The 114458-nt window shown below is 61.9% G+C and carries 105 protein-coding genes and 1 tRNA gene (2 of these 106 only partly in view); 50 read left to right on the forward strand and 56 right to left on the reverse strand.

The annotated features are described in order from the left end of the window. Positions 1–1141 carry the 5' portion of an MFS transporter gene (locus NGM68_RS07090; RefSeq protein ID WP_252700948.1) on the reverse strand. 74 nt of this gene lie to the left of the window's left edge, so 1141 of the gene's 1215 nt are visible here — the first part of the coding sequence; the start codon lies at positions 1139–1141; its stop codon lies off the left edge, out of view. Positions 1142–1236: 95 nt separating this feature from the next. On the opposite strand from NGM68_RS07090, the gene NGM68_RS07095 reads away from it, so the two are divergent. Continuing rightward, positions 1237–1407, forward strand: coding sequence for an HVO_0758 family zinc finger protein (locus tag NGM68_RS07095; protein ID WP_252700949.1), 171 nt, complete (start codon positions 1237–1239; stop codon positions 1405–1407). A 105-nt stretch (positions 1408–1512) separates the two neighbouring features. Here the strand turns inward: NGM68_RS07095 and NGM68_RS07100 are convergent, their stop codons facing one another. From NGM68_RS07100 to NGM68_RS07115, 4 genes are all read right to left on the reverse strand, one after another. Next, positions 1513–2628 (reverse strand): aldo/keto reductase, encoded by a 1116-nt coding sequence (locus tag NGM68_RS07100; protein WP_252700950.1) that lies wholly within the window; start codon positions 2626–2628, stop codon positions 1513–1515. A 76-nt stretch (positions 2629–2704) separates the two neighbouring features. Then, positions 2705–3847: a DHH family phosphoesterase gene (locus tag NGM68_RS07105; RefSeq protein WP_252701391.1), complete on the reverse strand. Its 1143-nt coding sequence runs from the start codon at positions 3845–3847 to the stop codon at positions 2705–2707. 139 nt (positions 3848–3986) lie between these two features. Beyond that, on the reverse strand, positions 3987–4877 hold the full coding sequence (locus NGM68_RS07110; RefSeq protein ID WP_252700951.1) for an NAD(P)H-binding protein: 891 nt from the start codon (positions 4875–4877) through the stop codon (positions 3987–3989). Positions 4878–4935: 58 nt separating this feature from the next. Then, a complete protein-coding gene (locus NGM68_RS07115) occupies positions 4936–5361 on the reverse strand; it encodes a DUF5791 family protein (RefSeq protein WP_252700952.1) in 426 nt (141 codons plus the stop codon). Positions 5362–5485: 124 nt separating this feature from the next. Between NGM68_RS07115 and NGM68_RS07120 the strand changes: the two genes are divergently transcribed. Next, positions 5486–6697, forward strand: a complete 1212-nt coding sequence (locus tag NGM68_RS07120) for an outer membrane protein assembly factor BamB family protein (RefSeq protein ID WP_252700953.1) — start codon at positions 5486–5488, stop codon at positions 6695–6697. 20 nt (positions 6698–6717) lie between these two features. Here NGM68_RS07120 and NGM68_RS07125 read toward each other — a convergent pair whose 3' ends face one another. The 3 genes from NGM68_RS07125 to NGM68_RS07135 are packed head-to-tail and all read right to left on the reverse strand — an operon-like array spanning position 6718 to position 11443. Further along, entirely contained in the window at positions 6718–9978 is a 3261-nt protein-coding gene (locus tag NGM68_RS07125; protein WP_252700954.1) for a DUF7286 family protein, read from the reverse strand. Continuing rightward, complete coding sequence (locus NGM68_RS07130; protein ID WP_252700955.1) at positions 9975–10955, reverse strand: DUF7284 family protein; 981 nt, start codon at positions 10953–10955, stop codon at positions 9975–9977. Before NGM68_RS07130 ends, NGM68_RS07125 begins: the two co-directional genes overlap by 4 nt. After that, complete coding sequence (locus tag NGM68_RS07135; protein ID WP_252700956.1) at positions 10952–11443, reverse strand: DUF7285 family protein; 492 nt, start codon at positions 11441–11443, stop codon at positions 10952–10954. Before NGM68_RS07135 ends, NGM68_RS07130 begins: the two co-directional genes overlap by 4 nt. Positions 11444–11655: 212 nt before the next feature. On the opposite strand from NGM68_RS07135, the gene NGM68_RS07140 reads away from it, so the two are divergent. Beyond that, positions 11656–12747, forward strand: a complete 1092-nt coding sequence (locus tag NGM68_RS07140; RefSeq protein WP_252700957.1) for a tubulin/FtsZ family protein — start codon at positions 11656–11658, stop codon at positions 12745–12747. Positions 12748–12778: 31 nt separating this feature from the next. Here the strand turns inward: NGM68_RS07140 and NGM68_RS07145 are convergent, their stop codons facing one another. Then, positions 12779–14473 carry a formate--tetrahydrofolate ligase gene (locus tag NGM68_RS07145; RefSeq protein ID WP_252700958.1) on the reverse strand — a complete coding sequence of 565 codons (1695 nt, stop codon included), beginning with the start codon at positions 14471–14473 and terminating at the stop codon, positions 12779–12781. Positions 14474–15044: 571 nt separating this feature from the next. Here NGM68_RS07145 and NGM68_RS07150 point away from each other — a divergent pair. The 5 genes from NGM68_RS07150 to NGM68_RS07170 all read left to right on the forward strand — a co-directional run bounded on the left by NGM68_RS07150 (position 15045) and on the right by NGM68_RS07170 (position 22218). Then, positions 15045–16226: a tubulin/FtsZ family protein gene (locus tag NGM68_RS07150; RefSeq protein ID WP_252700959.1), complete on the forward strand. Its 1182-nt coding sequence runs from the start codon at positions 15045–15047 to the stop codon at positions 16224–16226. Between the two features lie 143 nt (positions 16227–16369). After that, entirely contained in the window at positions 16370–17002 is a 633-nt protein-coding gene (cofC, locus tag NGM68_RS07155; RefSeq protein WP_252700960.1) for a 2-phospho-L-lactate guanylyltransferase, read from the forward strand. A gap of 83 nt (positions 17003–17085) precedes the next feature. Then, on the forward strand, positions 17086–18231 hold the full coding sequence (gene cofG, locus NGM68_RS07160; protein ID WP_252700961.1) for a 7,8-didemethyl-8-hydroxy-5-deazariboflavin synthase subunit CofG: 1146 nt from the start codon (positions 17086–17088) through the stop codon (positions 18229–18231). Positions 18232–18490: 259 nt separating this feature from the next. After that, positions 18491–20173 (forward strand): outer membrane protein assembly factor BamB family protein, encoded by a 1683-nt coding sequence (locus NGM68_RS07165; protein ID WP_252700962.1) that lies wholly within the window; start codon positions 18491–18493, stop codon positions 20171–20173. Positions 20174–20334: 161 nt separating this feature from the next. Then, positions 20335–22218 (forward strand): rhomboid family intramembrane serine protease, encoded by a 1884-nt coding sequence (locus NGM68_RS07170; protein WP_252700963.1) that lies wholly within the window; start codon positions 20335–20337, stop codon positions 22216–22218. Positions 22219–22650: 432 nt separating this feature from the next. Here the strand turns inward: NGM68_RS07170 and ubaA are convergent, their stop codons facing one another. After that, a complete protein-coding gene (ubaA, locus tag NGM68_RS07175; RefSeq protein ID WP_252700964.1) occupies positions 22651–23493 on the reverse strand; it encodes an SAMP-activating enzyme E1 in 843 nt (280 codons plus the stop codon). Positions 23494–23645: 152 nt separating this feature from the next. Between ubaA and NGM68_RS07180 the strand changes: the two genes are divergently transcribed. The 4 genes from NGM68_RS07180 to NGM68_RS07190 all read left to right on the forward strand — a co-directional run bounded on the left by NGM68_RS07180 (position 23646) and on the right by NGM68_RS07190 (position 27294). After that, on the forward strand, positions 23646–23831 hold the full coding sequence (locus NGM68_RS07180) for an HVO_0416 family zinc finger protein (protein ID WP_252700965.1): 186 nt from the start codon (positions 23646–23648) through the stop codon (positions 23829–23831). Positions 23832–23967: 136 nt separating this feature from the next. Next, positions 23968–24126: a DUF7563 family protein gene (locus NGM68_RS18325; RefSeq protein WP_425493602.1), complete on the forward strand. Its 159-nt coding sequence runs from the start codon at positions 23968–23970 to the stop codon at positions 24124–24126. A gap of 79 nt (positions 24127–24205) precedes the next feature. Continuing rightward, positions 24206–26095 (forward strand): UvrD-helicase domain-containing protein, encoded by a 1890-nt coding sequence (locus tag NGM68_RS07185; RefSeq protein ID WP_252700966.1) that lies wholly within the window; start codon positions 24206–24208, stop codon positions 26093–26095. Beyond that, on the forward strand, positions 26092–27294 hold the full coding sequence (locus NGM68_RS07190) for a peptidase M24 (protein WP_252700967.1): 1203 nt from the start codon (positions 26092–26094) through the stop codon (positions 27292–27294). The genes NGM68_RS07185 and NGM68_RS07190 overlap by 4 nt, the downstream gene beginning before the upstream one ends. A 28-nt stretch (positions 27295–27322) precedes the next feature. Here NGM68_RS07190 and NGM68_RS07195 read toward each other — a convergent pair whose 3' ends face one another. The 5 genes from NGM68_RS07195 to NGM68_RS07215 all read right to left on the reverse strand — a co-directional run bounded on the left by NGM68_RS07195 (position 27323) and on the right by NGM68_RS07215 (position 32161). Next, positions 27323–27790 carry a PaaI family thioesterase gene (locus tag NGM68_RS07195; protein ID WP_252700968.1) on the reverse strand — a complete coding sequence of 156 codons (468 nt, stop codon included), beginning with the start codon at positions 27788–27790 and terminating at the stop codon, positions 27323–27325. Positions 27791–27868: 78 nt separating this feature from the next. Further along, positions 27869–29233 carry a sulfatase family protein gene (locus NGM68_RS07200; RefSeq protein ID WP_252700969.1) on the reverse strand — a complete coding sequence of 455 codons (1365 nt, stop codon included), beginning with the start codon at positions 29231–29233 and terminating at the stop codon, positions 27869–27871. Between the two features lie 253 nt (positions 29234–29486). Further along, positions 29487–30512 (reverse strand): DUF2332 domain-containing protein, encoded by a 1026-nt coding sequence (locus NGM68_RS07205; protein WP_252700970.1) that lies wholly within the window; start codon positions 30510–30512, stop codon positions 29487–29489. Between the two features lie 377 nt (positions 30513–30889). Next, positions 30890–31618 carry a guanosine phosphorylase gene (locus tag NGM68_RS07210; protein ID WP_252700971.1) on the reverse strand — a complete coding sequence of 243 codons (729 nt, stop codon included), beginning with the start codon at positions 31616–31618 and terminating at the stop codon, positions 30890–30892. Positions 31619–31834: 216 nt separating this feature from the next. Further along, positions 31835–32161 carry a HalOD1 output domain-containing protein gene (locus tag NGM68_RS07215; RefSeq protein ID WP_252700972.1) on the reverse strand — a complete coding sequence of 109 codons (327 nt, stop codon included), beginning with the start codon at positions 32159–32161 and terminating at the stop codon, positions 31835–31837. Positions 32162–32353: 192 nt separating this feature from the next. On the opposite strand from NGM68_RS07215, the gene NGM68_RS07220 reads away from it, so the two are divergent. After that, positions 32354–33199, forward strand: coding sequence for an HFX_2341 family transcriptional regulator domain-containing protein (locus tag NGM68_RS07220; RefSeq protein WP_252700973.1), 846 nt, complete (start codon positions 32354–32356; stop codon positions 33197–33199). Positions 33200–33253: 54 nt separating this feature from the next. On the opposite strand, the gene NGM68_RS07225 is transcribed toward NGM68_RS07220, so the two are convergent. Continuing rightward, entirely contained in the window at positions 33254–36022 is a 2769-nt protein-coding gene (locus NGM68_RS07225; RefSeq protein ID WP_252700974.1) for an AAA domain-containing protein, read from the reverse strand. Between the two features lie 212 nt (positions 36023–36234). On the opposite strand from NGM68_RS07225, the gene NGM68_RS07230 reads away from it, so the two are divergent. Then, positions 36235–36744: an SPW repeat domain-containing protein gene (locus NGM68_RS07230; protein WP_252700975.1), complete on the forward strand. Its 510-nt coding sequence runs from the start codon at positions 36235–36237 to the stop codon at positions 36742–36744. Positions 36745–36773: 29 nt separating this feature from the next. Here NGM68_RS07230 and NGM68_RS07235 read toward each other — a convergent pair whose 3' ends face one another. Further along, complete coding sequence (locus NGM68_RS07235) at positions 36774–37016, reverse strand: hypothetical protein (protein WP_252700976.1); 243 nt, start codon at positions 37014–37016, stop codon at positions 36774–36776. A gap of 127 nt (positions 37017–37143) precedes the next feature. Here NGM68_RS07235 and NGM68_RS07240 point away from each other — a divergent pair, with 127 nt between their 5' ends. The 6 genes from NGM68_RS07240 (at position 37144) to NGM68_RS07265 (ending at position 42017) form a co-directional block, all read left to right on the forward strand. Continuing rightward, complete coding sequence (locus NGM68_RS07240) at positions 37144–37695, forward strand: hypothetical protein (protein ID WP_252700977.1); 552 nt, start codon at positions 37144–37146, stop codon at positions 37693–37695. A gap of 208 nt (positions 37696–37903) precedes the next feature. Then, the gene (locus NGM68_RS07245) at positions 37904–38128 is read left to right on the forward strand and encodes a hypothetical protein (RefSeq protein WP_252700978.1); all 225 of its coding nucleotides are present in this window, start codon (positions 37904–37906) and stop codon (positions 38126–38128) included. 260 nt (positions 38129–38388) lie between these two features. Further along, complete coding sequence (gene ribH, locus NGM68_RS07250; RefSeq protein WP_252700979.1) at positions 38389–38811, forward strand: 6,7-dimethyl-8-ribityllumazine synthase; 423 nt, start codon at positions 38389–38391, stop codon at positions 38809–38811. Positions 38812–38830: 19 nt separating this feature from the next. After that, complete coding sequence (locus NGM68_RS07255; RefSeq protein WP_252700980.1) at positions 38831–40009, forward strand: pyridoxal phosphate-dependent aminotransferase; 1179 nt, start codon at positions 38831–38833, stop codon at positions 40007–40009. A gap of 201 nt (positions 40010–40210) precedes the next feature. Then, positions 40211–40627, forward strand: coding sequence for a hypothetical protein (locus NGM68_RS07260; RefSeq protein ID WP_252700981.1), 417 nt, complete (start codon positions 40211–40213; stop codon positions 40625–40627). A gap of 268 nt (positions 40628–40895) precedes the next feature. After that, entirely contained in the window at positions 40896–42017 is a 1122-nt protein-coding gene (locus NGM68_RS07265; protein WP_252700982.1) for a hypothetical protein, read from the forward strand. Between the two features lie 203 nt (positions 42018–42220). Here the strand turns inward: NGM68_RS07265 and NGM68_RS07270 are convergent, their stop codons facing one another. Further along, entirely contained in the window at positions 42221–42544 is a 324-nt protein-coding gene (locus tag NGM68_RS07270; protein WP_252700983.1) for a hypothetical protein, read from the reverse strand. Between the two features lie 688 nt (positions 42545–43232). Here NGM68_RS07270 and NGM68_RS07275 point away from each other — a divergent pair. Next, the gene (locus tag NGM68_RS07275; protein ID WP_252700984.1) at positions 43233–44093 is read left to right on the forward strand and encodes an IS5 family transposase; all 861 of its coding nucleotides are present in this window, start codon (positions 43233–43235) and stop codon (positions 44091–44093) included. A gap of 240 nt (positions 44094–44333) precedes the next feature. Next, positions 44334–44771: a DUF6653 family protein gene (locus tag NGM68_RS07280; protein WP_252700985.1), complete on the forward strand. Its 438-nt coding sequence runs from the start codon at positions 44334–44336 to the stop codon at positions 44769–44771. A gap of 292 nt (positions 44772–45063) precedes the next feature. Here NGM68_RS07280 and NGM68_RS07285 read toward each other — a convergent pair whose 3' ends face one another. Both NGM68_RS07285 and NGM68_RS07290 read right to left on the reverse strand, forming a co-directional pair. Continuing rightward, complete coding sequence (locus NGM68_RS07285) at positions 45064–45483, reverse strand: FAD synthase family protein (protein WP_252701392.1); 420 nt, start codon at positions 45481–45483, stop codon at positions 45064–45066. 244 nt (positions 45484–45727) lie between these two features. Then, entirely contained in the window at positions 45728–46225 is a 498-nt protein-coding gene (locus NGM68_RS07290; protein WP_252700986.1) for a Mov34/MPN/PAD-1 family protein, read from the reverse strand. 220 nt (positions 46226–46445) lie between these two features. Between NGM68_RS07290 and han the strand changes: the two genes are divergently transcribed. Beyond that, on the forward strand, positions 46446–48359 hold the full coding sequence (han, locus tag NGM68_RS07295) for a Hef-associated nuclease (protein WP_252700987.1): 1914 nt from the start codon (positions 46446–46448) through the stop codon (positions 48357–48359). On the opposite strand, the gene NGM68_RS07300 is transcribed toward han, so the two are convergent. The 3 genes from NGM68_RS07300 to NGM68_RS07310 all read right to left on the reverse strand — a co-directional run bounded on the left by NGM68_RS07300 (position 48280) and on the right by NGM68_RS07310 (position 52473). After that, on the reverse strand, positions 48280–50109 hold the full coding sequence (locus NGM68_RS07300) for a phospholipase D-like domain-containing protein (RefSeq protein ID WP_252700988.1): 1830 nt from the start codon (positions 50107–50109) through the stop codon (positions 48280–48282). The two genes, han and NGM68_RS07300, sit on opposite strands and share 80 nt — an antisense overlap. 189 nt (positions 50110–50298) lie before the next feature. Next, positions 50299–51546 (reverse strand): HEAT repeat domain-containing protein, encoded by a 1248-nt coding sequence (locus tag NGM68_RS07305; protein ID WP_252700989.1) that lies wholly within the window; start codon positions 51544–51546, stop codon positions 50299–50301. Positions 51547–51738: 192 nt separating this feature from the next. Then, complete coding sequence (locus tag NGM68_RS07310) at positions 51739–52473, reverse strand: protein sorting system archaetidylserine synthase (RefSeq protein ID WP_252700990.1); 735 nt, start codon at positions 52471–52473, stop codon at positions 51739–51741. Positions 52474–52656: 183 nt separating this feature from the next. Here NGM68_RS07310 and NGM68_RS07315 point away from each other — a divergent pair, with 183 nt between their 5' ends. Continuing rightward, a complete protein-coding gene (locus tag NGM68_RS07315; RefSeq protein ID WP_252700991.1) occupies positions 52657–53091 on the forward strand; it encodes a cupredoxin domain-containing protein in 435 nt (144 codons plus the stop codon). A gap of 173 nt (positions 53092–53264) precedes the next feature. Here the strand turns inward: NGM68_RS07315 and NGM68_RS07320 are convergent, their stop codons facing one another. The 5 genes from NGM68_RS07320 to NGM68_RS07340 form a co-directional block, all read right to left on the reverse strand. After that, on the reverse strand, positions 53265–53906 hold the full coding sequence (locus tag NGM68_RS07320) for a 30S ribosomal protein S3ae (RefSeq protein ID WP_252700992.1): 642 nt from the start codon (positions 53904–53906) through the stop codon (positions 53265–53267). Continuing rightward, positions 53903–54238 carry a KEOPS complex subunit Pcc1 gene (locus NGM68_RS07325; protein WP_252700993.1) on the reverse strand — a complete coding sequence of 112 codons (336 nt, stop codon included), beginning with the start codon at positions 54236–54238 and terminating at the stop codon, positions 53903–53905. The genes NGM68_RS07320 and NGM68_RS07325 overlap by 4 nt, the downstream gene beginning before the upstream one ends. Further along, on the reverse strand, positions 54235–55434 hold the full coding sequence (locus tag NGM68_RS07330; RefSeq protein ID WP_252700994.1) for an exonuclease: 1200 nt from the start codon (positions 55432–55434) through the stop codon (positions 54235–54237). The genes NGM68_RS07325 and NGM68_RS07330 overlap by 4 nt, the downstream gene beginning before the upstream one ends. 11 nt (positions 55435–55445) lie before the next feature. Beyond that, complete coding sequence (locus NGM68_RS07335) at positions 55446–55913, reverse strand: 30S ribosomal protein S15 (RefSeq protein ID WP_252700995.1); 468 nt, start codon at positions 55911–55913, stop codon at positions 55446–55448. 255 nt (positions 55914–56168) lie between these two features. After that, on the reverse strand, positions 56169–57143 hold the full coding sequence (locus NGM68_RS07340; RefSeq protein WP_252700996.1) for a hypothetical protein: 975 nt from the start codon (positions 57141–57143) through the stop codon (positions 56169–56171). 246 nt (positions 57144–57389) lie between these two features. Between NGM68_RS07340 and NGM68_RS07345 the strand changes: the two genes are divergently transcribed. Beyond that, a tRNA-Ala gene (locus tag NGM68_RS07345) sits at positions 57390–57461 on the forward strand. 324 nt (positions 57462–57785) lie between these two features. Here NGM68_RS07345 and NGM68_RS07350 read toward each other — a convergent pair. The 6 genes from NGM68_RS07350 to NGM68_RS07375 form a co-directional block, all read right to left on the reverse strand. After that, positions 57786–58211 carry a helix-turn-helix transcriptional regulator gene (locus NGM68_RS07350; RefSeq protein WP_252700997.1) on the reverse strand — a complete coding sequence of 142 codons (426 nt, stop codon included), beginning with the start codon at positions 58209–58211 and terminating at the stop codon, positions 57786–57788. 216 nt (positions 58212–58427) lie between these two features. Further along, positions 58428–58661, reverse strand: a complete 234-nt coding sequence (locus tag NGM68_RS07355; protein ID WP_252700998.1) for an Rdx family protein — start codon at positions 58659–58661, stop codon at positions 58428–58430. 224 nt (positions 58662–58885) lie between these two features. After that, on the reverse strand, positions 58886–59716 hold the full coding sequence (gene surE / locus NGM68_RS07360; protein WP_252700999.1) for a 5'/3'-nucleotidase SurE: 831 nt from the start codon (positions 59714–59716) through the stop codon (positions 58886–58888). Positions 59717–59821: 105 nt separating this feature from the next. After that, positions 59822–61420: a small ribosomal subunit Rsm22 family protein gene (locus NGM68_RS07365; protein ID WP_252701000.1), complete on the reverse strand. Its 1599-nt coding sequence runs from the start codon at positions 61418–61420 to the stop codon at positions 59822–59824. Continuing rightward, positions 61417–62247 (reverse strand): prephenate dehydrogenase/arogenate dehydrogenase family protein, encoded by an 831-nt coding sequence (locus NGM68_RS07370; RefSeq protein ID WP_252701001.1) that lies wholly within the window; start codon positions 62245–62247, stop codon positions 61417–61419. Before NGM68_RS07370 ends, NGM68_RS07365 begins: the two co-directional genes overlap by 4 nt. Positions 62248–62332: 85 nt before the next feature. After that, complete coding sequence (locus NGM68_RS07375; RefSeq protein WP_252701002.1) at positions 62333–63529, reverse strand: M24 family metallopeptidase; 1197 nt, start codon at positions 63527–63529, stop codon at positions 62333–62335. Positions 63530–63999: 470 nt separating this feature from the next. Here NGM68_RS07375 and NGM68_RS18395 point away from each other — a divergent pair, with 470 nt between their 5' ends. The 3 genes from NGM68_RS18395 (at position 64000) to NGM68_RS07385 (ending at position 66460) form a co-directional block, all read left to right on the forward strand. Beyond that, positions 64000–64236, forward strand: a complete 237-nt coding sequence (locus NGM68_RS18395) for a DUF8005 family protein (RefSeq protein ID WP_484549502.1) — start codon at positions 64000–64002, stop codon at positions 64234–64236. 52 nt (positions 64237–64288) lie between these two features. Further along, on the forward strand, positions 64289–65362 hold the full coding sequence (locus tag NGM68_RS07380; protein WP_252701003.1) for a Gfo/Idh/MocA family protein: 1074 nt from the start codon (positions 64289–64291) through the stop codon (positions 65360–65362). 129 nt (positions 65363–65491) lie between these two features. Beyond that, positions 65492–66460 (forward strand): sugar phosphate isomerase/epimerase family protein, encoded by a 969-nt coding sequence (locus NGM68_RS07385; protein ID WP_252701004.1) that lies wholly within the window; start codon positions 65492–65494, stop codon positions 66458–66460. A gap of 84 nt (positions 66461–66544) precedes the next feature. Here NGM68_RS07385 and NGM68_RS07390 read toward each other — a convergent pair whose 3' ends face one another. The 3 genes from NGM68_RS07390 to NGM68_RS07400 form a co-directional block, all read right to left on the reverse strand. Further along, complete coding sequence (locus NGM68_RS07390) at positions 66545–67951, reverse strand: cryptochrome/photolyase family protein (protein ID WP_252701005.1); 1407 nt, start codon at positions 67949–67951, stop codon at positions 66545–66547. A 66-nt stretch (positions 67952–68017) separates the two neighbouring features. Beyond that, positions 68018–68881, reverse strand: coding sequence for a phosphatase PAP2 family protein (locus NGM68_RS07395; RefSeq protein WP_252701006.1), 864 nt, complete (start codon positions 68879–68881; stop codon positions 68018–68020). Positions 68882–69051: 170 nt separating this feature from the next. After that, entirely contained in the window at positions 69052–70953 is a 1902-nt protein-coding gene (locus NGM68_RS07400) for an ABC transporter substrate-binding protein (protein WP_252701007.1), read from the reverse strand. Between the two features lie 268 nt (positions 70954–71221). Here NGM68_RS07400 and NGM68_RS07405 point away from each other — a divergent pair, with 268 nt between their 5' ends. Continuing rightward, a complete protein-coding gene (locus tag NGM68_RS07405; RefSeq protein WP_252701008.1) occupies positions 71222–71998 on the forward strand; it encodes an SDR family NAD(P)-dependent oxidoreductase in 777 nt (258 codons plus the stop codon). A gap of 17 nt (positions 71999–72015) precedes the next feature. Continuing rightward, positions 72016–73020 carry a TIGR04024 family LLM class F420-dependent oxidoreductase gene (locus tag NGM68_RS07410; RefSeq protein WP_252701009.1) on the forward strand — a complete coding sequence of 335 codons (1005 nt, stop codon included), beginning with the start codon at positions 72016–72018 and terminating at the stop codon, positions 73018–73020. Positions 73021–73033: 13 nt separating this feature from the next. Here the strand turns inward: NGM68_RS07410 and NGM68_RS07415 are convergent, their stop codons facing one another. After that, positions 73034–73471: a hypothetical protein gene (locus NGM68_RS07415; protein WP_252701010.1), complete on the reverse strand. Its 438-nt coding sequence runs from the start codon at positions 73469–73471 to the stop codon at positions 73034–73036. A 138-nt stretch (positions 73472–73609) separates the two neighbouring features. Here NGM68_RS07415 and NGM68_RS07420 point away from each other — a divergent pair, with 138 nt between their 5' ends. Beyond that, a complete protein-coding gene (locus NGM68_RS07420; RefSeq protein ID WP_252701011.1) occupies positions 73610–74545 on the forward strand; it encodes an MBL fold metallo-hydrolase in 936 nt (311 codons plus the stop codon). A gap of 11 nt (positions 74546–74556) precedes the next feature. Here the strand turns inward: NGM68_RS07420 and NGM68_RS07425 are convergent, their stop codons facing one another. From NGM68_RS07425 to folP, 6 genes are all read right to left on the reverse strand, one after another. Then, positions 74557–75318 (reverse strand): TOBE domain-containing protein, encoded by a 762-nt coding sequence (locus NGM68_RS07425; RefSeq protein ID WP_252701012.1) that lies wholly within the window; start codon positions 75316–75318, stop codon positions 74557–74559. A 40-nt stretch (positions 75319–75358) separates the two neighbouring features. Next, a complete protein-coding gene (locus NGM68_RS07430) occupies positions 75359–76126 on the reverse strand; it encodes an amino acid ABC transporter ATP-binding protein (protein ID WP_252701013.1) in 768 nt (255 codons plus the stop codon). Continuing rightward, positions 76123–76836: an ABC transporter permease gene (locus tag NGM68_RS07435; protein WP_252701014.1), complete on the reverse strand. Its 714-nt coding sequence runs from the start codon at positions 76834–76836 to the stop codon at positions 76123–76125. Before NGM68_RS07435 ends, NGM68_RS07430 begins: the two co-directional genes overlap by 4 nt. Before the next feature lie 12 nt (positions 76837–76848). Beyond that, on the reverse strand, positions 76849–77793 hold the full coding sequence (locus tag NGM68_RS07440; protein ID WP_252701015.1) for an ABC transporter substrate-binding protein: 945 nt from the start codon (positions 77791–77793) through the stop codon (positions 76849–76851). Between the two features lie 194 nt (positions 77794–77987). Continuing rightward, positions 77988–78686: a 6-hydroxymethylpterin diphosphokinase MptE-like protein gene (locus NGM68_RS07445; protein WP_252701016.1), complete on the reverse strand. Its 699-nt coding sequence runs from the start codon at positions 78684–78686 to the stop codon at positions 77988–77990. A gap of 135 nt (positions 78687–78821) precedes the next feature. After that, entirely contained in the window at positions 78822–80015 is a 1194-nt protein-coding gene (gene folP, locus NGM68_RS07450; RefSeq protein WP_252701017.1) for a dihydropteroate synthase, read from the reverse strand. Positions 80016–80279: 264 nt separating this feature from the next. Between folP and NGM68_RS07455 the strand changes: the two genes are divergently transcribed. The 5 genes from NGM68_RS07455 (at position 80280) to NGM68_RS07475 (ending at position 84828) form a co-directional block, all read left to right on the forward strand. After that, positions 80280–80837, forward strand: a complete 558-nt coding sequence (locus NGM68_RS07455; protein ID WP_252701018.1) for a DoxX family protein — start codon at positions 80280–80282, stop codon at positions 80835–80837. Positions 80838–80909: 72 nt separating this feature from the next. Next, a complete protein-coding gene (locus NGM68_RS07460; RefSeq protein ID WP_252701019.1) occupies positions 80910–81461 on the forward strand; it encodes a DUF8114 family protein in 552 nt (183 codons plus the stop codon). Then, positions 81458–82276 carry an RNA methyltransferase gene (locus tag NGM68_RS07465; protein ID WP_252701020.1) on the forward strand — a complete coding sequence of 273 codons (819 nt, stop codon included), beginning with the start codon at positions 81458–81460 and terminating at the stop codon, positions 82274–82276. The genes NGM68_RS07460 and NGM68_RS07465 overlap by 4 nt, the downstream gene beginning before the upstream one ends. Positions 82277–82340: 64 nt before the next feature. Then, positions 82341–83420: a hypothetical protein gene (locus tag NGM68_RS07470; RefSeq protein WP_252701021.1), complete on the forward strand. Its 1080-nt coding sequence runs from the start codon at positions 82341–82343 to the stop codon at positions 83418–83420. Positions 83421–83622: 202 nt separating this feature from the next. Beyond that, entirely contained in the window at positions 83623–84828 is a 1206-nt protein-coding gene (locus tag NGM68_RS07475; protein ID WP_252701022.1) for an MFS transporter, read from the forward strand. A 114-nt stretch (positions 84829–84942) separates the two neighbouring features. Here the strand turns inward: NGM68_RS07475 and gatE are convergent, their stop codons facing one another. The 3 genes from gatE to btuC form a co-directional block, all read right to left on the reverse strand. Continuing rightward, on the reverse strand, positions 84943–86814 hold the full coding sequence (gene gatE, locus NGM68_RS07480) for a Glu-tRNA(Gln) amidotransferase subunit GatE (protein ID WP_252701023.1): 1872 nt from the start codon (positions 86812–86814) through the stop codon (positions 84943–84945). A gap of 120 nt (positions 86815–86934) precedes the next feature. Then, the gene (locus NGM68_RS07485; RefSeq protein WP_252701024.1) at positions 86935–88365 is read right to left on the reverse strand and encodes a heme ABC transporter ATP-binding protein; all 1431 of its coding nucleotides are present in this window, start codon (positions 88363–88365) and stop codon (positions 86935–86937) included. Further along, positions 88362–89474 (reverse strand): vitamin B12 ABC transporter permease BtuC, encoded by a 1113-nt coding sequence (gene btuC, locus NGM68_RS07490; RefSeq protein ID WP_252701025.1) that lies wholly within the window; start codon positions 89472–89474, stop codon positions 88362–88364. The genes NGM68_RS07485 and btuC overlap by 4 nt, the downstream gene beginning before the upstream one ends. Positions 89475–89534: 60 nt before the next feature. Here btuC and NGM68_RS07495 point away from each other — a divergent pair, with 60 nt between their 5' ends. The 4 genes from NGM68_RS07495 (at position 89535) to NGM68_RS07510 (ending at position 92619) form a co-directional block, all read left to right on the forward strand. Further along, positions 89535–90737: a PGF-CTERM-anchored ABC transporter substrate-binding protein gene (locus NGM68_RS07495; RefSeq protein ID WP_252701026.1), complete on the forward strand. Its 1203-nt coding sequence runs from the start codon at positions 89535–89537 to the stop codon at positions 90735–90737. Positions 90738–90876: 139 nt separating this feature from the next. Continuing rightward, positions 90877–91158: a signal recognition particle subunit SRP19 gene (srp19, locus tag NGM68_RS07500; RefSeq protein ID WP_252701027.1), complete on the forward strand. Its 282-nt coding sequence runs from the start codon at positions 90877–90879 to the stop codon at positions 91156–91158. Then, on the forward strand, positions 91158–91397 hold the full coding sequence (locus tag NGM68_RS07505; RefSeq protein WP_252701028.1) for an H/ACA ribonucleoprotein complex subunit GAR1: 240 nt from the start codon (positions 91158–91160) through the stop codon (positions 91395–91397). The genes srp19 and NGM68_RS07505 overlap by 1 nt, the downstream gene beginning before the upstream one ends. A gap of 100 nt (positions 91398–91497) precedes the next feature. After that, entirely contained in the window at positions 91498–92619 is a 1122-nt protein-coding gene (locus NGM68_RS07510; RefSeq protein WP_252701029.1) for a presenilin family intramembrane aspartyl protease PSH, read from the forward strand. Positions 92620–92689: 70 nt separating this feature from the next. Here NGM68_RS07510 and NGM68_RS07515 read toward each other — a convergent pair whose 3' ends face one another. The 3 genes from NGM68_RS07515 to NGM68_RS07525 all read right to left on the reverse strand — a co-directional run bounded on the left by NGM68_RS07515 (position 92690) and on the right by NGM68_RS07525 (position 95634). Then, positions 92690–93361: a DUF6517 family protein gene (locus tag NGM68_RS07515; RefSeq protein WP_252701030.1), complete on the reverse strand. Its 672-nt coding sequence runs from the start codon at positions 93359–93361 to the stop codon at positions 92690–92692. A 148-nt stretch (positions 93362–93509) separates the two neighbouring features. Continuing rightward, complete coding sequence (gene cysS / locus NGM68_RS07520; RefSeq protein WP_252701031.1) at positions 93510–95027, reverse strand: cysteine--tRNA ligase; 1518 nt, start codon at positions 95025–95027, stop codon at positions 93510–93512. Between the two features lie 109 nt (positions 95028–95136). Next, on the reverse strand, positions 95137–95634 hold the full coding sequence (locus NGM68_RS07525; protein ID WP_252701032.1) for a DUF7523 family protein: 498 nt from the start codon (positions 95632–95634) through the stop codon (positions 95137–95139). Between the two features lie 140 nt (positions 95635–95774). On the opposite strand from NGM68_RS07525, the gene NGM68_RS07530 reads away from it, so the two are divergent. The 7 genes from NGM68_RS07530 (at position 95775) to NGM68_RS07560 (ending at position 102619) form a co-directional block, all read left to right on the forward strand. After that, the gene (locus NGM68_RS07530; protein ID WP_252701033.1) at positions 95775–96032 is read left to right on the forward strand and encodes a BolA family protein; all 258 of its coding nucleotides are present in this window, start codon (positions 95775–95777) and stop codon (positions 96030–96032) included. A gap of 64 nt (positions 96033–96096) precedes the next feature. Beyond that, a complete protein-coding gene (locus NGM68_RS07535) occupies positions 96097–96558 on the forward strand; it encodes a PH domain-containing protein (protein WP_252701034.1) in 462 nt (153 codons plus the stop codon). Continuing rightward, positions 96555–98387, forward strand: a complete 1833-nt coding sequence (locus NGM68_RS07540) for a PH domain-containing protein (RefSeq protein ID WP_252701035.1) — start codon at positions 96555–96557, stop codon at positions 98385–98387. The genes NGM68_RS07535 and NGM68_RS07540 overlap by 4 nt, the downstream gene beginning before the upstream one ends. Positions 98388–98407: 20 nt before the next feature. Further along, a complete protein-coding gene (locus NGM68_RS07545; protein WP_252701036.1) occupies positions 98408–99814 on the forward strand; it encodes a class II fumarate hydratase in 1407 nt (468 codons plus the stop codon). Between the two features lie 347 nt (positions 99815–100161). After that, positions 100162–100404, forward strand: a complete 243-nt coding sequence (locus NGM68_RS07550) for a transcriptional regulator (protein WP_252701037.1) — start codon at positions 100162–100164, stop codon at positions 100402–100404. Positions 100405–100475: 71 nt separating this feature from the next. Continuing rightward, the gene (locus NGM68_RS07555; RefSeq protein WP_252701038.1) at positions 100476–100964 is read left to right on the forward strand and encodes a PH domain-containing protein; all 489 of its coding nucleotides are present in this window, start codon (positions 100476–100478) and stop codon (positions 100962–100964) included. After that, a complete protein-coding gene (locus NGM68_RS07560; protein WP_252701039.1) occupies positions 100961–102619 on the forward strand; it encodes a PH domain-containing protein in 1659 nt (552 codons plus the stop codon). The genes NGM68_RS07555 and NGM68_RS07560 overlap by 4 nt, the downstream gene beginning before the upstream one ends. On the opposite strand, the gene kynU is transcribed toward NGM68_RS07560, so the two are convergent. After that, positions 102612–103880, reverse strand: coding sequence for a kynureninase (gene kynU, locus NGM68_RS07565; protein ID WP_252701040.1), 1269 nt, complete (start codon positions 103878–103880; stop codon positions 102612–102614). The genes NGM68_RS07560 and kynU overlap by 8 nt on opposite strands. A 55-nt stretch (positions 103881–103935) precedes the next feature. Between kynU and NGM68_RS07570 the strand changes: the two genes are divergently transcribed. After that, positions 103936–104901, forward strand: a complete 966-nt coding sequence (locus NGM68_RS07570; RefSeq protein ID WP_252701041.1) for an alpha/beta hydrolase — start codon at positions 103936–103938, stop codon at positions 104899–104901. Between the two features lie 168 nt (positions 104902–105069). Here the strand turns inward: NGM68_RS07570 and NGM68_RS07575 are convergent, their stop codons facing one another. Together NGM68_RS07575 and NGM68_RS07580 are read right to left on the reverse strand one after the other, a co-directional pair. Further along, on the reverse strand, positions 105070–106110 hold the full coding sequence (locus NGM68_RS07575) for a tyrosine-type recombinase/integrase (protein ID WP_252701042.1): 1041 nt from the start codon (positions 106108–106110) through the stop codon (positions 105070–105072). After that, positions 106100–106492, reverse strand: coding sequence for a DUF5805 domain-containing protein (locus tag NGM68_RS07580; protein ID WP_252701043.1), 393 nt, complete (start codon positions 106490–106492; stop codon positions 106100–106102). Before NGM68_RS07580 ends, NGM68_RS07575 begins: the two co-directional genes overlap by 11 nt. 2261 nt (positions 106493–108753) lie before the next feature. On the opposite strand from NGM68_RS07580, the gene NGM68_RS07590 reads away from it, so the two are divergent. Together NGM68_RS07590 and NGM68_RS07595 are read left to right on the forward strand one after the other, a co-directional pair. Continuing rightward, the gene (locus tag NGM68_RS07590; protein WP_252701044.1) at positions 108754–109815 is read left to right on the forward strand and encodes a methionyl-tRNA formyltransferase; all 1062 of its coding nucleotides are present in this window, start codon (positions 108754–108756) and stop codon (positions 109813–109815) included. Continuing rightward, complete coding sequence (locus NGM68_RS07595; RefSeq protein WP_252701045.1) at positions 109808–110518, forward strand: polysaccharide deacetylase family protein; 711 nt, start codon at positions 109808–109810, stop codon at positions 110516–110518. Before NGM68_RS07590 ends, NGM68_RS07595 begins: the two co-directional genes overlap by 8 nt. A gap of 22 nt (positions 110519–110540) precedes the next feature. Here the strand turns inward: NGM68_RS07595 and NGM68_RS07600 are convergent, their stop codons facing one another. From NGM68_RS07600 to NGM68_RS07610, 3 genes are all read right to left on the reverse strand, one after another. Continuing rightward, a complete protein-coding gene (locus NGM68_RS07600; RefSeq protein ID WP_252701046.1) occupies positions 110541–111482 on the reverse strand; it encodes a phosphoribosyltransferase HisG-related protein in 942 nt (313 codons plus the stop codon). A gap of 108 nt (positions 111483–111590) precedes the next feature. Beyond that, the gene (locus tag NGM68_RS07605) at positions 111591–113456 is read right to left on the reverse strand and encodes an AAA family ATPase (protein ID WP_252701047.1); all 1866 of its coding nucleotides are present in this window, start codon (positions 113454–113456) and stop codon (positions 111591–111593) included. 180 nt (positions 113457–113636) lie between these two features. Next, positions 113637–114458, reverse strand: partial view of an MBL fold metallo-hydrolase gene (locus NGM68_RS07610; protein ID WP_252701048.1) — the 3' portion only. 12 nt of this gene lie beyond the right edge of the window; the window shows 822 of its 834 coding nt (coding positions 13–834); its start codon lies off the right edge, out of view; the stop codon is at positions 113637–113639.

Consider the following 114458-nt stretch of genomic DNA (forward strand, 5'->3'; position numbering starts at 1 on the left):
CGACGGCGAATATCACGAACGCCTGATGAAAGCCGATGCCGCGCCCGATCATCGTGCCGAGTAACGCACTTCCGGTCGCCTGAATCGCCATCGTCGTCCCGCTGTAGAGTGCGTAGGCGCTGCCACGGCTGTCGTCCGGCAAGGTCGCGAGCAGATACGTATCGATGGCCGGGAAGAGGCTGTGGACGACGTAGCCGAGAACCGCCGTCACGAGCAACACCCCGAGGACGCTCTCGACGACCGTGAGCACGAACAGTAAGCCGGCGAAAGCGCCGATGATCGTGAACAACAGGGGAAGATACGGGACTCGATCGGCGATCCAGCCAGTGAAGAAGAACGCCGGAACGCCCGTCGCGAACAACACCGTCAGAAAGAGCTGTGCCCGTCCCTGCGTGAACCCGCGCGTCTCCACCAGGAACGTGACGTAAAAGTTGAACACGCCGTTCCAGACGAGGCCGACGAAACTGATGCACGCCACCGCCGTAAGGATGATCCGCCACTGGGACACCAGTGCCGATCGAAGCCGGCGGTCGGCGGTGCCAGCGTCGGGTAAGGCCGTCCGACGAGCGGTCACGAACAGTACGATCGTCGAGAGCAAAGCAGCCACCGAGATCGTCAGGAAGACGGCTCGCCAGGAGGCGATAGGCCACGTAATCGCGAGATAGACGGTCACGATGAGCGGGGCGCCGACCGCTGCAAGCTGGCTCGAGGTGCCGTGAATTCCGATCACCCGGCCAACGCGTGAAGGGAACAACTCGCTGACGAGCGGATTCGCCGCGACGAAGTACATCCCGCTCGCCACGCCCATCGCCAGCGCACCGACGTACAGCATCTCGAGGGTCTGAGCCGTTGCGGCAAACGCCGACGACGCCGTCAGGACGAGCCCGGCGAACAACACGACCCAGTGTCGAGGAATCTTCGTCAGCAAGTAGCCTGCCGGGAGGCGAAGGGAGGCACTCCCGATCCAGGCGAGCGTCGCGAGCAACCCAATAGCAGCTTCGCTTGCCCCGAAGGTCACGCGAAACGGCTCGAGCAGGGGGGCGTAGATTACACGACCGAGATTGACGAGAAAGACCATCGCCAACAACGACCCGAAGATGCGTGTTCGACCGTCAGCGAGACGGGTCGTGGCGGTAGGCATACCTCAGCCGAAGGTGTGACCCGTCTCAAGGCTTTCGAAGCGAAACTGACACGAGACACCGGTCTTTTTCTCCCCCACCTTCGTACAGGCTCAACATGAAATCAGTCCGGAAGGCACTCCGCGAAGGGGAACTCGACAAAGACACCTACGAGCGGGTAACCTGTGCCGAGTGTGAAAAGCCGCTCAAGACCGAGAACGACCCGGACACTATCAGTACGATCCGGCGCTGCCCCGATTGCGAGAAGGAGTGGAAAGAGATTCGATAGGTCGAAAACGGGCACGGATACACCTGCGGCTTTGCTCGAGCCCACCTCGAGCACGTGGGTTTGACGATACGAGGAGCCGACGGGATCGTTTCCGACCGACTGACATCAGGATCCGCTCTCGTCATCCACTCCGGCGGAGACGAATATCTCGTCGAACGCCTCCGCACCCAGTGGGTCGAACCTACCGGCGGATACGTTCTCTTCGACGTGTTCGGGTCGACTCATTCCGATCAGCGACGTCGTCACCCCAGGTGCAGATCGGGCGAAATTGATCGCCCGCTGCACCCTCGACTCGCCCTCGAGGACGGACTCGACGTCCTGTGGAAGGTACTTCACCAGGTCGCCCTGGCCGATGCTCGCGCTCGTAAACACGTTCAGCCCGGCTTCTGCCGCAACCCAGAGGGCGCTCTGTTGCCCGTCCGCACCAGGTTGTGCCTCGACGGTAAAGGCGTCCGCCATCGCCACGTTGAACGGCAGTTGAATCGCTCGGAAGTGAGTGGCGTCGGTACCTGCCTCGTTGGCTGCCGCTCGAGCGCGCTCGACAATCTCCGGGAGTGAGAGATACGACGGATGATCCGATGGCACGCGGAACGCCTCCCAGGTGGCGACTCCGTAGTGGCCGATATCGCCCGCCGCAGCGCGTTGTTCGAGGCGAACGAACGTCTCCTCGAGCTGATCGTACACCGCCTCGTGGTCGTTCTCTCGGAGTTGAGTCTCCGGGTTGTGGACGTAGTAGCAGTCGACGTGCGACTGGAGGTTCTCGAGGGAGGTGTCGAGCTGATGATCGATGTATCCAGGAGCGATGCAGTGACTTCCGGCGACGAGATCGTCCGTATCGACGACGCCGGTGTCGACGTACGTCTCTTTCACGAACCGGCCAGGGTCGTCTGGACGCGTGCCATCGAACGGGACGAAGCCGCCTTTCGTCGAGACGAAAATGGCGTCACGGTGGACATCCGTTTGGGCCAGTGCGTTCCCGACGACCCGTTCGCTACGCTGACAGCGGTAGTTTATCGCCGTATCGACGACGTTACACCCCATCGAGAGCGCCCGGTTGATGGCCGCCTCGTAGCGTTCGTCGACCGAATCCGTTGGCTCTCCAAGGTAGGTGCCAAGACCGATACTCGAGAGCAGACCGTCGCCGTAGCGCCTGAAGTACGTTCGACCAAAATCGTCGTGGTGCTCGTCGCGGTACTCCCAGGTACCCGAACCGGTAGCCATACTTGCGATTGTACCTTCGCGGGTAAAAACCGCTCTTTTGCTGGACGACCGTATATGCTGCTAGCGACGCGCAGAATCAGGAACGTTCGCCCGCCATCGCCGAAAAGATTCGTTCTTCGAACTCCTTCCTGCTCACTCCCTCCGAGGGTCCAATCCCGTTCATGTGGTCGACAGAGAGCTGGCCGCCACCCATCCGTGCGTGCCCGCCGGCGTTCGCCATCGGAATATCGCTCACCGCGTGGCGGAGTGCTTCGCCCATGTGGACGCGATCGTCCCTCGATCTCCCCGAAAGGTGTAAGGTACCGTCGTTTTCACCGTAGACGACGACGGCAGTGACCCCCTCGAGATGCATGAGTTCGTCGGCGGCCTGTGGGATGGCGTCGACGTTACCGATTTCGCCGACGTCACAGATCGCAAATGAACCTTCGACTCGCTTTTTCTGAATCGCATCGGCTTTGATCTGGAGTACGTCGTCGCTCACTTGCGGGTTGGCGATACGGTCGAGTTTTTCTTCGTCGATCGCAGGAAACAGGAACGAAGCCGCCTCGAAATCCGCCGCCGAACACCCTTTCGTCAGGTGATTCGTGTCCGACAGAATGCCGTACAGCAATCCCGTGGCGAGCTCCGATGTGAGCGTGATCCCACCGGCGTTTTCTTCCTCCGCTTCGATCGAAACGCCGATGCCGTCGAGATACTCCACGAGAATCGCCGATGCGGCACCGTACTCGGTTCGCACGTCCGTAAACGCGGTTCCCGCTCCGTTTCCGGGATGGTGATCGACGACGATCAGCGGTTCGATTTTCTGGGCTCCGGTGAACCCGCGGGCGGTATTGTGATCGACGAGAACGACGGTCTCAGAACCGATGTCCGACGCCGACTCGATCGTCTCGAGGTCGAGATCGAGAACGGTTCTAAACGCACGATTCTCTTGATGTCGAATCTCGCCTGGATAGTACAGCGTAGCCTCCGTATCGACACTTTCGGCGATGGCAGCAACCCCCATCGCCGAGGCCATCGCATCCGGATCGGGGTTCGGATGCATCACGATCGCAACGTCGTCGTGTTTGTCGAGCAACCGTCGTAACCGATTGCCGGGCGAGCGGTAGAACCATCGAAGAACCCACCACCCACCGAGTGCGAGTGCCACGAGACCGATAACCCCTAACGAGAGGACGAGTGGATCGATCACTCGAAGCGTCTCGACGGAGTCGCTGACCATCCCGGTGGTACTCCCGTCGGTCAACCCCCCGACTTGCGTACGTCCCCGGGTGCTCATACACGACACTCAAAGTGAATCCCCATGAAGGTTCCCCTCACAGTCATCTACTTTTAAATATCTCGAACACACCATCGTCACGTCAGGCGGATCGAAACGCATCGATAGCCGCTTTGTACCCCTCCTGATAGGTTGGGAAGGCAAATTCGTAGCCCAGCTCTCGGAGTAACGCATTGGAACACCGCTTGCTCGTCAAAATTCGCCGTCGCGCTGCTTCAGAGAGGTCGCTCGCCTCGAGTCGCTCCGCTTTCGTCCGTTTCGGCGGTGCCTCGAGTCCACACTGGTCGGCCAGCCAGTCGGCGAATGCCCACTTCGAGACTGGTTCGTCGTCCACCACCTGAACGACCTCGTCTCGTGCGAAATCCGCCTCGAGCAGATATCGAACCGCCCCGGCAGCATCGTCACGGTGAACCATGTTCAGGTACCCTCCCGTGACCGGCCCCTCGAGGTATCGCTCGAGGCGGTACCGTTCGGGCCCGTAGAGTCCGGCGAATCGGGCGACTGTGCCGTCGATGCCGTGTTCGGGTGCTTCCTCGAGAGCAATCCGTTCGGCCTCGGCTAGAACGGCGGTTTTCTCCGTCGTTGGCTCGATTTGCGTCTCCTCGTCGACCCAGTCGCCACCGTGGTCGCCGTGGACGCCAGTCGAGGAGGTGTAGACGAGTCGATCCGGTTGCTGTTCGCGGCCGCCGAACGACTCGATGGCGGTTCGCAGTCCGTCGACGTAGATTTCGCGGGCGGCCTCAGCGCCACGGCCACCACTGCTCGCGGCGAATAGGATCGCGTCGACGTTCGGAACCGCCCCGAGTTGCTCTGCGTCGGTGACGTCCGCCTGCACGGCATCGAACCCGGCGTTCCCGATCGCCTCGACGCCGTCGACCGATCGACGGACGCCGACGACCTCGTGGCCGCGGTCGGTCAACTGTCGGCCACACTCGAGGCCGACGTATCCACAGCCCAGAATTGCAACGCGCATACGGGTGCTCGGTGAGCGGCGGCCATAATGGCTGCGCTCGGTAGCGATGGCGGGCTCGTTACCGCGCTCGATCCGCGATCACAAACTGAATGTGTACGAACTCCTCGAACGTCATCGGAGCCCGTCGCTCGATCTTCTGTTGTACCTCCTTGGCACCGAGATCGAGGTCGAGATCACCAGCAAGCGTATCCACGTCGACGACCGCGGTCGTCATCCCCAGGAGCAGGTGTTCACATGCCATTTCGACGATGGTCTCGGGATCTGGTTCCCCGTCCCCGAGAGATTGAATCTCGGCGGCCGCCTCGAGAGTCAACGCGGGGGTCTCGCTCTCGAGGAGTGACTCGACTGTCTGTCGCTCGACCGAGAGCGTGTCAGCGGCGGTTTCGAGACTGACTGCCTCGAGAATCGTCCTGAAATCGGCCTCGTATTCGGCTCGAAGTGCGCCCGGCGTGTCCGGGACGTCCAGTCGCTGCTCGTAGAACATATCGGTAGGTTCGTCCTCATCGCCAAATCGGTTGTCATCGTCGATTCCACCAACAGGATTGCAAAGCCATACATTTTAATTCAACTCCAAAAATACTTATGCTTATACTGAGTTGTCACGCCCAATGGTCGAACGAACGAGGCGACAGTGGCTGGCAACCTGTGTCGGAACCGGGACTGCGGTGCTCGCTGGCTGCTCGAGCGCGAGTGATGATACGTCAAATGTGACTGACGACGGAGATAACACAACTCCCACGGATTCGAGCGACGATGGCGGTTCTATCGGTGATGAGGGTGGTGATGACCTCTCGAGTGATGAGTGGCCAATGGCGGGCGTGGATCTCGAGAATACGGGGTATCATCCGACGGCGACGGGGCCAACGGGGCCGGTGTCGGAGCGGTGGGTGTTCGAGACTGATGGGAGGATTAGTGGTGGTGCTGCAATTGCTGACCAGACGGTATATGTCGGATCTGGTAATTCCTATTTTTATGCTATGGACATCAATAGCGGTGACAAAATATGGTCAACACGGATACCTGCGGCCAATTATAATAGCACCCCAACGATTTCTGGTGACAAGATTTTTGTAAATGATGGGGCTGGAGATATTGTAGCATTTGATCGCGAGTTTGGTGAGATTGTTTGGGATACAAATTCTCATAATGTCAGACCGGTAGGGAGTCCAAGCCTCATTAATGACATTATTTATACCAATAGTGACGATGGTGAAGTTGTCGGTATTGCTCGTGGGAGTGGAGATATCAAATGGAGACACGAAATAGATGGTCGAGGATCGATGACGACTGCGATCTCTAATGGTATTCTCTATGCTGTTGGTGTGCCGCACCACGTTTACGCGCTTGATCTTGAATCACAGGAACGACTTTGGGAAACTGAAACTGGTAGCTCGACTATGGGTTTGGCAGTTGGTAAAGATCACGTCTATGCAGGAGCACAAAAGAATGAAACAATCTATGCATTTGACCCCCAAAATGGGGAAATTATTTGGGAAAGTGATGTAGGTTCTATGATTCTTACGTCCATATCGTATCACTCTGGAGACCTATTTGCGGGGACACGTGATGGTGTTATTTCTGTGGGCACAGAAGGCGCCATTCGATGGGAAAACCCTGCTGGGGGTCACCGGGGCAATATTACCCTTACTAATGAGTTACTATTCACAGGTTCCGACGATGGTGTACACGCCTTAGATAGAACTGGCGGTGAGGAAATCTGGTATTTCCAGACAGACGAGTATATCCATGCTGCACCATCCGTTGTGAACGATGTTTTGATAGTCGGTACTGATGCCGGGGACATTTATGCACTAGAATAGGACAATTAAATCACATTCTACTAATCAGCACAACTGCTATTCTCAGCTCCACTAACATAGCCTGATTCTGGCCAGGATTCCGTACACTCTGTTCTGACACCAGTTCGATCACCAACTCCCTGTCCTCCTGGTGGTACGACGACAACGACGATAGTTCGTCCTTCGAAGGCTATTGGTTCGTTCGTCCCGAGCACTGCTGTCCTATCGCCGATCTCGACGGTAACGTTCGCATCCTCCCGAACGTACGTCGTTCCAGCAGTCGACATCGGCGTACCGGTATTCGCTGACACCTCGAATCTGGCATATTCTGCGTCAACGTTTACGTCCCAGACGTTTGCCGTGGCAACCCAATAGCCGGGAACGGGAGTGATTGGCAAGCCCGCAGGAACGCGCTTCGGTGCATCACCTGTCAACCAGTCTTCCTCATCGCTGATGACGATATCACCCTCTTCGTCGATAATCTCTGCTTGCTCAAGTCGCTTCGTGATCACTTCATCGGTGACGTTATCGACCTTCGCTCGGATTTCAGCGTCGATATCCTCTAACCCACCATCGAGAGCAACCGTTTCCTCAGCGATCGTGTCCACAATAATTGGGCGTGTGACGGATGCAACTTTTGCATTCCATGCTTTTGGGCGGTCGTCAAACTCATCTGTTTGTTCATCAGATAACCGCTCAACAACGGCTTCTGTAATCACAGCTACCGCTTGTCCCTCGCCTAAGTGTATCGCCTTAGTGTCGGTCGATTCCCATTGTTCTAATGAGTCCAAAATTTCATCCGTCAAATCCACCTCAGAGTCACTTTCCAATTCATTCATAATCTCACTTGAGATCTCTCTAGCTAATTGGTCAATCGAGTCGTCGATAACACTCTCTAAACTTTCGACACTCCCCTCTAAATCCGCCCCAACCTCCTCAGCCAACACCGCTGCCCGCAGCGTCTCCCCTGCCGTCCGCATTGGCACCTCCTGTTCTTCCTCACCCAACCCTAACTTCGGAATCCTCGAGAGCACACCCGTCATCACCGAATCGTACGGAATCGAGAAATAATTCGAATTCTGTGCCGCCATCGGCGCAAACTTCGACTCGTTCGCGACCGCAGGCACCTCCCCCGATGTAACGTTCTCCGTCACTAGATACGACGGCGACCCTGACACGCGATACTGCACTCCCTCGAGCAACGGCACCTCATCGATCGGCTCCGGCTCCGGATCCGACGTACTCATCGCTGCTTGCATATACGACGTGGCATCCGACAAGGCCGAATTCGCGTCCGATAACTCGTCGTCGACGCCCGACATGACGTCGTCGTGCGCATCGGCGACCGTCTCGAGATCCTGGATCAGTAACTCGAGGTACGCGAGTCTTGCCTCGTACATCGCCTTCTCCGCCGGATCAGTGTACGCACCGGATCGGTCGAGAATGTCGTCGCGTTCGGACTCGACCCGTTCGATCAACTCCTCGATCGGCCCCTCCTCACCGGGTTCGGTGATCATATCCCGACGCTCGAACTCGATTTCGAGATCTTGAATCTCGGCCTGGATCTCGACGATGTCCTCGATCACGTCCGCCTCGAGCACCCCGTATTCGTAGTCCGCCGAGATCGTCCGACGGTGGGGGATTTCGAGACCGTCCTCGAGTTCGCTTCCTGAATACGCCTCCTCGGCAGCCGATACGAGTAGTTCTTCGAACGCCCCGGTCGTTCGCCCACCGACGAACGAGTTGGCCGCCTTGTCTGGAACGTCACTGAAGTCACTCGAGTAGACGCCGGCACCGTTGTACTTTCGGGTGATGCCGTGGGGCTCGCGAGCCTTGATGTGAGAGTTCGGACTGTGAGCGGATTCGTAGAGACGCACGTGAACGTCGTAGGTACTGGTTGCAGTGGCGTTCGTCTCGGTTCGGTCAGTCGTGTTCGTTCGCCTATCGTTCCAGGTCGCCGTGCGCTCGAATTCACTGACAACCGTGCCCTCGAACGTGTAGTACGAACTGGCCACCCCAGGGTTTCGAACTTCGACATCGCCGACCGTGATGTCGACGTAGCTTCGGTCGGAGCGCTCGAGCAGCTCCCAGTGTGGGTCATCGGATGGCGGTGCCAGATCGGCCGTCGTGTGCGATTCGTCGATTTCGACGTCCGAAGCCGCGCTGACGCTATAGACACGATCGAATGCGGCCTGAAACGAGTGCTCCTTCGAGTCGTCGAACATATTCCGCACTGGCATGTAAGCGCTCTCGCCGACGGCGACGGTGAGCTCCTCGTCCATGCCCGGTGCGTGGTGAGAGAGTTCCTGCAAGGACGGGGCGTCGGGTGGGTCGCCACCAACCTGATCACCGTAGACGTACTGCAAGGCGTCACAGACGTCGTCGCTTTCGATGCTCGGGGCATCTCCATCGTTGTAGCCACCGTAGAGGTCGTCGGCGTCGGTCGCCGCTAAACAGAGCCACGCTTGCCGCATTGCATCGCCACCGTCGAGATCCTGCGTCCCGAAGACAGCTTCCTGGGTCGCGAAGGCCGCGCTGTTCGCCGTCACTTCGACGTGGCGGTTCGAGATCACCTCGGAGACGGGCATCCCGCCATACTGGGCGTAGCCGCGAGCCCAGGCCACCGGGTAGAGGCGGCCGCTGAATTGGCGGCCGAATCCGTCGCCCTCGAGCGCGCCGGTGTTGAGTGCGTCTTCGTACGCCTCGGTGCGCTGCTGGAGCTGGAAAATCGGCGACGGAACGTCGACGGTCACCGGTTCGATTCGGGTTGCAACCTCGCGCCCGTCTCGTTCGACGGTCGTGCGAACGCCCTCGATAGTCACCTCGAGATGCCCCGACTCGGACGTCGAAATCTCCATCCGACTCATCCGCTGCTCGAGTGATTCGACGTCGTCTGCGTGTGGCACGGATACGGTGGTCGTCGTCTCACGGATGTCTTGCCCGGCGGTATCGAGGGCATCTTGGACGTTGAGATAGATGCGGAGTTTCAGGTAGTTCTCGAGGATCTCCCGTTCGGTACTCCCGTTGATCAGCTCTCCGTAGCTCGTGTTGGCCGGTTCGACGATCGGTTCGCTGGCGACCTGTTCTGTCGCCTCGAGCGTCGCGTCTCGAATGGCGGTCTGGGTGGCGGCGGTCGTTCGATCCATAGCGACGGACGGATCGACGTCCGTTTCGGGAGCCGGCCGCGCCTCGAGCGCGCCGACGATGGTGAGGCTGCTGACGAGCAAGAGGACGCCGATCAGCGCGAACGGAATTCGCCCGCGGTCGTCGGCGGCGAAGGAAACGGTTCGCGGTCGGCTCATGTGTCCCACACCTGGACGACGATCGTGGTTTCGGCCACCGTGATCGCGTCGGCGGCGTCAGCGGGACGCTCGAAGCGGCTGTCCATGTCGCTCGCAAGTTTCTGGGTTAGCGCCTCCACGAGGATTGTGTTCGCTGTTTCGGCGTCGCTCGTCGACTGGGCGATCGCCTCCTCGAGGTCGCTCGGCTCGACGCCCTCGAGCGCGTTGGAAAACCGGGTGTATCGGTAGACGGTACGATCCCGGTCGAGGCCGCCACGCTCGAGTGCCAGCGTGGTCTGCTCCGGGGGGAAGTACCCATCCACGATGGTCGTTGCAACGGGTTCGGCGACGGCGTCGAAGTTGTGGTCGGATTCAGTATCCGCCGGCAACGCCGGATCGTCGAACCCGCTCGGCACCGTCATGGTAACGGTGCTAACGTCCGCGGTCGGTGGCGGCGTTCGTCCGACGCTCGTTCGCCCCTCGAGCGGTGCGTCCTCGTATGGCGACCAACTCGCGCTCACGGCTGTCGAGGCGTCGACGACGAACAGTTCGCTTGCGATGGGCCCCTCGAGCCTCGATTCGAATCCGGCTCCCTCGTGACCGAGCCACGCGTCGTCGACGGTAAGGTTCGCGCGGGTGGCATCGGCCAACAGCCCCGCTGTGGGGCCGTGAGTCACTCGAGTTCGTTCGTCAGGCGGATAGTCGTCGGGTTCATCGAAAACGTCGGCATCGGTTGCTGTAGCGTGCTCGAGCAGGGGATCGAACGAGAACTCCACGCTGATCGTCGTCGAGCCGAGGAGTTCGACGACGTGATCGGCCGTCTCAGTCTGGTGGGTTTCGCTATCGTCTTCGGCCGCGAGATAGACCCCGAGTACGCCGACGGCGGCGCTCACCAGCACGAGACAGAGGGCGACGTCGAGGACGGTGCTGACGCCGCGGGCGTCGAAGTCCCAATGAGATGGGTTCCAGCCCGGATGAAGATCTCGAGAATGCGTCACGACCAGACCTCCACGTGAAGCGTACCGCTCGAAACTTTCCCGGTCGATTCCCGGACGGCGATGGGGCGACTTGCTTCGTCGACCGAGTTGTCTGCTGGCCTCGGCGGGTCGGAAGCCGGATGATCTGGTGGTGTTCTAGGCTCGTATTCACCGTGGACGTACCTCCCTGTGCTGACCGCGACTGGCTGTCCGCGCTCGATCGTCGTCACCGTGATCGTGACGGTATTACCGTCTGGCAGTCGGTCGCTCGGAATTTCCGTGATCGGATCGGGCGTCGCGTGCGGGTCGTAGACGCCATCGGCCGCGACCGTCCCCTGGACGGACTCGAGCGTTGGCTCGGCCACCGATCGATCGGTGCTCGTTGGAAACATTCCGTAGAGGGCGCTGGCGTACAGGGCGAGCGCGAGACAGACCGTAGCAACGGCGACGAGTGCCGCGATGGGTTCGGTCTGGCCGCGTTCAGACGTGGTGTTCGCGTCAGGTTCCACGGTAGTTCGAATTGGGCCGGTCGACCGGAATTGCTTAGCGTTTTGCGCACGCGATGCCCAGCGAATCGGCCTGATCCAATCGATACGGGCATTATTAGACCTGAACGTCGTCATGGCCCGCTCTGGCCGCTCGATCGTATATAAACTATCAGTGGGTCAGCATGTCGGAGTTTCCGGAACGTTCAATTGGCCATGTGCGTATTGACGAACGTATGAAAGTTGCCCTGATTGGTGTGGGACAGGCCGGCGGCAAGGTGGCCGAACGCCTCACCGAATTCGACGCTGATATGGGGTTCAACGCCGTCCAGGGAGCCCTGGCGGTGAACTCCGCGACCCCCGACCTCCAGTCTCTCGAGTACGTCGAAACGCAGTTGATCGGTGCCGATCGCGTCAACGGTCACGGCGTCGGCGGCGACAACGAACTCGGCGCTGAGATCATGCAGTCGGACATCCAGGAGGTGCTGGGATCGCTCGACGGCCACGTCACCTCCCGTGCGGAGGCCATCGTCGTCGTCGCTGGCCTCGGTGGCGGCACCGGGAGCGGGGGTGCACCCGTGCTCGTCCATCACCTCAAACGGGTGTACGACGTACCGGTGTACGCACTCGGCGTTCTCCCGGGACGAAACGAAGGCTCGCTCTATCAGGCGAACGCCGGTCGGTCGCTGAAAACGGTCGTCCGCGAAGCCGACGCCACGATCCTCGTGGACAACGACGCCTGGCACAGCCAGGGTGAAAGCGTCGAAAGCGGCTTCGATTCGATCAACCAGCACATCGCCCAGCGCTTCGGCCTGCTGTTTGCCTCCGGCGAGGCCGTCGAAGGGGTCGGCGAGAGCGTCGTCGACTCGAGCGAAGTGATCAATACGCTCCGGCAGGGTGGTATCGCGGCGCTTGGGTACGCGAGTGCGCCCGCAAGCGACGATTCCACGCAGAACATCAGGAACGTCATGAGCGTCTCCCGGCAGGCGTTGCTGACGGGGACGAGTCTTCCGGAAGCCCGCAAGGGGGACGCCGCACTGCTGGTCATCGCCGGTCGACCGGAATCGATTCCCCGGAAAGGCGTCGAGAAGGCGCGCCGATGGCTCGAGGACGAAACCCAGAGCATGCAGGTTCGTGGCGGGGACTTCCCGCTCGACACCGATCGCGTCGCTGCGCTCGTCCTGGTCGGCGGTGTCGAGCGATCGGAGCGCATTCAGCAGTTCCTCGACAGAGCTCGAGCGGCCCAGAAAGCCGAAGCCAAAAAAGAGGACGACTCGAGCGATCCGGCGGATCCATTTGCCAACGATCAACTCGAGAACCTGTTCTGAGGGCCGAAACTACCGATCGGATCGGTCGATCCTAGAGCCCCGTGATGTTCCCGTCGTCGTCCACGTCGAGTTGACGAGCAGCTGGTTCACTCGGTAGTCCCGGCATGGTCATCACGTCCCCGGTGAGTGCGACGACGAAGCCTGGTCCGGCCGATGGATAGAGTTCGCGGACGGTCAGCGTCCAGTCGGTGGGGACACCCAGTTTGCCCGGCTCGTCAGAGAGCGAGGACGGCACCTTCGAGAGACAGACCGGGAGGTCGCCGAACCCGAGGCGCTCGAGGCGCTCGAGGTCGGTACGGGCGGACGAGGTAAATTCGACGCCGTCGGCCCCGTACACGTTGGTGGCGACGGTTTCGATCTTTTCTTCGAGGGGCGTCTCGAGATCGTACAGTGGCTCGAAATCTGGTGCGCCTTCGTCGGCCGCATCCCTGACTGCTCTGGCCAGTTCGATCCCGCCCTCGCCGCCCCGTCGGTAGACGTCCGAGACGGCCGCTCGTACGCCGAGATCCTGACAGTGCGCGCGTACCGCCTCGAGTTCCGCGTCGATGTCGTCCGGGAAGCGGTTGATCGCGACGACGGGATCGAAGCCGACCTGCCGGAGTACCTCGACGTGGTGATCGAGATTGTCGAACCCGGCCTGGAGGGCCTCGAGATCCTCGCCACCCTCGTGGTCGCCGTTACTGCCGTGATGTTTGAGCGCGCGGACGGTAGCGACGAGGACGACGGCATCGGGCTCGAGGTCGTTTCGCGAGACGATGTCGAAGAACTTCTCGGCCCCGAGGTCGGCGCCGAACCCGGCTTCGGTGATGACGTAGTCGGCGAGGGAGAGCCCGACCTGATCGGCGACGACGCTGTTCGTGCCGTGGGCGATGTTGGCGAACGGCCCACCGTGGACGAACGCCGGGGTTCCGGCCAGGGTCTGGACGAGGTTCGGTCTGACGGCATCGCGCAGGACGGCAGCGACTGCCCCAGTGACACCCAGATCGTCGACGGTTACTGGCTGGTCGTCGCGGTCGTACGCGACGATTACGCGACCAACGCGACGTTTGAGGTCGGGGATATCCGCCGCCATGCAGACGACCGCCATCAGTTCAGAGGCAGCGGTGATGACGAAGTTCGACTCGCGTGGCACGCCGTGGACGGAACCACCGAGGCCGACGACGACGTTTCGGAGTGCCCGGTCGTTCATATCCATCGCGCGTGGCCAGACCACGTCGCCGACGTCGATCGAGGGATCGTGTCCCTGGTGGATGTGGTTGTCGACCATCGCCGCGACGAGGTTGTGCGCGACGGTGATCGCGTGAATGTCGCCCGTGAAGTGGACGTTGATGTCGTCCATTGGTACGATCTGTGCGTAGCCCCCACCCGTCGCCCCGCCTTTGATGCCGAAAATCGGGCCGAGCGAGGGTTGCCGGACGGCGACGAGCCCATCTTCACCGAGTTCACCGAGGCCCTGACCGATGCCGACGGTCGTGAGCGTCTTTCCTTCGCCCGCACGCGTCGGGGTCATTGCCGTGACGAGGACGAGGCGACCATCACGGTCGTCGCTCGAACGTAGCTGAATCGCCCTGTGAGTGATCTTGGCTTTGTTCGGGCCGACACGTTCGATCTCGTCGGGCTCGAGTCCGAGATCGGCGGCGACGTCTTCGATCGGTCGGGTTTCTGCTGCGTTCGAGATTTCGGCATCGCTGGGGACGTCTTCGAGGAGCCTGGTGGGATCAGTCATGATGAGGGATTCGAGAGTAGCGTAGTTAAACGATGGCCGTGATTGTTACAGGCTGGGAATTCCGGATTGCCAGGGAGCGCCGATCGATGACCACCGCCACATCAGACGCTGGCCACGACGTCGACGTCGATTCGTCCCGACACGAGACGAGATGTGCGCGTCACGAGAGGGCCGTATCGAGTCAGACGCGGTTGTTGTACTGATCAAGCCATGGAAGACCGGGTCGTGAGACTGGGATTCGAACTCGTGTGGTGAAACGCGTCACAAATATAGTGACAACTGAAGCGATTTCCACACCGATCGTAGACACGTCTTGCGATCGGTTGTGCATGTCTTTCAATGGCTACTATCAATCGACGTGTGAACAATGGCACACGTTACATATCACAGACGGTATAAAAGTCAAATTAACTACTGGTATCTTCGTCCTATCCAACAGTCCCAAAAGCACTAAATCACCGCTCTGCACAGCGGTTTCGTCGATATATTGGGTTGGTGGACATTCAGTCCATCACAAAGTTTATATCCTTCATCGCTCTGTTTTCAGTTCAACGGAGCCCCCTGACTAACAATGAAGCTGGCGATGATCGGATTCGGACAGGCCGGTGGGAAAATCGTCGATCGTTTTCTCGACTACGACGATCGAACGAATAGCGGAATCGTCCGTTCGGCGATCGCTGTTAACTCGGCGAAAGCGGATCTCATCGGACTGGACAATATCCCCAAGGAGAATCGCGTACTCATCGGCCAGGCCCGGGTAAAGGGCCACGGCGTGGGTGCAGACAACGAACTCGGCGCGGAAATCGCCGAAGAGGACATCGACGAAGTGCAAAACGCCGTCGATGCGATTCCAACCCACGAGGTCGATGCGTTTCTCGTCGTCTCCGGGATGGGTGGCGGAACTGGCTCGGGTGGTGCCCCCGTCCTCGCAAAGCATCTCAAGCGAATTTACACGATTCCTGTCTACGGTCTCGGCGTCTTGCCTGGAACGGACGAAGGTGGCATCTATACCCTGAACGCCGCCCGATCGTTCCAGACGTTCGTCCGCGAGGTCGACAACTTGCTCGTCTTCGACAACGACTCCTGGCGACAGACCGGCGAGTCCGTGGAAGGCGGCTACGACCAGATCAACGAGGAGATCGTTCGCCGGTTCGGCATCCTCTTCGGTGCCGGTGAGGTCGGCGAAGGCCAGGAGGTGGCCGAAAGCGTCGTCGACTCTTCGGAGATCATCAACACCCTCTCTGGCGGCGGCGTCTCCACGGTTGGCTACGCCTCGGAGGACGTCGAACTCAACACCGGCGGTGGCCTTCTCTCCCGATTTACCGGCGGCGGCGCCGGCGCCGACGACGGCCTCGACGCGGCCAACACGACCAACCGCATTACGAGCCTCGTCCGCAAGGCCGCCCTCGGCCGACTGACCCTGCCGTGTGAGATCGAGGGCGCTGAGCGTGCCCTCCTCGTCCTCTCCGGCCCCAGCGAGTACCTGAACCGGAAAGGCATCGAGCGCGGGCGGAAGTGGCTCGAGGAGGAGACCGGTTCGATGGAGGTACGGGGCGGGGACTACCCCCAGAACGTCCCCGAAGTGTCGGCGGCGATCTTGCTCTCGGGCGTCACGAACGTCCCGCGGATCAAGCGCCTCCAGCAGGTGGCGATCGAAGCCCAGGACAACATGGAAGACATCGAGTCCCAGAGCAAGGAGAACCTCGAGACCCTCGTCGAAGACGACGAGGACGAACTCGAGCCGCTGTTCTGAACGTCTGATCGGTCGTCCCATTTCTGAACCGCGTTACGCGTTTTCCCACCGCTGAGCCTGGCCTACACAGCGCGTGTGAGCGTCGACGTCGATCCCGTCGCTATCCGACGTGCTTTTAGCTCCCGGTTCGAAACTCTCGGCGAATGCACGTCGTCGTTCCGTTCGCCGGTGAAACGCCGAAGTCGCGGCTCGCGCCCGCCCTCGAGTCGACCGAGCGCCGGGAGTTCGCTCGAGCGATGCTCGCGGACGTCTGTACGGCGATACAGGAAACCGGACGGGAGCCGACGATTCTCTCGACAGAACCGCTATCGGCGTCGGTTCTGGAGTCTATCCCAGGCACCGTCGAGGTCGACGACCAATCGCTCTCCGTCGCCGTCAATGCGATCCTCGAGTCCACCGACGGACCGGTTGCAGTCGTGATGGCCGATCTCCCGCTCGTGACGCCGGCCGTCCTCAAGCGGCTGTTCGACGCGGTGGGTGACGTGATCGTCGCCCCAGGACGCGGCGGCGGCACGAACGCGCTCGTCGTTCGTCACCCGGAGTTTCGAACGGATTACCACGGGGCGTCTTATCTCGATCACCAGAAAATCGCGCGCGAGGTGGGTGCCACGCTCGAGACGATCGACTCGTTTCGCCTGTCGACGGACATCGACGAACCCGACGACCTGGTCGAGGTCTGGCTCCACGGCGGGGAACGTTCACGAACGGCGCTCGAGCAGTTCGGGTTCGGGCTCGAGACGACCGCGGGTCGGGTTCGATTGGTTCGAACGGACTGATAGACGAGTCGTCGTCCGGAAACGCCTCGAGTGCGACGACCGTCCGACAGGCTATTGACGCTGGGGACGACTCACTCGAGATAATGATCCCCGGGGCCGAGGCCTACGACGTTGACATCGGCATCGATGCGGACGAGCGCGGCCGACTGCTCGAGGTGATGCCAGACGACGTCGACCCGGCCCCCGAACTCTCGTTCTGCCGTAACGTGTTCATCCCGCTGACGACCGCCTGCCGATACACCTGCACATACTGCACGTACTTCGATCCACCTGGCGAGGCCTCGCTATTGGGCCTCGAGGAGGTGCGCGACATCTGTCAGCGTGGTGCCGACGCGGGCTGTACGGAAGCGCTGTTCACCTTCGGGGACGACCCCGACGAGCGCTACACCGGTATCTACGATCAGCTCGAGTCCTGGGGGTACGAGTCGATTCACACCTATCTGCGAGCGGCCTGTGCGGTCGCCCTCGAGGAAGGCCTGCTTCCCCATTCGAATCCAGGCGACCAGACGCTCGAGCAGATGGAGACGGTCGCCGACGTCAACGCGAGCATGGGCGTCATGCTCGAGACGACGGCGGACGTGGACGCCCACGCGGGCCCGCGCCGGAAGGAACCCGGCCAGCGCCTGCGGACGATTCAGAACGCCGGCGAACTCGACGTCGCGTTCACGACCGGCATCCTCGTGGGCATCGGCGAGTCGTGGCGCGACCGCGCCGAGAGCCTGCTCGCCATCGCCGAGTTACACGGCCGCTACGATCACATCCAGGAGGTCATCGTCCAGCCCGTCGCCGACAACGAGCGCTGGTCGGGTGGCGGCCCAACCCTCGAGACGATGCGTCGCGTGACGGCGATGGCGCGGGTGGCCCTTCCCGAGGAGATTTCGGTGCAGGTGCCCCCGAACCTTGCCCCCGCCCGAGAGCTTATCGATTGCGGCATCGACGACCTCGGCGGCGTGTCGCCGGTCACCGACGATCACATCAACCCCGACTACGCCTGGCCGGCGCTGCGCGAACTCGAGGCCATCGCCGAGACGGCGGGGGTTCCGTTGTGGGAGCGACTGCCGGTGTACGAGCGGTTTCTGCCCGAATCGCTTCGATCGCTCGACTTCGACGGCGTACTTGCGGACGGCGTCGACGACGAAAACGGGAATCGGGAGTGGATCTCCCCGACGATACGGGCGGCGCTCGAAGACTCGAGTTGTCCGTCGAATTGCGGGCGGCCCGTTCACTGATTGGGAACGGTGTACCACTGTCCTACCGTTCGCCTATCTCAGGGAGGTGGCGGCTGAATCGCCCTCGAGCGGCCGTCACCCGGTTGTCGGGCGGCGTGCCGTGGGCCGGTGTGACTCGGGGAACGGATATCGTTGCTGTCGTCTCAACTTCACATGGCCAGACGAGCCCGGATCGATTCACCACAGCAAAACAGTTGTCTACTGGTAAATTGGGCATAAGAAGCGGGTAGTAATGGGGGTCTTCGAAGCTGTCAGCAGTATGCGAGAGTTACCTCGCCGAACGGTGCTTGCGACAGGTGTAGCGCTTACGTCCGGCAGCGTTCTCGGTTCGAAAGGGATCGGCGCGACCGACGCGGATGCGGGGAGTGCGGACGACCTCCCGGATTCGACGATCGAGGCGAATCCGGAGATGGACGACGACTGGCCCTCCCACCGGGGTGATCCCGGGCACGCGAGATACATCGACGACGGCCACGCGTTCGACGGAGACTCGCTCGAGGCCGCGTGGTCGGTCGAACACGGTGGGTTAGACTCGGTGGGCAACGTCGGAACCGTCGCCGTCGCCGACGACACGGTGTACACGACCACCGAAGACGGCGTCGCCGCGCTCGAGGCCGCCGACGGCTCGGTCGTCTGGGAGAACACGGAGGTCGAAGCGGGCACGCCGTCGGTCGTCGACGAGCGCGTCTACCTCAGCGGGTACGAGGTGGTCGCGCTCGACCGAACCGACGGCTCGGTCGTCTGGGAGACCGAGTTCGATCCCGAGGAGGAGATCTACTGGCAGACGGTCGCCTACGGCGGCGTCTACGTCGTCGTCGACGGGACGTTGTACGCGCTCGATGCCGACGACGGCTCGATTCTGTGGGAGAAGGAGTCGGTCACGGCCCCCGAAGACTTCTACCACGGCGAGGGCGAGGCGGAGTACGAGTTCGTCACGGCGACCGCGGCGGCCAACGGCGTGATCTACAGCGTCACGGGTGCAGGCCCGATTGCGTTCGAGCCAGAGACCGGTGAGGAGGTCTGGCGGGAGGAACGCGAGCCCTACACGACGTCGCCCGGCATCCACGCGACGTCGACCGCCGTCGCCTACTACGGTGGGGCCTACAACGAACGGCTGGTGCACGACGCCACGACGGGTGAGTGGCTGACGATGGCACACGGCACCCGCGAGCTGGCGATCGGCGAAGAACTCTACGTCGGTGGCGGTACCGATCAGGAGTACAACGGCGGGCCGATCGATGGCGACGAACCCAGCTGGAGTCTCGACGTGACCTACACCTACGGGCGTGCCGTGATCAGCGGCGACACGGTGTACGCGTATTTGTACCAGGACGGACACAATTACGGGGATCGGGACTACGACGAAGAGCTCGTCGCCCTAGACAAGTACGACGGCTCCGAGAAGTGGACCGTCGAGAGGGGTGACGCGCCGGTCGGAGCAATTCGTGCGATCAGTGGCGAGACGATCTACGTCGATCACGACAGCGAGCTCGTCGCACTCCGAGAGTCACCAGACGAGGATGACCAGCAAGACGAGGACGACGGAACCGACGACGATCTGCAGGACGATCCCGGCGACGAGGACAGTGACGAGGAGGATGGCACTGATGAAGACGGAAACGAGGAACCCGACGAGAACGGGAGTGACGACGACGACAGTTGCCCGGACGACGACGGCGGTGGGTGTCCCGACGATGACGAAACAGACGGGGAAGACACAGCGGGCTCCGGTGACGGTGACGGGGATACCGACGACGGAACCGGCGGCTCGAGTGACGATGATGACGCCGGCGAAGCGGACGAATCCGCGTCCCAAACCGGCCAGAGCGCCGCGGACGATGGGATGCCGGGGTTCACGGTCGGAGCGAGTGCACTGAGCGGTCTCCTCGGTCTCGAGTGGCTGCGACGGCGGGCCGACACTGACGAATCCACGGAGAAGTAACGAGACGCTCGTCGAAGCCACGTCCAGATCGTGAACGTGATCGTGGTCGTGAGGACGAACCGGGCGTGGAACCGAACGTGATCCGGCCCACAGTTTCGAGCCGACGGACGTGAACACCGTCCCTCGAACGCTTATGAGACCGGTGTCCGAATAGTCGACAAATGCCGATCACGACGACGCAAGTTGTTCTCGGGCTCACGGTGGCTGCCGCCCTCCTCTTCGTGTGGTACGCCGACGGTCGGACGAGCGTGCGTGGGGCGCTCGAGCACCGATTCCTCTACGGCGTTCCCTGGGGAACGGCGGTCACGGTGTCGATCGTCGTCGCGTTCTACCTGTTCGTCCAGGGCGGACTTCGTCACTGGAGCGAGCCGCTGATGCTCCCGTTCGTAACCTGGTCGTACTTCTACCCCACGGGAGTGCTCACTGCTGGTGTCGCACACGGCTCGCCCGCCCACCTGCTGTCGAATATGGCGGCGACGCTCGTCTTCGCCCCGCTCGCGGAGTACGCGTGGAGCCATTACCCCGACCTGGAGCGACGAAAGCGGTCTCGAGGGGCTGACTCTGATGGTAGCGAATACGATCCCACTTACGACGGAGGCCTGGTAAACCACCCGTGGGTACGGGCCGTCGTGATATTCCCGGGTGCCCTGCTCGGGCTGGCGCTACTGACTGCAGCGTTTTCGCTGGGCCCGGGGCTCGGCTTCTCCGGAGTCGTGTTCGCCCTCGCAGGATTCGTGCTGGTGATCTACCCGCTTCCTGCGGTGATCGCGACGGTCGGTGCCGGGGCGCTGAGCACGCTTTTCACCGCGTTTTCCCAGCCAATTCTGCGCGAAACGCTCGACCCGGGTGCACCCTCGCCACCCGCGTGGGCGGGGATTGGATTTCAGGCTCACCTGCTCGGCTTCCTCATCGGTGTCGTTCTTGGAATCGCCCTTCTCTCCCTCCGAAATCGCCGCCCGGAAGCCAGACACGTCTTTTTCGCGACGCTCCTGTTCGGGATGGCACAGGCGCTGTGGCTCATCGCGTGGCCAGGGGGTGACGACAGTTTTTACCTGTACCGCGGGGCTGGCGTTACCCTCGTCTTCGTACTAACTATTCTCATCACCGTCGCTGTCGCGGGTCGGACACAACCGCTTCCGCGACCGCTTTCCGGCGTGGCTCGCGCGCCCTCGAGACGCCAGTTCTCCATCCTGTGGCTCGTGGTTCTGTTTGCCCTGGTCGTGTTGCTAGTCGCGAGCGCCGTCGCAGCCGGCGAGTCTGTCGTATTGGTGGCCATGACGGTAGGGCTGGTCGCGCTGGTACTCGCCACGCCGGCACTACTGGCGGTCGTCCCCACCAGGTTGCGACCCGGCAGCGGGCCGACTACCTATCGCCAGGGTGCAGTCGTCGTGCTCGTGGTGTTCACCGTTCTCGTCGCGGCGTCCGGGATCCCATTGAGTCTGGCGGTCGTCGACGACGACAGCGCGCCTGCCGGGGGCGTCGAGGTCGGCGACTACACCGTTACCTACGCCGAGAACGCGACCAGTGGGCAGGTGCCTGGTGTCGACCTCGGTGACGACGAGCTCTTTGCGAGCGAGCAAAGCGGGGTCATCGTGGTCAGCGAACAGCGTCACCTGTGGACGGTACCCATTCGCGACGTGGTGCTCGCACACGACGGAAACGGAACGGTTCACGTCGGTGGTGTCGACTGGCGGGAAACCGTCCACGTCGAGCGAACCGGCTGGGAGGTGACCGGCAACGACACCGTTTACGTCGTCGACCTCGAGGTCAACGGCGAGGTGACGCGTTCGTTCGAATCGGAACCGGCCACCGCCCACGCACAGATCGACGAGCAATCCATCGTCATCGTCCCGACAGCGGAGGGATTCGACGTTCGGATTACGCGAGACGGGGAACGCATCGATGAGACTCCACTCCCGTCCGCTGGCGAGACGGCGACGGTCGGGGATCTCGAGATTGCGACTGAGGTCGTCGACGGCGTCGATCGCCTCGTCGTTCGCGGCGACGGCTCGAGCGTGCAGGTCGCCGAGCGGGAAACGTACTGACCGCAGTAGTGACGAGTGGCACCGTCTCGAGACGGCTCGACCAGCGAAACGGTCGCGTGTACACGTGAGAACCTCACTTCCGGTGATCGTCGACGGCGCGATCCAGGATCGCACCCACGCTTGTACTTCAGGATACTGTCAGACCAGTCTCATCACAATCATTCTGGTATCAGAACCGAGCACATGCGGTTTGACCAACGGGATGTAACTGGGTTTTATGTACGAGTATAACTAATCCAGTAGTATGGCAACCGTCAGCGCCTGTCCAAAGTGTGGTTCCACCTCGCTCGCCCTCGAAAAACAAGGCTTCACCTGTGGCGATTGTGACTGGCTGGCCTGTCCGGAACACCTGATGGAACTCTGAGGACACGGTCGCTATCGGCAAGCGGTATTCGTTGCTGCGTATCTATGAGTTTGAGCCAACGCTCCGACTCAGTCGGCTGTGATCGAACAGGTTTCGTCGTAGCTGACGTCGTGAATCGAGTCGATAGCTGGATCTCTGCCACAGACCGGACAGTCCGGATTGGGGAGCATCTCGACCGTCTCGAACGTCATCTCCATCGCGTCGTACAGCAGGAGTCGCCCCTCGAGCACCTCGCCCGTCTCGAGGAGGAGTTTGACGACTTCCGTCGCTTGGATACAGCCGACGGTTCCGGGAAGCACGCCGAGAACGCCGGTCGTGGCGCAGTCGGGAACCGTACCGGGTTCGGGCGCTTCCGGGAAGAGACACCGATAACAGGGGGTCTCGTCGGGATTCGGTTCTCGAGCACCGTTCGTGAACGTGGTCATCTGCCCTTCGAATCGGTAGATTGCGCCGTGTGATAGCGGCGTCTCCGTCAGGACGCAGTAATCGTTGAGTAGATACCGGGTCGCGAAGTTGTCGCTGGCGTCGAGGACGATATCGTATGGATCGACCAGGTCGGCGACGTTCTCCGGCGACAGGCGAGTTGGGTATTTATCAACGTCCACGTCCGGATTGAGGCCATGGACGAACGCCGCTGCGCTGTCGACTTTCCTCCGGCCGACGTCGTCGTCAGCGTGGATGATCTGACGTTGTAGGTTCGACCGGTCGACCACGTCGTCGTCGACGATGCCGAGCCGGCCGACGCCCGCTGCCGCCAGATACTGGATCGCCGGCGATCCGAGGCCGCCGGCACCGACGACGAGTACCGAGCCATCGAGCAGGCGTTGCTGTCCTTCGGGGCCAACTTCGTCCATAATGACGTGTCTCGAGTAGCGCTCGAGTTGCGTCGAATCGAGGCGGAGATCACTCATGGCTGGACGTTCGTGCGGTGGAAAGAAAAGTTCGCGGTCACGATCAACGGTTTGCACTGCTCGACTGACCGGTACAACACGACTGCCAATGTAGACGGACAATCTCTGTCAGTACCCGATGTTTTATGTGTGTGGTGTGCGATAGCATGACTATGGCATCCTCACCCAACGGTGCCGGTGACGACGTTTTCGACCAGTTCCTCGCCGACCGCGGCCACGCGACCGAGCGAACAGGCTGGAAACGTGATTACAATAAAAAGCAGTGTCCGGACTGTGGCGGCCTTCACGACCCCGCAGCGACGACCTGCACCGTCTGTGGGTGGGCTCCCCGACCGTAATTTCGTTCCCAACCTCTTTTCGAATCGATTAGGCTCCAGCGGACGCTCCGTTTGTAACCGACGTTCATAATTTCATATGTGTAATGTCGATAGTATTATTACGGATTATACCACACTGATCGGTACGGGATCATCAATGCCGAAATGCCAGAACTGCGATTCTTTCGTGACGGATGCGTATGCGAGAGTATTCACCCCACAAGGTGTCGACAACCCCCGTGTCTGCCCGGAATGTACGGACAAGATCCGCGATGGCGGATCCGTTCGGAAGGCCCGCTCTCCACGGAACAACTAACACCTGACCGGCCCGCTAAGGCCTGCTTCTCGAGGGAAACCCACGTGACTTATAGGAGTCGCGTGCCTGATAGGCTACAATGGCTACTACGGAGACGGACACGACGGCGGGGACACACGTCACCCGCCTGTTCGGCGGGCCTGGCAGCGGGAAGACCACGGCCCTCCTCGACCACGTCGAAGACATTCTCGAGGACGAAGACGTCACCTTCCGTGACATTCTCGTCGTCTCGTACACGCGAGCAGCCGCCCAGGAGATTCGCGAACGCCTCGCCGACCGCCTCGACGAGAGTCCGCGTGCGCTCCAGGGCAACGTCTGTACGATGCACGCGAAAGCGTACGACCTCCTCGATCTTTCCCGTGGCGACGTGATCGGCGAGAAGGACAAAGAGGAGTTCTGTGAGGACTACGGCATCGAGTACGAAGACGAGTACAGCGGGGCTGGCCGCCGAACGGCCCGCTCGACGACGATCGGGAACAAGATCATCGCCACGAGCCAGTGGCTCCAGCGCACCCGTCGAGACGTCGCCGACTGGTACGACGTACCCTTCCAGTGGGACGTGGAATCGGTTCGTCTCCCGCCGGAAATCGACCCCAACGCCCAGGAGGGCAACAAGTACACGCCGACGTGGCCCTCCGACGACGACCGGATCGACGTCCCCGAGGCGATTCGCGCCTGGCGCAACTACAAGGGCCAGGAAGGAAAGATCGGCTTCGCGGACATGCTCGAACGTGTGAAACAGCGCTCGCTCGTCCCGAACGTCGACTACCTCATCATCGACGAGTTCCAGGACATCACCACCCTGCAGTACGACGTCTACGAGGAGTGGAAACCCCACGTCAAGCGAGTGCTTATCGCCGGTGACGACGACCAGGTCGTCTACTCCTGGCAAGGTGCCGACCCGGCGCTGTTGCTCGATGAAGCAGTCGACGAGGACATCATCCTCCCCAACTCTTACCGACTGCCCTCGAACGTGTTGAATGCGGTAAACCAGGAGATTCGACACATCGACGTCCGCCAGGACAAAGATCTCAACCCGCGGAAAGAGGGTGGGCTCGTCGAGGCCTACCAGAACCGTTCGATGCTCGACTTGGTTCGGATGGTGCGCCAGACGCTCGTCGAAGATGAGGGGACGATCATGCTGTTGTTCCGCGCCCGGTACCAGATGTTCCAGTTCATCGACGAGTTCATCACCGAGGGGATCCCCTTCACTGCGCTGACCGACCAGCGGATGTGGACCGATCGGCTCACCCAGTACGTTCGGGCGATCGAAGCACTCGACGCGGGCGATGACGTCACTGGGCTCCAGGCTCGGCGTCTCGCTGACATGCTCATGGACTCCGCCTTTGGAACGAACGAGCGCGACGCGCTCTTCGACGAGATCGACGAACGGCAGGAGGAGGCGGGTATCGACGACCTCGAGGAACTCATGATTCCGGCCTCGGTCATCGAAGATCACGCCCCGTTCGTCCCCGGCCCGGCGTCAGCCTCTGACATGGTGCGAAAGGTGACGAACTTCCAGAAGAAGTCGATAAAGGCGTACTTCGCCATCGGAACCTACGAGGGAATGGCCACCGACCGCGTCCGCGTCGGCACCATCCACTCCGCGAAGGGTCGTGAGGCCGACCACGTCTTCGTCGGCACCGATCTCACCGAAAAGGTCGTCGAACAGATGGTCGCCACCGTCGACGACCCCACGGACGTCCCGGGCGTCGAGGAGTTCACCAAGACCACTTCGCCCGTCCCCGTCCTTACGGACAACGAACGACGTGTGTTCTACGTCGGGATGTCCCGTGCCCGCGAGCGCCTCGTCCTCCTCGAGAACCTCGTCGACGGTGCACCGACGCTGCCGATCGACGTCTTACTCAACAATCGACAGACAGGTGCCGACCTCGAGGAACTGATCGAACAGGCACAGTTGCCCGAGTCTGAGCGACTCGCGGCCGAGGCCGAAGTCGAAGCGCCGTGACCGGTCGGGATAGCCAGCCCCATCAGTCGGACTCTACTCGTTCAAAGGGTGGCCTTCGCGAACACGTCTCGACGGGGATCGAAGCCGCACTCGAGGAACGAGATGCCAGCGCGTTCGTTCACGCCGGCCCGCCCACCGATCCGGACGTTCGATACTGTGTGCTGGCTGCTGATGCTCTCACCGAATTCGGTTCCGTGATCGTCGACGAGAACGACGAGACGGTACTCGAGAACCCTTGCCTTGCGGTCGCTTTCGACGGCAACTCCTGGGCAATCGAGGCCGTCTCACGACGGGAACTCGCGGCGGGGGCTACGCACCCCGCCAGTCGACTTGCCGACACACTCGAAGCCGGTAGACGGCTGCTGACGCCCGCAACGATCCCACACGATGCCGCGTTGTATCTCGAGCGAGCGGGATTCGATCTCGCCTCGAGTGGTGTCCTCGCTCAGTTGCGGGCCGCAAAGACAGGGTTCGAGCGACACCATCTCGAGACCGCTCAGTGGGCCGTCCGCGCTGGCCTCGAGCGAGCGGAATCCATGCTCGAGCGAGCGACCGTTTCCGACGAAACGAGCGAGGACGTTGATTCAGTCGGCTCCGAGTCGGAAACACCACAATCGGTACAACGGTCGCTGTCGCTCGCGGGTGAGCCCCTGACCGCCTCGCGACTCCGAGAAGCGATCGAATCGGCAATCGCGGAGGCGGGTGCTCGACCGGTGTCGACGATCATCTCGCCATCCGGAGCGATTCCCACCAGCGAACCGGTCGTCGTCGCCGCCACTGCAAAAACGCCGACCGGCTACCACGGTCACCTCGCCCGCACGTTCGTCGTCGCACCGGCGGGTGGGGCCGAACGCCGCGCTCACGTCGCGCTCACCCACGCGTTTCGCTCGATCCGATCGAAGCTCACCGCCGACGACCACGCCGTGCGGGCGCTCGAGGCCGACCTCGAGGCCGAAATCCGTGCGTTCGGGTTCGACGAGTCGGATTCGATCGACACACGCGTGTCGGGTATCGGACTCGAGCCTCGTGAATATCCGCTCGGCGGCGGTGACGACACTTGCATCGGGTCGTCGCTACGCGTCGATGCCGCGGTGGGTACCGGGGACGAACGCGTTCGACTCGCCGACGTCCTGTGTCGAACGACCGATGGGGCGCACTGGCTCGTTCCAACCTCGCGGTCGCTGGTTCCGGAGAAGTAAGCGGCTCGAGGATACTCGCCTATCGGCGTCAGTCGCGTGCTGACCGGAACAGCCGGTACGATCCCTGTCCGGTGGCGACTTCTCTGGTTTCGCCGTCGGGGGTCGTGCTCTCGACCATGATCTCGCTGACGCCGACGCTGCTCCCGGCTCTGATGATCCGGGCGGTAGCCTCGAGATCGCCGGTCGCTGGCCGCAGATAGTTCACGTTGAGGTTGATCGTCGCTGCGCCAGCATCGATCGGATCGTCGAAGTCGGTGTGGAACACGATGCCGCCGACCGTGTCGATGAGCGTGGCGGCGACACCACCGTGGATATCGGGTCGCCGGTCGCCGTTCGACGGTCGCGTGTTCGTGAGCTTTTCGTCGTACGGAATCGCCATGGTCATCCGTCCGTCGTCTACCGATTCAACGGTCGCTCCGAGCCAGGAGAGAAACTCGTGATTCTCGTCGATATAGCCCTGCAAGACGGCGTGAATCTGGTCGTACGACTCGGTCATACCCTCGAGTGGGCGATCCAGTAATTTGTGTCCTGCGTTTGTCCGCTCGAGGCCGTTTATCGCGGTTTATTCCCCTGGTCACTGATGTGGCCAGGCCTCGATCGTTCCGTAATCACCAGGTGGAATTGGTTCCTCGAGCAAGGGATCGTTGGTCTCTTTCATCCACGTGTGGAGCTGTTCTGAGAGGTCGCGTCGGATCTCCGAATAGCGCGGTTCGAACGCGACGTTATCGGCTTCCTGGGGATCCTCGTAGAGGTCGTACAGCTCCTCGTAGGGTCGGGGTGGCGCGCCGTAGCGTTCGCGCACTTCGCGGCCGGATTCGCTCGCGTAACAGTCTTTAGTGAGGTACACCTTCGGGAGGTGCCAGAAGTTCCTGACGTACTTGTAGTGTTCCGTCCGGATCGCCCTGACTGGATTGTACATGTCGTGCCAGGTCATCTCCGCAAACAGCCGCTCGTGCGGGTCGTAGGCGTCAGGATCGTCGTCGAATACTCCGGTCAATAGCGGGCGAAAACTCCGCCCGTCGAGTTGCACCGTTCCAGGAACCTCGATATCGCCGATCTCGAGCAGCGTCGGGAGAACGTCGACGTTCGTGATGAGCTCCGTCCGTCGCTGGCCGGAGACGGTTTCGGGCCCAGCCCAGATGAGAACGCCCTCGATTCCGGCGTCGTAACACGACCCCTTCGCTCGCGGGAAGGCGATACCGTGCTCGGTCGTGAAGATCACGACCGTCTCCTCCTCGAGGCCGGTCGATTCGAGGCAGTCGACGATCGTCCTCATCGCTTCGTCGACGGCGTACACCATTCCGTGCATCTCTCCGAGATCACGTCTGATCCCCCGTCTGTCGGGGAGATACGGAAGCGGGCGAATGTCGTCGGGGTCGTCGGTCTCGTAGTGATCGGGTTCGAATCCGAACCGGCCGTTCTCCTCCTCGACTCGATGTAACTCGAAGAAGCCGACGCTCGCGAAAAACGGATCGTCTCCGGCGTCTCGCTCGAGGAACGTCGTTACGACGTCCGCGACGTTTCTGGCCCGATTGGCCTGGTGAACTGCCGGGGAGACGCCCGGATACAGGTTCCCCTCGGAGTGGACGTAATCGTATCCCAGCCGGTCGGTGTCCTGGGTGATGTGCTGGAGGCCGAAGAGGTGTGTTTCGTAGCCTGCATCGCCGAAGTACTGGGGCATGATGTACTCATCGTCGTGGAGCTCCCAGCTACCGTGGGCGAGTCCCATGAGCCCATTGACGTGGGGATATCGGCCGGTCATCAGACTGCCTCGAGAGGGTGAACACTGGGGTGCCGTCACGAAGTGATTCTCGAAGAGCGTACCTCGCTCGGCCAGGTCGTCGATGTTCGGTGTCTCGATATCGACGCCGTAACAGCCGAGGTATTGCCCGAGGTCGTGGCAGTGAATCAGCAGGACGTTTGGTCGGTCGTCGGACATGGCACCGTCGTACCACGACTGGCCTGATAGTAGTTGGCTGCGTACGTCCGGGCGAGCCCGTCTGCAACCCGTCTCGGTGCCAATTAGAACGTGGTGGCCTGGTTGAAACTCTTAGTGAGTGATAGGTTTGAACTGCTGTGCTGAATCCAGAGGATGTATTCAGCACGACAAATTCGTTCTTTCCATGCCTGAGCCATTGAACAAGTTGTTCAGTAGGTTTGCGAACTAAACAGCATAGAAGCTACTGTATAGCTTACGAACCCTGCCACCGTATCCAGCTTCCATACGATTCGAACTGCGCAATCTGGGACTCGGTAACAGCTCCTTCTTTGAACGTCACTATCCGATATGTAGGCCGCCCAAGCCCTTCATCAGGATCAATTGAGAGCCGGTGAACAGGTTGTTTTGTACTATGGTTGGAAAGGAGTGACCGGAGATCCGCTAGCATACTTTTTTCAAGTTGATAGAGGACATGTGTGCTGAAGACAATGAGATCGGCTTTATTCGGAGCGTCCGACAGTTGAGTTGGTAATTCAGCAACGGCATCACCTTCAATGAGACGGGGCTGCTTCTCACGTGCTATTTCAATAGCAGCTGTGAGTTGGTCGTGACGGTGAAGTTGATTCGGTTGAATCAGGGCATGAAGCCACCGTGCATCCTGTTCTGTAGTCACATCAAGCGTATTTAAATCGATACCACGCCGGTGAGTAATCGTCGGAAGATCTTGAGAAAGGGGTGGTCGGAGGTCACCACGTACCTCTGTGGTGATTGTCACGGGGGAATCGCTCTTCCCCACCTGGCCAATTTCACCAAACTCGTACTGATACTGATCCCAATTCAGGTTAAGGCCTGCACTTGTTCCGATTTCGATTTGAGCTAACAGATCGTGTTCTGCAATCCTGGAGACGTACTCAAATGATGGAAGGAGGATCGCTGACCGGCCGACATCATTCGTCTGACAGCGACGAGTTGCGATTATCGATCGCAACGTATCCTCGTTTGCTACACAAAACTCTCGGAAGTGAGGGAAAGGGTCATCATCAGATCCGTTTCGGTTGCAGGTAGGATAAAACTGGGCAAGCGGATGATCTCTTCCCTGGAGAAGCAGTGAATGCACCGCTGCAAACAAGAGTTCTGGCTCGGGTTGTCCCGCCGATGCTTCTGACGCAATATCAAGAAGGTGATCATCGGTGGCCGTTACACCCGCTAATGTCGCATACAGTGGACACTTGTCATCTACCCATCGTGCATATCGTGAGAACTTATCAGAGATATTCATAATTCCAATCGAAGCGGTAATGTTGTAAATCCCACCTTTTTATCTCGATAATCGATGAGAGATCGCTCTTGTGACGGAGATTGTTGGTAACGATAGCCCGCTCGTTCTGGGCCAACTGAAGTATCATCACAGCCAATGACGACTGCTTTCTCTGCGTACCACAGTCGGTTCAGTATGACAGCAAAATCACCGGAGGCTCTCCACTAACAATGTGCTTCCGAAGAGTGATGAGAAATTGTTACCACTACTGACCGACCACTACCCCTTCGAAGATCGACTCTCTGTCTGTGCCACATTCGCGCTGTATATTCAGCACGTAGTTCTTGTCAATATTAACAGATTTCAACGGAGCCAGCGTGGTCGTCTTTGCGACCCGTTCAGAGCGTCGTCGTCGCCTCGAGCGCGATGTCGATGGCCCGACCGACGTTGTTCTTTGCTTTCTCGGGGAGTTCGTCGTCCTCGGTGTCTGTGCCTTTCTGGGTGCCCTTCACGAGGTTGCCGTCGACGGTGCAGATGGCTCCGGCGCGCAGCCCCTTCCGGCGTGTCAGCGAGAAGACGGCGGCGGCTTCCATCTCGACGGAGAGGAGACCGGCGGCTTCCCAGTCCGTGACGTGTTCGTCGGTTTCGGCGTAGTAGGCGTCGTCGCTGGCGATAGGGCCGACGTGGACGTCCTCGTCGTTTGCCTCCGCGGAATCGACCAGTGCGGAAAGGACGTGATAGTCGGGTACGGCGGGGTACTCGACGGCCTCGTAGCGCTTCGACGTCCCCTCGTTTTTGGCTGCCCCGGTGGCGACGATCATGTCGCCGATTTCGACGTCGGCCTGCAACGCGCCGGTCGTTCCGACGCGGATGAAGGTTTCGACACCGACGGCGGCCAGTTCCTCGATCGCGATCGCGGCCGACGGGCAGCCGATCCCGGTCGAACAGATCGTCAGATCGCGACCGTCGTAGGTGGCGTTGACGACCTTGTACTCCCGGTTCTGAGCGATCGTTTCGGAATCGTCGCAGTGACTCGCGATCCGGTCGACCCGTCCCGGGTCACCGGGGATCAGGGCGATGTCGTGAACGTCTCCGTCGTCGATGAGCAGGTGCGGCTGCGTTGCCATGGCAGGCGGTTCTTTCGGTGGGTGCAAAAAGGTCGCGTTCGTCGTTCCGTGTTGCCATCCCCGATCCCGGTAGCCGTTCGGTGGTACTAACCGTCTCGAGACACCACGAGTCGCGGAAAACCGTTCCTGGCGGAGCGAGTGATAGCTCAGACCGACCGGGTCGATAAAGCGGCTTCGCTATGTCGATGGGTGCCAGAGAATCCACTTTGTTCACTCTCAGTACGTAAGACAGCCCCGATCGCTCGCCGTTACGTCGATACATTCCCGGGTTATGCCGACCGTCACGTCCGGGAGTTCGACCGTCACGCACCCATGCGTTCGGGTGGTGCCGTCGTGTCTGTCCGCAAACAGTGCATCGAGCGCGTCCGGGTCGACGTACTCATAGAGCGGCGTCGAAGCTTCGGTCACCGATTCCCCCCGATAGATCGAAATCGCCTTCGCAGTTGCGATGCTGAGTGGTTCCCCATCTGATCGCTCGTACCGGACGTAGCTACGCTGCGTTGCCGGCCTTGAACGAGTGCCTCCTGCTGTTCTGTTAGTCATAGCTGATGGTCACGGAACGTGACACTAGATGAGAAAGCAACGGGGCCGATCATATAGGTATCGTCAGACACCACCGTCTGAGACATTTTGGTAACAAGGAGCATATCAGCAAGTGTTACCGGAAGTTCGCTCCTGATACAGTGTTCGATCGAAAGCCGGTGCAATTATCTATCTGCCACGGCCGGTGCCCATATGGACGTCGTCAAGCGCGTACATATCGTCCCCGTGAGATACGAGTACGACCGCGTGCTCGAGCCGATCCGTAATCAGCGAGCAGACGTCGTCTATCTGCTCGAGCACACGGCCGATGGATCGGCTGCAGACGACGACACAGGCGAGAGAGCGTCCAAATCGATCCCTGCTTATCGGGAGGAACTGCTCGCCGAACTCGAGGCGACGACCACGACGGTACGTCGAAGGGACTGTAATCTGCTGGACGTGTACGGGGTACTCGGTGCCGTAACCACGCTGGCCGACGAACACGCCGACGACGCGGTGTACGTGAACGTCTCCGGCGGTGGGACGATCGCCGCGATCGGGGCGACGATGGCCTGCATGGACGTCTCGACCGATGCCATTGCCTACTACGTCGAACCCGAGTCGTACGCCTACGATCAGCACGAAACCCCGCTCTCGAGCGGGATGGCCGACATCTACAGTCTCCCCACCTACCCGATCGAGTCGCCGACCCGCGATCAGGTCGCGATCATGGGCTTTCTCGCCGATCCCGAACGCTGGGACGGCTACCACGAGGATCGGACGACGCCGCCGAAGAAAAAAGACTGTATCGCGTTCGCCCGCGACGCCGGGCTCTCGTTCATGGCCGACCGCGCACCGCCCGAGGCACACCCGGGTGGCGAGGACAAAGGCGCGTTTCGCGTCCTCGATTCCCGCATCCTCGACCCGCTCGAGGGCGACGGCTACGTCGAGATCGAATCCGTCGGCCGCCGGCGGGTGATCACGTTGACCGAACAGGGAGCGAACGCCTATCGGGCGTTCAAGCACAAACTCGAGTTTGCCGAGAAGTACGCGGAATGAGAGTAGATACCGGCTTTAGGGCGGCCGAGGATCGCTTTCCGACCGACACACGTTTCACCGACCGGCCCACTCGAGCATCCGTGCGTACACTGGATCCGACTCGAGCGCGTTCGGATCACCGACCAGTACGAGCGCCCGTTTCGGCCGGGTGAGCGCCACGTTGATCCGTCGGTAGTCTTCGAAGATCGGCCCCTCGAGATCGTCCGTCGCCGTAAACGAGATGATGATGACCTCCTTGCTCGAGCCCTGGAACCGGTCGACCGTATCGACGGCAATGTCGTCGCCGACGATGCTCGAGATGGTCGACACCTGGGCACGGAAGGGCGCGATGACGCCGATCTGTTCGGGAGCGACACCAGCCCGTGTGTAGTCCTCGATGATCGAGAGGATCTCTTCGGCTTCCGTGGCGTCGGTGTATTGCTCGTCGTCACCTTCCACCGGAACGAACGTCACCGGATCGCGTAACGATTCGGGCACGTCGTCTCGGGAGACGCCCTCGAGGTCGTCGAGGGTTCGCCCCGCCACGTCCGGGTTCGCCGGTCGCAACTCCCCGTCGTAGAACTCCCGGGAGGCGAACGCCTGAATGCGCTGGTTCATCCGGTACTGGCGATCGAGCATCACGCCCGCTCCTGAATGCAGGTCGACGAGTCGCTCGAACAGCGAGATCGAGAGGTCGTTTTCGGCCCGGACGACTGGCGGGAGCTGTTCGTGGTCGCCGACCAGCACGAACCGCTCGGCCAGTTCGATCGCTGCGTACGTTCCCGGCTCGGTTAGCTGTGCGGCCTCGTCCACCAGCGCGACGTCGAAGGACTGCTCGGACATGATCCGCGAGCCACAGGTTGCCGTCGTCGCCGCGACGACGCTGGCGTTCTGCAGTTCGGAAAGCCTGGTCTCGGGGTCGCCCGAGCGCCCGAGCCGGTACCCTTGCATGTCCTCGCGAACGCCGCTCTCGCTGCCGACGCGAACCACGGCGTCGGGATCGATCCCCTGCTCGAGCAGCGCCTCGAGGGCGTTGTCGACGGCCCGGTTGGTGAACGCCGACAGGAGGACGCGCTCGCGGCGGTCGACCATCTCGCAGATCGACTGGGCGATGGTGTACGTCTTCCCGGTTCCCGGTGGGCCGTGGATGAGCGCACAGTCGTTCGCGCCGACGGCTTTCCGGACGGCCTCGTCCTGGGCCGCGTTGTTGTCGATGAACGTCTCCTCGAGGTCGTCGAATTCGGGCGTCTCCCGGCCGAACAGGATATCTTTTCGGCGCTGGTCGCCCTTCAACAGCGCGTCGTGGAGCGCCGTCAACAGCCGATCGGTCGTGAGTTCGGAGGGGTAGACGTCCAGTCGGGTCACCTCGACGGGTTCGTCCGCCGTGAGGACGATTTCGTCATCTAGGCGTTCGATCCGCGCCAGTTCGGCCTCCCCACGAACGGGCTGGCCGTCGCTGGCGAGGACGAGGTCGCCCTCCCGAAGTTTCGAGGCGGCGGGCGAGCGCTGTCGCGCTCGAAGCTCCCACCGTCCCCCCTCGAGCGGGCGCTTTTCGAGGAACTCGAGGTCGATCAGCGCGCGGTCGTCGTCGGCGCGTTCCTCCGGCGTCTGCTCCCAGAGTTTGGCGTACTCCCGGTGAACCTCCCGGCGTTCCTCCTCGATGGCTCGGTACAGTCGGTCGAAGTGCTCGAGTTCGTCGTCGGGCAGCGGTTGCCCGATCGTCCCGGCTTTCGACTCCTGGTCGAGGCGTCCCGAGACGACCATGCAGGTGTCCCGTTCGAAGCAGTACTCACACTTTGCGTCGGCTTCCTTGCCGGTCGGGATCGATCCCGACATCTCCATCGCCGCGATTTCGTTCCGGAGGCGAACGACGAACTTGAGCAGGCCCTGCCCCATCAAGAAGTCCTTCGCCGGCGTGAGATCGCCGGTCTCCTCGTTTCGCTCGAGCGCCGAGTTCTTCGTGTAGAGCAGGGTTCCCGTGTCGACCGAATCGCCGTGTTCCTCGAGGATGAGGGCGTAACAGGCCGCCTGCACCTTGTCCTTGAACCGTGGCTCCTTGCGGAGGTTCTTCCCCGTCTTGAGTTCTACCGGAGCACCTCGACGGATTGCGTCCGCTCGTCCGCGGATGCCGAACGTTTCGCTGATCAGCAGTTGTTCGGAACGCCACTCGTCGTCCTCGGTGAGCCGCCCCTGCTCGAGCCAGCCTTCGATCGCCGCCGCGTTTTTGCGGACGTCTTCCTCGACGGTCGCGGGTGCCTCGCCGAGGACGCCGAGTTCGAGGCCGCGTTCGTCCACGCGTTCCTCGATCGAGGCGTCGAGGTCGCGCCCCCGGAGGAGGTCGCCGAACACCTCGTGGACGATGGTACCCTTGACGACCGGGTAGTTGAGTGGGATTCCCGAGAGCTTGTTCAGGTAGTACAGCCGGGGACACTCGACCCAGCTTCGGATGGCCGTCACGTTCACGAGAAAGCTCGGCTCGACGACGACGTAGGAGTCGCCGGTCGTCGAGTACTGTGTTTCGCCGTCGAACTCCTTCGTTTCGGCGTTCGTGACCAGCAGTTCCATCCCGGGCTCGAGGCGGTCGGCCGATTCCGTCCATTTTCCCCAGCAGGTGACGGTGACAGTAGTCTCGTTTTCGTCCCCGTCGCCACCCGTCGCTGCTGACACACCATCGACTGTCGCCTGCGCGGAACCGCCGTCGGATCCCGCCTCGGATTCGGATTTGGACTCGGTTTCGGTAACGCCCTCGAGACGGAGCGGTACCTCCGCCAGTTCGCTTTGCCCGTAGCTCGTCGGCACCGTTCGAGTCGTGACGTCGGCCGTGACGGTTCCGCGAATGTGCACGAGTACTGTGAGGGACGCCGACGTGAAAAACGCTATCGGTCGGTTCCGACGGGTGGCAGTCTATTGTTCACGCGACGAAATATGCTATTACTCGGACAGTGATCGACAGAACGGTGTAACGGTGTACCCGACTTTTGCTGGACGGCGGAAAACCAGCGGTCGTGAACGCTCCGAGCGAGTCGACTGTACGCGCATCGCCGAGACCCGCGTCCGTGAGCCTCCTCGTGCGGGCTGGGACGACCCTGGCGACCCTCGCCGACAGCCAGCCCGATACGACCGGAGAGGACTACAGCCGTCCGAATCGAAACCCGGGGCACTCCCCCCAGGTCGCAACTGGCGGCCGTCGACGTCGCCCGTCGATCCTCAATGCGGTGCTCGCCGGCATCGGTCTCTGGGTTGCCACCACCGCGGTCTTCTTGCCCACCGGTGGCGACCCCGCAGTGGTAACCAACAACGTCTTCGTCGGCCTCGTTATCGCTCTCGCGGCCGGCTACAACTACTATCGCGCCCAAAATGAGGTGCCGCCGAGTCCCACGGTCGCCTCACTGATCGTCACGCTCGGTCTCTGGCTCGTCGTTGCCGCCCCTGCGTTCGAAATGGGCGGTGCAGTGTTCTGGAGTACGTTCGCAGCGGGGTTTGCCGTCGCCGGCCTCGCCGGCTACACCGTCTACGAGGCCCGAACCGTTCGGCGGATCGCCCACGAAACGTTCTCGAGGCGATGACCGGCTGACCCCGAGCTACTGGGGCGTGGCTACTCGAGTGCGGACTCGAGCGTCCATCGATGGTGGCGTGCTCTACACAATCCCAGCGACACGATGGCGAAGGCGAGCATGGCGACGGCAAATCCAGCGGGTGCAAGTATTGGGCCGTTGTGGACGGCGCTGTTGACGAGTTGCCCCGTAGCGAGACCGACCGGCGCGAGAACGGTGATGGTGATTTCCGCTGGCGCTCGGTGAAACAGTTCGACAGTCGAGAGGCTCTCAGATGACGACATTCGGTAAGTTCGCCTTATCGGTCTACACGACCACCTGATTGTAACTATTTTGATTCGGCACTGGACATCGTGACCGACAACCACCGGGATCGATACGTATTTTCACTCGGGTGCGTATGTCTCGAGTATGCGGATTCGGGACTGGCAAGACATACTGGAGGACGTCGTCGAGCGGGACGTCGATCCCGACGGCTGGCGGGCCGTCGCCGGCGATCGCGCCCGCGGGGTCGGCGAGGACATGTACCTCGCCCATCCACGGGCCGGCGTGTTCGTCCTCAAGACCTACGCGAAAAACCCCTACGAGGTGCGCGGCGTCGGCGGCCGAGTCGCCCGCAACCTCGACGACGAAATCGGCTCGTACCTCCCGGTGGAGGACACCCCGAGTCGGTTCGCGTTACAGTCACCGCCGGCGGACGAGGAACACGCCGAATCGGTCGCCACCCGTCTCGAGACGGTCGTGAAGACCCACGCCGATGCGCCCACGCGCCCACAGGACTTCTTCGAGGACGTGATGGACGCCCTCGAGAGTCCGGCGTTCGGGCCGATGGCGTACGACCAGTACGACCGTCCCGACGAACTCGAGGGACTCTCGGAGACGTTCGAGGACGCCGAGAAATTGCTCGATGCGGAACTGGACGACCTGATCGAGGACGACGACGTCGGGCGTGGGTTCATGTAGCCAGTACTACGTATTGTGTATCATTATACTACAATATGTATGCTTTGCCACTTCAAAACGTATAGCATTGCCTGAAAAAGCCACTCGCCACCGAGACACAGTGCCCTCATCGGACTCGAGGAACCCGCCAGACTCTCGTTCGAACCGATGGCGGCTGCAAGCCAAAACGCTCTTGGCGTCGAACCTGTACATCCGAACCGGTCGCACTATGTCCGAAGACTCAGACCACGGCCGGGACGTCGAACTGGCTAAAGAGGATTCAGAGGCGGACGAGGACGACGACCTCACCGAAGAAGAGCAAGAAGCGCGGGAGCGGGCGGACGAAGCGGAGAAAAAAGAGGACATCAAACACGGGTCGACCGAACGGGAAAACGAGGCCCTCGAGCAGGAGAACCCGAACCACCACCGGGACGAGGAACCGTACAACGGTTGAGACCGGCGCCTTCGATTCGGATTCGATGACAGTGTGCGCTCGAACGGGTACGACGTTTTTTCGAGTGACTGCCTGTTGTCTCGAGGGCCAGCGACGTGAGAATAGTATCGTCGCTACTCTCACCGTCGCGTGGATGATACGTACCCTGTGACCCAACTGACCAGATGAGCAGATAGGCAAATGAGCAGGTGCAGGCACATTCGCCCGAAATCTTCGTGGAGAACGGTACCTCTTTTACCCGCCCACACCACCCCTCGCGTATGCCTACGCTCGGTCTGGTGATCGCACAGTTCAATCGACCGATCACCGAACAGATGGAAGACGCCGCCCTCGAAGCCGCAGATACCGCCGACGCGGACGTCTACGACGTGGTGTCCGTCCCCGGCGTTTACGACGCACCGCTGGCCGCCGACCGCCTCGCCCGTCTCGAGGCAGTCGACGCCGTCGTCGTCGTCGGAACGGTCATTACCGGCGATACCGATCACGACCAGGTGATCACCGACGCCGCCGCCGGCCGCTTATCGGACGTCAGCCTCGAGCGCGATACGCCGGTGACCCTCGGGGTGACCGGCCCCGGGATGTCCGCCGCCGAGGCCCGCGAGCGGGTCGACAACGCGGCGAAAGCCGTCGACGGTGCGCTCGCACTCCTCGAGGAGTTGCCCGATTCCGAAGCCACATACTGAGTGACGATAACTACCAAACATGACCATGAACTTCACCGACCGCGTCTCCCGAGTCGAACCGTCCGCAACCCTGACCATCTCCGCGCTCGCCACTGAACTCGAGGCCGACGGCGTCGACGTCGTCGACCTGAGCGTCGGCGAACCGGACTTCCCGACGCCCGAAAACGTCGTCCAGGCCGGCAAGGACGCCATGGACGCCGGCCACACGGGCTACACCACCCCCGCGGGCCATCTCGAGTTACGAGAGGCGATCAGCGAGAAACTCGCCGCCGATGGTCTCGATCACGGCCCCGAGGAGATCATCGTCACCCCCGGCGCGAAACAGTCGCTCTACGAGATCATCCAGACGGTGATCCAGGGGTCTGACGAACAGAGTGGAACGTCGTCCCGCGCAGACGAGGTCGTCCTCCTCGACCCTGCCTGGGTCTCCTACGAGGCGATGGTGAAACTCGCCGGCGGGAACCTCACCCGCGTCGACCTCTCCGACAGTGACTTTCAGCTCGAGCCAGCGCTCGACGACCTCGCCGAGGCCGTCTCCGACGACACCGACCTGTTGATCGTCAACTCGCCGTCGAACCCCACGGGCGCGGTGTACTCCGACGCCGCCCTCGAGGGCGTGCGCGACCTGGCCGTCGAACACGACGTCACGGTCATCTCGGACGAGATTTACAAGGAGATCACCTACGGCGTCGAGCCGACCAGTCTGGGGACGCTGGAGGGAATGGCCGACAGGACGATTACGGTCAACGGCTTCTCGAAGGCCTACTCGATGACCGGCTGGCGACTGGGGTATTTCGCCGGGCCGAAAGACCTGATCGACCAGGCTGGAAAGCTCCACAGCCACTCAGTCTCTTCGGCGACGAACTTCGTCCAGTACTCCGGGATCGAGGCGCTCGAGAACACCGACGACGCCGTCGCGGAGATGGTCGAAGCGTTCGAGGAACGTCGCGACCTCGTCGTCGACCTGCTCGGGGAACACGACGTCGACGTGGCGGTTCCCGACGGCGCGTTCTACATGATGCTGCCCGTTGATCAGGACGATCAGGCCTGGTGTGAAGGTGCCATCGAAGACGCCCACGTCGCGACGGTTCCCGGGAGCGCGTTCGGTACGCCCGGTTACGCCCGGATATCGTACGCGGCGAGTGCGGAACGGCTCGAGGAAGGGATCGAGCGACTGGCTGTTGAAGGCTATTTCTAAAGAACCGGTTCTGTTGAAATCCTCGGAAGACGACAAGAATTGGCTGCTGAATACAGAGGATTAGTGCAGCACAATGAGTCCGTTTGTTTCACGCCGAAACCAGTGAACCATCCGCTCACTACACGTGCGAATTGAGCAAATGAACAAATATGGATTTGACCTTGGAGAAGACATTTATACATATAATCAGAAGTTCTCAACATGAACCGTCGTGCCCTCCTTACTGCCACTGGGGTTGTACTTTCAGCCCCTCTTGCAGGCTGTCTCTCCGAATATCCGACCAAATTAGGTATCGATAGGTCACAATCAGAAGAATCTGAGGATGACAAAAAGATAAAATTAGGCGGATACTTGCTAACTATCCATCACCACCCTGACCGTTCACCTGATGAAGTGGAGTCGTCAATGTCATCTGAAAACTCCAATCTCGATGACCAACGATTACAGAATCTCTTCGAGGAAGCAGTCAGATCGGGACGCGCAGCGTATAGAACTCATGATGAAGCAGCCACGTTACAAGCGATAGTAGACGAAATTCCAGAGGACGAAGACGACAATAGTCAATACGTGACTCACGAGGGAGAGGTTCTTAGTGTGAGGACAGTGACGCTCGAATAGTTCAGAAGTTCGGAGGATGGGTTTGACAAATCAACTACTTTTTGACAGTTTCACTCGAAGAGTATGTTGGGACGAGACCCCAGAAGCGTCGATATTGAGGGGGTTCTGGGAAACTGACGCCGCACACGTTGTCAGGAATCTCTAGCGGAGTGGATGATATGGTTCGACCACATACTCACGCTCAGGTTTCGACACGCCCACTGCTGAGAGTAAAACTTGTATTTGACGTTGGAGAAAATATTTATAGAGAACCACCATTCGGTCTGATATGAATCGCCGCACGGTCCTCGCTGGTGCAGGAATCACGCTTTCCCTCCCTCTCACTGGTTGTCTCAGCGATGAGGAAAATAACTCTGAAGGCCAGACTAGTGAACATGGGACCCCCTCTGTCGAAGATAGCAAGACCATCGAAGAAGACCCACGAGTGGATGCCCCATCGCACGAAATCACCCCGCCAGCGGACGAAGATTCTGACGACTGGAACGACGACTACCTTGGTGAGCACATGGAGACGGAGCCATCGGTTGTGTTTGAGGAATTACCTATTTCAAGGTTTGCGTTGAAAGCTCAAGACAAACGATTATCAGACCCCACAAGAGGTAACGATGAATTCTGGGTTGACGTGCTGGAGAGCGAGGACGACCGCGATACAATTCTTGACATCGAGGATGAAACCATCAGTACGGCGGAACGCGACCAGCTCAAAAGTATCGATTTCGACGAATCCGTTCTGATTGTGGTAGAAACAGGATACGGTTCTAGTTCTGTAACCCATCGCTGGTCGCGTGTGGAAGATGCTGGAGACAGTCTTCACCTCCATGGATACTATACAGACCCTCATGGACGAGATGGTGACGTGTCTACGAGAGCGTCAGTTCTCGAAGTGGAACGACCATCCGACGAATTGAACCTCGCTCGCGTGAGTCTCACGGTCGAGGAGGACCGTCGCGTCCACTTCAACTCGACCGAGGGTCCAGTCAGTATCGATGCTTCTTCAGATGAGTCTGAAACTCTTGACTGTGACCTCGAATATCGACAAGAGCAGGGCAAAGCCGATGCAGTCGAAACGTCGGTATCAAATGCTGACGGGTCTTGTGGGTTTGAGGCAGCTAGTGCAGCCGTTCAACATATTGAGAGCCAACTCGATACGGAATTCAATTCAAGTTGGGGTGGCCCGAGCTATTCCGCCGTATCAGAAGAAGCCAGAGTGGAATTACGCGCCATCAAGAACAGAGACGGGGACTACAGCACCTGCCCACCACTCACCTTCGACGAGGTTGTCGAAGTTACTCCGACCAAAGTGACCGTCACGGTAGAGGTCGAAAACGGAGAGGACGAAGAATGCACACACAATATCTATGTAAACCAAGTAACCGAACAAGAGGATTAAACAGACCACTCCGTTAACGGGGTTCCCTATACTGATCGATCACTACCGTCAAAAATTGAGCCGAACATCGTGCGACATTCGCGCTTTGTATTCAGCAGAGACTGAACGTTCTACTCGGATTCTGTCAGAAGATGCCTGCTGAATATAGAGGTTAAATGCAGTACGAGGTGAGTTTCTCAGGCAATCGACGCGATAGATGACAACTACGCGCCATCTATTGTGTGGACGATGCCCTCACAATCCTCAACCCAGTAGTCGATCCGTCTGGATTCCGTAATGATGATACGGGTAATCGCGTCGTCACAAATCGGTCGGGTAATCAACTGGATCTCTTGATCGATTCCGGTAATCGTGACTCTATACTGTGATTGACCGAGGAGATCGCGCTCCGCGCTCTCGTTCGCAGCCACGGTAGCGTTAGTTTCCGTAACCGGGTCGTACTCCCCACCGTCCCGCCGTTCTTCGATGGCGATAGTAAGAGTGACCTCCCTATCGAGATCGTTGTCGATCACCACCGTTTCGTTCACTCCCGACGGACCTCCGAATCCACCAAGACATCCAGCTGTTCCTATAATCGCACTGCTGGAGATGAGTGCCAATAGGTGACGGCGGGAGCGTGACATACAGCTTACCACAAGTCGTATTGAATAAAATATCTTCTGTAGACAACAAGACCGGCCAAAGTCATGGCCGATATGCGCCCTGTATCTTGCATACCTCGATCAGCACATACTCCAAGTGTCACAAACAGCTTGCGAGATACAGACGACGACCGTCGCAAATGCGCTACGGTTTCAACGGGAGACTCGTTCTGCCGTTCGAGCGCATGACTTCTCTGTTGCGGTCGGGCCACGTCAGTAACCGATCACGTAGCAGCTCCCCATCAGCTGTCTTCGGATCATAGCCACCGACTTTGGCGGGGAACGTCAACAGAATCCAGCCACCGTACCCGAGAATAACAGTCACACCAGTCAGTATGACTATTGAGACGCACACCCTCACAAGACGCTTTCTGAACCGTATATCTGAAGTATTCGATTCTCCTATTGTTGTCACACATCTAACTACTTTGGGTGGTGTCTAAAAGCTATTGGCACTTCTCTCGATAATACAGTGTTGGGCCTTGTTTAGACGCTCGTAACCATGCTGTTTAGCGACTCACGAATTAGTATCGGCTTTCTAGCTGTTCGGGCTAAATGTCTAACTTACTAGGAAGTGAAGCGGGACGGTTCGTTTGTGTCCAGCAAACTAGCCCGCTTCACTAGCCGCGTTGTCTCGCTCGCCCAAAAAGCCGTCGTTGGAACTCCGAAACCGGCCGTTCAGAAGGGGAACGGCGGCTACGCCGACTGGGTGATTGTATCGATTCACGGCCTCAAAACGTATCTCAATCTGCCCTACCGCCGACTCCTGGACGTCCTGTACGAAATGCCGCGGATCACTCGAACTCTCGGCCTAGAACCGGTTGAACTCCCGGACTTCACCACCGTCTGCGCGCGTATGCAACCGCTCAAAATGCCTGTCTGGCGCGACTTTCTCCGGTTGTCCGCGGAACTGCACGACACCGGCGAGATCCAGGCGATCGACGCAACCGGTATTGATCGCGTCGCGGCGAGCCAGCACTATGCCAAACGGACGAATTACACGTTCAAAGCGGTGAAAACGACTGCATTGATCGACTGTTCGACTGGTGTAATTCTCGACATACATTGCTCGATGACACAACCGCACGATTCACAGGTTGCCTGGCAGTTACTCACGCGAAACCTAAACAAACTGACTGTACTAACCGCGGACAAAGGATACGACTGGGAGCTACTTCGACGTAGACTCCGTGCTGAGGGCGTCAAACCGGTGATCAAGCACCGCGAATTCGGCTGGCACGGCGTCGCCAACAATGTGTTGATGGATGATACGACCTACCATCAACGCTCGAACGTCGAATCGACGTTTTTCGCGATTCGACGAAAATACGGTGAGATCGTTCGAGCGAGAACGTGGTTTGGACAGTTCCGTGAACTCGTTCTCAAGTGCGCCGTCAGAAACGTCGAACTAGCTCTCGACGACTCTAACGGGTGAATTTAGGCATCTAAACAAGGCCCAGTGTTGCATTCGCGCCCTGTATCTTGCACACTTCGCCCAACCTATCCAGAAGCTGGTAAAAAGTGTGTGCAAGACTCAGAACATGTGTGCAGCACAGAAGATTCGTTGCATCCAACCAATCTGTGCTGGAGCCGATGGTAGCTGAAGGGTGCTGGTTGAACGCCGTGGGAGAATGTTTATGCGACAGTGGAACCTCTCATTTTGGAGATAGTCGATATGGTCAAAGAGTTGACGCAGATAGAGAATATGTGGGCCAGCCACTCCAATCCGAAGAGCGGGTGGAGTCGAATGGCAGCAGGGTTCGTGGCCGTGGCGGCACTTTACCATCGGAAATGGAATTTGTTGGGACTCACTCTCCTGTTCTTAATCATCAATCCGGTACTATTCCGCGAACCAAGTGAAGAGTTGGATGACTGGATGTACAAGGTCGTACGTGCTGAAGAACGCTGGACTAACGACGGGCACCGCCTCATCGGCCTCGGCTACCCACAGATCCTAAACGCCGTGAGTATCCCAATCGGGCTCTATGGTCTCTACGCGGCGTACAAACGCAAGCCTGTCTCAACGTTGGTTTTCACGCTCGCATCACAAGGACTCAACCAGTGGTGTTTGAGGGAGATTATCGAGTACTACGAAGAAGTCGATTCGCAGTAAGAATAGGTCCTATATTGATCGTCCGTCCAGAACGATGCGTGCGTCACCTGTACTGAGCGACCACTAACCCTCGCAGGTCGTCTCTTGGTGTGTGCCACATTTGCGCTCTGCGTTCAGCACGACTGCTGAAACTTATCACCAGTCAAGGAGTTCAACAATCCAAGGAACCATTCCGGTTCCACTACATCAGCTTGCTATCTTCCGACGCGTTACTCGAGTATATTCGTTTCCGTATGTGACAACCTCGATAGCGCCTCTTGATTCATTTCAGCGACTATCTCGTGATAGAACCCTAGCCCCGGCGCCGAAGAATCCGCTCGATAATCAGTCGCGTCGAGAGCAGTTCGTCCTCGTACTGCGGCTCGCGGCCGGAGGCCCGCTCGACGCGACAGTCGACCCCGCGGCACTCGAGTTCCTCCCGGATCGCGTCCGGATCGTGGTGCTGGTCGTGGCCCAGTGCGATCACGTCGGGCTCGAGTTCCTCGATGGGACGGAAAATATCCTCCGTATCGCCCAGAATTGCCCGATCGACCACCGCGAGGGCATCCACGAGTTCCCGACGCTGGTGGGCCGAACAGATCGGTGCCTCCTTGTGATCGACGTTCGTCGGTCGGGCGACGATCACGACGAGTTCGTCGCCCATCGCCGCCGCCCGCTCGAGATAGTGGACGTGGCCGGGGTGAAGCAGGTCGAAGGTTCCCTGGGCGACCACGAGGACGTTCGATTCGTCATCCTCGCCACCACCGTCGGTCGCTACTCGAACTGGTTCTGACCGATTCGACCCGTTCGATCGCAGTGGTCGCGATACCCGGTCGCCGTCGCCGTCATCGTCATCGTCGTTCGTACGCGTCATGGTTGATTTTCGCTGGGGTTCGCGCTACGCCGTCCTCGAATCGCACGTCGCTGGTCGGCGATTGCGGTGGGCTGTCCTGCCATCGAGTCGTCCACCCGAACGCTCATCGGCCTAACTCCTCGTCGATGTCCGCCTGCGTAAAGTCGAAGAACTCCTCGCTGTCCGGGAGGTCGACGTCGATCACGTTCAACCGCGTCGGTCGGCCCTGCGGATCGAACGCCTTCCAGTCGCTCCGACGGTAGGGGGCGCCGATGATGATGTGCACCGTTCCGCGACCGAACGTCTCGAGATCGGCCTGGCTCGGTCGCATCACCCCGTTCGGGTGGGAGTGCACGCTGCCGAGTGCCTTCACGTCGTTCGGGATCGAGCTCGTCCGTACGGTCGCGCTGACGCTGTTCGACTCGGTTCCCGGCACGATCAGGATGTCAGTGATGACGAGTCCGTCCTGTTCGAGGCCGAGTTGCGTCGCTTCGGTGCCGCGAAGAAAGCCCATGTACTCGTTGGGATGGGTGGCCTCCGACGACTCCAGCGCGAACTCGAGCGTTTCCTCGGCGATCCCGAGAATCTCACTCGAGCGAAAGAGCGCGTCCAGCAGGCCCATACCCCTCGTCGGCGCTTGACGTTGCTAAACGTTGCGGAACCCGTTGCAGGGCAAAACCAGTTCCCGCCGTGTTCCGCTGGTCGCTATCACCCCGTCTGGTTGTCACTACCCACCCAGACGATCGCTCGAGTGTGCGTTCCTCCTCGGTGGCCACCCGAGTGTGCGTTCCGACACCTGCTTGGTAAGCGTTATACGCGCCGATGCCAAACTACCGCTACCGATGACACGTGACTCCGCCGGAGGTTCCGGCGATGACGGAGATGTTTCCGTCGTTTACGATCTCGCTCCCGATTGTACCGCTTCGGATCTCGAACCAGACACCCAGTACCTAGCCGAAATCAACGGCATCGTCGAGTACGGTATTTTCGTCGACCTCTCCGAGAACGTCTCCGGACTGATCCACGAATCCGTCCTCGAGGGCACGTTCCAGGTCGGCCAGGAGCTCATCGTCGAACTCGAGGACGTCCGCGAGAACGGCGATCTGGCGTTCCAGCCAGCCGATATCGACACCGACGACGAGTACGCCGTCGAACCGGTCACCCACGAGTATCCACTGACGGGTACCGACCGCCTCGGGGCCAACGTCGGCGAGCAGATCCACCTCGAGGGCGAAATCGTCCAGATCAAACAGACCGGCGGCCCGACGATCTTCCACGTCGCCGACGAGTACGGCGTCGTCCCCTGTGCCGCCTTCGAGGAAGCCGGCGTACGCGCCTACCCGGCAGCCGAGGTCGGAGATATCGTCCGCGTGACCGGCACGCCCGAAACCCGCGAGGAAACCGTCCAGATCGAAGTCGACGGCCTCTCCCGACTCGACGGCGAGGACGAAGCCGACGCGCGGGAACGACTCGAGGCCGCACTCGACGAGCGCGCCCAGGCCCACGACGTCGAGCCGTTGATCGACTGGCCCGCCTTCGAAAAGCTCCGGGACGACCTCATGGAAGTCGCCACGTTGCTGCGACGAACCGTCCTCGAGGGACGCCCGATTCGCGTCCGCCACCACGCCGACGGCGACGGCATGTGTGCCGCGGTGCCCGTCCAGCTCGCACTCGAGCAGTTCATCGCCGAGGTACACCAGGACGACAACGCGCCACAGCACCTGATCAAACGTTTGCCCGCGAAGGCACCGTTTTACGAGATGGAAGACGCCACGCGTGACCTCAATTTCGCGCTCGAGGATCGCGAGCGACACGGCCAGCAACTGCCGCTGTTGTGCATGCTCGACAACGGCTCGACCGCCGAGGACGTCCCGGCCTACGAGACGCTGGCCCACTACGACATCCCGATCGTCGCCATCGACCACCACCATCCCGACCCCGACGCAGTCGGCGACCTTCTCGATGCCCACGTCAATCCGTACCTCCACGACGAGGACTACCGGATCACGACCGGAATGCTCTGTGTCGAACTCGCCCGGATGATCGCCCCCGATCTGACCGACGACCTCCGACACATCCCGGCCGTCGCGGGCGTCTCCGACCGCTCGAAAGCCGACGCAATGGCGCAGTACCTCGAACTCGCCGCCGAAAACGGCTACGACGAAACCCGGCTGAAGGACGTCAGTGAAGCCCTCGACTACGCCGCGTTCTGGCTTCGATACAACTCCGGCGATCAGCTGATCCAGGACGTCCTCGAGCTATCCGATGCCGACGAAGAACGCCACCAGCGGCTCGTCGAGTTCCTCGCCGACCGTTCCCGACGCGCTGTCGACGACCAGCTCGACGCCGCGATGACCCACGTCGAACACGAACGCCTCGACAGCGGGGTTCACCTCTATCGGATCGACGTCGAACACCACGCCCACCGCTTCACGTACCCTGCACCGGGGAAGACGACGGGCGAAATCCACGACCGCAAAATCACAGAAACCGGCGACCCGGTCATCACCGTCGGCTACGGGCCGGACTTCGCCGTCCTCCGCAGTGACGGCGTCCGCCTCGACATCCCGCGGATGGTCTCCGAACTCGAAGAGGAGATTCCGGGTGGCGGCGTCTCCGGTGGCGGGCACCTCGTCGTCGGCTCGATCAAGTTCGTCAAGGGCAAACGTGAGGAGGTCATCGACGCCCTCGTCGAGAAGATGGCTGCCGCGGACATCGACGAAGCGCTCTCGAGTGCGGCACCGCTCGAGAACTGAAATAGATCCGTTCGTCTTCTGGTATCTCGGTTTCTCTGTTGCCAGCGACTGTCAGGTGATGCCACCCGAGTACCGCCGCGGCGACTAGCCCCGCACCAACAGCACCGAGCAACTCGAGTGGCACCACGACACCATCGTCGTCCCCATCCCAGTCGGCTTCGAAGACGGTTTCGTAGTACGATCCAGCGGCTTCACCGTGGAGAACGAGGGCGACCTCGCGGTTGTTTCGGAGCGAATTTTCGTTCCAGTTGATACTCCCGACGACGGCCGTCTCGCCGTTGACGACGAGGCCTTTGGCGTGAATCTTCCCAAAATGGTCATCCTCGTCGACGAGTCGTGCCTCGAGTGGAAGGTCGTCGTCGGCCGCCCATTCCTCGAGCCGCAGGACGAGTTCCCGATTGTCCGCCTCGAGGTACCAGCTCGAATCGAGCAACACCCGTACCTCGACGCCTCGCTCGGCGGCATCGACGGTCGCCTCGAGCACTGAGAGGTCGTCGCCACGGATGCTGGCCTGTTTGATGATGATCGACTCGTTCGCACCCTCGAGTAACTCGACCAATCGCCCCTCGGCGTTGTCGGGGGCGAGCAGGAGTTCTACCTCGTCGACGGTGAGTTCCTGCGGTTCGTGAGTTTCCGGAAACGACGCCATCGGTGAGTCGTCCTCGACGAACGTCGCCGTGTCCCGGTGTTCCGTCCACGGCGAGACGTCCCAGCCGTCCGCGTCGGCTCGAAACACCGCCTTGAGGTCGGCAGCGAGTGCTGGCTCCTCGACGACGACACTCCAGCCGCGACTGGAGGTGCCCCCGAGCCCTGATGGCTTCCAGTTCTCGGTAGCGACGAGTACGGATTCGTCGACGACGGCGTACTTCGGGTGGTGGTAGCGATATCGGGCACCCGACCCGCCCAGTGCGTCGACCTCGGCGCCCGCGGCCTCGAGTCGGGTGAGAAGGTCATCCGTTCGTTCGGGCGTGCCGCCGACGGGGCCGGCCTCGACCAGCACCTCGACGTGAACGCCACGCTCGAGGGCGGCTTCCAGGGCGTCAGTGACGTCCGGCGAGACGAAGGTGTAGCCGGCGACCAGTATCCGATCTTCTGCCGAGTCGATTCGCTCGAGCACGACGTCGGGGCTGTCGGGGAGGACGAACGCCGTCGCCGCTGATCCGTCGTAGGAGGTCACCGGAAAACAGGGGGCACCGCGGGGCCACCACCCGCCGTCGGCTGGATCGGTGGTGCCAACGCCGGAACCATCCTGTACCGCACTCGAGCCATCGGGGGACGAGGCGTTTCGATGCCAGACCGTCGCCGTGCGCGCCCGGCCGTAACTGATCGTATCGACGACGGTGTCTCCGTCCTGCAGGGTGAGGCGGTCGCCGTCGGCCGCCAGTCGAACGTACCCCTCGAGTTCGATGACTGCGAGGTCGGTCATCGCGGCAGTTTCGTCGGGATCCATCGTCACCGCGACGGGATCAGAAACGGTGACGTTGGGAAATTCGGCCGTGGTGTGACCGTCGGTGATCGTCCAGTTGTCGAGCCGGGTGGCGGGAGGCGTCTCGAGCACGAAGTACTCGCCAACGTTGCCGTCTGTGGTCGGATTCGGATACACTGCCGTGATTCGAGGGCCAGGTGGCGGGTCGAATGCCGTGGTTCCGGGATGGTCGGTCGCCGATGGAAGCGCCGTCTCAGCGGCGACTGGACAGGCACGACCGACAGGTGTGGCCGTGTGTGAGGACTGCGACGTTGCACCCGACATCGGTGGCGACGCCACGACCGAATCTGACGACTCGGAGGTCGTGACTGCTGCAGCGGCGGGAAACACCGCTTCACCAGCAGTCGCTCCCCCCGCCACGATCAGCACGAGGACGACGAGAACGACGATCGAGCCGGCGCGTATAGCCCCCTCTCGCTGCCCGTTCGTATATAAAGAATCGGCGTCGGGCCGTTACGCGGTCGGCTCGAGTGCTGGCTGGGCTTTCTCGGCTTCGGCCTGGACGAGATACGATCGGTCGTCGGCGTACTCCGCGACGGCTTCGAAGGCGTCCTCGGTGGCGATCTGGTTGAGCGCCCAGGCGGCCGAGGAGCGGACGGTGTCGTCGTCGTCTTCGGCGAGGATGTCCGCGAGTGGATCGATGGCTCGCGTGTCGCCGATCAGTCCGAGGGCACGTGCGGCGGCGCTTCGAACCTCGTCGTTTTCGGCGACGAGTTGGTCGGCAAGCGGCTGGACGGCCGCCTCGGCACCGATCTCGCCGAGGGCTTTGAACGTCACCTTCTGAAGCAGCGGATTCGAGTCGTTGTCGACGTAGTCGACGAGCGTCTCGACGACGTCCTCGTCGGCGACGCCGATTTTGCCGAGGATGGTGATTGCGTCCTGATCTCGACGAGTCGCCCGCTGGGCCATCGGTTCGATCGCCTCCTCGGAACCCATCCGCTCGAGGGCCTCGAGGGCGTGTTCCTCCATGAAGTCCGAGTCGAACGTCTCGAGGGCGAGCAACACCATGTCGACGTTGCCGCGCTTTTCGTGTACCTTCAGCGCGTGCCACTCCGGCGGGTAGTCCTTGACGTGTTCGAGGACGTCGTAGTAGCCCTGGGCCCGGAGTTGCTGGCGAACCGAGAGGTCGTCCCATCGCTGGGCGTCGTCGACGCCGTCGGTGAGCGTCCCTGCGGCCTCGAGCAAGGCGGCGATCGTCTCGGCGTCCTCGTCAGCATCGAGGTCGGCCGTCTCGATGGCCGCGCTCGCGTTCTCGAGGATCGCCGTCAGCCTGGCGGGAACGTCATCTCCGTCGTTGACGAGCGTCAGGTCGGCGCCGAGGATGTCGTTGACGTCGACGACGAACGAATCGACGACGTCGATCAGGGTCGCTTCGCCCCGTTCGGTCCAGCGGGTCTCGGCGATCTCGTCTTTTGCCTCGCTGACTTCGGTGACGACGTCCTCGGCGTAGGGGCCGCGAGCGTCCTCGAGGTCGTCTGCCAGTGCCTCGACGTCGCCCTCGAGATCCTCGTCCTCGTCTTCTTCGTCCTCGAGGTCGGCTTCCTCAACATCTGCTTCGAGTTCCTCGAGGGCAGATTCGACGTCATCGAGATCGGCTTCGGTCTCGGCGTCGTCGAGCGCCGCTTCGATCGACTCGAGGCGTTCGCGAAGTGACTCGACGGTGAGTTCGTCGGTCGTATCCGCGTTTCCGTCGTCGCTCATGGAATCACCTGGCGACGCGTCGCCGTCGGGTGACGCAGTACCGTCTTCATACGGATGAGTCGTGTCAGGATGCTCCTAAGCGTTTCCATCTGGTGACGGCCATCGCATGTCCATTGCATGTCCATCGACGTTAACGGATGGGGCAATCGCTGAGACGGGGGCTCCGCTCGAGTCCGTGAAGTCGCCGGATCGTTACTCGGCGCTCGCGATCGGTTCCTCGTCGACCGGAGCAGGGTCTGTCCCCCAGTAAAACCAGGGACTCAGCGTCATGTAGGCGATTCCGAGTGTGAGCAGCGCGAACGGAAACGTTCGGCCCGCCGCGTTCGGAACGAGAATCGCCAGCCCGTGGATGACACCCATGATCAGGGCGTCTCGAGCGAGGAGGTCGGGATACCGGATTCGAGAGACCATCAGGTAACAGAACGCGCCGGTGATCGCGAGGATCAGCCAGGGGTCGTCGACCGGGTGGCCGGCCAGAATCGCCGCGCCCATGATCGTCGCGGCGAGGGTCGTCTGGATCCCTTCCGTGTAGTGGTCGGCCGTATCGTACGCGGTATAGAGACCCAGTCGCGTGACGGCCATCGCCACGAACAGGCCACAGACGGCCGTGACGAGGCCGAGTTCGACCGTCACCGTCTCGAGGCCGATGCCGAGACCGTCGCTGATCACGACGAACGCGAGCACCGCTGGAGCGATGGCGAACGAGGCCACGTCGGCGAGGGAATCGAGATACGGGCCAGCCTCGGTGCCACCGTAGTGTCGGGCGAGGAGGCCGTCGAGTCCGTCGGCGATGGCTGCGAGTAAGATGAGGCGGGCCGCGAGGTGGATGTCGACGAAGGCGACGACGACCGCGACGAATCCGAGGGCGGCGTTGGTGATCGTCACGGCGTCGGCGATCCCGAGTCGGCCGACGAACCGGGGCAGCATACACGCGGATTCGACCGGCAGCCGTCTTACGTGTTTCCGTTTCCGACAGTTGCACCGTGCCCTGCACACCCGCTCGAGAACGACTTCAAAGCCGCTCGAGCAGGTTTTCATCCGGCGACCACAGCATTCGTACGCGGTGGGAAAGACCGAGGGCGTTATATCGCCACTCTCCTAACTCGGGGTATGCACCGGCGCGCGTACCTGGCGACTGCGGGAAGTGCCACGTTGGCAGCGCTCGCGGGCTGTACAGTGGTCGGAGACGTCGGCGAACGCGTCCTCGGACGGACGGACTACGACATCGGCATGACTCGAATGGAGTATCTCCCCTTTTCCTACGAGGCGACCGTCGGCGAACCTGTCGTCTGGAAAAACACCAGCGAGGCCGATCACACGATCACCGCCATCGAGTCGATGCTCCCGGAAGGAGCGACGTACTTCGCAACCGGCGACTACGACGACCAGGACACTGCGGAAGCCGCCTGGCACGACCACCACGGCGGTCGACTCGGGACGCGAGACACCTACGAACACACGTTCGAGGTTCCAGGCACCTACGGCTACATCTGCGTTCCACACGTCGGGGGCGGGATGGTTGGGGAAGTCGTCGTCACCGACTAATTCTCGCTGTCGGTTCTCTCTGATTACCAATCGGCTGTGACGCTCGAGTTGGAGCGTATGCAAGTAGTCACTACCACTTCTCCACACCGTCGTCACTACTTCACAGTGCCGTCGCTCTCACTCTCGAGCAACTCGGTCGAAAAAGCTGCGTTCGATACGGCTCGAGTGATCGATTAGTCGTCGACTGCGACGTCGCCTTCGTCGACGTCGACGCTGGTCGCTTCCTCTTCGGCCACTTCATCTGGGTGGGCTTCGACAGTCGTCTTCTGGATCTCGACGCGGCGAAGCGGATAGATCGTCTTGGACTCGCCGTAGATGGCGGAGGAGAGACGGCCCTCGACGATGCTGTCGATGAGTTCCTCGAAGGTGCGCTCGGCGGCCGCTTCTTCGGTCATCTCGACCATCTGCTTGCGAATCGCCTTCTCCTGACTCGCGTCCGCTTTCTTCGTCGTGAACGCGACTGGCTGAACCTGAACCCGGTAGTCGTCGGTCGTCAGCACCGTCACGTAGGCGTCGATTTTCGAGGCCCCGCGGCGGACGAGCGAGCGCAGGTAGTCACGGGTCAGCGAGTGCTCCTTGAACTCCGTGTAGGCGGCGTCGCTGCCGACGTCGTTCACCTGGAAGGTGAGCTTCGTGTTGTTCTCGCTGGCGTTGTTCGTGAGTTCGCCGAGCGTCGTTACGATGGTTCGGTCGTAGACCTGTTCTGGTTCGTCGGCGGGGGTCTCGCCGAGCTCCGCCCGGTCGAACTGCTCGGGGGCGAGCACGGTGTACCACCGCTTCTCCTGCTTCGCGCGTGAAACTGATCGTTCGCTCATTGTGTGTTGGTATCTGTATCGGTCTCCGTCGCCGACTCGTGTTCGTCCGGAGTCGATGTCGGAGTGGTCGCTGTCGTTCGTCCGTGCTGTGCAACTCTCTCCGCCACGTCGAGGTTGACCACGTAATCGTCGACCGTCGAGTGGAGACCGCCCGTCGTCTCACGCTCGATCGTGGTGACGACGCGTTCGGAGGCTCCGTCAGCCCGCTCGAGGCGAGTGTCCATCTCGTCGGTGTTGTCGGGTGCGATAGCCGCCACGACGATCGACGAATCGACGTCGTGTCGCGTCCGTATCGTCGCCCGACGGCTCGCTCGCTTTCCGTCGCCCGTCATAGGTGCTCCCTCACTGCCGCGATGATTGCTTCGTCCGCACGTTCGCCGTCGTGTTCGAGGATGCCGCCACGGTGACCGACGTCGTACGCGCCACCGAGCTCGAGGTCGCGGGCGATCGCCTCGAGCGTCGAACCCAGCTGTCGGGGTTCGCGGGTAGCGATCGCCGCGCCGTCAGTCCCGACGACCAACACGGTCGACTCCGGCGATCGGTACGCCAGTGCGAGCCGTGCCACGGTTTCGAGCGGGGCCTCGTCGACCCCGAGGACGTACAGGCCGTCGTATCGACCGGTCGACGCTCCGTCGAGTGCGACGTGGGCTCGCTTGCCTCGGCGTTGCCAGGCATCGAGCGCCGGCTTCCGTGCGTCGTGCCCCATCGCCAGGGCGACACCGGTGGCGGGCTCGACGGCAGCGGTTGCCTCGAGCACGTCCGCGTAGCCGCCGAGGGTCGCGAACGATCGCTCGCGGTCGTCATCGGCCCCGATTTTGATCGCGTACGGGTGAAGGAATCGCGCGAGCGACGCCGCAGCCTGGTCGATCGCATCTTCCGCACCGACGACGTCGAGGGCGACCACCGATCCGATCGTCCGGTGGCCGTCAGCGTCGAGTTCGTTGGTCTCGACGTCCTCGAGTGCCGTCCGCACGGCAGCGACGTCTCCCGACCAGGGAGCCCGACAGAACGCGGTGTGTGCGAGTCCGTCGATTACGTCCGTCGTGGGGACGGCGACGCCAGGTCGACGTTCGAGCAGCGATTTCTCGAGTGCTGCCTCGAGGAGCCACTCGGTTTCGCCGGCACCAGGCTCGAGCCCCGCGGCAACCGTGCCGGCAAGGGTGAGCAGGGGATCGGGTGTCGATCCGAGATCGCGGGCGAGTTCCGCTGCAGCGAGACTTGCCGGTCGGTCGTGGGTCTCGAGGCTGACCAACTCGTCCGCTCCGTCGTCGACGTCGTGTGGCCCGATCGCGATGGCGACCGACCGCGTGTCGCGACGGTCGTCGGCGGTCAGGCGCGTCGTCCGATCCGCGATCGTCCGACCGGTCGTCACCTGGAACGGCGTCTCGCGGTGTGAGAGCGTGCGGGCCAGAAGGCCGGCCGCAGCCAATCCGTCGCCATCCGCCAGCGTTACGATGTGGACGAAGTCGGCACTCTCGAGTGCCGAGGTGGCGGTCGAACCGGCTGCGACGCGACCTTCCGTTGCCATTGGTTACTGGATCACTCCTCGAGTAGCTCCACTGCGGCGTCGTAGGAGTACGTGAAGTCGGGGTCGATTTCGTCGCCCCGGTAGTACGAAACGAGTCTTCGTACTTTCGACTCGGTGTTCTGCAGCGAGCGTTTGTTCTGGAAGTCCTGTGGGTTCGCTTCCGCGTGCTCGCGCAGGCGGATGGCGCGCTCCATCAGGTTGCGAAGATCCTCTGGAACGTCCGACTTCGCATCGTTCTCCTCCAGGATCTCGGTGAGCTTCTTTCCGGTCGCCAGTTTGACGTCCGGGATCGGGGTACCCGTGACACCTTCGTCACGAAGTTTGAGTCCGATCTGACTGGGGTCGTACCCCTGTTCTGCTAGTTCGACGACGCGAGATTCGATCTTCTCTGCGTCGACGTCGCTCCACTCCGGTGGTTCGTCTGCCGCTGGCTTGTCCGATCCGGACGCGCCACGGCGGCGGGTGTGCATTCGTGCCATTGTTCGAGGATAGGAATCGCACTGACCGCGAGCGAATCGCTTCGTCCCGGCTCTCGCCGGCTGCACTTCCGCAATCCCAAGTCACCCGACAATCCGTGGATGACACGTCGGATTTGCGGCCGTGCGCTTCCCACATGGTACTTTCCGGTCGGAGGCAAAAACGTTGCGACCTGAGTGTTCGGTTCAGATCTCACTCTCGTCGGTCGACGTGCCTCGAGCAGGCTACCCCACTGACGACGGCCGAAAACTGCCCGCTCAGGCCGGCGTTACCGGGCTATCCTGGTCGGATTGCTCCGTCGTCGTCTCTTCCGTTTCCGCGCGGTTGAGCAGTTCTTTGAACTTCTCGGAGCGGTTCTCGATCTCTTGACGCGTCTTCGAGTCCGGCGTTTTATCCTGGGCTTCGATCAGGAACGTCGTGATGACGACCGTCTTCACCCACGGCTTGAGCAACCCGGAGTAGACGGTCAACACGAGGCCGACGACGACGACCCACCCGATCAGCTCGAACGTCGTCGACAGGCCGCTCAGGACGCTCGCGAGCGGCGTCAACGCCAGAAAGAGGACGAGAGCAGCGACGTACATTCCACCGACGATCAGCAACGTCGAGCCGAGCACTGGCTTCCAGCTCTTGGCGTAGAGGACGAGGCCATCTCCGGCGGCCTTCCACCGATTTTCCTCGTCGCTGATGAACATGTACGCGACGATCGCCTCGTCGATGTACGAAGCTGCGATCGCGACCGCGCGACCGACGAACTCGATGATCTGCTTGAGCGTCGGGACGAACGACACGAGGTTCGAAAACGAGAGCACTCGTCGGTTGAACTGTTTGATGACGGCCTTGACGACCTGATCGACGGCGAACAGCGCACTCGCCTCGGTGAAGTGCTCTTTGACCTTCCCCGTCCCGTAGGAGATCTGGTTCGATGGCACCTCACCTGTCTGTACGATGTGGGCAATGACGGCGATGTGGCCAGCTTTGACCAGATACAGCACGTACTTGACCAGCAATTGCCACGCCTTGATGAACAGCACCAGGGCGATCAGCAAGGCGACTATCGCCACCCAGCCCGAAATCGTTTCCGCGTCCACGAACGTCCACGCTAGCCAGCCGATTACGCCGAAGTAGACGATCGAGACGATCCCTAACAGCAGCCCAATCCCCATCCGAAGCAAGACGAACGGCATCGTCTTCAGGTAGATACCTGTTGCCTTACCGAAGTGTAACACCATACAACACGTCAATTTAATTCGGGGGTAAAAAGCTTTGATACTTTCCACCGGGTAAGTTGTAAGTTACGTCCGGGTAAGTTTCCCCGAGGGTGGTGGCCGGCTCGAGTCAGCAGGCGATTGCTCGAGATAATCACAGTTGTGTTCGTGGCGAGCGTCGTCAAACGGCAAACCATGTGCCAGCGTAGCGCCCTCACACCAATTCGAGAGGTTTATCTATGCCCACCGGAAAGCAGAGAGTGCACACGCGGGCTCGTAGATCAGTGGTAGATCACTCCCTTGGCATGGGAGAGGCCCCGGGTTCAAATCCCGGCGAGTCCACTATTCTGCGCCGCGAGCATATTCGCGAGCGGCGCAAATTGTCGTCGAAGGCGGGATTTGAAGCCCTGGAAGTCGCAGCGCGAGCGGAGCGAGCGACCGTCTTCCTTCGGGTTCAAATCCCGGCGAGTCCACGACTGAACGAGCGAAGCGACGTGAAGAAGTGGACTCGCCGAACATCGCAAACTATGGGTTTGCTCAATCCAGGCGAATCCACTATTCTGCGCCACGAGCACATTCGCGAGCGGCGCAAATCGTCGGTGAAGACGGGAGTTGACTTATAAGGAACCCATGGCAGGAAAAAGTGCACTCAACAATAGAGAATCGCTATTCGTGCAGGTGCGAGCGATAGCCTTTGGGTTCGAATCCGCGCCGGCAGATAACGTGTTTGCGTCCAACGGTGATCGCACTGATCTGGTCATCCTCTTCCATCTCCTCGATGACCGCAGAGAGATGGTCTTCTTTCCACCCGGTTTCCTCGAGAATTGTCGTTTCGTCGACGCGCCCACCGCGTTTGACGAGGAGTCTGAGTACCTGATCCTCGTCACTAATGTCCCGTTTTTCGACGCCGTACTCGATCTGTTCGGCGTAACTCAACGTCTCATCGGCTGGGTGGTCGTCGGCGTGCTCGGTGGCCGTGCTCGAGTCTGTGGCGGTCGCCGATGGAGGTTGGGTCTGTGTCTGGACGTCTTCGGAACCGGTTTCCGATCCCCAGAGCGACGAGAGGCGGTCTCGAAGTGAATTGAATACCATTGTTGTGATCACCAGTTGCAGTGGATACGGATGATAGGATGTGCTCCTACCTTTCTCTTATGCTCGCAGGATTATATGTGTGTGGCGTCGGGTTCGAGGCCATGACTGTCGTCGGAGTGTACGTTACAGGCGCACGCATCAGTCAGATGATGCATATATTTGGCCCCCGCGCTCGATTCGAGGGCGACGGCATACGGATGCCGACGGCCTGCTATGCTACTGTCGGTTGCGACGGACGCGTCTCACGATCTCGTCGATGTCGAACTCGTCTTCGCTGACGTCGAACACCGTCGTCCCGTCGATCCGGACGCGAAAGACGCCGTTGTCGCCCACGACGAGCGACGCACGCTCGAGTTCGGTGCCGAACGAGCGCATCACGGCGGCCTGTACGTCGAGTGCACGGTCGAGAAAGCCACAGGGATGGCAGTATTCGATCTCGATGGACGTCATACGGTGCTCGAGGGCTTCGAGCGGGAAAGGAGTCACGACGCGCCCGCCGGAAGCTGGGTGGGTGGAGGTCGGGAATCGGTACTGGGTACTGGGTACTGGGTACTGGGTACTGGGTACTGGGTACTGGGTACTGGGTACTGGGCACTGGACACTGGGTACTGGGTGCTCGTACTCGTCACTCGCTCCTCACTACCTGCTACACGTCACTCGCAACTCGTCACTCGCTACTCGGACGACGAAGCCCGCTCGAGACGACCGTAGGACTCGATGAGGTCTGTGAGTGCGTCTGGCGTCGTGACGGAGTGGGGGGCGGTCAGCGGCGAGACACTAATCCGGCCTTCGGCCACGGCGCGGCGGTCGGTGCCGTCGGGGTCGGGGATCACGTCGGGATCCATCTCCTCCCAGACGCGGTCGTGGAGGGTGATGGCGTCGGCGTTTCGGCTCGCGTCCATTTCGTAGCGCGTCGAGGGTTGGGTGATCTCGAGCGGGGCGAGGTCGATCGGTTCGTCCGACCGTTCGGGCATGGGTGCGTTCACGTTCAGGTATGCCGCAACGTCGAAGATTCCAGCATTCAAGCCCTGTTCGGCGAGATAGCGGGTCGCATCGGCGGCGAGGGCGTAGTCTTCAGTTCTCGTTTCGATCTCGTTGAAGGCGAGATCGCCTGCGGGGACGTACAGGGAGGTGGCGATGGCCGGGATGTCGAAGAAGGCGGCTTCGACGGCCGCGCTGACGGTTCCCGAGCGGCCGAGGACGTACTCGCCGAGGTTGGCCCCTTTGTTACAGCCGGAGACGACGAGGTCGGGGCAGTCAGTCGGACACAGTTCGGAGAGACCGGCGACGACGCAGTCAGACGGCGTGCCGTGAACGGCGTACCCGAGTTCGTGGTCGGTGACCTCGACCTCGTGGGAGATCGCTCGACCGATTGCGCTCTTGTCGGTGGCAGGCGCGACGGTCGTAACGGAGCCGATTGTCGAGAGTTCGTTGTACAGCGCCCGAATCCCGGGGCTGTCGATCCCGTCGTCGTTCGTCAACAGGATCTGGAGTGAGTCGCTCATACACCTCTCTTGGCCGGACGGTCGAAAAGTCCACCGCTTGGTGGCGTCTCTCGCCGTGAGTGTGTCTGGATCTGGACTACGACTGTTGGCACAGGGACGTAGCGATCACGCCAACCGGTCGACGATGGTCTCCTCATCGACGACGAGATTGTACGCTCCTTCGTCGTCGTTCCAGAGGACGAGCACGTTCTCGAAGCTGAGGACGTCCCCATACCCCGCCTCGAGGAGAGCGCGGTTGAGCGACGTCTCCCCGGTGAGGACGGCGTAGTGATCGACGGCTTCGCTGCCGTCGCTGATCTTGAAGAGTGGGTTCGGTCGGCCACGAGCGCCGCCCCGGTGACCGCCGTGCTCGTCGTCCGGGCCAGCCTCGCTCAACGAGTGGCTGAGCTTCGCCGCCGTCAGGTCGATCCGGTTCGTTACGTGGCGTTCCATCTCGGCCATCTTCGCGCGTCCAGTTCCCTCGAGTGACAGTTCGACCCGGCGCGTCCCGTCCAGTCGAAGGATCGAGTAGGAAAACTGGACGTCAACGTTGACGAACTCGCCGGGGGTGTGGTTATCGTCGTCGTCCGGCGTCGCCTCGTCGAGTTTTCGCTGGAACGGTGGCACCTCGAGATCCGGTCTGACGTCGAACGACCAGCCGCGATCGGATGGTGTCTCGCCGGCCCAGAGGCGGACGGTCGGGCTGTAGACGGTGACGGTTCCTGTCGGTTTGGTACTGGTGTCGGGATTAGTGTCCATACTGCCAGCACCAATGCGGTCGATCTCGACCGCTCGCTCGAGACGACGCAGTTCGATGCTCGCGTTCTTGTCCGCGGGGGCCATCGCCAGCAGGGCTCCGCCGGGGGCGACCCACTCGAGCGCCTGCCGGAGGACGGCTTCGGGGTCGTCCAATTCGCTGAGGACGTTGCAGAGACAGACGAGGTCGAATTGCTCACTGGTGTCGTTGCGTCCGTTTGCATCATCTCCTTCACTATCGTCACTCGCATTTTCCCCGTCGTCGACCGAGGCCGGATCGAACGTTTCGACGGTCGTCCGGTGGACGGTCGAGTGGACGTTCGAGCCGGTTTCCTCGAGGAACGCCTCGAGTAGATCCGCACCTTCCCCCGGTTCGATCGCGTGGTACTCGAGGAGGGCGTCCTCGGGCAGATAGTCACAGAGTCCCAGCGCTGGGCCACCGACGCCGGCACCGACGTCGAGGACGCGCAACCGTCGGTCGAGGAAGCCGCGTTCGGCGAAGTCGTCGAGCGCGTACTGGATCGCCGCGTAGTAGCCGGGGAGGTGGTAGATGGCGTAGCCGGCGGCGACGTCCTCGTCGTAGGTGACCGACTGGCGTTCGAGGTACTGTGCTTTGACCCGTCGAATCGTCGACCGGAGGAGGTCGCCGGAGGCCCCCTCGTGCCAGTCGACGCCGTAGCGGTCGACGAGTTCGTCCTCGAGCCGATTGGCATACTGGTCGGGAAGCCGTCGAACTGGCTCGGGATCCGTCGCCGTCCTCGGCGGAACGGGGTCGTCCTCCACGGGAACGAACGTCCCATCCGTGCGCTCGATCAATTCCAGGTCAAGCGCTTCCTCCCGTAACACCTGCCTGACGACGGCCGGGTGGGGCGAGCCCTCGACGTAGGTGGCGATCTCCTCGGGATCGATGGGACGGACGTGCTGGAGATACCTGGCGTTCGCCCGGATCGATTCGCGCTGGTCAGTCATTGACGGTCACCTCCGGGCTCGTCGGTGGTCGCCTCCGGTGTCCGTGCGTCTTGATCGGGAGCCCCGCTCCACGTTCGAGCCGCTTCCTCGAACAGCGATTCGAACGTCGTTTCCCCGTCCTCATCTGCGGCGTCGGCGATCGCTCGAGCGGCTTCGGCCACGGCGTCGGCCCCGTCGAATGTGGTCTGGATGTCGGCGTACACTCGAGGCGTCCCGTTCGTGACGAACGTGGTGAGCCGGCGAAGCTCCTCGTAGATTGGCGTTTCGAAGCCGTCGGGAGCCGGCCTCGCAGCGAGGGCAAACGAGAGGATGGCGGCGTGGGCCGACGCCTGTACAGACTCCATCGCCCGGTCGTGTTCTTCTGCGGTCGTCTCGACGAGCCGGTTTCCGGCAGCCTCGAGCGCCGACAGTATCTGGTTGGTAACCGGCCCGCCGCGGGCCTGAACCGTCGCGATGGAGCCCGGAGCTCGTTCGGGAGCGAATAGCGGGTGGAGACTCAGCCGCTCACGCTCGGGAGCGTGTTCGGCCATCGCCTCGAGCGGCGTTTCCATCACGCCGGTCACGTCGATCAGGGCGCGTTCGGCTCGCGGGGCGTACCGTTCGATGGCGTCGGCCGCGTGTCGCATCGGGACAGCGATACAGACGGCGTCGTACCCCTCCTCGCCGTCCGGGTCACCAATCGTTCCGCCGACGGTCGCCGCTGCTCGCTCGGCTGTTTCCGGGTCGACGTCGACGAACGTGATCGCCGCCTCGACGCCGTCCGCGTCGACGAGAGTCGAACCGACCCACACACCCATCGCCCCGGCCCCGACGATTAGAACGTCCATTACACACTGCTATCGGGTGCCGTCGCAAAAGCGGTTCGATGCAGGCACTCGAGATTGTGTTTGAAACGGGGAGGCGAGCGAAGCCTCAGTGATCGTTCGCACGAGTCGACGGCTCGAGGTCGATCGGGTAGTCGGTCAGGTTCTCGTAGCCGTCCTCGGTGACGACGACGAGGTCTTCGATCCGGACGCCCCCGACAGCAGGGTCGTAGAGCCCCGGCTCGATTGTGATCACATGTCCGACCTCGAGTTCCTCGCCGACCGGCGAGATGCTCGGCCCCTCGTGGATGTCGAGGCCGACGCCGTGGCCGGTGCTGTGGATGAACCCGGTGTCGGTGCTGGAATCGCTCCGCAGAGTCGCGTACCCGGCGTCCTCGATGACGTCACAGGTCGCGTCGTGAACTTCTTTGCCGGTCACACCGGCCTCGACCGCTTCCAGTGCAGCCTCGAAGGCCTCGTGGGTGACCTCGTAGCGCCGTGTCATCTCGTCGGTCGGCGTCCCGCGACAGAACGTCCGGGTCATGTCGCCGAAGTATTTCGTCTCCTTGTCCCGCGGGAAAATGTCGATCACGATCAGTTCGTTCGCTTCGAGCGGGCCGCTCCCGCGGTCGTGGGGATCGGCGCCGTGTTCGCCACAGGCGACGATTGTCTCGTCGAGCGAACAGCCGTTTCGCAGGAGCGTGACCTCGATTTCCTCGGTGACGCGCTCGCTGGTGAGCGGTTCGCCGTCGACGACGAGAACGCCGTCTTCGATATCGGCCTCGGCGATGAGCGTTTCGGCGACGGCCATCGCCTCCTGGTTCGCTCGCTGCGTGCGGTGGATCGACTCGATCTCCTCGTCGTGTTTGACGGCGCGAACCTCGCTGACGATGCCGTCCGGTTCGACCGCGACGTCGATGCCGTGGTCGCGAAGACCGTCGGCGGTGCCAGTGGGGAAGTTTCGGGGGACGGCGATCCGTTCGACGCCGTGGTCGGCGAGGAACTGCGTGTAGACGCGAAGGCCACCTTCGTACCGGCCGTGTTCGGCGACGAGTTCCTGGGCATCGTAGTCGGCAGTTCGCGTTACGCTGTCTGCATCGGCTTCCTTGATGGCCCGGCCGTACTCGAGGCCCGAGACGAGCAGGTGGACGTCGCCATCGGCGGTGACGAGCGTCTGATAGGCGTCCGGTGCAGAAAAGCCGGACACGTAGCGCTGGTCGGAATCGCTCGCATCGTCGTCGATGAAGTAGCCGTCGACTCCTTCCGTCGTGAGATAGTTCGTGAGTGGTGAAAGATCGATCTCCATACGCGGGTGTGTGGCTGCTGACGTAATATAGCCTCGGCAAGCGGCGAGCACGTTTGCCGGATGGCTTTCGAGGACGGGATCGTTCACTCCCGCGGACGAGGAACGTTCGGGGCAGGTGTCGCGTTCGAGGTAACTGACGATTATGTCGGTCGTCGGTCGACGTTCCGTCCGTGTATTCTCTCTATTACAATACCGGTACCCCGCACAGGTGACCAACAGTATGTCCGAGAACGGTTCGAACAGTATGTCCGAGAACGGTTCGAACCAGTCGACACGCTCGAGTGGCTCGCGACGACCGTTCGTCGTGGGCGTCGGTGCCGCCGGCGTGTCGGTGGAGGTAGCCGGCGGTATCTACGGCGATAACGGCGACCGTGAGGTGACGGTCACGTTCGGGTTCGATCCGGACGCGGCGAACCAGCTCGGCGAGGCACCGTTCGGAACGGACGCGAAATCGACCTGTCGGAACCGAATTGGTTCACAAGCGCGAACTCGTCACACTCGTCTCCTACGGCGGCCTGACGACCCTGTTCTGCTTCTGGATCTACGGCATCGTCACTTTCGTCCTCGACGTCAAAAACAGGATTATTCTTGGAATCAGGCAGTACCGTCGGGGGCGGCCACGGTGCCGTGAGACGCGAGAACGAACACGAGAACGGAAAAAATCGAGAACCGTACTCCAAGAACGTGAAGAACGAGAACTGTACTGATCGCTCACTCGAAGTACCGAGACGGAGATGGATGCGACCAGTGACCTGATACATGATGAACGATCCGCCACCAGCCTCGATCCGAGCCGGTATCGTCGGCCTCGGGAACATCGGTCAGTACCACACGGAGCGACTGCTCGATCATGGCATCGAGCTCGTCGGTGGGATGGACGTCTCTGCCGACGCTCGAGAGAGCTTCGGCCGTCGGTATGGCGTCGAGGCCTACGACGATCACGAGGAACTGTACGACGAAACTGACGCGATCATCGTCACGACCCCCAACAAGTTCCACGAACAGTACACCGTGGACGCCCTCGATCGCGGCGTCCACGTCCTGGTCGAAAAACCACTCGCCCACTCCCTCGAGAGCGCCCAGCGAATCGTCGACGCCGAAGCCGCTAGCGACGCCGTCTGCATGGTCGGGTTCAACAATCGATTCCTGAACACCGTTCAGATCGTCAAAAACCGGATCGACCGTGGCGACCTCGGGGAGGTGACCCACGTCGAGGCCAACTACATTCGTCGCCGAGGCGTCCCCGGTCGCGGGTCGTGGTTTACACGCCAGGCTGTCGCCGGCGGCGGCGCACTGATCGACCTCGGGGTGCACGCCATCGATCTGGCGATGTACGTTCTCGGCTATCCAGAGGTGACCGAAGTCAGCGGCGTCACACGCACCGAGTTCGGTTCGCGGAGCGATTACGCGTATCTCGAGATGTGGGGTGAAGACGCAGGACCGGAAGCGTTCGACGTCGACGACTCGGCGAGCGCGTTCATCCGGTGTGCCGACAATCGATCGATCGCCCTCGAGGTCGCCTGGGCGACGAATCGACCGGCAGCGCACAATTTCATCGTCCGCGGGACGGAAGCCGCCGCCGAATTCGATCTCATGGAGGGTGATCTGTCCGTTTACTCGGCCAGTTCGGACGGGCCGAACCACCTCGAGGATACCTCAGTGAAGGCCGCTCACAACGACACGCACGCCGACGAGCAGCGAGCGTTTTTCGAGGCTATTGCGACCGGTCAGCACCACAACGAGAGCATCGAAGAGGCGTTCACCGTTCAGCAGATCATCCACTACATCTACCGCTCGAGCACGGAGGGACGGACTGTTCCGCTCGAAAAGTGAGCCTCGAGGGGCGGAACCGGTTTGCCTCGCGTCGCAACTGCCAGGCGCTGGAAAATCGTTGCGGGCAGCGCCGCAGGAAGTGCCGTCGTCACCCGTCTTTATTTTGGACGGGACCGTTGAGCCGCTTGTATGGATATTGGCGTACACACTCCACCATTGTACGGTGAATCACTCGAGGACGCCCTTGCCTACCTCTCCGATCACGGCGTGAGCGCGATCGAACCCGGCGTCGGCGGTTTTCCGGGCGACACGCACCTGCCTCGGGAGGAGTATCTCGACGACGACGATGCACAGGCCGAGTTACACGACCTGCTCACGGAGTACGAGATGCGCATCAGCGCGCTCGCAACCCACAACAATCCGCTCCACCCGGACGACGAGCGGGCCGCCCACGACGACGCCGAACTCCGGGAGGCGATCCGGCTGGCCGACCAACTCGAGGTCGGTACCGTCACGTGTTTCTCGGGCCTACCGGCTGGCGGCCCCGAGGACGACGTCCCCAACTGGATCACCGCGCCGTGGCCGAGTGAGCACGCCGATGCCCACGAGTACCAGTGGGAGGTTGCCGTCGACTACTGGGACGACCTCGCGGCGTTCGCCGACGACCACGCGGTCGATTTAGCGATCGAAATGCACCCGAACATGCTCGTCTACGAGCCCACCGGCCTGCGCCGACTGCGGGCGGAAACGAACGAACGCATCGGTGCCAACTTCGATCCCTCACACCTCTACTGGCAGGCGATTTCGATCACCGACGCGATTCGTTTCCTCGGCGAGGACGACGCTATCCACCACTTCCACGCCAAAGACACGCGGGTGTACGAGGAACAGTCCCGCGTGAAAGGTGTCCTCGACACCACGGCCTACGACGACGAACCCAACCGATCCTGGCTGTTCCGGTCGGTCGGCTACGGCCACGGCGAGGAACACTGGAAGGACATCGTCTCGACGTTGCGGATGGTCGGCTACGACGGCGCGCTAAGTATCGAGCACGAAGACTCCCTGACGAGTTCGAAAGAGGGGCTCGAGAAGGCGATCGAACTGCTCGAGCGAGCGATCTTCGAAGAAATGCCCGGTGAGGCCTACTGGGCGGAGTGAGCGTCGGTCGCTCTCCACGAGCCGTCGTCACTCCCTCCGGTCGCCGTCACTCCTTCCAGCCGCCAATACTCCCCCGATCTTCCGTCACTCTCCACGAGCTATCTTGAACATCTCGAGCGCCCGTTCGCGACGCTCGCCGTGATCGACGATCGGATCCGGATACTCGGGCGCGAGTTCGCGTCGGCGGTCGTCCGCGAGATCAGGCCAGGCGTGAATCTCCTCGGGCGGAACCCCCTGTAGCTCCGGGACGTACCGAGTGATGTACTCGGCGTCGGGATCGTATTTCTCCCCCTGAGTCGTCGGATTGAATATCCGAAAGTACGGCTGGGCGTCGGTGCCCGTCGAGGCCGCCCACTGCCAGCCACCGGTGTCGTTCGACGTATCGTGATCGACGAGGTGGCGTCGGTACCAGTCGTAACCCGCCCGCCAGTCGATCAACAGATCCTTCGTGAGAAACGAGGCGACGATCATACGGACGCGGTTGTGTACCCATCCCTCCGCCAGTAACTGGCGCATCCCGGCGTCGACGATCGGATAGCCGGTTTTACCGGCTTTCCAGGCCTCGAGTTCCGCTGGGTCGTTTCGCCACTCGATCTCGTTTTGGTAGCCGGAGAAGTTCTCGGAGACGACCGACGGATTGAACGCCAGCACGTGGGCGTAAAACTCCCGCCAGGCCAGTTGTTGTCGAAACGTATCGACCCCCTCTCTGTCGGCGTCGCTCGTCGCGTCTTCCCATGCCCGCTCGGTCAACGCGTACAGCGCCCGAATCCCGATCGTCCCGTACTTCAGGTCGACCGAGAGTTGGGACGTTGCCTCGGCGGCCGGATAATCGCGTTCGTCCGCGTATCGGTAGATCGTTCCGTCCGCCAGACAAAACGCCGTCGCCCGGTCTCGAGCCGCTTCGGGCGTAACCGTCGGTACCGATGCGCTGGGTTCCTCGAACTCGAGTTCCGAACGCGTCGGCAGTGGGTCGCCGGAGACGTCGGCCAGTGCTGACGCTGGCGGCGAGTCGACGGGTGCGGCTTTCTCTCGATCTCGCCACTTCTTCCAGAAGTACGTGAACACCGAGTAGTGGCTTCCTTCGTTCGTCGTAATCGACCCTGGCTCGTGACAGATGGCGTCGTGAACCGTCTCGTACTCGATTCCGTCCTCCTCGAGGGCGGCGACGACGGCGCGGTCTCGGTCACGCCCGAGGCCACTGTAGTCCTCGTTCCAGGTGACGGTCGACGCCTCGAACTGATCCACGAGGTCGGGTATCACGCCACTGGACTCTCCACGGGCGACGACGAGGTCGCTCCCCTGCTCGCGGTACCACTCGGCCAGCGCCTCGAGTGCCTCCAGGAGACAGGCGACGCGCACTGGCGAGGCGTGCTCGAGGATCGTCGGGTCAAAGACGAAAACGGGGACGACCGGTTCCTCACTGTCGCTGGCTGTGGCGAGAGCCCGATTGTCCCGCCATCGTAGATCACGACGGTGCCAGTGGATGTGCATGGGTGCTCTGTACGGTCATAATCGTGAAACGATCTGGGTCGCGGCGAACGTGTTACGGCGAGTGCTTCACTGTGGGCTTCGCCGACGGTGCGCCCGAAGGAACGTAACGAGGGAGTGTCGAAGCCCCTCGAGGCTGTAGTTGACGCCGACGTAGACGCTAATCACCGCGAGAATGGTTCCGGCGACGACGTCCGAGAACCAGTGGATGCCGAGATACATCGTCGCAACCATCACGCCCAGGGCGAGAAATCCGGAGAGGATCGTCCACAGTGGATACTCATCGCGGGTGACCCAGGCGAGCAAGAACACCGTGACCGAGAGCGAGGTGTGCAGCGACGGGAACACGTTGGTGTTCTGGTTCACCTCGTTCGTCAGGAACCTGGACTGCGGATGGGCTTCGTACAGCACAGGGATCACTTCGATCGCGAGGATGTTTCGCGGGCCGTAGGCAATGAAGAGCGTGTAAAAAAGCAATCCCAGCGCGTAGTTGACGGTGAACGCGAGGACGAGCGAGGAGAACCGATCCATTCTCCGGAGCGAAAAGTACGCGATAAACGGGAACAACAACAGGAAGGCGTAGCCATGGATGTAGATAAAGACGAAAAACGAGGACAAGAGGTCCGTTTCGAGCGCCTGGAGGATGACGACCGGATTCTGACCGAAGAGTTCCCCCTCGAACTTTTCGATCTGGGAGGTAATCTCCCGCCCGACGACGCGAAACTGAAGCCAATGGATGAGATCCTGGTTCCACCAGCGGAAAAAGAGAACGCTGCCAAGTGCGGCGAGCGGAAGCGCCATCGCTCGAGCACGCCATCGAAAGCCTCGAGCCGCGTGGATGAATCTATCGGGGCCGACGATGACTAACGTCGCGACGACGAGCATCGTCCCCACGATAAGGGCGAGTTCGCGGATGACTCCCTCGAGGGCCATATCGTGTAACCTACGTGCTCGAAGGGATTAAAGGAACCCCTTCGTTACGTGCTGGTGGTCTCGAACCCAGCTACAGGGTCGTGGTGGAACTGTTCGACCCGCGCTCTGAAGATGGTGTGGAACTATTCGATCCGTAAACCGAAGTGACAAATATATCTGCATGGGCGATGCTATTCGACTAACTCGTCGTTGACGTAGTTGTATCCTGCCTCCTCGAACAGTTCACGCGTGAGATCCGTGTCGAGATCCCCGTCGCTTCCGGGAAAACTGTAGTCACTTGCTGGGTGTGGACTGTCCCAATCCTGTCGGCGCACGCCGACGAACGAGCTATGCGTATCCGGAATGGCCGCGTGCCCATCGAAGAACGCCTCGACGACGTGCTCCCTATCGACGAGTCGGGAAACCACTCCCCTGAACCGTCGGTTTCCGAGCGACGCGTGTCGGAGGTTGTACCCGATCATGTAGAACGCGCTCGTTTCTCGTTTGACCCGTTGGATCTCCTCCTCGGAGTCGATATCCTCGAACCGGTCGATGGGGAGTTCGTTGCCGATGATGTCGATGTCGCCATCGCGAAGCGCATCCAGGGCGGCCCCCGCGTTCGGCAGCACTTGATACTGTAGCCCGTCGAAACTGGTCTCATCGTTATCCTGTGTCGTTCCCGACGAATCCTCACGTTGCCTGGTCTCCGTCTCGGTGTCCGTGTCGTTGTCATCCGTGTCCGCTCCCGCCCCCTCATCATCAGGTTCGTCGTCCCCGGTTTCATCGTCACCGGGCTCGCCGTCCCCGGTTTCGTCGCCGGGTTCGTCGTCATCAGGTTCGTCGTCCGACCGAAGAAACACGTGATCGTCGAATAGCTCGAGTGTGAGCGACTCGTTCTCTTCACTGTCTACGTAGCGGAACAGTCCCGAACCGACTGGTTCGTCGTTATCCCAGGTGAGGGCTTCGGTACGGTGGTCACCGTCCAGGTCAGTACGCTCGTTCCAGATGTGTGCCGGCAGGAGCGGGATCGTAAACCCCCAGGTGGCGACTTCCTGTGACGCAGTGCCAAATGAGACGCGTACCGTTCGTCCGTCTATCACCGTCGTCTCTTCGATCAAGGATTGGCGACCACGGTAGCGTGGAGCCGTCACCGGACTCTCTGCCTCGCCCATTGAGGTGTCGGCCAGGAACGCCGTCGTAAACTTGACGTCATCGGCGTCTATCGGTTCGCCGTCGTGCCACTGGAGATCATCGCGGAGGGTAACGGTTGCCTCCACGGTACGTCCGGACTGTCCCCACTCGATCGACTCAGCGAGCCACAGCTGGTATTCGTCGTCGACCTTCCGAACCAGCGGATCGTACAACAGATCGAGAATCACGCTCACGTCGCTCAGATCGACGGCGATGGGGTTGAGCCGACCGATCAATTGCTGACCGAAGAGACCGATTCGAAGCGGTCGTTCGGCGGCCTCCTCCGATGGTGCGTTCGACACTGCCTCGAGGAACTCCTGTGGCGTGTTTGGAACGATGGCCGTCGGAAGCTCCGACCGAACGGCACCCAGGTGATCGTGGTATGCAACGACGGTGTAGGGTGCCATGTCATCATCGACGAGATACGAAAACAGGTCGTTATAGATTGCCTCTCGTTCGGTGCCGGCAGCCTGTCGTTGGTCATCCAGATAGTCGTCGGCAGTCGGATCGGAGAAACTGAACGGATTCTGCCAGCCCTGTTCGCCGACGTAATCTGAGTGCAACAACGACCGAAGCGAGTCGACCTCTTCGATGCCTGGATAGCGCATGACGAAGAGGTCGTAATCGCGTTCTATCAGCACCTCGCGGTGCAGTTCGGGCTCGTCCATCGCGATATGGTCGGTGTCGATGCCGGCCGCTCGAAGCGACTCGGTAAGGTGGTTCGCGATTCTGGCGGCTTTCAGGTCGTCGTCCGCGGGAACGGTTTTTAGCTGGAGGGCGATCTGTTCGGGCGCGGTGTTCTCAGCGCGCGACCAGACGTACTCCGAGCAGCCAGCGAGAACACCGCTACTGGCCATTCCGAGGGTGGCCAGGAGCTGTCGCCGACGAACTCGATCATCCATTACGTGAGTGATTAACCACCGCTCAGTATATGACTTTCTACTGAATCGACATCATTTCTGAACGGGATCGGTTCGACACTATAGTAGCCACTGTAAATCATTGAACACCTGTTCGCTAGATGTATCGTCGATCAGTGTGTGTACCGGTTCAGTTGTTCCTATAGCCAAAACCGGTTCTCGTCTCACCGACACCGAGACAATCAACGTTAAGAACGTTGACTGTGTATTTCTCCGTGTGAATGTGTGACGCAATACGGAGTGGCTGGCGATGACGACTGAACAGTATCACGTCGACGGCGACGTTGCCCTCGTGACCGGGGCCTCGAGCGGGATCGGTCGTGCCATCGCTGAGCGCTTCGCTGACGACGGCGTCGACGTCGTGATCTGTTCGCGAGAGCAAGATCGGGTCGACGAGGTGGCGAATGCCATCGCCGAAAGCGACCGGCCGGGTTCCGCTCTCGCCGTCGAATGCGACGTCACTGAGCACGACGCCGTCGACGCGCTCACCGAAACCACTGTCGATGAGTTCGGCGAACTGGACGTCCTCGTGAACAACGCGGGTGCCAGCTTCATGGCCGACTTCGACGGCATTAGCGAAAACGGCTGGCAAACCATCGTCGACATCAATCTGACCGGCACCTACCGGTGTACCCACGCCGCTGCCGATCACCTGAAGGATGGCGGTGGTATCGTGGTCAACCTCTCGAGCGTGGCGGGAATCCAGGGGGCACCCTACATGAGTCACTACGCGGCGGCGAAAGCCGGCGTCAACGCGTTGACTGCCTCGCTCGGCTTCGAGTGGGCGAGCGAGGGCGTACGCGTCAACGCCATCGCCCCCGGCTTCGTCGCGACCGAGGGGATCGAGACACAGATGGGGATCAGCGCCGCGGACGTCGATCGGGACGCCCTCGACAGACGCATGGGTACCGTCGAGGAGATCGCCGACGTCGCCCAGTTCCTCGCCAGTCCAGCCGCCTCCTACATCGTCGGACAGACCCTTGAGGTCGCCGGGAAGCCGGCGATCATGGAGGAACCAACCGTTTGACCAGTTGAGAGCTACTGATGACAGCAAAAACGCTTCATTTGCCCGTCGCCGCACAGCCGTCCGTTGAATCGATCGTTGACATCGCTAAACGAGGTGAACAACGCGGATACGAACGCGCCTGGCTTCCAGAAACGTGGGGGCGAGACGCCGTCACCGTCTTGACCCGGATCGCCAGCGAAACCGACGAGATCGGGATTGGCCCCAGCATTGCCAACGTCTACTCGCGCTCACCAGCCCTGCTCGGCCAGACTGCGGCGACCCTCCAGGAGGTCTCCGACGGCCGGATGCGACTCGGGATCGGGCCGAGCGGCCCCGCCGTCATCGAAGGGTGGCACGGCGTCGACTTCGACCGCCCGCTTCGACGCACCCGGGAGTACGTCGATATCGTCCGCGCGGTGACGTCCGGTGAGACGCTCTACTACGACGGTGACATCTTCTCGCTGGCCGGATTTCGACTTCGCTGTGATCCACCGGAGACGCCGATCCCGATCGACGTCGCCGGCATGGGCCCGAAATCGGTCGAGTTAGCCGGCCGATTCGGCGACGGCTGGCACGCGATCGTGTTCACCCCCGAGGGAATGAAGAACCGACTCGAGGATCTCCGACGCGGCATCGAACTCGGCGAGCGCGACCCAAACGACGTCCGGGTGACGCTCTCGGTGACGGCCTGTGCCCTCGAGGACGGCGATCGAGCCCGTGAGCTGGCACGCCAGCATCTGGCCTTCTACGTTGCGGCGATGGGGACGTACTACCGCGAATCGCTCGCTCGGCAAGGCTACGAGGAGGAGGCCAACGAAATCGCGGCTGCCTGGTCGAGCGGCGAGCAGGAACGAGCCTGTTCGCTCATCCCGGACGAACTGCTCGACGATCTGGGTGCGGCCGGCACGCCGGAGCGCGCCCGAGCGGAACTCGAGAAGTTCGAGGCAATCGACGGCGTCGATTCGATCGCCGTCGGATTCCCGCGGGGGGCGACGACGGCAGAGATCGAGTCGACGATCGATGCGCTCGCGCCGAACCGGTAACGAGAATCGAGACTTACTCCGACTCCGACGGGCGAAGAACGCCATCGACGGTCGATCTGAACCAGTCGTTCTCCCGGTACCAGAGCCAGAAGCCGGCCCCGGCGGTTGCCAGCGAGCCGACGACGACACCGATCACCGAGGCGGTGTAGGAACCGGATCCGCTACCCGTGACCGACGCGACGTTTGCAGGGTTGTCGTGGAGGAGAAAGAAGTACACGACGAACCAGCAGGTCGCTGCTGCCGAACCGGCGAGCAAGGGTGCTCCGTAATCGTAGTTTTTGAGCCAGATGAGAGCCATGCCGACGAGCGGTGCGAGATAGCCGACGAGCACCAGAAACTCGACCTGGCTCTCGGTAAAGCTCACGGTGGCCATCGACTGTGAAAGTGCGAACATGCCACCGCCGAGGAGATGAACTACGAACGGGACGGTCACGATGAGTCGTCGATCCACGTGACACTCTGGCTGCTTGATGGGCTTAACTGTTGTCGCCGTTGAGGTGTGTGACGGTTCGACTCGAGTGCGACCGCTGGCAGTGATTGTGGAGACCGAGACCACTACACTCAGGTAGCCGGCAACGGACGATCAGGTATGGGAATCGTCCGACTCTCAGTCGGCGGTGGGACGCCCGAGGGGATGAACAGCGCGTACCTCGTCGACGGTCGCGTGCTCGTCGACCCCGGGCCGCCGACCGACGGCGCCTGGGAGGAACTTCGAAGCGGACTCGAGTCCCGTCTCGAGCGCCTCACCGACCTCGAGTACGTCGTCTGTACCCACTGGCACGCCGACCACGTCGGCCTCGCACCGCGGCTGGCTGACGCCGCCGGGGCCACCATCGCTATAGGGGCGGGTGATGCGCCACTTCTCGGGGAATACGGCTCCGAACGTGAGCGTCGCCTCGAGCGAGACGCCAACGCGATGCGTGTCTGGGGCGTACCCGCTAAAACGATTGCGAGCGTCACCGACGGCGACCGACCCTCCCCGGTACCGGTTCGCTGTGACGTCAGTCCGCTCGAGGCGGGAGACGAACTCGCCGGAGCAACGGTACTCGAGACGCCAGGTCATACGGCGGGACACATTGCCCTCGAAATGGGCACAGACCACGCGCTCATGGTCGGAGACGCCGTGTTGCCGACGTACACGCCAAACGTCGGGGGCAGCGACACCCGATTGCGGGGGACGGATCCACTCGGCACGTACCTCGAGACGCTCGACCGAATCGAATCCCGCGAGGGCGTCGATGACGGATCGGTCGCGCTACTCCCCGGTCACGGCTCGACGTGTTCGTCCAATCGCCTCGAGACGATTCGCGACCATCACCGAGAACGAACCGTTCGCGTTCGGGAGGCTCTCGGTAAACTCGGATCGTCGACGCCCTGGGACGTGGCTATCCACCTGTTCGGATCGCTCGAGGGAATCCACACCAAATTCGGGGCCGGCGAGGCCGCAGCGCACCTCGAGTACCTCGAACGAGAATCGGTCGTTGCTCGCGATTCAGACGGCACCTACTGGCTCGTCGAGTCCTGATCGAGGGCGGTTCACGTTTCCGCCTCTGTGCTCTTTCCACTAACAGTGCCGTCCTCGAGTGGAATCCCCCGCGCAGCCGTCGCTTTGAACGAGGTGACAATCGGTCGGCCCGACTCCAGGCCAAGTGACTCGAGGCTGCCGCGAGTCACGAGCGCCTCGAGCTCGATGGTGTGATCCTCGCCGTCGGTGCCGTTCACCCCACCGATCGCGACGACGACCTGGGCTACGGCTTCGCCCGTTTCCACTTTCTCGACGATGCCGTCGAACCGGTTGCGAACGCTCGTGCCGTTCACGGTTCCCTCGTTTTCAGGTTCCTCGAGGACGACTGCGTCCGAACGAACGACGACCTGTACCGTCTCCGCGCCTGCGGGAGCGATCGCGACCACGGATCCGATCGGCGTCTCGACGGTCGCGAGTTCGCCGTCCCGATCCACGACGGTTCCCGGAATTACGGACTCCCTGACGCTTGCGACGCCCTCGAGCGCCGTCTGGTGACGTTCGAATCGCTGGCGGAGGTCGCGTGCGGTCTCCGTTAGCGTCGTCCCGCCGCCATCCCGACCACCGCGCTGGCGTTCGGTTAGCGTGCCGAGTTCGGCCTCCAGTTCCACGACACGTCGCTGGAGACGCGCGTACGACCGGCCGAGTGCGTTGGCAGCGGCGTGCATGGAGCCGTTGTCGTCGATCGCAGCGAGCATCTCGATATCGCGCCGATCGATCGTCACCCCACCGACCGTCAGCTCCGTCTGATAGCTGCGTTCGGGTTCGGTCGTCATCTCGAGGTGCCTCCTGTCTGTCCTGACTCGATGTGGCGCATCAATAAATCAACTCCCCGTCGATGAACTGTCTGGTGCGCTCGTCGGCCGGATCCTCGAATATCGTCTCCGTCGTGTCGATTTCGACGATGCCGTCGTTCAGCAACAGCCCGACGCGGTCGGCGACCCGACGTGCCTGGTGCATATCGTGGGTCGCCATGACGACGCCGATTCGACGGGCACGAGCCTTTCGTATCGCCCCCTCGATCACCGCCGTGTTCCGCGGGTCGAGTTCAGACGTCGGCTCGTCGAGAACGAGTACGTCGGGTTCGTACGCGAGGGCTCTCGCGAACGCTACGCGCTGGGCCTCACCCCCGGAGAGCGAATCGACGTGCCGGTCGGCGTACGCCTCGAGACCGACGACCTCGAGGGCGTCGGAAACCGCTCGCGGGGCCGTCGGCCGCCCGACGGCGGCGGAGACGGACTGCCGGAGCCGTTCCGGCCAGGAGGCGCGCACGCGAAGCCCGTACGCGACGTTCCGGCGAACGCTGGCGTCGAAGAGGCTCGGTTCCTGGAACACCATGCCGATCCGCCGCCGTCGCTCGAGTCGATCCCCGTTCTCGAGTGTCCAGACGTCGACGCCGTCATAGCGAATCGTTCCCTCGTCGGGTCGCTCGAACGCGGCGAGCAGGCGAAGTAGCGTCGTCTTGCCGACGCCGGAGGGGCCGATGATCGCCACGACCTCCCCGGGGTCGACGCCCAGGGAGACATCCTCGAGAACCGTCTCCGACCCGTAAACGTAACGGAGATCGGTCGCCTCGAGGCTCATCCGTACCGCCCTCCGCCGTTCCCGAGTCGGATGACGAGCGCGTTGACGAGCAACACCAGCGCGAGCAAGATTCCACCGAGGATCATCGCGGTCTCGAAGCGACCCTGGCGGGCCTCGAGCTGGATCGCGGTCGTAAGTGTCCGCGTGTAGGAGGTGCCGTCGGCGCTGGCGATGTTCCCACCCACGATGAGGACGCCGCCGACCTCGCTGATCGCCCGACCGAAACCGGCGAGCACGCCGGTCGCTATTCCGTAACGGGCCTCCTTGATCGTCACCATGGCGACGTCGAGTCGGGTACCACCCATGGCGAACGCGGCGTCCCGAACGCCCGACTCGACGCTCGAGACCGCTGCCAGACTGACGCCCGTGATGACCGGTGCGGCGAGGACGATCTGTGAGAGGATCATCGCCTCCGGCGTGAAGACGAGCTCGAGCGAACCGAGCGGCCCCTGATTGGAGACCGCAAAGAGGACGAGCAGGCCGACGACCACGCTGGGAAAGCCCATACCGGTCGTGATGATCGACGTGAGGACGGCCTTGCCGCGGAAGTCGGTCACCCCAAGGACGAGTGCGACCGGCAGGCTCAACAGCGTGCTCAACACGACGGCAGTCACGCTCACGTAGAGCGACACCTCGATGATGGTTCTGATGTAGTGCCACTCGAACGGAAAGTCGGCGATCAGTGCGAGTTCGCTGTATGGGATGACCATGATCGTCTACGCCTATTCGGTATTGTTCGCGGTTCGCCACTCCTCGGGAACGTACTGCTCGAAGTTGGGATCCTCCGCGAGCGCCTCCGGGAAGAACAACTGTTCGCCCCCGACGGTGTACTCCTCGATGATCTCTTGCCCCTCGAAACTGGTGCAAAAGCCGATGTAGGCCATCGCGAGGTCGGAAGCCACGTTCTCGTGGACGGCAGGATTTACCGCGACGATGCCGTACGGGTTTATCAGCGCTTCTGGCCCACCCTCGACCGGCCCCTGCACGTGGATCTCGAGATCGATCTCCTCGAGCATCGATAGATAGGTAGCCCGGTCGGCGAGGGTGTATCCACCCTGCTGGTCGGTCTGAATGAGGACGTTCCCCATTCCGTCGCCGGCTTCGCGGTACCACCCGCCGCCGACGTTGGTGGGATCCAGGCTCGCATCGGCCCATCGGTCGAGTTCCTTCGCGTGGGTGCCGGAGTTGTCCCCTCGAGAGACGAACACCGACTCGGTCTCGGCAATCGATGTCAGGGCCTCGCCGACGTCTTCTTCACCGTTAATTCCGGCCGGGTCGTCCGAATCGCCGACGATGACGAAGTCGTTGAACATCAGATCCCGTCGGTTCACGCCGTATCCCTCACTGATGAACTCGTCCTCGAGCGCACGAGCGTGTACCATGACGACGTCAGAATCGCCGTTTCGCCCCGTCTGCAGTGCTGCCCCCGTTCCCTGGGGGACGGTGTGGACGTCGACGCCGAAGCGTTCCTCGAAGGGGGCGTTGAGGGCATCGAGCAATCCCGTGTCGTAGGTGCTGGTCGTCGTCGTCAGCGTCAGCGTTTTGCCAGCGATCTCCGGGTGGCTCCCGTCGCTGCTCCCGCTCTCGCCCCTCGATAGACAGCCGGCAAGCCCGATCACCCCGCTCGAGGCCACCGCGGTGAGAAATGCACGGCGTTGTATCGACATGGATACTACGACAGACGCCAGCGATAAATAGCCACTGATCGGACGGAATCAGACGTAATTGAATCCAGTTTCCTCCGCACTCCTCAGTAACCAGAAATTGTGGGGGTCGAAGTGCCTTCTCGAGATGAGCGACGGTTGCCGAAACCACTATTGGTATCGCTACCCGCCGTTCGGGTGACCCCGATACGCCGTCGTCACTCGAGTAGCAACACGCTCGTATCGATGGCGTCACGCCGACCATCGAGCACGTCGAAACGCTCGCCTCGCCGAATCTCGAGCCAGTAGAGCAGTCGCTCGGCCCACTCGAGTTTGTGTACTTTCATCGGGTCGACCGACGGATCGTCGAAATCCCAGCCGACGAAGACCAGTTCGGCGGCACCGAGGTGGTCGGCGAGGAACGCGGCCCGGTCGCCGTCGGTGAACCCCCCAAAATTGCGAACGGGGCCGACGGGTTCTGCCTGCGTCGTCGGGAGGACGAACGCGTCGTCACAGGCCGGGACGATCGACCGAACCGCGGGGATGTTGTCCCCGTGGGCGTGGACGGCGACCGGCGTCCCCCGTTCGGTGAGACGGACGACCGTCTCAGGATTCTTGTCCAGATCGGTGATCATGCAGTGGACGGCGACATCGTTCGCCTCCAGGACGTCGACCGCCGTCGACGCGGCGAACACCACATCGGCCGCACGCGCCGCCTCGAGCGCATCGGGAGACTCGAGTGAGGGGCCAGCGCCCGCGATTGCGACCGTCCCACCCGAGACTCGTTCGAGCCTCGAGCAGTCGAACGGCCCGGTCAGCACCCCCAGCACGTCGCGCGCCCGCTCGTCGGCCGCCCGGTCGAAGCCGAAATCGGCAAGTAGCGCGTCGTACACCGGGAGCCACGTTTTGACGTCCATACTCGTCACTGTGATTCGTTGTGTCCCACCGCAATAATCCGTTTGTGGGCCGAGCGTTGCCTCGCAAGTACCCCTACCCGTGAGGCCACCCGGCTTCCACTCACTTCTTTCGAAGCGGTTGCCATAAGCTTTCTCTTACTCGAGCACCCGCTGGAGGTCGTCTTTGAGCGACCCTATATCACCGTCTGAGGCGGTAATACTGCTCGAAATACGGGAAATTTCTGCCGCCGACCCGAACAGGAGGGATCGACCATCGGCCAGATCGATCCAGCGGGCACCCGCCTCGTGCGCGTGCTGGCCGAGTCGGTCCCGGGCTGACGGGTCGAGTCCATCGATTTCGACCGTGTGGTGTAACCAGTCGTCCGCCAGGGATGGGTCGATTCCGCCTTCTCGAAGGTGTCTCCGCAAGTCGCGATTCGAATCGACCTCGAGCCTGGAGAGGCGAACTCCGTTGCGCTGTGTCGACGATCGGGTCGTGAAGGCATCGCCGATCAACGCGGCGTCCCGGGTCTCTGCAACGTCGTGGGTGCGGATCACGTGGGCACCCCGTTCGACGGCGAGGCTGGTCGCCGCGAGGCTCACCGGCAGTCGCTCGTCCGTTTCTCGTCCGGCGATCTCGCCCAGGAAGTTCTTCCGATTGATCGAGACCAGCATCGGTTTGCCAAGCGCGCGGAACTCCCGCAGGCGTCGGAAGGTCTCCCTGTCGTCTTCGAGGGTCTGTGCCTCGCTCCAGCCCCCAAAGGCGGGGTCGACGATCGTCTTCTCGGTCAGGCCGTTCTGTTTCAGCGCCTCGAACACTTGATCGACGTAGTCGGCCGAGGCCGCCCAGTCGGCCGATTTTCGCTCGCTCCAGTCGGTTTCTTCGACGGCTCCTGGCCGCTCGAGATCCGGCGGACTCGCCATTTTGACGACGGCGGCGTCGTGGTCGGCACAGACGGTAGGCATCTCCGGATCGGCGAATCCACAGATGTCGTTGACCATGTCGAAGCCGCTCGCAAGCGCCTCCGCTGCTACCGCCGCGTACCGTGTCTCGATCGAAAAGATGGCGTCCCCCGACACCTGGTCGATCGTCTCGAGGGCTACGTGCAGTCGCTCGAGTTCCTCGTCGGCGCTCAACACGTCGAAGCGCTTGTTGGCGGACTCGAGGCCGATGTCGACGATGTCGGCCCCCTCGTCGATGAGTTCCTCGTCGACGTACTGGGCGGCTTCGGCGGGATCGTCGAACACGCTGGGGTCGTATGGCGACTCCTCGCTGACGTTCAACACGCCCATGATTCGTGATGGGTGATCGTCCCCGATTCCCAGTCCCGCTGCGTCGACGTTCTGCATACCTCCACTCAGGGGGCGAGGTAAAAAGGGGCCGTGGTTCCGGCGAACGTCGGGGGCGAACCGGTCTCCAGTGGCTCGTCCCAGGTGTGCCGGTGCACTGCTGCTTGTCTGTGACTGACTCTCACGAATAGTGTTGGATTTTCACGTGTGTCAGCCGTTTCGAACACATCCGCCCGTTTCGTCGACCGTTTCCCAACGAATGGGAACCAGTCCCCCTTCTTAGGTGGGTCGGTGACGAAGGTGTATTTGTAAAGGTGACCGATCATGTCCACAACTACTCAAAACCGACTCGAGAGCCGCTACGGCGGCATCACCCTTGAAGGCCACCCCCACGCGCTGACCGCGTGGTTCGTCGTCGCCCTGCGTTTCGTCATGGGCGGCATGATGCTCTTTGCGGGTATCAGCAAGTTCACCGGCGAGGGGTTCGACGCCAGCGGCTATCTCGTCCACGGTGTCGACCCGGTTAGCCCCGTCAGCGGGCTCTACGCGACGATGGCCGGCAACGCCGCGTTGCTCGAGGTCATCAACGTGACGATCCCGGCGACGCAGGTGCTGATCGGCGTCGCGCTGATCTTCGGCGGCTTCGTCCGCCTGGCGGCTCTCGGCGGCACGCTCCAGATGCTCGCGTTCTACCTCGGCGGCTGGGAGGGCGAGTTCCTGGCCCTGTTCGACTCGACGCTGATCTACGCGGTCGTCTTCATGGCAATCGCCGCCTTCGGCGCGGGTCGGATCCTCGGCGCCGACAAGTACATCGAGGGACTCGAGGTCGGCGGCCAGAAGCTGGTCGAACGCTACCCCAAACTCCGGTACCTCCTCGGCTAATCCGAGGATTCGAACCATCGCTTCCGGACTTCGAACAATCGCTTTTTGTCGCCGCAGCCGAAACCTCCAGCCATGGGTAAAGTGAGCATCGGGATGCTCGGCTGGCGGTTCGACGAGGCGGACATTCTCGACGAGGACGGTGCGTTCCTCCCGCTCGAGGAGATGCCGTCGGACGTCCGCGACCGCATCATCCGTCTCGACGTCATCTACAACGCGCCGTGTAACGCCTGCTGGCTGATCCACGGCGACGAGCACCTCGAGGAGTGCAACACGGCGCGCTACGTCTACGGCGAACCATTGTCGGAGATTATCCTCTGTCACGACCACGAACCGGACTTCGTTTACTGGTTCCGTGAGGACGGCGGGGACGAGTATCGCGGCACCGACGAGTTCGAGGATGCCTTCTACGAGTGGTTCCTCGCGGGCAACCGTGCGCCGGATGGCTACGAGGGAATGGAGTACGTCTCAACCGATCCAGACGACCTTCCCAGGCCGCCAAAGGCGGATCCCGAAAAACACGGCGACCTTATGGGGGACGACGTCGCCGACCGCGTTGGCCTCAGCGACGAGGAAATCGCCGCCGCCGACGTCGATTTCAACGCCGAGTATCCGAGTCGTAAATGACCGAGCGGGACGCACAGGCCTCAGCCGCCACGGCCGACGATTCGAAACGGACGCCACCAGCAGTCGCCGTCGTCGGCGCCCAGACGCCCGGCAACGTCGGCACCATCGCGCGGGCGATGAAGAACTTCGGCTTCGAGGAACTGCTGCTCGTCGACCCGCCCGAGCTCGACCCGGACGGGGAGGCGTACGGGTTCGCCGGCCACGCTCGAGAAGACATCTTACCTGGCGCGCGAGAACTGACCTTTGACGAACTCGTCGACACCTTCCACACCATCGGCTGTACCGCCGTGACCAACGAGGACGACCGGAACCACGTCCGATTCCCGTTTTCGACCCCACGCGAACTGGCCGAGCGACTGCCCACCGTCGAGGCACAGACGGCGCTGGTGTTCGGCCGCGAACGCGTCGGCCTGACGAACGAGGAACTCGCACGCATCGACGAGATCTGTTCGATTCCGGCCAGCGCCGAGTATCCCGTCCTCAACCTCGGCCAGGCCGCGACGATCACCCTCTACGAACTCCGAAGGCTCACTCTCGACCCCTCCTCGACGCAACTTCCTGACGTCGAACGGGTGCGGGCACCCGAGCCGCTGCTCGAGCGACTGTACGACCAGTGGAAGGCGCTCCTGGTAGAACTCAACCATCCCGAAGAAAAACGGGCGAAGACGATGCGGATGATCCGCCGCGTCTACGGTCGTGCCGATCCGACCACTAGCGAGGCGAACCGATTTCTCGGCGTGTTGCGCCGAGCGACCGACCGCCCTGACCGCGGTGACGAGACAGGAACCGAACGAAATCGATCCTCTCGCGAGTGATCGAGCTCCACGCACCGTCACCTGGCCAGTATAGTCATAATGCTCGCCTCGAGAGCGATAGGTAATGAGTCTCACGTACCGTCGGCAACTGCTCGCGTTGCTCGGCACCGGTGTGGCCGTTCTCGCAGGGTGTTCGAGCACCGACGATTCGGCACGCGACGATGACGACGAACCCGTCGGAGACGGCGAGGACGACACCGATGACGCGGGTGGCGATGATTCCCTCGTGGACGGCAGTTCGATCCTCGAAGACGGCGAGCGTCCCGCGTACGCGTCCGTCCTCCCGTCACGAGACGCGTATACGAGCGGGGACGCCGCTCCGGAGTACTTCTTCACTGCGGTCGACCTCGAGACCCTGCTCGGGACGATCGACGACGATCCGGGCGAGGGATCCGTCCCGGACGATCCGCTCCTGAAAAACCCAATTGCAGCCGTCTCCCTCGGCATCTACGGCCTTTTTACTCTCGGGGTGTCCCCGGTCGCACAGGCACAGGCAACAGCGGAGGGTCAATCCGACGACGCCACCTTGCTCTACCTCGACGGAGCCTACATCTTTTACGGCGAGTACGATCGCGAAGCTGCCCGCACAACCCTTGCGGACGAGGGCTACGACCTCGTTGCCGGCGGGGACGGCGAGGGATACGACGTTTTCACCGACGACACCTCGAGCGAGGTGGTTGGCATTACTACCGAGGTGTTCGTCTACACGTTCGGTGACGATGAACGGGGACGTGACGTGGTCTCCGCGATTGTCGAAACCGCCGCTGGTGAACGCACGGCCAACGCGGACGACGACGAGACGTTTGACGCACTTCTCGGGGCGAATCCAGACGGCGGAATTACCACCTATCTGTACGGTGGCGGTGAAGGACTCACCGACCTAGAGGCCGACCAGGTCGACGCGGACGACGTCGCGTTCGACTTCGGAGCGTTCGAAGGTTCCACCGGCCTCAATCAGCGCCTCGAGGCCGACGCGGGTGAATCCACGGTGCGAGCGGTCGTCACCTACGAGAGCGAAAACGCCGTCGACGTCGACCGTCTCGAGTCGCGACTTGGGGAGGCGGCAAGCACGGTCGACGTCGAGGCTGGCGGATCGGTGGCAGTCGTCACGGCTGTGTACACCGAGGACGTCATCGACGAGTGAATCGCGATCGGTGCTGATTGGCCGAGTATGGACGGGTCGGGAACCTGTCCACGACTGGATGGCGCTGGCAGGATTGAGCTGGCACCGTCACCTCTCGTTCGCGTGATTGTGATCGTGCCACCAGCAGGTGAACAGGAAATTACTGGGGGCGAAACAAGTAGATAAACGCACGTCACTCCGAGTCTCGAGCAACGACATCTGCATGGTGGTACGTACAGCCATCGGAAACGAGGTACGAGCGCTCTGGGACGGCGGGAGAGGAATATCTCTCATCGCCGTCGCAACCGCCTGGGGATTGCTCGTCGGGACGCGAATGATCTACCCGGTGTTGTTGCCGGCTATCCAGACGACGTACGGACTTCGCCTGTCCGTCGCCGGATTGCTCGTCACCGTACTCTGGCTGTTTGCTTCCCTCGGTCAGTTGCCAGGGGGCGTCCTCGCCGACAGGTACAACGAGCGAACGCTGTTGGCCGTCAGTACGATTATCGTCGCCGTCGCGCTCGGTTTCGTCGTTACGGCACCCACGCCGCTGGTACTGTTCCTTGCAACGGCCCTCTGGGGACTCGGCCATTCGCTGTACCCTATCGCCCGGATTACGCTGCTTTCGACCCTCTATTCCGAGCGGCTTGGAAGTGCCCTCGGCGTCACCATGGCGACAGGGGACATTGGCCAGACCGTGCTTCCGCCGGTCGCGACTGCACTGGCCGTCGCCGTGAGCTGGCACCTCGGGCTGGGGTTCGTGGCACCGCTTTTGGTGCTTGCCGGCGTCCTCATCTGGGTCGCCGTCCCGTCTCGCCCTGCAACAGAACGCCCGACACAGTCGGGATCGCTCCGTGAAACGTTGTCGGTCTTCGGCGAACTCCGGAATCCATCAATGGCGTTCATGACCGTCATCCTCTTTCTCTACATCTTCATTTGGCAGTCGTTCACGGCGTTCTATCCAACGTACCTGACGACGGTAAAGGGGCTCTCGTACACGGTTTCGAGCGTGCTGTTCGGCTTCTTCTTCGCCGTCGGCGTCGTCGTCAAGCCGCTCTCGGGAGCCGCGTACGATCGTATTGGAATGCGCGGCTCGCTCATCAGTATCCTGTTGCCGCCAGTTGCTGGATTCGCGCTGCTTCCGTTCGTAGAGAACATCTGGCTCCTCCTCGGGATCACCGCCCTCATCAGCACCATGCTCGGATCGGGCGCGGTCACGCAATCGTACCTGGCGGATTCGTTTTCCGCGGAGATGAAAGGGACGGGCCTCGGTGTAATTCGGACGACGACGGCGACCCTCGGCGCAGGCGGCCCGCTGCTGTTCGGCATCATCGGGGAGTACGGGTACTTCGACGAAGGGTACATCGTCCTCGCCGTGATTATGGCCGCGGTCATCGTGCTCACGCTTCGTATGCCACAGGAACAGTGACTCCTGCATCCGCAGCCGTCAACTCGAGGCTCGAGCAAAACGACCATCGAGGACTCGAGTGACCAGAGCGGTTCACCCGCGATTTTCGCACGCTCTTGAAGGGGCGCTCGACGACTATGCGCGCTTCTGTATCTCTTCTCGCAACACCTGACTGACCAGGTCGCCGTCAGCTTTCCCGCGAAGCGCACCCATACACTCGCCCATGAGACCCGAGAACGCTTGCATTCCCTCGTCTTCGACCTGGCCGGCGTTTCGCTCGACGACCTCGATGACGGCCTCGCGGACGTCGTCTTCGGCGGCGGAACCGAGTCCCGCTTCCTCGGCGACGGCTGCCGGATCTCGGTCGGGATCGGTCGCTATCGCCGAAAGCAGATCCGGTACGCCTTCTTTGGCCAGGTCGCCACCGTCGGCCATCGCGAACACCGTCTCGAGGTGCTCGTCGGTCAGGTTCTCGACGGGTACGTCGTCCCGGCGGAGTTCGGTCAGCGTCGACTCGAGCGTCGTGGCAGCGAAGGTGGGATTGATCCCGTCGGCGACGACGGATTCGAACAGTGGCATGTGGGTGCCGAATGCGACCTGTTCGGCGAGACCGGCGTCGAGGTCGTGCTCGGCCCGGTAGCGATCGACCTTCTCGGTGAGCAATTCGGGTTTCGCAACGTCGCTCGGGTCGAGTTCGACCGGTGGGACGTCAGTTTCGGGATACATCCGTGCCGCCCCAGGGAGCGGGCGGAGGTAGCGAGTCGTCCCATCCTGGTTCGCTCCGCGGGTCTCCTCTGGAACGCCGTCGATGGCCGTTTGGGCTCGCGCGGCGACGGCCTCGATCGCGGATTCGGCGACCTCGGTAGCCGCGGCGACGATGGCGACGGCGTCAGCCTCGCCGGCATCCACGGCGTCCCGGAGAGCGGCGACCTCGTCGTCGGTGACGCCGTAAGCAGGGAGTTCGTCGGTGTGGAAGATGCCGCCTGCGCCGTGGCGTTTCGCGTGATCGGAGAACTCCGTCCCGAGGCGACGGTCGGTGGCGATTTCGCGACCGACCAGGCCGTCGAACCCCTCGAGGCGAACGCCGAAGACGGAACCGCCGTCGTTCAGCGCGCCGGCGACGACGCCGCTGCCGGTGTCTGCGAAGACAGTACTCACGTCCTGGGGCTCGTGAACGGTCGCCTCCTGGGCCGCGAGTTCGTCCCGGATGTCGACGAGTTCGGCCTGGCGACCGACCTCCGTCCTGACGATGTCGGCGATGTCGTCCAGGCTCTGGACGCCCTTGATCTCGACGCGGGCACCGTCGGCGATGGAGACGTTGACGTCCTGGCGGATGGTGCCGAGGCCACGTTTAACCTTCCCCGTCGAGCGCAGCAACATACCGATGCGTTCGGCGGCCTCCTGGGCCTGTTCGGGAGTCCGGATGTCCGGACTGGTACCGATTTCGACGAGGGGAATGCCGAGGCGATCCAGGCTGTAGACGACGCCGTCGTCGGTCTCGTCGACGCGCTGGGCGCTCTCCTCCTCGAGCATCATGTCCTCGATGCCGACCGCACCCTCACTGGTCTCGATCGCGCCGCCGGTGGCGACGAGCGTCGAGCGCTGGAACCCGGAGGTGTTCGACCCGTCGACGACGATCTTGCGCATGACGTTCGCCTGATCGACCGGCGTCATGTCCATCAGTTGTGCGACCTCGAGTACCGTCTCGAGGGCCTCGTCGTCGAGGCGGTGTGGCGGCTCGTCGTCCTCCTCGACGAGGCAGGTGGTGTCGTAGGCGAGGTAGGTGAACTCCCGTTCGACCTTGCTCTCCTCGACGGCGGCCTCGTCGAGTTCGCCCAGTTCGCTCCGCGTCGGGTGAAGGTAACGGGTAAACTGACGCGCTGACGCCTCGGGCTCGCGGAGCTCGGTCGGACAGGTACAGAACAGTTTCGACGCCGTGTCCAGTTGCTGGTGAATCTCCAGGCCGGCGACGAGGCCCAGTGCCTCGTAATCGTGCGCTGTGGTCATTGCAGGGGACTCGGTGGTGGAGGGGTAAAAAACCGTCCAGTCTGGCTCGAGTGCAGTATGGCACCGGGGAATTAGCGGTCACCCTCCCGGACGGCTCGGTCGGGCGTTTGACAGGTCGCGTTAATCGTCCGTTCGCGAATCGATCGGTGACCAGGTGGCGTCACGCTGGTCGGGTTCGCCACCGTGGTCGTGGGTGCTCGGTTCACCGTCATCGACGAGTTCCTCGGTGCTCGTCTCGCCGTCGCCGTCGAGTTCCTCGGAAGAGTCTTTCGTCACCTGCCCACCCGCACGGAGCACCTCGGCCGTCGCCTCGAGCAGCGTTTCGGGCGTCGCTTCGAGCGCCGAATCGAGTACCTGGCGGTAGCGGGCGGTCGCCTCAGGCCCGGCGAACGACCGGTCGATACCAGTTTCGACGGCGACCAGCGGATCGGCGGGATCGATCACCTCGAGGAGGCGCTGATTGCCGGCCGACAGGTCGAATCCGGCGAGGACTGTGACGTCGGCCGACTCGATGAGTCCGCCAGTCTCCTCCCGTGCGTCATCGGTGACCGGCGAGAACGGCTCGGTCGTGACGCACACGAGCGACAGGCGTTCGGCGACGTCTTCGACCACGCCACCAGCTGGAGCCGGCCCGGCAGAAACAGTCACACCGGCGCGCTCGAGCCGACTGCACGCACCCACTGCTGGCTGGCCCGTCCCCAGAACGTGGACGCGACGGCCGTCGAGGGCACTCTCGAGTGACTCGCCGTCGGGGGTCGTCTGATGGGGAAACGCCGTCACGCTCGTCGTTCCAGTCACCGGATTTCGCGTCACCGTCGCGTTCGCATCGAAGGTCTGATCGAGCATGTCAGCGGTGAGCACCGTGTCCGGATCGCCGTCGGCACAGATCGCCCCGTCGGCGACCAGGAGCAGGCGATCGCAGTAGCGTGCCGCGAGGTCGAGATCGTGAATCGCCGCGACGATCGTTCGACCGTCGTCGATCAGGTCGCGCGCCAACTCGAGTGTCTCGACTTGGTGGTTCACGTCGAGACTTGCGGTCGGCTCGTCGAGCAACAACAGGGGCGTATCCTGGGCGATAGCGCGCGCGAGTAACACTCGCTGGCGCTCGCCGCCGCTAACCGCGTCGATCTGTCGGTCGGCGAACTGGAGCGTTCGAGTCCGCTCGAGTGCCCGGTCGACGTGCTCGCGATCCGCCTGGGAGGGCGGTGCAAAACGCGACCGGTGGGCGTATCGTCCCATCTCGACGACGCTGCGAACGTCGAAGGAGAAGGACAGCGAGGTGTTCTGGGGAACGACGCCGACGAGACGACTCGAGGCCCGGGAGTTCACCGCGTCGATGCGCGTTCCGTCGATCCGCACCCGCCCGCTCGAGGGAGTGATCGCCCCGCTGAGCGCCCGGAGGAGTGTCGTCTTTCCGGCCCCGTTCGGCCCGACGAGGCCGACGAACTCGCCGCGAGAGATGTCGACGCTGACGTCCTCGAGGACGGAGAGAGATCCGTAGGCGACCTCGAGATTCTCGGCGTGGACGAGCGGGTTCTCAGCAGTGGTCATAGCGAATGCACCTCCTGGCGAACGAGTAAGAAGAGGAAAAACGGCGCGCCGAGGGCGGCCGTGACGATGCCGACCGGTACGATGCCGACCGCCACCTGCTCGGCGCCGGTTCGAGCGATCGTGTCCGTGAGGACGAGAAACGACGCCCCAGCGAACGCGCTCGTGGGCAGCAAGATACGGTGATCCGGGCCGACGATCAGGCGCATGATATGGGGGACGACGAGGCCGACGAACCCGATGACGCCCGCGACGGCGACCCCTGCCGCGGTGACGACGGTCGCGATGACGAGCAACAGGAGCTTAGTTCGCTCGACGTTGACGCCGAGGTGGTGTGCTTCCTCCTCACCGAGCAACAAAATGTTCATCTCCCGGGTGTAGCCCGCGAGCACGGCGACGCCGACGATGGCGAACGGCAGGGCGAACCTCACGTCGCCCCAGTTGCTGGCGTGGAGGTTTCCCATCATCCAGATGACTGCCTGTCGGAGGCCATCCCCACTGTGAACGAGCATGTAGGAGATGAGCGCACCGAGAAAGGCCTGGACGGCGACGCCCGCGAGGAGCAAGGTTGCGACCGGCGTCCGCCCTCCATCGGTTGCGATGGCGTACACGAGCAACGCCGTCGCAATCGCGCCGACGAACGCCGAGAGGTGGAGGCTGCCGAAGGGAACCAGCGCCGGGAAGGCGATAGCGGCAACGGCACCGGCGGCAGCACCGGTCGAGACGCCGATGATCGACGGATCGGCCAGCGGATTTCGGAAGAACCCCTGCATTACGGTTCCGGCGGCGGCGAGGCCGAACCCGACAGTCCCGGCCAGGGCGATCCGGGGCAGGCGAACGTCGCCAACGATCGTCTGGTGTGGGCCGTGAACCTCGAATCCGAACACCGATGCGTAGGCGAGTGCTGGCCGCGATATCGGTCGGTCGAGCACGGGGATTGCTGTCGGCGTCCACTCGAGCCCAACCGGGACGACGAGTACGTTGAGCATGGCTTTCGTGACGGTGACTGGATCGATTCTGACGGGACCGAGGGCGGCACTCCCGATCGTGACGGCGACGAGCAGCATCGCTAGGCCGACAGACCACGCGATTACCCGCCCCGGTCGTTCCATGGTTGACAAGCTCGCTTGCTTTAGATAAATATTTATTGGATACGGGGTGAGCAACAGGTGATGCGACGACTACTCATCATCTTGATTGCGGTACTCACCATCACCGCTGGCGTCGGCCCTGCCATCGCGGCAGGAACGACTACCGCGGCGACTGGCACCGCCCAATCCGACGTGGCGTGTGACTACCCGATCGAACTCGAGGACGCAACCGGCGAACAGTTCACATTCGACGAGCAACCCGATTCGATCGTCGCGCTCTATCCGAGCGACGCCCAGCTGGTGTTCAGGATCGGTGCCGACGACCGACTCGACGGGATGCCCATCGGAGAGTACACGGACAGTCTCGACGTGGACGGACAGACCGACATCAGCGCCGACGACGGCGTGACCCCCGTTGCCGAGGAGATTATTGCACTCGAGCCCGACATCGTCATCGCCTCTGACGTCGTCATGTTCGACGAGGAACTCCTCGAGCAACTTCGAGACGCCGGTCTCGACGTCTACGTCTACGACACTGCCGAGAGCATCGACGAGATCCACGAGGATCTCGAGACGGCCGGCCAGCTTACGGGTTCCTGTACGGGGGCTGAAATCGCTTCCGAGTGGATGGACGACCGACTCTCGATCGTCGAAACCGCCCTCGAGGACGAGCCACGGCCGCTCGCGCTGTACATGCTCGACGATCAGGGCTTCACTACCGGATCGACCACGTTCCAGCACGAAGTGCTGACGACCGCTGGCGTCGAGAACCTCGCCGCCGAAGCCGGCATCGAGGGCTGGGAGCCGATTAGCGACGAGACCGTGATCGAACACGATCCCGACTGGATCCTCTACGGCGACGATGCCTACGACGAACCGCCGGTATCGGAGGCCGTCCACGAGACGACGGCGATGCAGGAGGGGCAACACTTCGGCATCGACGCCAACGCCGCGAGCCAGCCCGCACCGGACGTCGTGTTCGCGGTCGAAGAGATCTTCGCCGGTGTACACGGCGACGTTCACGCCGAGGTCGAAGCCGACCTCGAGACCGTCGACGAGGAGTACGAATCGTCACTCGCCGCGATCGAGGAATCGGACGGCGACGACGATTCGGCCGAGGGAGCGGACACTGACGAATCGTCGGACGACGATGTCGATGCGAGTCCTGATCAGGACACGGACGACAGTGGGGATGACACCGAGGACTCGATACCAGGATTCGGCGTGCCCGTTGCCGTCGCCGCGCTCGTGGGACTGCTCGGATTCCGCCTTCGACAGCGGTAATCAACAGTCACGGATCGACTGACCGGCGTCACACCTCTCGAGTAACGCCGTCAACCCGACTTCCTTTCCGACCCGACGCGATTCGTCGTTTCGTCTCGTTTTGAAAAGCGTTTACTCACCCGCCCACAGAGAGGCCCCTATGGTCGAGAACGTCATCTGGCCCGCGTACCTCGATGCGACGCGTACGCGGGCCGAGGGGCGGCGGGTGCCCCTCGAGTTGGCAGTCGAAGAGCCGACGGTCGAAGAGATCGCCAAAGCCGTCCAGCAGATCGGGTACGACGCCATCGTCGAACGGGATAAGGCGTACGCCAGGGAGCACTGGCAGCCCCGTGGCCGCGTCGTCGTCCGGGGGACGGAGGACTCGACGAAGAACGACCTCGTCCAGGCAGTCGCGGCGTACGTCGTCGCGATGCGAGAGTGATGCGCCGAATCGGCACCGTCGTGCGCGTGTCCCAGGGTCTCGCTGTGCTCCGGGCACCCGGCGATACCGACGACGACGCGTACGACGCAATCGGCACGATCGTCCTCGACGACTCCCTCGAGAAGGTTGGTCGCGTCGTCGACGTCTTCGGCCCCGTCGAGGAGCCGTATCTGGCGGTCACGCCCGACTCCGGGGTTCACCTTCCGGGACTGGTCGGGTCGGCGTTGTACGCCCGGTGAGCGTAGATCCTTTCTCGAGTGTCACGCCCGTTGTTGTGCAAACAGCAACCGACACCTCGAGAGCGCAACACCAATACCGCCGGCGGTCAAACCCGGATCCATGAACGATCGGTTTCGGTTCGGCGCAGCGATCGGATTTACCTGTCTGTTGTTCCTGGGCGTCCAACTGGGCGCGCTCTCGCTCGTCGAACCGTTCACTGCCGCGGAGATGCAGGCGGTCGAGGATCCCGAGGATCCGACGAACAGCCTCTTTTACATCGTTGCGATCCTCGTGATGACGGCGCTGATGCTCGCGGCATTCAAGTACGACCTGCAGTGGATCATCCGCGGCGTGATCGTCGGGGTGAGCGTCCTGCTCGCGTGGTTCGTCTTCGCGGTTATCTTCCCACCCATCGCGTTCGTCGGCTCGGTCGGCCTCCTACCACTCCTCGCGGCGCTGGCCGTCGGCGGTGCACTCCTCGTCTATCCCGAGTGGTACGTCATCGACCTCGCCGGTGTCGTGATGGGGGCTGGTGCTGCCGGTCTGTTCGGGATCAGCCTCGGTATCTTCCCCGTGATCATCCTGCTCGTCGTGTTGGCCGTCTACGATGCGATCAGCGTCTACCGGACGAAGCACATGCTCGACCTGGCCGAGGGCGTGATGGATCTCCGAATTCCGGTGATCCTCGTCATCCCGACCTCGCTCTCGTACTCCTACCTCGCGACGAACGAGACGCCGGGTGGGATCGAAAACGTTCGCGACTCGAGTGGTGAATCTATACCAAACGGCGGGGACGACACTGACGGAGATGAGACTAAATCTTACGCGGAGACCGACGCCGCTCCAGCCAACGAAGCCGCCACTCCGGCCGACGGCGACACCACTCCGACGGACGAAGCCGCCACTCCGGCCGACGGCGACGACGACCAGCGCCCTGCCCCCGAAGGTGTCCGTGATGCGCTCTTCATCGGTCTCGGCGATGCGGTCATCCCGACGATTCTGATCGCCAGCGCCGCGTCGTTCCTCGATCACGGAACCATCGAAGTTCCGCTCATCGCGCTCAACACACCCGCACTCGGCGGCATCGTCGGAACGCTCGCTGGCTTACTCGTATTGATGTACATGGTGCTCCAGGGTCGACCGCACGCGGGCCTCCCGCTCCTGAACACGGGTGCCATTGGGGGCTATCTCATCGGTGCACTCTGGGCCGGCGTCCCGCTTCTCACGGCGCTTGGGCTGTGACGTAGCCGACGACGAAAAACGGTCGTTTCTCGAGCCACTCCCTGTCAATTACCGAGCGCTTTCTGGTCGATCAGTCGTCGCCGTGCTCGAGATTAGAGAGGAGCGTATCGACGTGCTCGGCTTCGTCCGGCAACACGTCGACACCACCCTGTTCGGAGTTCGGATAGACGGCGATCAGCACCAGGTGGTCGCCGCCGTGATCCGGCGTCGAGACGTCGAAACAGACGTCGATTTCGCCCTCACCGATCAGTCTCGCCTGTCCCTCGTAGGATTCGACGGTGAGCGTTTGCTCGAGTCCGTCCACACTGCGCTCGTTGATGCGGTCGCCGATCTGCAGATCCTCGTACTGCTCCTGGACAATTCGTATGATCTCGCGAGTGTCCATCTCCGCGAGCGGGTTGAAGTCCTGTCCGGCAACGCTCACCTGTGGTGAACAGATCGTCGCAAAGACAGCGGCCTCGTAGCTCCCACCGAGTGCGGCCACCTCCAGCGAGCGCGTGTACTCCGCGAGGTAGTTCGTCACCTCGACGGTTTCGCCGGCAACCTCCCGTTCCTCGCTGAACGAATCGGTTTCTCGGTGATCGTACCCCGTCTCCGACTGTGCCGAACCCGATACCTCGGCCGGCGAGGCGCTGAACGTGGTGGCGTCGTCGAGGAGATCGCCTACACATCCCGCGGTCGCCGCGATGGCTACTGCCGATGTCGTCGCAAGGAGGTGTCGACGGCTTGGTTGCTCGTCCATATGCCGGCCTCACCGCCACACCGTATAAATATCCAGGATATAGTGACGGTTCGCAAATCCTCAACTGTCGGTGACGGGGAGCCGATCTCGTTCCGTTCGAGTGCCGGCACTCACCCGGTACGGATCTCGTGCCTGTGAACCGTCCCTGCTACGGAAGCCGATACGTCGGCCCGTCGTCGGTATCCTGCACTTCGACCCCCAGTCCCTCGAGTTCGTCCCGTAAGTCGTCCGCTCGCTCGTAGTTGCCGCTCTCGCGCTCCTGTTCGCGGACGTCGAGTACGAGTTCGACGACCTGTCCCGCAAGTTCGACGTTCCCGGCGGGTTCGCCGTCACCGAAGGTCAGCCCGAGCACGTCGCCGAGTTCCTCGAGCGCCTCGACGGCCGTTTTGAGGCCGCGGTAGTCGTACCCGTCGTTCCCGTTCTCGTCGTTATCGCCGCCCTCGTACCCGTCACCCTCGAGGTGACGGTTGATTTCGCTCGCGATCTCGAGCAGCGCGGACTGCGCCTCCCGGGTGTTGAAGTCGTCGTTCATCGCCTCGGTGAAGGCCTCACGGGCCTCGTCGACGGCGTTTCGAAGCCCCCCGTCCTCGTGTTTCGACCGTGCTTCCGGCGAGTCGAGGGCGTCGACGCACCTCTCGTAGGCCCGCTCGAGGCGCTCCCAGCGTTCCTCGGCCTCGGAGATCGTCTCGTCGGAGTAGAGCTGCTGACTGTTGTACGATCCCGCGGTGAGGAACGTGCGGAGGACGTTCGTTCCCCATCGGTCGACCGCCTCGTCGACGGTGACGAAGTTTCCGAGGCTCGAGGACATCTTCTCCTCGCCCATCTGGAACAGTTCGCAGTGGAGCCAGTAGCGGGCGAAGCGCTGTCCCGTCGCAGCCTCGCTCTGGGCAATCTCGTTTTCGTGGTGGGGAAAGACGAGGTCGCGACCGCCGACGTGGAGGTCGAGCGTCTTCCCGAGGTGGGTCATGCTCATCGCCGAGCACTCGATGTGCCAGCCCGGGCGCCCCTCGCCCCAGGGGGAGTCCCAGGTTTGTCCGGCGGGTGGCCGCTCCCAGGTTGCCCCCTTGCTGTGTCCGCGAACGGCCTCCGGGGAGACGCCACCGGCCTTCCAGAGGGCGAAATCGGCCGGGTGTCGCTTTTCGGCCTGCTCGTCGGGTTCGCCCTGGGCCTCGATCGACTCGAGGCGCTGGTTCGAGAGCGCGCCGTACCCGTCGAAGCTGGTCACGTCGAAGTAGACCGAGCCGTTGGATTCGTAGGCGTACCCACCATCGACTAGCGTCTCGACGAGGTCGATGATTTCGGGAACGTGTTCGGACACCCGCGGGTAGACCTCCGCTCGAAGGAGGTTCAGTGAGCGCATGTCCGTAATCGTCTGCTGAATGTAGGTTGTCGCGACCTCGGCTTCGCTCTCGCCGAGGTCGTCCTGGCCGACGCGGGCGACGATCTTCTCGTTGACGTCCGTGAAGTTCTCGACGTGACGGACGCCGTATCCGAGATACTCGAGCCAGCGGTGCATCACGTCGACGTGTACCCACGAGCGGGCGTGGCCGAGGTGGGGCGGATCAGAGACCGTCAGGCCACAGTAGTAGAGGAGGACGTCGTCGGGGTTCTGTGGCTCGAAGGGCTCTTTCTCGCCCGTCAACGTGTTCGTCACGCGTAGGGTCATTACTCGAGTCTCTTCGCGGTCGAACGTTAAAGCGTCGGATGCCCCGTCGCGGTCGTTGAAATGAGCGTTCGATAGCCTCGTCCGTATCCGCCACCGGTGTTTATGGCAGTTACTCGAGCATCGACTCGAGACCCTGCTCGACCGCTCGGACGGCGTTTGCACCCTCGAGCCGATCGACCACGAGTACCATCGAGTCGGCGTCACCACCCGCTACAATAACGTCGATATCCGCGATGGAGAGGGTCTCGAGCGCCGTTGCCAGCGCTCGAGACCCGACTTCGCCGGTCGTGAGAATCGCCGTGTACGGGGTCTCCAATCCGTCGGTGCCGAGCGTCGTCGTTCCGATCGAAACCAGTGCCTTTTCGGGGTCGTCGACGGGTCCAACCCCGCTTTGCATTCTAACGCGAACGTTTTGCTCGCTCGCTGCCGGGCTCTCGAGGTCGTCTGCGTAGCGTCTGAGCGCCGTCGCGACGGCATCAACGTCGCCGTCGACGGCGAGAAAACGCGCGGCAGCGGTGTAATTGAGGACGCCCGCACGGAGGGCGTTGCGCAAAAACGGGTGCGCGTCCACCGCCTGGCGGGTCTCGGCTGCGAGTGATAGCGACATAGTCGCCGTACGGAGAGCCGATTGCTTAAAGGCGACGGCCGCTACCGTTCGCTTCCCGCGCAGCGATCGAGACCCTGGTGAGTCACTCCACGGGCGATCGTACCGCGGTCTTTTTGATGCAGTCGACACATCACACGACCATGGAACCCGAAGCCGTCGAATCACTCATCGAATCGGGGCTCGAGGACGTCGACGTCACCGTCACCCGCGCTCGCGGTGATCACGATGACGACCACCTGGCCGCGACCGTCGTCTCGCCCGCGTTCGAGGGCGTCCCCCTCGTCCAGCAACACCAACTCGTTTACGACACGCTCGGCGAGCACATGACGACCGACATACACGCACTCGAACTCTCGACGTACACGCCCGAGGAGTACGCCGCTCGAGCCGAAAAGTGACTGCAGCCACCCGATCGGAGCGCCTAAACCGCACTTTTATCGTACTCTCCTGATAGCATCCTGTATGGAGTCGTTGCATCCGCGAATTCGAGTGCTGTGGATCGCCCAGTGGATTCTCACGGCGATCATCCTCGGCATCGTCATCGCCGCCGTCGACCAGTGGATCGTGACGGTGCCGACGATCGGCACACTCGCCGTCGTCGGTCTCGCAATCGTACTGGGCGTCATCTACGCGATCCTCCTCTACGGACGCTGGCACTTCGAACTGCAAGACGACGCCCTCTATCTCGAGCGCGGGGTCGTCACCTTCGTCGAAACAGCCGTCCCCTTCGTCCGTGTCCAGCACGTCGACACGCAGTTCGGCCCGATCGAGCGTGCACTCGGGCTCTCGAGCGTCGTCGTCTACACGGCCGGGTCGCGAAACGCGGACGTCAGAGTACCCGGCCTGACGCCTGAACGAGCGCGACGGCTGCAGGATACCCTGCGGGAACTCGCGGTCGAAAGCGAGGCCGACGACGCCGTATGACCGACACCACCCACCTCCATCCGCTGAGCGCGGTCACGACGGCACTCCGTGGTGGACTCATTGGACTCTCCATTCCGATCTTCCTCATCGGCATCCTCAGCAGCGTTTTCGACGTCGTCCCGGCCTCCTGGGGGCTCTCACTCGCCCCCGTCGGACTACTGGCCGGATTCGCCTACGGCATCGCTTACTACTACCGCTTCGAGTATGCCCTCACCGAGGACACGGTCGACGTTGCGTCTGGCGTGTTCTCCCGGCGCGCTCGGGAGATTCCGTACCGTCGCATCCAGAACGTCGACGTTCGACAGGGTGTAATTCATCGGCTGTTGAACCTCGCGATACTCTCGATCGAAACCGCTGGCGGAGGGAACACCGAAGCCACGCTCAATTTCGTGAGCGAGTCGGAGGCGTCCCGCCTCCAGCGCGAGATTCGTCGCCGGACGGCACGTCGAAACGGCCAGAAATCCGACTCACGCCGGTCGCAGGGAGTCGCCTCGAGTGGCACGCAGACAGCAGGTAGTGTGGGGGCTACGGATGACACGCGAGACGGTGCCTCCACGGACGAGTTCGAACACGGGCCTTCTCGGCCCGGGGCAGATGTTGACGTTCGAGGGGAACCGACGCCTGAAACTGACGACGAGTCGACGGCGATCGACGGGGAGCGGGCCGGCGACCAACCGTACCCACCTGAGCCGAGTGACGAGACCGAGGGTCTCGATGAAGAATATGCGTCGGACGAATCCGACTTCGAGCCGTCGCCATACGACGAGCCACTCGCCGACGACAGCCCGCGGCTTCTGTTCGGGCTCGAACCTCGCGAGCTGCTATTGTATTCGTTTACGACCGTCCGCCCGGCGGCTGCGGCGGGTATCCTCGCGCTAGCGTTTTTCTTCACGGACTCCATCGTCGCTCTGCTGTTGACCACGGCCCAACCGTTCGGCGGGCCGACCGACCTCGCTACCGCCACACCCTCGAGTTACGTCGTTCTGGGCCTCGTCTCCATCGCAAACGGTGTCATCATCACCTATCTCGTGAGCGTGACCTACACCTTCGTCACCTACTACGACTTTAGACTGGGGCGCGCGGGCGACGATTTCGTCTACGAGCGTGGACTCCTCCAGCGCTACAGCGGATCGATCCCGTCGGAGAAGGTGCAGTCGGTGACTATCACCGACAACCCGCTCCAGCGCTATATCGAGTACGCCGGCCTCTGGGTCGAGACCGCCGGCTACGGACCCGACTCGAGCGGCGGTAGCTCGTCGGCGGTGCCGTTGGCCAGTGCCGGACGGGTGCACACGTTCGCCGAAAACCTCACGGGGGTCGAAACCCCGCGGTTCGAACAACCGCCCACGATCGCCCGTCGTCGGTATCTCGTTCGCTACTCGCTCGTCGTTGCAGTTCTCGTCGCCGTCGTCTACGGCGTCTCGTCGCTCGTCGGATTCCAGCACTGGTATTTCGCTGCAATCCTGTTCCTCTCCGTCCCGCCCGCGGCCCACCTCCGGTACGTCAACCTCGGCTACTACGTCGGCGACGACCACCTCGTGATTCGCCGCGGCTTCTGGCGACGGCGGACGACCGTTATTCCCTACTATCGTATCCAGACGATCTCGAATCGCCGGTCGGTTTTCCAGCGCCGCCTCGGCCTGACCTCGGTCGTCGTCGATACGGCCAGTTCGGCGACGTTCATCTGGGATCCGCCGACGATCTACGACGTTCGCCTCGCAGACGGTCGCGAGACGGCGTCGACAGCACGAAAACGCCTGCAAACGGCCCTCCGGGAGCGACGGGCCGAGGACGATCCCGAGACGGGGTTTTCGGTGGATTTTACCTGACCGGGGCGAACCCCTAGCGTATGGGAGATCAGTTCCGTACCGAGGAAGACAGTCTCGGCGAAATGCAGGTTCCAGTCGACGCCTATTGGGGAGCACAGACCCAGCGAGCGATCGAGAACTTCCCAATCTCTGGGATTTCCTTCGGTCGCCGGTTCGTGCGCGCACTCGGTGTCGTCAAGAAGGCAGCCGCACAGGCGAACAGCGACCTCGAGCAGGTCGACGCGGAGATCGCCGACGCCATCGTCGAGGCGGCGGACGAGGTCATCGCGGGCGAACACGACGACCAGTTCCCCGTCGACGTCTTCCAGACCGGCTCGGGGACGTCCTCGAACATGAACGCCAACGAGGTGATCGCGAACCGAGCAGCCGAGATCATGGGGGCCGAAATCGGCGACCGCGTCGTCCACCCCAACGACCACGTCAACTTCGGCCAGTCGAGCAACGACGTCATCCCGACGGCGATGCACGTCGCCGCCCTCGAGGCCGTCGAAAAGGACGTGACACCGGCGCTCGATACGCTTCGGGAGGCCCTCGAGGAGAAGGAAAACGAGTTCGACGACGTCGTCAAAACCGGTCGCACCCACCTCCAGGATGCGACTCCCGTCACGCTCGGACAGGAGTTCGGTGGCTACCGCACTCAGGTCGAGAAAGGGCTCGCCCGCGTCGACCTCGTGCGTGATCACCTGAGCGAACTCGCCCTCGGCGGGACGGCAGTCGGAACCGGTCTCAACACCCACCCCGACTTCCCGGAGCTAGCCGCCGAATACATCACGAAAGAGACCGGCGTCCAGTTCCGCGAGGCGGACAATCACTTCGAGGCCCAGGCCGCCCACGACGCGATGGCCGAAGCCCACGGTGCCCTCCGGACGGTCGCCGGCTCGCTCAACAAGATCGCCAACGACCTGCGACTGCTCGCCTCCGGCCCGCGTAACGGTCTCGGCGAGATTGAACAGCCCGAAAACCAGCCCGGCTCGTCGATCATGCCCGGCAAGATCAACCCCGTCGTCGCCGAAGCCGTCAACCAGGTACACAAGCAGGTCGTCGGCAACGACGCCGCGGTCGCCGCCGGCGCCACCGAGGGACAGCTCGATCTCAACCTCTACAAACCCGTTCTCGCCCACAACTTCCTCCAGTCTGCCGAACTGATCGCCAACGCGAGTACGGTCTTCGCCGACCGGTTCGTCCGGCCGCTCGAGGCCAATAGTGAGTACTGTGCCGAACAGGTCGAACAGTCGATGGCGCTCGCCACCTCGCTCAACGTCCACATCGGCTACGACAAGGCCAGCGAAGTCGCCAAGACGGCGCTCAAGGAGGGAAAGACGGTTCGCCAGGTCGCCCTCGAGAAGGAGTACCTCACCGAGGCCGAAGCCGACGACGTGCTCGACCCGCGGAAGATGACCGAACGAGGCATCCTCGGCGACGACTAGTGTTTCGTGAAGCCTGAGGCGATGTGTCGAACCGATCTCCAGTATCCGGTTCGACACATCGACCGACGCTTGATGGAACACTCCGCACCCGTCATCTTTTTCGACGGTGCAATTGCTCCAGTACGTGATCACCCACGAGCGCCTCGAGCCAACGGCGATTGCGTCTCGACATCGATCAAGTTCCTCGCGTTGCGACACTGATCTGGATCCCTGAGTACCGTCATCACCGATCAGTATTTCTTCCGGGAACGTCCGGTGTAAATCGACCGAGAGAACCTAAACCACGGGTGATCGCGCGAAATAAACGAACCCAAGCAGTTTTGACTCGCCCCCACGTCAGACCTTCTATGCACACCTGCCGCAACTGCAAACAGACGTTTCAGACGGCACTGGCCCTCGAGCTCCACCGGGACTCGTGTGAAAAAGGACAACTCTACTGTCAGGTCTGTGGGGATCGATTCCGTGAGCGCGACGCGACGGAAGATGGTTGGCACTACGCCTGTCCGACCGAGACATGTGACGGCGAAGGGCTCGGCGAGGATCTCTACCAGGTCGATGAGATACGAACGGCGACCTATACCCGTCACTGACCGGTATCCGACTTTTCAGTAGCTGCCTCCCGTCCAACGCTTTATCGGCCTCCCGGTTGATCTCGAGGCATATGGAACGACTCGAGTCCCGGGTGCGGTGGGTGTGGATCGCGACGGCGATTTTTCGGACGCTTTTTCTCGGACTCGTTTTGTTTACCGCCCTTGCAGCGCTCCAGTGGGGTGAACTCTGGGAGGGTTCGCTGTCACGCTTGGGGTGGGGCGTCACTGGATTCCTCGTCGTATTGCTGACGATTCGCGTGGCCGTCGCCTGGCGACGATACAGCGTCTTCCGGTTCGACCTCCGGGAAGAATCGCTGTACATCGAACGGGGCGTATTCACTCGGATCAAGACCGTCGTTCCATACGTTCGGATACAACACGTCGACTCGAGGCGATCCCCGCTCGAGCGAGTGGTCGGTCTCGGAACCCTCGTCGTCTACACGGCGGGCTCTCGAAGCGCCGACGTAGCGGTGCCGGGGCTCGATCCCGAGCGAGCCGAAGACTTACAGAACACGCTTCGTGAACGCACGATCGAAACAGTCGGCGAGGACGCCGTATGAGGCGACTTCATCCGGCCTCGGTTGCCGTCCGGTCGCTGTCACGAAGCCTCAATCTCGGCTTCCTCTTTTTCGTCATCGGCGTCTTCACATCTCCGAGCAACGACGGAATGGATCTACTCGTGATCGGTGGGTTCGTCCTCGCTGGCATCGCCGTCGGGGTACTTTACGAATTCGCGTACTACAGACGGTTCGAGTACGCCCTGACCGACGATACGTTCGACGTCGTCTCGGGCGTCGTCTCACGGCGCGACCGGGAGGTACCGCTCCGTCGCGTACAGAACGTCGACGTACGCCAGACCGCGCTTCACCGCGTGCTCGGGATTGCTGCCGTCCACGTCGAGACGGCCGGGGGTTCCAGAACCGAAGTAACGCTTCGCTACGTCGACGAAGCCGAAGCGCGGCGGCTGACTCGCGAACTCCGGTCAGGGAGTGGCAGTTCGGCGGAAGCCCCGTCAGTCGAAGACGCCGACGAACCCGACAGCGAGGAACACGGTGATGCAAGAGGTGCCGCTGAGCGTGAACAAGAACTGTTCGCTATCGAACGCCACGAACTCGCGATCCTCTGTCTGTTCACGATCGATCCTGGCGCGAGCCTCCTCGGCGGCATCGCACTCTCGTTCGCAAGCGGCTTCGATCCGACCACGCTCGTCCCCGTCGACATCCTCGAGAGCGATCTCCCTGGAACGGGGCTCGCGGCCATCGGCTGGGCGCTGTTGCTCTTTTTGCTCGCCGCGTGGGTGCTCAGCGCCCTGGTAACGTTCACCCGGTACTACGGCTTTCGGTTGACCCGGGTTGGCGACGAACTACACTACGAGCGCGGCCTCGTCCAGCGGTACAGCGGGACGATTCCGCTCGAGAAAGTACAGACGATCACGATCACGCAGTCGGTGCCGTTCCGCTGGGGCGGATACGCGTCACTCGGGGTCGAGACGGCCGGATACGGCCCCGAACAGTCCGGCTCTCGCGGCACCGAGTCGGCGATACCACTGGCGACGTACCCCCGAGTCGTCCGCCTCGCCCGTTCGATCGAACCCTTCGATCAGCCCGACCTCGAGCGACCGCCGCTGCGAGCGCGCGAACGCTACGCTGTTCGGTACATCGGTGTTATTTGCCTGGTGCTCGTGGTCGGCTACCTCCTCGCCGCGCAGACGGCCGTCGTGCGGGACTGGTACGCGTTCGCTCCGTTGCTCGTGCTGGTTCCACTCGCTGCTCATCTGAAGTGGCGCAACCGCGGGTTTCAGCTCGGAGAGCGATATTTCGTCGCTCAAACGGGGTTCTGGCGACGGTCGACCAAGATCGTCCCCTACTATCGGGTACAGTCGGTTCTGTACAGCCAGACGGTGTTCCAGCGTCGACGACACCTCGCGAGCGTGACGGCCGATACGGCGAGTTCGGCGACGCTACTTGGGCGGGCCGCAACGGCCTACGACGTCGATGCTACAGGGGCCCTCGAGATGCAACGGGCGATCGAACGCAATCTCAATTCACAGCTACAGGAGCGTACGTCACGGCGAACGCTCGGTCGGTGGTTCGATCGAAACGGCGATGATGGTGCCGAAAACGCCAATCGCGACGATTCTAGTGATTTCGATAGCCACACTGACGCCACGGATACTGTGACCGATTTTGACGACGGTTCCGACCCATTCAGGTGACACCCTCGCGGTCGACGGCCTCGAGTCGGTCGTGCTCGAGAACGTCGACGACGGCCTCGACGAACTCCCAGACCTCGTGGTAGCTGACGTACAGCGGCGACGGACAGACACGGACGACGCCAGGCGGCCGAACGTCGACCACGTACCCGCGCTCGCGAAGCGCATTCCCGAGTGCGTAGGCCCGGTCGTGCTCGAGGGCGACGTGACCGCCACGTCCGTCGGGACTTCGCGGCGTGCCAACGGATACACCGAACTCGTCGAGTCGCTCGTCAGTTAGGGCGATGAGATACTCGGTACGGGCGACCGATCCCTCCCTGATCGCATCGATACCGACGTCCTCGAGTATCGACAGCGCGCCGTCGAGTGGGGCGGCGGCGAAGATCGGGATCGTTCCGATCTGCCAGGCACCGGCCGAGTGGGCCGGTGTGTAGGTCGTCTCTAAATCGAACTGAGTCTCCTTCTCGTGACCCCACCAGCCCGCGAGTCCCGGCGTTTCGCCGAAGTGGCGTTCGTTGACGTACAGGCCCGCGACGGCTCCGGGGCCGGCGTTGCAGTACTTGTAGTGACACCAGACGGCGAAATCAGCATCGATGGCGGAGAGTTCGTGGGGGATGGCTCCCACCGAGTGTGCCAGATCGAACCCGGCGAAGGCGTCGTGGTCGTGGGCTGCCTCGGTGAGTTTCTCGAGGTCGAATCGCTGCCCACTCCGGTAAAGGACGGAGGGGAAGAACACGATCGCGGTCTCGTCGTCGATCGCCTCGAGTACGTCGCCCTCGTCGATCGTCCGGCCGTCATCGCTCTCGACGACGACGAGGTGGTCGTCGGGGTCGAGCCCTCGTGTCCTGAGCTGGGAACGGATCGCGTAGTGATCGGTCGGGAAGTCGAGTTCGTTGACGACGATTCGGTTCCCGTCGGCCAACTCGAGGAACGTCCCGATCAGGGTGTGGATGTTGACCGTGGTCGAGTTGCCGACGGCGACCTCTTTCGGGTTGGCACCGACCATCGGAGCAAGACGATCGCCGAGACGCTCGCCGTAGTGAAACCACGGCGGATCGCCTTCCGTCCAACCTCGAATGCCGAGCGTTCGCCACTCCTCGACGACGTGCTCGAGGGTGGCGACGGCCGCATCGCTCGCGGGGCCGAGAGAGTTCCCGTCCAGGTAGCACGGGTCGGCGAGGTCGAATCGATCGCGAACGTGGAAGAGGGAGTCGTTCCCGTCTCGACGAATCGCCGCCGACTCAGTGGTATCGAACTCGTCCATACCTGTTCGTTCGCGGCCACCGCCATTCATCTTTGTGCCCCGGCAACACACTTGCATGGATTCCAGACAGGGGCCACTCGATCCGGTGGTGACGACATTGCTCGAGGAGCACCCGTATCGAACGCTTCCACCCTGGCACGCCCTCTCTGTCGATGCGGCCCGTCGGCTCGAGGACGACGTCTTCGGCGGCGATCCGACGATTTCGCTCCCGTCGGTGACTGACACCGCGTTCCCCGGCACTTGCGGATCGGTACCGGTCAGACTGTACCGCGGTCGGGATGAGACGTCCCTACCAATATTGCTCTTCTATCACGGCGGCGGCTGGACGCTCGGGACACTTGACTCGGCCGACGACATCTGTCGCGCCCTGGCGGACGAGGTCGGCTGTCTCCTCGTCTCCGTCGACTACCGGCTCGCCCCGGAACACCCGTTTCCTGAACCACTGGTCGACGCCATCGACGCCCTCGAGTGGGTGCACACGCACGGGGACGCTCTCGGCGGCGATACCTCACGGATCGGGGTGTGTGGCTCGAGCGCCGGTGCCAATCTCGCTGCGTCAGTCGCGTTGTGGGACGCCCAGTACGGTTCAGGGGTTCTCGACCAGCAGGTGCTCTGTTACCCGATCACCGACTACCGATTCGACACGGCATCCTACGAGGCGAACGCGGACGGGCCACTGCTTACGAGAGCGGACATGCGATGGTTCTGGGAACAGTACCTTCGGCACCCACTCGATGGGCACCACCCATATGCGTCCGTGCTTCGAGCATCGTCGCTCGAGGCAGTCGCCCCCGCCACTGTCCTTACCTGTGGACACGACCCGCTGCGTGACGAGGGAATCGCGTATGCCGATCGTCTCGAGGATGCTGGTGTCCCGGTCACGCATCTCCACTATCCGTCACTCCCTCACGGTGCACTGAGTCTCACCGACAGCGTCAACCGATCGGCCGAGGCGATGGCAGACTTGACGGCTGCGGTGCGCTCGCGGTTCGGTATTGACCCGGTCGAAACTGCTGAGTAGCGGTCTCACCGATTCGTCTGTTTGCGGATTTTGTTGTCTCTCGGACACCCACCTGGCGCGCACGCAGTAACCAGTATTAATATAGCATTATAGGATTTACGCGATGACGCTCGAGCAGTGTTGGTTGTATGCTAACACGCCACATGATAGTTAAAATTTGGTAAATTCCTACGAAAGCACGGCGTAGATGTTCGCTTCGTAAACGGATCGAACACGGTCACCCCAGTCGTGGGTGTAGGTGTCGATCACGTCGCTCGCGACGTCTCCACGCAGGTACTTGACGATCCCTCGATCACCCGTCCGATCCCGGAGGTGTGTCGTGAAAAAGTGCCGGAAGTAGTGGGGGGTGACGTTCTCTGTCGCCCCACCGCCCCTCCGATACCACCCCCGTTCTCGAGCGTGTCGTTCGACGATATAGCGGACGTCGGATGGCTCGAGGCGTTGCCCCCAGCTATCGCCGGTGTCGAGAAATAACGGATCGGCCGGTGAGACGGGGTCAGGTCGGATGGCCAGCCAGGCTTCCAGCACCGTATCGAGTTCGCTATCGACTGGTATCACCGTCTCGCGCTTCCGTTTGTTCGAGGCGGTTCGCGTTTCGCCGTTGACTGCCACACCGCGGGCCGGTTTCTCGTCGACGTACAGCGATCGTGGTCTCGCCTCGAGTTGTACCCGTGGCGTCCACTCGCGGTCGATTCCCTCGAGTTCGACGTGCAGATCCCGCAAATCGAGGTTGCACAGTTCACCGACACGCATCCCCGTTTTGAGAAGGGTGACGATAACCGCTCGCTCGAGCGGATGGCAGATGTCGGCGACGAACGCTCGCATTTCGGGGATCGAAATCTCCCGTCTGGTAGGGTTGGTGTCGATCGATTCGCCCATCTCCTCCATTACCAGGGACATCGGATTCCCCTCGAACGCCTCCACGCGGGTCATATAGTCGTAAAATCGATGGACGTAGGAAGCGTACGTTGCGATCGTACTCGAGGCCAGTCGGCCACGCAGGGAGTGAACCCAGGCCATACACTCCCGTCGGTTCGCCTCCCGGAGGCTGATTCCCGACCCCTCCTCGAGAAAGGCCTCGAACTGCCGGAGGACGCGCTCGTAGGCGTCGATGGTTCGCTCACTCTTGCCGTGATACTGTTGTTCCTCGAGAAAGTAGGCAATCGGATCCTCGGAAAGCGCGTCACCGTCGAGCGATTCAGTTGCCATCGGTATCACCGATGAGTGTGTATCCGCCGTGCCGACCGCTGTATCGAATTCGGTTGTTGGTCTGGAGTTCGTCGAGGGTGTTCTCGAGCTGGGTTTCGATATCGTCGCTCACCGCCTCGAGTAATTGTTCCCACGAGTAGGTGTCGGAACGAAGGAGTTCGAGCACCTGTGTTTCGAGGCCGTTACCCCTTGGGGTAGCGTCCGGAGAACGGGGTTCCTCAGCGGGCGATTCGAACCCCGCTCGCCCGGCTTGTACCATAGTTCTGATATACTCGCTCTGGCTCATACCGAGGTCGTCAGCGTGTTCCTCCCAGGTAGATTTCTGGTAGGCTGGAACGTAGGTTCTGACGACGACGGTCTCCGTATCGAGATCGTCATCCATGTGAGACTGTCTGCACTCCAGGATAATCAATCTAGCTGTCTCTCGAGATAAAAGATCTTATCTCTATTCTAAAGGCCACATTATACGGCTAGATGAGTATGCCATTTGAGATTAGCCTCAACAATAGACTTTAATTTGAGATATGAATTTCAGAGTTGTGAGTATACGAGTTCAGATTATGTTCTTGACCCAAACTGGTAAATCCACTGTTCGAGGGTATCCGTTTCGTGGACGGATTGAGTTCTGTCGCCAATCATCCTGGTGATCGTGGTCGTTGAATGGAGTGTGACTCTGTCCCGCTCGAGCCGTATCTATCTGAATTTAGACATTGTTTGCTGCGGGTCGAACGGTAGGGTATCTAGCGTGGTTTTCAGCGGTTCGAATCGGTGACGCATTCGATCGATCGAGCGGTGTGGGCGATCACTGTCTGCGGAGGATTTGATGTCGTTTTCACGGATTGATTGACCGTTCCGTAACAGTACGGAGACGGCTGCTGGTCATCCCAGAGAACGCCCAGCGTCGGGGGCCTCTACCGATAGAACGCTGTTGACTCAGTCGGAAGTAACGCACCGTCTATCGATCGGCATCAGCAATTTCCTCCCCGGGTGTGAAACGCATCGAACCAGGGTACTCGATGACGCGTCAAAACTCGGTGTATCCACGCGATCTACCCTCAGTCCCGTTCCCCCGTAACGAGCGGTTAGCGTACGACTGAACGGTGTTCTGACGGGCTCAGACGGCCGTGAGCGCATTCGAAGGGCTTGTCGTCCTGTGGTGGGCCTCAAACCCAATGCCATCGCACGAGAGGGGGTGTGACGTCTCGAGAGTCCGGTCGACAGACATTGCTGTGGGTACTTCCACGACTCGATGGTCGAGTGAGTTAATGCACATCACTGTGTCGTTCTCGAGGCAGTCACAGGGGTTGTATAGGCTCCCTTGACCGATGTCTCAGGTTCTAAATCGGTCTCGAGGCCAGAGGCCAGCCGAATGATTCGAGAGTAGACTCGAGGACGGTAGTAGTGTGGTTATCGACGGTGTAGCTCCTCGAGGGCCGTCAGGAACGTACACCGTCTGTGTACGTCGGACGTCGCGCTGTTGGTGCTGTTGGTGCTGTTGATGCTCCCTACCTCGTCGCTGTGTAGCCATTACTTTTCGAAGCGTTACTCCTGGGGTGTTGTGCGTGGTACGTGGGTTCTTCCTTCTCGACTTATGCGATCTCGAGGGACAGCCACCTGGACGGTCTGCCGAGGATGACCCCGAGACCGGGTGTGTCGCCATTCGTGCTGAGTTGTGGGGGAGCGACGACGGCGCGGGCAGGAAGTGGTTGAGCCACAGACGTAGTACATACCTCGTCGCGAGCTCACGTCCGTCAGTGTGCCACTCGGTTCTACCGTGTCGGTACCCACCCAGCGAGAACCCTTCCCTGTCGCCGTGTTTCACAGTGAGGGGGAGGAGCTTCCGTTCGATAGTCGGGAGTTCGATAATCGGAAGGACTGTGTCTACCGGTCAGCCAGCAGCGTCGTCGACGAGGCGTGGTTCGGCTTCCAACCTACCGACTATGAATCGGGTGATATTCGAGCAATTCGTCGAAATATGGGTGAAATATGCACGATAAATAATTTCATACTGGGGTTCGATGTCGACCACATGAACCCTATAATGCTATACTAAATCGAATGGTGTCGGTATCGAGACTTCTCTGGGCAAATCGGGATACTGGGGCGTTCTTGAGCCCGAATCTGGCGTTATCGAGTCGGGACACCCGTCAGTGTGTCGAGGTTGCAGACGGCGAAGCCGATACATCCTCTAGGTACGCATACATGAGGCTTCGAAGTCGTGGCGAGGTGTATTGAAGCGGGTTGTGAGAATTCCTCGTCTGCGCTTCGAAGTCAACGCCTGCAGATCCGAGACTGTTGCGTTGCGTTCAACCGTCCCTAACAATCACCCGATTGGCGGTGCGTTGGGTCACCCACCGTCATCGAGGGCGAACCTGTCGCCGCGATCAGCGCCTCCGGCCCGATCAATCGCATGCATGGCAAACGCCTCGAGGAGGACGTCACCGGCCTCGTTGTCAGCACTACGAAGGCGATCGAACTCGAGTTGTTGTCATCGGATACCGATACCTAACGGTTCGAAACAGTCCACTTCTTCAGATCCCGCCAAACCGAACCTGACACCCCTCGATTCTGGCGCAGTATACACGACAACAACTGGTCAGAAACCGGCATCTAACAATGTGGGTGTCGGTCATCACAGCGGACATGACCACTCCCGGTGACGCTTCGATCGTCTACGTTGGGTGTACCGCGCCCGCACGGGACGTCCTCGAGACGCTCCTCGAGCGAGGCCTGCCGATCACGTCTGTCGTAACGATCGATCCGGAGATGGCGGACGCGAACGCCGTCTCGGGGTACGCTTCGCTCCGGCCGACGGCAGAGAATTACGACCTCCCCGTCTACTACCCGAGCACGTATTCGATGGACGGGGAGGCCGACCTGGATCACTTCCAGACCGTCGATCCCGACCTGATGATCGTGAACGGCTGGCAACGGCTGATTCCCGAATCGATCCTCGAGACGACGACGCACGGGGCCCTCGGCAATCACGGCAGTGCCTTTGGCCTCCCGAAAGGGCGAGGGCGCTCGCCCCTGAATTGGTCGCTGATCGAGGATCGGGATCGCTTCCTGCTCTCGGTGATTCGACTGGATCCGGGCGCTGACTCGGGCGACGTCGTGACGAGTCGTAAATTCGACATCACGCGCCACGACACCATCCAGACGCTCTACTACAAGGTCACGATGCTGCTCAAGGAGATGTTGCTCGAGGTCGTCGACCCGATTCTCGCGGGTGAACGTCCGTTCGAACCGCAGTCGGGTGAACCGACCTACTACCCGAAGCGAAACCCCGAGGACGGCGAGATACACTGGGAAAACGGGACGCAGGAGATATACAACCTCGTTCGGGCGGTCGCGGCCCCCTATCCCGGCGCGTTCACCCACGCTGGCGGCGAACGGGTTATGATCTGGGAGGCGATTCCCTTCTCCGCAGATATCGAGGCGACGGCCTCGGCCGGATCGATCGTCGAGGTGTTCTGGACGGGTGAGTTCGTCGTCGCGACTGCTGATGGCACGCTACTGGTGCGAGCGTGGGAGGCCGGCGACTGGCAGCCCGCGGTCGGCGACCGGTTCGACTCACGGGGCGAACCCGACCGAGTCGATCGCCCACACCACCACGAGAATCTCGCGAGCGATGGTGGAGTGGTTGACGAGCCACCGTCGGAGAAGGCCGTCGTCGACGACGCGACGGGTGATCTCGATGCCTAACTGTGCCTCCCTCGGCACACTCTCGTACACCCTCGAGGAGTACGAACGGCTCCTGCAATCGCTGCGATCGGATGGCTTTTCGTTCAGGAAATTCGGTCGACGGCTCGAGCGAGACGAGGTCGTCGTTCGCCACGACGTCGACCTCTCCCCGACGAGAGCGCTGGAGATGGCTCGGGTCGAAGCCGCCCTCGACGTCCAGTCGACGTACTGTCTGCTGGTGACGACGCCGATCTACAACTTACTCGAGGTCGACCACTCCCGAGCATTAGCGGAGATTCAGGCGCTCGGCCACGACGTTGCCGTGCACTTCAACAGCCACCACTACTGGGACGGGCAGCCGACTGAGGACGAACTGCGCACGCAGGTGCGAGCAGAGTGTGACGTCCTGGGGGCGATCATCAACCGCCACGTCGACACCGTTTCCTTCCATCGTCCTCCGGAGTGGGTGTTAGACGTCGACTTCGACGGGTTCGAGAACACCTACCAGCCGGCGTACTTCTCGGAGATCGAGTACCGATCCGATTCGAGACAGAAGTGGCGCACCGAACCGCCGTTTCCGGAGGGACGGCCCGATCGGTTACAACTGCTGATACACCCGGGACTGTGGGGTGAGACGCCTCGAGAGATGGCCGACATCGTCGCCGACCTCGAGACCAAACAGCGAACGCACGTCGAGCGCTATCTCGACGGGCTCGGCGTGTGAGTGGAACGGGGTACTCCTCGGATCAGGAAACGGCAACCTCGAGTTCGCTGTCGGTTTCGATGCCGGCCAGGAGCGATCGAATCGCCGCGACAGCCGTATTTGACGACGTCTCAGCCGCGTTTTCCATCAACACCGTCTCGCTGGGGAACAGGCGTTCGCCAAGGAGCAGCCCGTGTTCACTCGCGGTCGAGCCGGTAACAGTGAGATAGATGCCGACACCCGTGTCCACGATCGATCGTTCTTCTTCCAGCCCGTCGTCAGGATACTGAAAGTCGATCCCCTCGAGCGCCCTCGTCCCGAGGACGGCTCGAACCAGTCGTTCGTAGCGCGGCGTGATACACAGCGACCCCGAGTAGTCCTCGAGGAACGTCCGGTCGATAGGGTCGCTCGAGGGTGCGGTTTCGGGCGTCGCCATGAGCGTGTGATAGACGGTGTCGCCGAGCCCCGCGACGACTTGCACGTCCGTATCCGCGGGATCGATCCGCGCGTTGATGTCCGCGATTCGCTCGAGTGGGTCGGCCTGAAGTGCGACGACTTCCTCGAGCACCAGATCCGCGCTGTCGAATCCGAGGGCGAACTCGTGGGTTCTGAGTGCGCGAAACGGTTCCTCTCGGCCGACGAGGACGAGTTCAGATCCCGGTGAGATGCCGTCCACATCGATTCCGTCGAGCGGTATCGAGACGCTATCGAAGACGATCCGGCGAGGTTTTCCGGCGCGGTCGTCCCGGAGCAACGTGTACTCGGGAGCAAACGGGTCGTCGGTCGTGCTGTAGGTGGCGAGGCGATGGTAGACGTCCGACTGCGCTGGTTCGACGGTGCCTTTCGTGACGGCCTTCTCGTGTCGGAGTGTGGAGGTGATGTCGTCGGCGAGAGCCGGGACGTCGAGTCGTCGAGCCACCCAGTCGAGTACCGACTCGAGGGGCCGACCCTTGCGCGGAACGGCAATTGGAATACGCTCGCCCATCGATATCGATTCGATCTGTGGGACGGGCGCCTAAACCGGTTGCGTTCGCGGCCAGGTTTCGAAAACGGAGGTGTTCCAAACGGGCAGTCTCTCGGAGTCCGTCGCCGCTCACTCGGAGAACATCGAACCTAACTGGTCGCGCCACTCCGTGAGATCGGTGACGTCCGCGCTGACGTCCTCCAGGTCGGCCTCGAGATCGTCGACGTCGTCCTCGAGCGAGCCCATATCGGCTTCAATATCGTCGACATGACCCTCGAGCGAACCCAGATCGACGCCGAGATCCTCGACGTCGTCGGCCACGTCGCCGAGGTCGGTCTCCAGCGAATCGACGTCGGACTCGACGTCCTCGAGTGCCGATTCGACATCGGTAACGCTCTCGCTGACGTTCTCGAAGTCGCTCTCGAGGGTCTCGGTTCGGTCGTCGACGGCCTCGACAGCAGTCGCGTTTGCCTCGACGGTGTCGACGGTTTCGTCCAGTTGCTCCTCGACCGTGGCCAGATCGTCTTCGAACGTCGACACCTGCGTCCTGAACTCCTCGATCAGCTGTTCGCCGGTACCGTTGTCGTCGAGGAACGATTCGAGGGCACTCGTGTAGGCCGCGAGTTCGTCGACACGCGACTGGAGGTGGTCGATCTTTGCCTGGTCGCTGCCCGACAGTCCCGTCTCTGTCGCCCCCGAGTCGCCCCCGGTATCGCCCTCGACGTCGAGCGCATCTCGAAGCGTCTCGAGATCCGCATCGGAGAGATCTCCTTCGCGAATTTCGGCGGCGAGACGAGCACCGAGTGCGGGCCGGTCTCCGCCCGTAGCCGCCGTGTCGCCGTCTGCGGTCGGCGTTTCGGACGCTTCCACACCGTCGTCAGCGTCGGCGGATGCCGATTCCGCGGCCGTGTCAGCACTCGAGGCTGCCTCTTCGAGGTCGAGTTCGATTTTTGGTGGCTCGTCTGCGTCGTCGGTGATCTCGTCTGCGTCGTCGGTGATCTCGTCTGCGTCGTCGGCGACCTCGTCTGCGTCGTCCGTGGCCGCTTCCTCGTCCTCGCCCTCGCCTTCGCCCTCGAGGTCGAGTTCGATCGTTGGGGGCTCCTTCTCGTCGACCGCTTTGTCATCGGCTGGCGGAATTTCGTCGTCCTCGAATCCGAGATCGATGTCGGGCGTCTCCGCTTCGTCCTCGTCTGCGTCGTCGACTGGTTCGGGGTCGGTCTCGACGTCTTCCAGATTGAGGTCGAGTTCCTCCTGGCCGAGGAACGACTCCTCGTCTGCGTCCGCTTCCTCCCCGCTTTCGAGGCCAACTTCCTCGTCCTCGGTGTCGTCATCCTCTGCGTCGTCCGCCCCTGTGTCCGCTTCGCCCTCAAGGTCGGCTTCGTCGTACTCGAGGTCGGTGTCCGTTGTGTCCGCTTCGGCAGTCGTTTCATCAGCGTCCGCGGTCTCGCCGGCGTCGTCGGCCGCATCGGTGTCGTCCTCCTCGTCCTCGTTGTCAGCAAGCCCCGGCACCCCATCGGACTCGCCCGAAAGCATGTCCTTGACGACCTGGTTGCTATCGTCGGCGATGATGTCCTCGATCATCGTATCCTCGAGGTGGTCACCGTCTGCTTCCACCGTCTCGTCATCGTTCGAGTCGACGACGGTTATCGTCGGTTCGGTGAGAAACGACGCCGGATCGGTGTCGTCGTCCAGGCGGATACCGTAGACGGTGACGAGGGGTTCCGCGGGATCGATCTCACCGGTGAACTCGACGTGGTTGTCCTGGAAGGCGGTCCACTGATCGCTGTGGTACTCCGGGTGGAACCCGACGCTATCCATCGGGAACGACTCCGGGATGTCTTCGGAGAGACGCACGGTGGCCACGTCGTCCGTCGTCGTTTCGATTTCGAAGCGAATCGCTGGAACCGGGAACTCCTCCGCCGTGTAGGTCTTCGTTACCGTAATCCCACCCGCTTGCACTTCCACCACATCGTCTGCGTCCGCGGTACTGCTCATGAACCCAACGTTAACACAGCATTACCTTAAAATGAACGGCAGGCCTCACAGGGGGTGAGACTCGCCCGATATCGACTCGGCGCAACAGGGTGTGGTTGGCTAGAAAGTTCCAACTGAACCGATGGAGACACGATCGCCAAAACGTCAATCGATCGGGCGTACAGTAGCGTTCCGTGGCTACTAGAGCTCGACCCGGTCACCGATCTCGACGATCTCGAGGCGGCGCGGGTGCTCGAAACTCTTCGCGTGGTGGTGGAGCGCCTTCGGATCGGCGGTCAACCCGCGCCACATGTCCCAGTGACTCGGTAGCAGCCGCTCGAGTTGCAACGCCGAGGCGCACTCGATTATCTGGTTCTCGTCGTTGTACCAGCGGGTACGAACCGGTTCGCGGGTCTCCTTGTCGGGGACGGTGCCAACCGTCCCGAATGCGAGAATGCCGAGGTCGATGTCGTAGTGCTCGCCCAGACGGTCGAACTCGTCGGTTGGTTTCGTGTCCCCGCCGTGGAAGATCGTCCCGGCGTCGTGCTCGAGCACGTAACTGACCGGGTGCGTCGCGTCCGGATCGTGTGCCGGTTCGACGTGCAGGGTGAACTCGCCGATCTCGAGCGTGTCGCCTTCGGTGACTTCCGCGAACTGGTCGTCGGTGACGTCCCAGTTGTCCGTCCAGGCTTCTTCCTCGCGGGCAACGGCGAGGCTGTCGTCGGGGGCGTACAGCGTGGCGTCGGAGGCGGCCAGCATCGGTGCCTGGCTCGGCCCGTGGACGTGGTCGGTGTGTTCGTGGGTCGCGAGAACGGCGTCGGCGTGGTCAACGTCTTCGGGATCGAACGGGACGGGAATCATCCGAACCGTTCGCGGCGGATCGCCGAGTCCGAGGTAGGGATCGATGTAGATCGTCGTTCCCTCGCTCCCTTTTATTGCAAAGCCGTTACAGCCGAGGTACCAGACCGCCACTCCGTCGGGATCTGTCGATTCGATCGCGCGCGTGAGCCAGTCTCCCCAGTC

Source organism: Natronosalvus vescus, assembly GCF_023973145.1.
GTDB lineage: Archaea > Halobacteriota > Halobacteria > Halobacteriales > Natrialbaceae > Natronosalvus > Natronosalvus vescus.

Bases quoted from the DNA above. Each gene is read 5' to 3' on its own strand.
- NGM68_RS07095 (WP_252700949.1), top strand. From the start codon at position 1,237: ATGAAATCAGTCCGGAAGGCACTCCGCGAAGGGGAACTCGACAAAGAC.
- NGM68_RS07100 (WP_252700950.1), bottom strand. From the start codon at position 2,628: ATGGCTACCGGTTCGGGTACCTGGGAGTACCGCGACGAGCACCACGAC.
- NGM68_RS07105 (WP_252701391.1), bottom strand. From the start codon at position 3,847: ATGGTCAGCGACTCCGTCGAGACGCTTCGAGTGATCGATCCACTCGTC.
- NGM68_RS07110 (WP_252700951.1), bottom strand. From the start codon at position 4,877: ATGCGCGTTGCAATTCTGGGCTGTGGATACGTCGGCCTCGAGTGTGGC.
- NGM68_RS07115 (WP_252700952.1), bottom strand. From the start codon at position 5,361: ATGTTCTACGAGCAGCGACTGGACGTCCCGGACACGCCGGGCGCACTT.
- NGM68_RS07120 (WP_252700953.1), top strand. From the start codon at position 5,486: ATGGTCGAACGAACGAGGCGACAGTGGCTGGCAACCTGTGTCGGAACC.
- NGM68_RS07125 (WP_252700954.1), bottom strand. From the start codon at position 9,978: ATGAGCCGACCGCGAACCGTTTCCTTCGCCGCCGACGACCGCGGGCGA.
- NGM68_RS07140 (WP_252700957.1), top strand. From the start codon at position 11,656: ATGAAAGTTGCCCTGATTGGTGTGGGACAGGCCGGCGGCAAGGTGGCC.
- NGM68_RS07145 (WP_252700958.1), bottom strand. From the start codon at position 14,473: ATGACTGATCCCACCAGGCTCCTCGAAGACGTCCCCAGCGATGCCGAA.
- NGM68_RS07150 (WP_252700959.1), top strand. From the start codon at position 15,045: ATGAAGCTGGCGATGATCGGATTCGGACAGGCCGGTGGGAAAATCGTC.
- cofC (WP_252700960.1), top strand. From the start codon at position 16,370: ATGCACGTCGTCGTTCCGTTCGCCGGTGAAACGCCGAAGTCGCGGCTC.
- cofG (WP_252700961.1), top strand. From the start codon at position 17,086: ATGATCCCCGGGGCCGAGGCCTACGACGTTGACATCGGCATCGATGCG.
- NGM68_RS07165 (WP_252700962.1), top strand. From the start codon at position 18,491: ATGCGAGAGTTACCTCGCCGAACGGTGCTTGCGACAGGTGTAGCGCTT.
- NGM68_RS07170 (WP_252700963.1), top strand. From the start codon at position 20,335: ATGCCGATCACGACGACGCAAGTTGTTCTCGGGCTCACGGTGGCTGCC.
- ubaA (WP_252700964.1), bottom strand. From the start codon at position 23,493: ATGAGTGATCTCCGCCTCGATTCGACGCAACTCGAGCGCTACTCGAGA.
- NGM68_RS07180 (WP_252700965.1), top strand. From the start codon at position 23,646: ATGGCATCCTCACCCAACGGTGCCGGTGACGACGTTTTCGACCAGTTC.
- NGM68_RS18325 (WP_425493602.1), top strand. From the start codon at position 23,968: ATGCCGAAATGCCAGAACTGCGATTCTTTCGTGACGGATGCGTATGCG.
- NGM68_RS07185 (WP_252700966.1), top strand. From the start codon at position 24,206: ATGGCTACTACGGAGACGGACACGACGGCGGGGACACACGTCACCCGC.
- NGM68_RS07195 (WP_252700968.1), bottom strand. From the start codon at position 27,790: ATGACCGAGTCGTACGACCAGATTCACGCCGTCTTGCAGGGCTATATC.
- NGM68_RS07200 (WP_252700969.1), bottom strand. From the start codon at position 29,233: ATGTCCGACGACCGACCAAACGTCCTGCTGATTCACTGCCACGACCTC.
- NGM68_RS07205 (WP_252700970.1), bottom strand. From the start codon at position 30,512: ATGAATATCTCTGATAAGTTCTCACGATATGCACGATGGGTAGATGAC.
- NGM68_RS07210 (WP_252700971.1), bottom strand. From the start codon at position 31,618: ATGGCAACGCAGCCGCACCTGCTCATCGACGACGGAGACGTTCACGAC.
- NGM68_RS07215 (WP_252700972.1), bottom strand. From the start codon at position 32,161: ATGACTAACAGAACAGCAGGAGGCACTCGTTCAAGGCCGGCAACGCAG.
- NGM68_RS07220 (WP_252700973.1), top strand. From the start codon at position 32,354: ATGGACGTCGTCAAGCGCGTACATATCGTCCCCGTGAGATACGAGTAC.
- NGM68_RS07235 (WP_252700976.1), bottom strand. From the start codon at position 37,016: ATGTCGTCATCTGAGAGCCTCTCGACTGTCGAACTGTTTCACCGAGCG.
- NGM68_RS07240 (WP_252700977.1), top strand. From the start codon at position 37,144: ATGCGGATTCGGGACTGGCAAGACATACTGGAGGACGTCGTCGAGCGG.
- NGM68_RS07245 (WP_252700978.1), top strand. From the start codon at position 37,904: ATGTCCGAAGACTCAGACCACGGCCGGGACGTCGAACTGGCTAAAGAG.
- ribH (WP_252700979.1), top strand. From the start codon at position 38,389: ATGCCTACGCTCGGTCTGGTGATCGCACAGTTCAATCGACCGATCACC.
- NGM68_RS07255 (WP_252700980.1), top strand. From the start codon at position 38,831: ATGACCATGAACTTCACCGACCGCGTCTCCCGAGTCGAACCGTCCGCA.
- NGM68_RS07260 (WP_252700981.1), top strand. From the start codon at position 40,211: ATGAACCGTCGTGCCCTCCTTACTGCCACTGGGGTTGTACTTTCAGCC.
- NGM68_RS07265 (WP_252700982.1), top strand. From the start codon at position 40,896: ATGAATCGCCGCACGGTCCTCGCTGGTGCAGGAATCACGCTTTCCCTC.
- NGM68_RS07280 (WP_252700985.1), top strand. From the start codon at position 44,334: ATGGTCAAAGAGTTGACGCAGATAGAGAATATGTGGGCCAGCCACTCC.
- NGM68_RS07290 (WP_252700986.1), bottom strand. From the start codon at position 46,225: ATGGGCCTGCTGGACGCGCTCTTTCGCTCGAGTGAGATTCTCGGGATC.
- han (WP_252700987.1), top strand. From the start codon at position 46,446: ATGACACGTGACTCCGCCGGAGGTTCCGGCGATGACGGAGATGTTTCC.
- NGM68_RS07300 (WP_252700988.1), bottom strand. From the start codon at position 50,109: ATGTCGGGTGCAACGTCGCAGTCCTCACACACGGCCACACCTGTCGGT.
- NGM68_RS07305 (WP_252700989.1), bottom strand. From the start codon at position 51,546: ATGAGCGACGACGGAAACGCGGATACGACCGACGAACTCACCGTCGAG.
- NGM68_RS07310 (WP_252700990.1), bottom strand. From the start codon at position 52,473: ATGCTGCCCCGGTTCGTCGGCCGACTCGGGATCGCCGACGCCGTGACG.
- NGM68_RS07315 (WP_252700991.1), top strand. From the start codon at position 52,657: ATGCACCGGCGCGCGTACCTGGCGACTGCGGGAAGTGCCACGTTGGCA.
- NGM68_RS07320 (WP_252700992.1), bottom strand. From the start codon at position 53,906: ATGAGCGAACGATCAGTTTCACGCGCGAAGCAGGAGAAGCGGTGGTAC.
- NGM68_RS07325 (WP_252700993.1), bottom strand. From the start codon at position 54,238: ATGACGGGCGACGGAAAGCGAGCGAGCCGTCGGGCGACGATACGGACG.
- NGM68_RS07330 (WP_252700994.1), bottom strand. From the start codon at position 55,434: ATGGCAACGGAAGGTCGCGTCGCAGCCGGTTCGACCGCCACCTCGGCA.
- NGM68_RS07335 (WP_252700995.1), bottom strand. From the start codon at position 55,913: ATGGCACGAATGCACACCCGCCGCCGTGGCGCGTCCGGATCGGACAAG.
- NGM68_RS07340 (WP_252700996.1), bottom strand. From the start codon at position 57,143: ATGGTGTTACACTTCGGTAAGGCAACAGGTATCTACCTGAAGACGATG.
- NGM68_RS07350 (WP_252700997.1), bottom strand. From the start codon at position 58,211: ATGGTATTCAATTCACTTCGAGACCGCCTCTCGTCGCTCTGGGGATCG.
- NGM68_RS07355 (WP_252700998.1), bottom strand. From the start codon at position 58,661: ATGACGTCCATCGAGATCGAATACTGCCATCCCTGTGGCTTTCTCGAC.
- surE (WP_252700999.1), bottom strand. From the start codon at position 59,716: ATGAGCGACTCACTCCAGATCCTGTTGACGAACGACGACGGGATCGAC.
- NGM68_RS07365 (WP_252701000.1), bottom strand. From the start codon at position 61,420: ATGACTGACCAGCGCGAATCGATCCGGGCGAACGCCAGGTATCTCCAG.
- NGM68_RS07370 (WP_252701001.1), bottom strand. From the start codon at position 62,247: ATGGACGTTCTAATCGTCGGGGCCGGGGCGATGGGTGTGTGGGTCGGT.
- NGM68_RS07375 (WP_252701002.1), bottom strand. From the start codon at position 63,529: ATGGAGATCGATCTTTCACCACTCACGAACTATCTCACGACGGAAGGA.
- NGM68_RS07380 (WP_252701003.1), top strand. From the start codon at position 64,289: ATGATGAACGATCCGCCACCAGCCTCGATCCGAGCCGGTATCGTCGGC.
- NGM68_RS07385 (WP_252701004.1), top strand. From the start codon at position 65,492: ATGGATATTGGCGTACACACTCCACCATTGTACGGTGAATCACTCGAG.
- NGM68_RS07390 (WP_252701005.1), bottom strand. From the start codon at position 67,951: ATGCACATCCACTGGCACCGTCGTGATCTACGATGGCGGGACAATCGG.
- NGM68_RS07395 (WP_252701006.1), bottom strand. From the start codon at position 68,881: ATGGCCCTCGAGGGAGTCATCCGCGAACTCGCCCTTATCGTGGGGACG.
- NGM68_RS07400 (WP_252701007.1), bottom strand. From the start codon at position 70,953: ATGGATGATCGAGTTCGTCGGCGACAGCTCCTGGCCACCCTCGGAATG.
- NGM68_RS07405 (WP_252701008.1), top strand. From the start codon at position 71,222: ATGACGACTGAACAGTATCACGTCGACGGCGACGTTGCCCTCGTGACC.
- NGM68_RS07410 (WP_252701009.1), top strand. From the start codon at position 72,016: ATGACAGCAAAAACGCTTCATTTGCCCGTCGCCGCACAGCCGTCCGTT.
- NGM68_RS07420 (WP_252701011.1), top strand. From the start codon at position 73,610: ATGGGAATCGTCCGACTCTCAGTCGGCGGTGGGACGCCCGAGGGGATG.
- NGM68_RS07425 (WP_252701012.1), bottom strand. From the start codon at position 75,318: ATGACGACCGAACCCGAACGCAGCTATCAGACGGAGCTGACGGTCGGT.
- NGM68_RS07430 (WP_252701013.1), bottom strand. From the start codon at position 76,126: ATGAGCCTCGAGGCGACCGATCTCCGTTACGTTTACGGGTCGGAGACG.
- NGM68_RS07435 (WP_252701014.1), bottom strand. From the start codon at position 76,836: ATGGTCATCCCATACAGCGAACTCGCACTGATCGCCGACTTTCCGTTC.
- NGM68_RS07440 (WP_252701015.1), bottom strand. From the start codon at position 77,793: ATGTCGATACAACGCCGTGCATTTCTCACCGCGGTGGCCTCGAGCGGG.
- NGM68_RS07445 (WP_252701016.1), bottom strand. From the start codon at position 78,686: ATGGACGTCAAAACGTGGCTCCCGGTGTACGACGCGCTACTTGCCGAT.
- folP (WP_252701017.1), bottom strand. From the start codon at position 80,015: ATGCAGAACGTCGACGCAGCGGGACTGGGAATCGGGGACGATCACCCA.
- NGM68_RS07455 (WP_252701018.1), top strand. From the start codon at position 80,280: ATGTCCACAACTACTCAAAACCGACTCGAGAGCCGCTACGGCGGCATC.
- NGM68_RS07460 (WP_252701019.1), top strand. From the start codon at position 80,910: ATGGGTAAAGTGAGCATCGGGATGCTCGGCTGGCGGTTCGACGAGGCG.
- NGM68_RS07465 (WP_252701020.1), top strand. From the start codon at position 81,458: ATGACCGAGCGGGACGCACAGGCCTCAGCCGCCACGGCCGACGATTCG.
- NGM68_RS07470 (WP_252701021.1), top strand. From the start codon at position 82,341: ATGAGTCTCACGTACCGTCGGCAACTGCTCGCGTTGCTCGGCACCGGT.
- NGM68_RS07475 (WP_252701022.1), top strand. From the start codon at position 83,623: ATGGTGGTACGTACAGCCATCGGAAACGAGGTACGAGCGCTCTGGGAC.
- gatE (WP_252701023.1), bottom strand. From the start codon at position 86,814: ATGACCACAGCGCACGATTACGAGGCACTGGGCCTCGTCGCCGGCCTG.
- NGM68_RS07485 (WP_252701024.1), bottom strand. From the start codon at position 88,365: ATGACCACTGCTGAGAACCCGCTCGTCCACGCCGAGAATCTCGAGGTC.
- btuC (WP_252701025.1), bottom strand. From the start codon at position 89,474: ATGGAACGACCGGGGCGGGTAATCGCGTGGTCTGTCGGCCTAGCGATG.
- NGM68_RS07495 (WP_252701026.1), top strand. From the start codon at position 89,535: ATGCGACGACTACTCATCATCTTGATTGCGGTACTCACCATCACCGCT.
- srp19 (WP_252701027.1), top strand. From the start codon at position 90,877: ATGGTCGAGAACGTCATCTGGCCCGCGTACCTCGATGCGACGCGTACG.
- NGM68_RS07505 (WP_252701028.1), top strand. From the start codon at position 91,158: ATGCGCCGAATCGGCACCGTCGTGCGCGTGTCCCAGGGTCTCGCTGTG.
- NGM68_RS07510 (WP_252701029.1), top strand. From the start codon at position 91,498: ATGAACGATCGGTTTCGGTTCGGCGCAGCGATCGGATTTACCTGTCTG.
- NGM68_RS07515 (WP_252701030.1), bottom strand. From the start codon at position 93,361: ATGGACGAGCAACCAAGCCGTCGACACCTCCTTGCGACGACATCGGCA.
- cysS (WP_252701031.1), bottom strand. From the start codon at position 95,027: ATGACCCTACGCGTGACGAACACGTTGACGGGCGAGAAAGAGCCCTTC.
- NGM68_RS07525 (WP_252701032.1), bottom strand. From the start codon at position 95,634: ATGTCGCTATCACTCGCAGCCGAGACCCGCCAGGCGGTGGACGCGCAC.
- NGM68_RS07530 (WP_252701033.1), top strand. From the start codon at position 95,775: ATGGAACCCGAAGCCGTCGAATCACTCATCGAATCGGGGCTCGAGGAC.
- NGM68_RS07535 (WP_252701034.1), top strand. From the start codon at position 96,097: ATGGAGTCGTTGCATCCGCGAATTCGAGTGCTGTGGATCGCCCAGTGG.
- NGM68_RS07540 (WP_252701035.1), top strand. From the start codon at position 96,555: ATGACCGACACCACCCACCTCCATCCGCTGAGCGCGGTCACGACGGCA.
- NGM68_RS07545 (WP_252701036.1), top strand. From the start codon at position 98,408: ATGGGAGATCAGTTCCGTACCGAGGAAGACAGTCTCGGCGAAATGCAG.
- NGM68_RS07550 (WP_252701037.1), top strand. From the start codon at position 100,162: ATGCACACCTGCCGCAACTGCAAACAGACGTTTCAGACGGCACTGGCC.
- NGM68_RS07555 (WP_252701038.1), top strand. From the start codon at position 100,476: ATGGAACGACTCGAGTCCCGGGTGCGGTGGGTGTGGATCGCGACGGCG.
- NGM68_RS07560 (WP_252701039.1), top strand. From the start codon at position 100,961: ATGAGGCGACTTCATCCGGCCTCGGTTGCCGTCCGGTCGCTGTCACGA.
- kynU (WP_252701040.1), bottom strand. From the start codon at position 103,880: ATGGACGAGTTCGATACCACTGAGTCGGCGGCGATTCGTCGAGACGGG.
- NGM68_RS07570 (WP_252701041.1), top strand. From the start codon at position 103,936: ATGGATTCCAGACAGGGGCCACTCGATCCGGTGGTGACGACATTGCTC.
- NGM68_RS07575 (WP_252701042.1), bottom strand. From the start codon at position 106,110: ATGGCAACTGAATCGCTCGACGGTGACGCGCTTTCCGAGGATCCGATT.
- NGM68_RS07580 (WP_252701043.1), bottom strand. From the start codon at position 106,492: ATGGATGACGATCTCGATACGGAGACCGTCGTCGTCAGAACCTACGTT.
- NGM68_RS07590 (WP_252701044.1), top strand. From the start codon at position 108,754: ATGACCACTCCCGGTGACGCTTCGATCGTCTACGTTGGGTGTACCGCG.
- NGM68_RS07595 (WP_252701045.1), top strand. From the start codon at position 109,808: ATGCCTAACTGTGCCTCCCTCGGCACACTCTCGTACACCCTCGAGGAG.
- NGM68_RS07600 (WP_252701046.1), bottom strand. From the start codon at position 111,482: ATGGGCGAGCGTATTCCAATTGCCGTTCCGCGCAAGGGTCGGCCCCTC.
- NGM68_RS07605 (WP_252701047.1), bottom strand. From the start codon at position 113,456: ATGAGCAGTACCGCGGACGCAGACGATGTGGTGGAAGTGCAAGCGGGT.